Raw genomic sequence first — 115,343 nt, forward strand, 5'->3', positions numbered from 1 at the left:
CGAGCAACCGTCGTTTTCCCTGTCCCTGGATTGCCTTTAAAAATCATGTGGAGTACTTGCTTTGTTGCTTTAAGCCCGCGTTCTTTGCGGCGTTCATTCACATAAATCCATGCGTAGAGCTCTTGGATTAACGCTTTAATTTCATCCAAGCCGATATAAGCTGACAGCTTCTGTTCAAACTTAGTCAGTACTTCATGCTTTTCTTTTTCTTCTGGAGAGACAAACCAGTCTGTGCTCGCTCGTTTTACAGGAACTTTATTTAATACGACATTGATTCTAGCGCTATTTTTCGTTTCAAGCGGATTGCTCACCGCATCTTCCCCCCTTCAGCAGCCTGCCTCAGGCGGCTCTTGCTTTGTTGCTACTATACGCAAAAAGGATTAAAAACGTGACAAATGCCCATCCGCTGGAAAGACGTTTCCCTTTTACTATATGGAGCAATGGTTCGGGCAAGTACTTCGCTTTGTAAAGCAAATGACTTATTATCTGTTCGTGACGGAGCTGAAGGGATTTGGTATAATTTTCTTGAAAGGGGTGCTTTGGATGGATGGGATTCAATGGGTAGAGCGCTTTACATGCGCTCTAGCTGACAAAGGGCGGCGGCCGTCGACCGTTAGGCGCTACCGCTATGATTTGCTTGACTTTTTCAAGTGGCTCGACAATAAAGATTTCCGCTCTATGGAGCAAACGGATGCAGAACGTTACTTTTATGAATTGGTTGAAAACCGCTCCTACCAAACACGGACAATCCGCCGCGTCGCTTCCGTGCTCCGGCAATTCACCGCCTTTTTAATTGCGGAAAAACAGTTGGCGAGTCATCCACTCCTAACCTATGACCCGCCCCCTTTAGAAGCTGAACCGCTTCAACCTCACGAATGGGTCAATACGAAGGAAATAGCTGCGATCTTGCGTTCAAGCCAAACAGAAGAAGGGTTGACGGACAATCAGCTGCTTGCAAGGCCACAACTGACAAAACGAAATTTTGCGTTGTTTTTGCTTCTTGCCCACTATGGCCTCACATTGCAAGAACTTTGCGATTTGCAGATGAATGATGTCAATTTTGTAAAAGGAACGTTGCTCATTCGAAGAGACAGTGGCCACGACCGTCAACTTGCACTTTGCCCAAAAAACGCCAAGCAGTTGCATGCTTATTGGACACTTATCCCTGAACCGGTACGGCCTCGTTTACATACGGACGATCCGTTGTTTGTCGCTTTTGATTTTACAAGACGCACTTACCATTGGTCCTATGAAAACGACGCGCCCAAAGCATTGACGGAAATTGCCCTGCAAAAAATGATCCGCACAGAAGTGGCGCGTGCTGGCTTGCGCAAAGGCATTTCCGCCCAGCATTTTCGTCATTCATTTCTGCTCAAGTTAATGCTTGCAGGGGAACAGTGGACAACGATTCAGCAAAAAGCAGGGCTAAAAAGCATGCTTTCCTTGCGGCGCTATGCCCTAACCGTCGAAAAAATGAACGTTGCTAGAAGGCAAGAACTTCTACCTACAGCTGTGGAAGCTGGGGCAGACTCCCGTCTAAGCAGCTCATAGCAAGCTGGCTTCATTGAGGCACACAGGCAATAGTTTTTTAAACAAATAAAAAACGGGATGAAAATGGATTGTTTTCATCCCGTCCTTGGAAAGAACCGTTTTCCCTCGTTGCTATACAAAAAAGCAGTTATACTTCCGCTTCATTTTTCAATTGAACATTTTTTTGCGGGGCAAATGTGGAAATGGCGTGCTTGTAAACAAGCTGTTGGCGGCCTTCTGTTTCTACAATAACGGTAAAGTTATCAAATCCCTTTACTTGCCCACGCAATTGAAATCCATTTAATAAAAAAACCGTTACCGGGATGGATTCTTTGCGCAATTGGTTTAAAAACTGATCTTGGATATTTATTGTTGCTTTCATGTTGGCTGACTCCTCTCTCTACATCGTTCCTTTACTCATTCGCCTTAAGCAAACCCTTTTCCTGCTAAAAAAGCGTGGACATAATCAAAAATTTTTGCTTTGGCCTCTGGCTCCTCCAGATTAAACCAGACAGCATCGCTCCGGTTTTTAAACCAAGTCAGTTGCCTTTTAGCATAACGGCGCGTATTGGTTTTCAGAGCTTCAATGGCTTCGTCATAGGTGCATTTTCCATCAAAGTAAGCATATAGTTCCTTGTAGCCAATCGCCTGAATAGCTTGGCCCTGGATTCCCCGTTGATAAAGCCCATGAACTTCTTCCAACAATCCTGCCTCCATCATGGCATCAACGCGGCGGTTGATCCGCTCATATAACGCCTGTCTTTCCATTTCTAAGCCAATTAGCGCATTGTCAAAACGAGGCCGCGCGAGGCCGTTCTCTTGTTCGGAAAATGGTTTTCCTGTAAGATGGATCACCTCTAAAGCACGGATAATACGGCGAACATTATTGGCGTGGATGGCTTCCGCTGCTTTCGGATCTGCTTTTGCTAGCTTCTCGTGGAGTGCTGCGTTGCCGAAACGATTGGCACACAATTCCATTTCTTCCCGGAATGAGGGGTCCGATGGCGCCTCGGCAAAAGACAATTCATGGGTAAGTGCTTGGACGTAAAGGCCCGTGCCGCCGACTAATAAGGGCCATTTGCCACGGCTACGAATGGAAGCAATCGCCAAAAGCGCTTTCTCTTGAAACATGGAAACCGTCCATGTGTCGCCTGGCTCAAGAATGTCAATTAAATGGTGGGGAATGCCAGCCATTTCTTCCACCGTTGCTTTTGCCGTGCCAATATCCATTGTCCGGTACACTTGCATCGAATCCCCGCTAATAATTTCAGCGCCAAACGTTTTCGCAAGTTCAATGCCAAGGGCTGTTTTTCCTACGGCCGTCGGGCCGACAATTGCGATGAGCGGGTCTCGCGTCATAGGCATCCTCCTTTCCATCCTAATCCATGCTAGAGTTCCATTACGCCGTATTGGAAAGTAGCGTGTTGCCTTCTGTTGACGGTAAAGCCAAAGCGGGCAAATTGCTCGCTTTGCCAGTGGCCCTTTAACACGACAGCACGCCTTGCCACCCGTTTAGCTTCATCAAGAACGGATTTTGTCAACGTCTCTGAGCAGGCAAAATGGCGCAGCCCTTCAAGTCCAGGCGAAGCAATTTTCGTCTCAAACATCGGGTCAAAATAAACAACATCAACGGATTCGTCTTTCATATGTTGAAAATAGGCCGCACTGCTCGTGTTCACAACGTTCACTTGCCGTAACGCCTGCAAGAACGCTTCGTCTCCTTCCTGCCACTCTTTTAAGCCTGTTGCCACAATATGAGCAATTGACTGACTCACTTCCAGCCCAGTTACTGTTCCTGTTCTGCCGACAGCAAGAGCAGCCATTACTGCATCCGCGCCCATGCCAAGTGTGGCATCGAGGACTTTCTCGCCCTTGCTCAAGCCGGCAGCGTCGATGAAAGGATCCGTTCCTGTTTTCTTCCACTGTTTATAGCGGATAAACGACGCATTTGGGTGGTAATAAAACGGGACTGCCTCATTATATTTGTAAAGGGTTAGCCGTTCTTTTCCGACGATGCACACATCTTGACCGTAAGCGGCAAAAAGCGCGTCAAGAGAACGGTCTTGACGCTCAACAAAACGAGCACCAAGTTTAGCAGCACATAAAGCTGCTTTTTCTTTTAAGGCATGGGCCTGTTTTCTTGCCGTCGTAACGATCACGTTTTGTCTCTCCTCTACATGACACGCTTAAACATTTTTTCAAGTTCGTACGTTGAAAAGTGGATCACAACCGGGCGGCCATGAGGACATGTATACGGTTCTTCACAACGGCGCAGCGTTTCCAGAAGTTGAAACATTTCATCCGTGCGCAAATGGCGATTGGCTTTAATCGCCGCTTTGCAACTCATCATAATCGCTGCTTCCTCACGCAATTGGCCAATGCTAATCCGTTTATTGTCCAAAAGTTGCTCAACCATTTCTCGTATCGTCGATTCTTCGTCGCCTTGAGGAAACCAAGTCGGATGGGAACGGACGACAAATGTATTTTTCCCAAATTCTTCTAAAAATACGCCAACGGCTTCAAGTTTTTCTTTCGATTCAGTCACAACAAGCGTTTCCCTTGTTGTCAGCTCAAGTGTAATCGGCACTAGCAAGTCTTGTGTTTGTCCTAATGGTTCAGCTAATTTTTGATGGAAATGCTCATATTTAATCCGTTCTTGTGCCGCATGTTGGTCAATTAAGTACATCCCTTGTTCGTTTTGGGCAACAATGTATGTTCCATGCATCTGGCCGACTGGATACAAAGGCGGCATCCCCCCTTTGGCCTCTACGTCATTGCCTTCAGGCGGTTCTGGCTCGATAACAGTTGTGTCCTCTTCCGTTGGAAGGGACTCGTCTACTGTTATTTCCGCCTGCTCATATGCATCCTCTGTGTTGGTTTCTACACGTTCATTTCGAGCAGGCACACTGGCATGGCCGCTTCTTACTTGTTCGATTTCCTGCTCTTGTGGCCGTGATGGCGACCAACTGTTGCCCATGCTTGTGCTTTCCTCTTGGCGATCAACTTGATTGTCGGCAGCAAGCTGGCGCGGCTGCTGCATCGTTTCGCGCACATGCTCTTTTTCTGGCTGTAACTCGTACGCTAAGGAGAAGGACAGCTGTTCGCTTTTTGTTTGAGCTGCGTTTTCTTTTTTCGGCTCAGGTATAAGCGTTTCTTCACTTAACGCCTTTTTAATGCTATCGACAATCATTTCACTAAGCGCTTCTTCCTTGCTCAAGCGCACTTCCAGCTTAGCCGGATGGACATTGACATCGATTAACGTCGGGTCCATTTCCAACTTTAGAACGGCAATCGGAAAGCGGCCAATTGGCAGCTTTGTGTGAAAGCCTTGTTGAATCGCTTTAGCCAACTTAAAGTTGCGGATGTAGCGCCCATTTATGAAAATCGACATATACTGCCTGTTCGCTCGTGTCAATTCAGGCTTAGCGATATAGCCACTTAGCTCGTAATCCAACGATGAACCCGTCATATGGACCATTTGTTCTGCTGTTTTGCGGCCATAGACTTGGGCAATGACTTGGCGTAAGTCACCGTTTCCTGCTGTTTTCAGCACGGTTTTGCCATCGCTGACATAGTGAAACCGAATGTGCGGGTACGCCAAAGCCATGCGGTTCATTACTTCGCTCACATGCCCCGCCTCTGTTAAAACCGTTTTTAAATATTTTAGGCGTGCAGGCGTATTGTAAAACAAGTCAGTGACGACAATGGTGGTGCCTTTGCGCGCTTCAGAAGGCTGCTTGTGGACGATCTCTCCCCCCTCAAGCTCGATTTGCATCCCTGCACTTCCTGTGCTCGTCTGCATATTTACACGGGAGACAGAGGCGATGCTTGGCAGCGCTTCGCCGCGAAAACCGAGTGTGCGAATCGTAAACAAATCGCGGTCCGTTTTGATTTTTGAGGTCGCGTGACGAGAGAAAGCCAATTCTAGTTCATTCGGCTCAATGCCTGTCCCATTATCAACAATGCGAATGGAAGAAAGGCCGCCTTCTTCAATTTCAACTAGAATTTGGCTGCTGTTTGCATCAATCGCATTTTCGACAAGCTCTTTGACGATAGAAGCAGGACGTTCAACGACTTCGCCAGCTGCAATTTTATTAGAAAGCGCATCGTCAAGCTGTTGAATAGCGGTCATCGTCTCCACCCCTTTTTACTTTATTACTTGTTTAGCTGCTTTTGCCACTCATTGATTTTTTCAAGCGCTTGTAGCGGTGTTAAGTGCAACACATCGACTTCAGCTATTTTCGCTAGTACCGAACGTTCTTTTTTTGTTGGCTGCTTTGGCTTTGTTTCATCATCAGCTGGAAATAGCGAGAGCTGCTGCGGTTCTTCGATGGTTGCTGCAGTTTCCGTTTTAGCGCTATCGATTGGTTGTTCTACCGAAGCACTTGTTGGTTTCCGTGGAATATGCTCCAACTCAGTCAAAAGCGCCTCTGCCCTCGTTGTTACCTGCTTTGGCAAACCGGCCAGTTCTGCGACATAAACGCCGTAGCTGCGGTCTGCAGCGCCTTCAATCACTTGATGGAGAAACACGACTGTCCCATTTTCCTCTACAGCCGAAACATGGACATTGCGTAACGTATGAAGACAATCAGCCAACCCTGTCAATTCGTGGTAATGGGTCGAAAAAAGGGTTTTAGCGCCAATGGTTTCATAAATGTATTCAATGATCGCCTGTGCGAGCGCCATCCCGTCATACGTCGAAGTACCACGGCCAATCTCATCAAGCAAAATGAGGCTGTGGGGTGTTGCTTTCACAAGCGCGTCTTTTGTCTCCAGCATTTCTACCATAAATGTGCTCTGTCCGCTTGCAAGGTCGTCAGCGGCACCAATGCGGGTAAAAATTTGGTCAAACAAAGGCAGCGTTGCTTCCGCGGCAGGCACATAGCTGCCAATCTGCGCCATGACGACAGTTAAAGCAAGCTGGCGCATATAGGTGCTTTTCCCGCCCATATTCGGCCCCGTAATTAACAGCATATCCCTGTCGCCCGTTAAATCAATGTCATTTTCTACATAACTGCCTCGTTTAATGACCGTTTCTACGACAGGATGGCGCCCGCCTTTGATGGCGACATCGCGACTTTCAGTGATGGTTGGCTTCGTGTAGCCGTTTTGTTCAGCAACAGAGGCAAAACCAGCGAGCACATCCATTTCGCTAATATCGGCGGCAAGCTTTTGCAAACTAGCAACATAGGCTTCCACTTGTTTACGGATATCAGCAAATAAACGGTATTCAAGATCGGCGAGCTTTTCATCGGCTTCCAATATGAGCGCTTCTTTTTCCTTTAGTTCTGGCGTTATGTAACGTTCAGCATTGGTGAGCGTCTGTTTGCGTTCGTAGCGGCCATCTGGCAGCATATGGGCATTGGCCCTTGTTACCTCAATGTAGTAACCAAATACACGGTTGTAGCCTACTTTTAATGAGCGTATGCCTGTTGCCTCCCGTTCCGACTGCTCGAGTTCTGCAATCCACTGTTTGCCGTTACGGCTTGCATCCCGGTAAGCATCCAGTTCTTCGTTATAACCGTCTACAATAAGGCCACCGTCCGTTAACGAGAGCGGTGGATCATCGACAAGGCTTTGATCCATTAAGGCCACCAAGTCAGCAAACTGCTCAGACTGCTTTAGCCAACGTCCGCCAAGGCCGGCTTGTTCCAGCGTTGCCTCGATCTCCGGAATGTTTTGCAGCGAGCGCTTTAATTGCACAAGCTCCCGTGCATTGACGCTGCCGTAAGCAATACGGGCTGCTAACCGCTCAATATCGTAAACGTGGCGAAGACAATCGCGCAATTGCTCCCGTTCAAAAAAATGTTCCAGAAACGCTTCTACCACTGCCTGTCTGCCTGCAATTGCTTGCTTGTCCACTAATGGCCGTTCAATCCATTGGCGTAAAAGCCTCCCACCCATTGCTGTTACTGTTTGGTCAATCACAGCAAGGAGGGAGCCACTTTTCTTTTTATCGCGCAATGTTTGGACTAATTCCAAATTCCGTTTTGCATGGACATCCATTTTTAAATAAGAATCGGCCGGATGGAAGACGACTTGTTGCAAATGGCGCAAGCTTTGCTTCTGGGTCGCTAGTAAATAATGGAGCATGCGCCCGTAAGCTCGTTTTAGCAATGGCTGTTGAATATGGTTAATAAGCCGCTCATATTCTTTAGGCACGCTCTCTTGTTCCTCATAGGAAACAACAAAACCTTGCTGTCCGGCAAGCTTCGCTTTCAGTTCTTCTTCGAGCCCAGCCGGCGCAATTGCTTCTTTAACGCCACTGGCTGCAATTTCTTGAAGAAGCTCTGCGCTCCCTCCTCTAAGCAATGTTACATCGCTTTCGCCTGTAGAAAGGTCGCAACGGGCGATGCCCCACGCGTCATCCCCTTCGTTGGCAAAGGCGAGCAAATAGTTGTTTTCTTTTTCCGCTAACAACTTGCTATTCATCAGCGTACCTGGTGTCAATACTTTTGTTACTTCACGCTTCACAACGCCTTTTGCTGTTTTTGGGTCTTCCACTTGCTCACAAATGGCAATTTTATACCCTTTATCAATTAGGCGGGCTATATATGAATCAGCCGAATGGTACGGAACACCGCACATTGGAATTCGGTCATCGCCTTGGCCACGGCCCGTTAATGTAATTTCTAATTCTTGGGCAGCTTTAATGGCATCATCATTGAACATTTCGTAAAAGTCGCCTAACCGGAAAAATAAAAAGGCGTCCTGGTACTTTGCTTTTATTTGCAAGTACTGTTTCATCATGGGGGTGTGCATTTGTGCCATAAATTGCCTCCGATATGTTGAAAATCTAATCGCTATTATACCATAGGAAGACAGTCGATTTCCTTGATTTTAACGGAAAAAAACCGGCTCTCCAAAAAGTGAGCCGGCTTTTTCTATCGGTCGATTTCTTCTTGTAAAAAGTTTGGATCGATTTGTTCAAATTCTTCGTCGCGAATTTCGCCAGTAAGTGAGTCAATCGGATATTCTTCAATCAGCCCTTGTGGATTGACCGCTACTGCCACTTTCGTTTCGCCAATGCATTCAACAATAAATTCCCGTTCGACTTGGACATCGACACTGCGGCCGTCCTCAGAAATGACTGCTTCAAGTGTATTCGGCTGCTGCACAGACTTCGCGTAAACTTCCAATTCTTCGGAAATCACATTGTCATCTTTCATTGTTAAAGGCACGAGATCGGTATAAGAAACCGTTTGAGTTGCAACGTCCGTTTTCGTGTTATTGGTATACGAAAACCATACATTAATGTCATAGCTGCCATTGACTTCGACTGTATCCCCACGCTTTTTTGCACTGTACGTGTGATTAATAATCCAGCAGCCGAGTATGCTTGACGGTGGCTCTGATGGACGGATATGATGTGTCGCTTCTGAAAATTTGCGCCCTTTGCCGCAGACAGCTTTCGTAATAATCTCGCGATAACTCGTTTCATTTTTTGAGTCAGCCATCGTGTACCTCCCATTTTTCATTTTGCCTATTGCAATAGACATTCGCCTTGTTTTTTACATTGCGCACATCCGCTGATCATGTTGTGCAACGCCCCTACGCCTAGACGTTTCTATACCAAGCTATGAATCACTGACCCTGTTTAGACCTATAAAACAAAAACACGGCATTCCTGCCGTGTTCAGACTGTAGACAAACGCTCGCATACGGGTCGTTTGCCTCACTTATATGCTTTAAAACTGTCGTTTGACATGCAAGAAAATGTTGCTCATAAACCCCCGTTCTATCCGCATCCTTCCCTCGCCTGCACTCATCGTCTGACAAGTGTGTTCGATCAGTCTGAGTGCAAAACAAAAAGCGTGTTAACATTGATGAAAGGGGCTTTTCGTCGTCGTTCCCCGCATGACATCGCCATCCATGGAACGAATTATTTCATCCGTAACCGTTTTAGACACCGTGTTCGTGATTAATTGCAGCAATTCATTTACTTCGACTTGACTCCGTTTAAATTCCTGAACGAGAGGGATCTCATCAATTTGATCATGCAATTCATCAATTTTCGCTTCCACTTCTTTTAACGCTTCCGTCTTTCCGTAATGCTTCAAATTAACGGCTTCTTTTTGGTAGCGTTTAATATCGCCAATCATTTCCTGGACGCGAAGATGTTCGTTGATTTTCTTTTCTGCGCGCTTGAAAAAGTCAACTTCCTCTGTCCGGGCGAGCATATTTGCCAGTTCCTTTGCTTTGTCCTTGATTTCCTGTCTTGTATACAACTTTGTCATTGTGCTTTCACCTCTGGCGCCGAAACGATTTCTCCATCTAATGACCATGTTTTCGCTTCTGTTATTTTTACATAGACAATTTCGCCAATTGCTGATTTCGGTCCGACAAAATTAACAAGCCGGTTTGTCCGAGTGCGCCCAGCAAGAACATCTGCATTTTTCTTGCTTTCCCCTTCTACGAGCACTTCAACAATTTTGTCCTGATAATCCAAGTTGCGCTTGTTGGAAATATCGTTGACAAGGGCATTTAAGCGGGCCAACCGCTCTTTTTTCACAGCGATTGGGACGTTGTCTTCCATTCGAGCTGCCGGTGTGCCTTCACGAGGCGAATAAATATAGGTATACGCCGCATCAAATTGAATTTCTTCCACGAGAGAAAGCATGTCCTGAAATTGTTCTTCGGTTTCATTCGGGAAGCCAACAATTAAATCGGTTGTAAAGGAAGCATTCGGAATCGCTTGTTTAATCTTATTCGCCAGCGTAATGTATTGCTCCCGCGTATATTTGCGGCCCATCAGTTTAAGAATATCAGAGTTTCCATGCTGAACCGGCAAATGGATATGCTCAACAAGGTTTCCACCTTGGGCAAGCACTTCAATTAAATGGTCGTCAAAATCACGAGGGTGGCTTGTCGTAAACCGGACGCGCGGAATATCAATTTTATGAATTTCGTTCATCAGGTCGCCAAGCCGATAAGAGCCAGGCAAATCTTTGCCATAGGCGTTCACATTTTGGCCGAGCAGCGTTATTTCCTTGTACCCTTGGCGCGCCAAATCACGCACTTCGGCTATAATGTCTTCAGGCAAGCGACTACGCTCTTTGCCTCGCGTATATGGGACGATGCAGTATGTGCAAAACTTATCACAGCCATACATAATGTTTACCCATGCTTGTGTTTTGTTTTTGCGAGAGCGCGGCATGTTTTCAACGATATCGCCTTCTTTGGACCACACTTCAATGACCATTTCTTTTCCGAAAATCGCATCCCGTAATAAATGGGGCAAACGATGAATGTTGTGTGTCCCGAAGATCAAATCAATGTGCTGGTGCTTTTCCATAATTTTGCCGACTACTGATTCTTCTTGTGACATACAACCACATACGCCAATAATCAGTTCAGGCTTTTCCAACTTAAGCGGCTTTAAGTTGCCGATTTCGCCAAACACTTTGTTTTCCGCGTTTTCACGGATAGCGCATGTGTTTAATAGAATGACATCAGCCTCTTCTGTTTCGTTTGTTTCTTCAAAGCCCATTCCGAGCAAAAGACCTGACATGTTTTCAGAATCATGGACATTCATTTGGCAGCCGTAAGTCCGAATTAAAAATTTCTTCCCTGCGCCAAGGTTGGCAACATCTTCGGGGATCAAATTTTCGGGACGAAGCACTTGCACGTCTTCACGCTTTCTCTTTCGCCCTGCTCGATAATTCGGCTGATCGTATATGGTAATTTCCCGGCCTTTTATTTTAATAATTTTTTTCTCGTCGTCTTCAGAAACAACGCGCGCATCGCTAAAATCGAAGTACTTGCTGTAATCTTTCGTCTTGTTTTGATCACTCATTGTAAAATCCCCTTCCATGCAAACAAAACGTTCCTCCCATATTATACGTGTCTCATCCTTAGAAAACAATGGAACAGAGCCGATTCGCGGCAATCTTCATTGAAAACAACGCTAGCGTTATCTCTAGCTATAAAAATGAGGGCTGTAAGGCCCTTTTGACGCATAGGTTTTAATAATCGTATAAAGGGAGCTGGTCCAATGATTGAAATTGCAGGAAAGCCGTTGCACACCATACCGAGCCACGGTTTATCTCAAGCGGAACGCGCCATTCTAACAAGTTTGCTTGAAAGCGAGGCTACTTACCGCTACCAATCCGTTGATGAACTCAGCTTTGAGGTTGCTTTGCGCTTACATACGGTCGAAGCGTCAATCGCCATGTTTCATAGTGGTGCCTCATTCGAGTCCTTTCAACAGTCCTTTTGCAATCCCCGCTTTTGGCAGCGGATGCCTAATGGCGCCTTCCAGTTAAAACCTTCCATTAGGCCGTCTGATGCCATCAACGATATCTTTTTAAATGGTAGAGCCTACGGATTTGAATGCGCCACTGCGATTATCATTCTCTTTTATAAGGCGGTGCTAGACTCGATTGACCGTCCTTCGTTTGACCGGTTGTTCCAAGGGCTTTATTTGTATTCATGGGAACATGACGAAGACTTGCAGCTAGTGACGAGAAAAGGGACCGATTATTGTATTGGCGACTGCGTTTACTTTGACAATCCCGATTTTGCCCCGTACAATTCCGTCTGGCGCGGCGAAAACGCGATTAAGCTTGATCGTGACTTGTACTTTGGCCATGGGATTGGGATTCAAACGAGCGCAGAAATCATCCGCCTTCTAAACGAGCAACGCATCCCAGGCTCGCAAACGTCCGCTTACTTGCTCGACCAAGTAACACGCCTTAACTTTAAATTGGTACGTACTTTTTCCGATACTGGCTACACGCCACGTACAGGGCTTTTGGATGCGATCGTCGTGGAAATGGGTGATCGTATCCACTTTTACTAAAAGCAAAACAGGCTGCTGCACGTGTTATTCATGCAGCAGCCTGTTTTAGCTACGAGGTTCTATAATCAGCTTAATGGCCGTTCGCTCTTCTCCGTCAATATGGATGTCTGTAAACGCGGGAATGCAGACCAAGTCGATTCCACTGGGAGCAACGAAACCTCTGGCAATCGCAATCGCTTTGATGGACTGGTTTAACGCTCCTGCGCCAATCGCCTGTATTTCTGCGGCTCCTCGTTCCCGGATGACACCGGCGAGCGCGCCTGCAACAGAATTTGGTGTAGATTTTGCTGAAACCTTTAAGACTTCCATTTCTACCCCTCCTCAAATAAAATAAAGCGGGCTGGTTCGATCGTTGTCTCCTCAAGCTGTCAATTAACAGGCCAACGCCTTATCACATGTCTATTGAAGAAATAGGAGGGATATGCCTCGTGAACACAAAATTGTCTACATTTCCATAAACGGGCGCTCATCGGAAAAGGAAAGGCGCTCAATTTTCGCTGCTTTTCCGGTACGGTCATCGATATCAATCACAACACCGTTTAATTGTTTGCGACCTTCAGCCACTTCAAAACGCGCAGGCAAATTCGTCAGAAACCGGTACAGCACCGCTTCTTTTTCCATGCCAAGAATGCCGTCTAAAGGGCCAGTCATGCCAACATCAGACAAATAGGCGGTCCCTTTTGGCAAAATCCGCTCATCTGCTGTTTGCACATGTGTGTGTGTGCCGATCACTGCACTGACGCGCCCATCTAAATGCCAGCCCATCGCTTGCTTTTCGCTCGTCGTTTCTGCGTGAAAATCGACAAATATGCAATCAGCTTCGGCGCCAATTTCCTCTAAAATCCCATCGACTGTACGGAAAGGGCAATCAGCTGGATTCATGAACGTCCGTCCTAGCAAATTGATGACGGCCACATTTAATTGGTTGACTTTCATCACCCGGAAGCCGACCCCAGGCGTGTTCGGAGGCAAGTTGGCTGGCCGTACAAGCCATTTCGCGTCTTCAATGAAATCAAAAATTTCCCGTTTATCCCAAGCATGGTTTCCGAGTGTCACCATTTGCGCACCTAAATCAAGAAAACCTTTATATATTTTTTCTGTAATCCCTTTACCGTGTGCCGCATTTTCGCCATTTATGACCGTGACGGTCGGCTTGTAATGCTGTTTCAAGCGTTTCAAATGCGTTTCTACCATGTCGCGGCCAGGAGAGCCGACAACGTCACCAATAAATAAAATCCTCAAGGGGATCCCTCTTTTCCAAACAAATTTCAAAAAAATAAAGTGGCTTTCGCCACTTTATTTTGCGTATTCCACAGCACGTGTTTCGCGAATGACAGTCACTCGAATATGACCTGGGTAATCAAGCTCTTGCTCAATTTTTTTCGTTATGTCACGCGCTAGTTTATGGGCCAATGCATCGTCGACGACATCTGGCCGAACCATGATCCGCACTTCACGCCCAGCTTGAATGGCAAACGTTTTTTCAACGCCATCAAACGACTCAGAAATCTCCTCGAGCTTTTCAAGGCGGCGTATATACGTTTCAAGTGTTTCCCGTCTTGCGCCGGGACGAGCAGCAGACAATGCATCAGCGGCAGCAACAAGCGTCGAAATAATCGACGTGGACTCGGTGTCGCCATGATGCGAAGCAATTGCATTAATGACAACAGGATGCTCCTTATATTTTGTCGCAAGCTCGACGCCAATTTCAACGTGGCTGCCTTCAACTTCATGGTCAATCGCCTTGCCGATATCATGCAAAAGGCCTGCACGTTTTGCTAGCTTCACATCTTCACCAAGCTCTGCCGCCATAATCCCTGCTAGATGGGCTACTTCCATCGAATGCTTTAAGACATTCTGGCCATAGCTTGTACGGAAGCGCAGCCTGCCCAAAATTTTGATCAGATCAGGGTGGAGGCCGTGTACGCCAACTTCAAATGTCGTCTGCTCGCCGTACTCGCGAATCGTTTCGTCGACCTCACGCCGCGATTTATCCACCATTTCTTCAATCCGGGCAGGATGAATCCGTCCGTCTTGGACAAGTTTCTCCAGAGCTGAACGGGCAATTTCGCGACGAATTGGATCAAATCCTGATAAAATGACCGCTTCCGGCGTATCGTCAATAATTAAATCGATCCCCGTCAACGTTTCTAACGCGCGAATATTCCGCCCTTCACGGCCGATAATGCGCCCTTTCATTTCATCATTAGGCAAATTGACAACAGAGACCGTCGTCTCGGCCACGTGGTCAGCTGAGCAACGCTGAATGGCAAGAGACAAAATTTCTTTCGAGCGTTTATCTGCCGTTTCCTTTGCCTCGGCTGTTTTTTCTTTAATCAAAAGAGCCGTTTCATGGGCAATTTCTTGTTCAACCTCTTGTCGGATGATCATTCGGGCTTCTTCCCGTGACAATCCGGATACTCGTTCCAGTTCCTGTTTTTGTTCAACAAGCAACTGGCTCATTTTACTTTCCATCTCTTCAACTTGTCGTTGTTTTTTGGCGAGAGATTCCTCCCGTTTTTCTAACGATTCTTCTTTTTTATCGAGAGTTTCGCTTTTGCGGTCGAGAATCTCTTCTTTTTGGACCAAACGATGCTCTTGTTTCTGAATCTCATTTCTTCGCTCACGAACCTCACGCTCGGCGTCACTACGAAGCTTATGGACTTCGTCTTTCACTTCCAAAATCGCTTCTTTTTTATTCGTTTCTGCTTCGCGCTTGGCGTCATCAATCATTTGCTTTGCTGCGTGTTCCGCACTTGATATTTTCGCTTCAGCGACTGATTTTCGAACAAGATATCCAACAACTGCAAAAACTACAGAGAAAGCAAGTACAATGAGGCAGAGAACCAAGAGACTCAACGTATAACTTGGCATCGTTTCACCTCCCTTGCTATCCAATTGTTGGTTTTAACGGTGCATTCACGTTTGCTAAATTACAGGTCAAACTTACATAAAATACAGCCTTTTTTACACACTGTATCATTTCTTATTCTACGCTCAGTCGCAGGCGATGTCAAGGTTTGGAAATCTCTTCTATTTGGCTAAGTCCATCGCGAATGGACACTGAAAAGGCTTTGTCGCCTGATTCGGCTAAGTGATGGTTATGGGTAATCATTATGATTTGCCTGCCAAACATCGTTGCTAGCGATTTTAAAAATTCGTATAAGTAATGGGTATACTCCCCTGACACATGCTTGCCTGGCTCATCAAGCAACAGCGGCCCAGCCTGGCGCGGCTGTGTCGTTTCCATCAAGGCAACGCGAAGCGCCAATGTCACAATATCCACGACACCGCCGCCTCTGGCGTCCTGGGGCTTCGTCTTCACACGAATGCCTTCATAATCAGAAATGACGTACATGTCCGCAACTGCACGGTTGCCGTGCTCTTCTAATTCGATTTCAAATGAGACAAGCGGTCCAAATACGTACTGGAGCGCATTTGTCACCAACGTCTCCATTTGCTGTTTGGCTTGCTCCCTGGCATATTCCGCTGATTGTTGCAAAAGAACACGCGCCTTTTCGTACGTATCGATCGTGTCTTCCATATGAACAAGTTCCGCTTCAGCCGCTTCAAGTCGTTCTTGCAACATCCGCTTCTTTTCATCAAGGCGCATCCATTGGTCTCTCGCTTGCTGGAGGGCGTTTTCTAACTGCTCCAGCTCCCGTTCACTGCTCACGGCTAACAAGCTCCTTTGGAATAAGGGACCATGCTTCATCCATTGAACGTGTGATGCTGTCTTCTAAACGTTGAATCTCTTGTTCAAGCTCCTCTGGCTTCACGCCAAGTTCCTCTAATTCACCTAACAGCCGTTGCTTTTGATTCTCTAACTCTTCAAGCTTTGCTTCAGCCCGGTAGCGGACGTCTTTTGCCTTTTCAATAGCTTGTTTCATTTTTTCCAAATCTTGTTCGACACTGTTCATCCGTGATGCTCCCCTCCATGATTAATCGCTTGCCCACAAGTCGGGCAAATACCGAGCGCTTTTAGTGTTTTCGTATAACGATCATTCAACTGCTTTTCCTCAGCCAGCTTTTCTTTCACAAACGCTTGTCCGTCAGCAGCACGTTTTGTCACTTCTGCCAACTGCCTTTTATAATCCTTTAACTTCATTAAAAGCTTCGTCGTTTCAGTCGCCTCGTTTAACTGTTGGGCTGCTTGCTCTGTCCCTTTCAATTCTGCACTGGTGGCCTTCACTGATGTATATTCGTGCTTCGTTTGCTGCCACTGGCGTGCAAGTTTTTCGAGCCGTTCTTTTTTGGCTTGCTCCTCTTCCATTCGTACAAGCTGCTTCCTGTCTAAACTTTGCACAAAAGCTGTTTGCGCCATTGCCTTCGTCAATGTTTGCTCATTGTCCTTTATTGCCTGGCATTGTTGCTCAAGATTTGTCAGACGCACATAACGAGCCGCCTCGTTTCGTATGGCCTGGTGAAGGCTATAAGCGCTGTCTACTTGGGCTGTTTTTGAAAGCCATAAGGAGCAAGTACTACTGTCTTTTTCGAGCCGTGTCCATTGTTCAGCCAACTGACTAAGGCGCTTGCTTTTAACGGCCAGGGCACGCAACTGTTCATAACGAATTTCCCAATCAGCAAGCTGGGCTACACTTGCTTTTTGTTTATTGGCCTCTGCTTTGGCTCTTGTCAGCTCTATGTAACGGGCATGCCATTGCTTCAGCTTCGCCAACCTCTCCTGGGCAGCTTTGGCTAGCCGCAATTTTTCAAAGCCTTTGTCCAGTTTCGCTTTCGCCTTCTCAAGCCCATCAAATGGTGCGAGCGCCGTTTTGGCTTCCTCTACTTCTGCTTGTTTCTGTTTGATTCGTTGGCTAAGTCCGTACACATCTTTAGAGGTATCGCGGATCGCCATATCTAAATAGTGGGCACCGCTCATGCGGCCAATTGTCTTGGCGCGCAGCGATCCTGGCGCTTCCAACAAAAAGGGCCCATCTAACTGCTGGGCAATTTGCAAATGCCACTCATTATCGCCATCGATTCGGAACGGCCTCATGCCATGGGCTTGGATCACTTCTTCAGGCACTTGGCTGCCAAACCCTTCAAGCACCAAGTCTTGCCCTCCTGGCTCTTTTAAGATATAGCGATTTTTTGAGCTTGTCCGCTCGCGGATGATGAGACGTCCTGAGTCCATTGTGATCGTCACACGGACAAAATCCGCACCGACACGGATGAAATCTGTTCCCCTCGGCTGGTTAAACAATGCCCAGCGAACTGCCCGCAAGACGGCAGTCTTGCCGCTGTCAGATTGGCCAACAATGACATTTAGACCTTTGTCAAATTGCAGCGTGCTATCTAAATGGGATTGGAAATTTTCAAGCCTGACGCTTACAATATTATTCAGTTTCATCACGCTCCCAGCGCTCTTCCACGACTGTCATCCGCCTTAGCGCTTCCTGTTTTACTTTGTCTTCCACACCTTGCAAAGAGGCAAGCTCGCGAATGATTTCACCCATTTGCAGCGTTTGGAAATCGGCCTGCTCTCTCACTTGCTGGACAAAGGCGTGAAGTTTTTCTTCCTGGTGGCTTGCTTTTTCGACGTAAGCCCTGTCCAACACGTCACTGCCTTTTTGAGCGACAGTCAGCGTCTCTTCCCGTAGCGTTATGCCTTCTTTTGTCACGGTACCAATAATGACTTTAGGCAGCCGTTCTACTTCTGTCCAATGGTTGTTAATCCTCGCTATCGCACCTGGATTGCAGATAAATTTGCCGTTTTGCTCTTTAATGCCGAAGCCTGTATGGTAATGCCCTGTCAAAATAACATCGGCGCTCGTTCCCCAAATGTGGTCAATCAGCGTATGAGGAATGCCATCAGGCAGTGCTTTTTCGACGAGCATGCTATGGACAAGGTGGATCATCGCATCTGCTTCTGTTTCATTGATCGGGTAATAGTCTAGCTTAGGGTCACGCTGGTCGAGCTCGTAATGGTATGGCTGGCCAGACACTTGCACACGGACGCCAGCTTTTTCGATCAAAATCGGCTTGCCAGGATGGACGAGCTTCATAATGCCAAACGCATCAAGGAGACCAAGCATCGTCCGTGACACCGTCTCTGGGTTATGACCAAATGTATCATGGTTCCCGGAAATTGTGTATATGGGCGCTGGCGCTTCCCGGAAAATTTGTGCGAATTGGCCAACTGTGCTTGGCGATAAGTCAGGCCTGTCAAAAACATCACCGCCGTGAAGAAGCACATCCACTTGTTCACGGTCGGCAATTGCCATTATTTCTGTAAGCTTTTGTTTCATTGTTTCTGGAAACGCATCTAAACGGTTTTTAGGCGCTGTCCCCCGAATATGGGTATCGGTAAAATATAAAAACGTGACCATTTTATCCCGTCGGCTCCTTTTGCAAGTGAAACTGCTTCTTAATCCTTATAAAAAAAGCCCCCTCAACGGTTGCAGCCACTGAAATCCCGTTTTTTTCAAATACAGAGGAAAGAACATGGCGTAGGCCAGATCTTTCCTCCTCTTGTATGGGCGTCTATCAGCGGACTCTGTTCGGGAGCCTCGTAAATGTTGTTCGCTTTATTTTAAATCTAAAGGCACATCTTCAAAAGCTTGTTCTTCAGCTGCCTCTTCCAGCTTCGCTTCCCCGTCGAGCCCGTGGTGGTCACGAATCAAACGCTCAATTTCAGCGGTAATTTCCGGGTTTTCTTTCAAGAATTGTTTTGAATTTTCGCGGCCTTGCCCGAGGCGGTCGCCTTTGTAAGAATACCAAGCACCGCTTTTTTCGACAATATCGAGTTCCGACGCAATGTCAAGCATCGAACCTTCCCTGGAAATGCCTTCTCCGTACATAATGTCGACTTCCGCTAAACGGAAAGGCGGAGCTACTTTATTTTTGACGACTTTGATTTTGGTGCGGTTGCCGACAATCTCATTCCCTTGCTTCAACGCCTCGGCACGGCGCACTTCCAAGCGGACGGACGAGTAAAATTTAAGGGCGCGCCCCCCTGGCGTTGTTTCTGGATTGCCGAACATAACACCGACTTTTTCACGGATTTGGTTGATGAAAATCGCAATCGTTTTCGACTTATTGATCGCTCCTGATAATTTCCGAAGCGCTTGTGACATTAAGCGTGCTTGCAAGCCAACATGCGAGTCGCCCATTTCCCCTTCAATTTCCGCTTTTGGCACGAGCGCAGCTACACTATCAATGACAATAATATCAAGAGCACCACTGCGGACGAGCGCTTCAGCAATTTCAAGTGCCTGTTCGCCTGTATCAGGTTGGGACAGCAGGAGCTCATCGATATTAACGCCTAGTTTGCTCGCATAGACAGGATCAAGGGCATGCTCAGCATCTATAAAAGCTGCTTGGCCACCATTGCGCTGCACTTCAGCAATTGCATGGAGGGCAACGGTCGTTTTACCGGAAGATTCCGGGCCATATACTTCAATGACTCTTCCTTTTGGATAGCCGCCTACACCAAGGGCAATATCAAGGGCAAGGGCGCCGCTCGAGACCGTCGATACGCGCTGTTCAGCCTGTTCACCTAGCTTCATGACAGAGCCTTTGCCAAATTGTTTTTCAATATGGCGTAAAGCCATGTCAAGCGCTTGTTTTCTATCACTCATGTTCATCTCTCCTTGTCAATTCGCTCATTTCTATCGTTATCCATGTAAGGGACAATGTTGTAAGTCTTCGCATGAGTCTATCATAACGCGTTTTGCTTCGTTTGCCAATAGTTTTTGCGAACATTTATTCGTCTTTTTTTACGACAAATAGGAAAGACCGGGCGGAACCCGGCCTTTCCGACTGTAAATACTACGTGTTGTGGCCAAAGCAACCCAGCAAGCTTTGGTCAAGGAGTCTATGAACGGCGTGAGCCTGCTGGCGTGCGCCGCTCCCGTTTCGGGCGAGGCTTAGCAGGTTCAAGATTGACGCGCGCTCCATTAATACGGGAATAGCGCAAGCCTTCATACACAAATGGCGCAGCCTCTTCTGGTACATCGACAAAGGAAAAGTTTTCAAAGATGTCGATGCGGCCAATCGATTTGACAGGAATGCCGACAAGGCGACCGATCTCTTCGCCAAGAATTTTCGGCGTCAAATTGACGTTTCGCCCAACATTGATGAAGAAGCGGACCATTCCTTTGGCACCGCCTGTGTCACCAAAGCTGTAGCCAGCATCTTCGGTTGCCGTCTCTGTCGAAAACTTTAATTTCAATAGCGCCGCAACCACTTGTTTAGGGTCTTGCTCAGCAAGAATTTCATCTACAAGGGGCAAGAACAACTCCATTTCTTTGCCACCTTGCTCAATTGTATCCTCGATTAAGTTTTTCCAAGAGCTTTGCTGTTTTTCAACAACTTCTTCAATCGTCGGCACGCTCGCTGACGGAATGTGCATCTTGATTTCTTTTTCAATAGAACGGAGATGCTTCATCTCCCGTGGTGTCACCAACGTAATCGCTGCGCCTGTCCGGCCCGCTCGCCCTGTACGCCCAATCCGGTGCACATAGCTTTCAGGATCTTGTGGAATATCGTAGTTGATTACATGGCTGACATTTTCCACGTCGATGCCCCTGGCAGCTACGTCTGTAGCAATGAGGAACTCGATCGATGAGTCGCGGAATTTTTTCATGACCACATCACGCTGAGATTGTGTCAAGTCGCCATGGAGACCATCAACAAGATAGCCCCTTGCTTGGAGCGCTTCTGTCAATTCAGCGACGCCTTTTTTCGTGCGGCAAAACAAAATGCCGAGCTCCACATCATCGCTATCAATGATGCGGCAAAGGGAGTCAATTTTATTCCGCTCCAATACTTTATAATAAACTTGGTTGATCGAAGGCGCTGTCACCTCGCCCTTATTAATCGTCACTGTTTTCGGATCGTTCATGTATTTTCGTGACAGCTTGCGGATCGCAGGCGGCATCGTGGCAGAAAACAACAACGTTTGTCGAACTTGATTGACTTCCTTTAGAATCGCTTCGATGTCATCGACAAAGCCCATATCGAGCATTTCATCGGCTTCGTCAAGGACAACGGTATGGACCGAATTAAGCTTGAGCGTTCCACGCCGCAAATGGTCAAGCATCCGCCCTGGGGTACCAATCACTACTTGCACTCCTTGGCGCAACGCTTTGATTTGGTGGCCGATTGATTGCCCGCCGTAAATCGGCAACGTCCGAATCCGTTTATGAGCCGATAGCTTTTGCAGTTCTCCGGAAACTTGAATGGCCAATTCCCTTGTTGGCGTCAAAATTAACGCTTGAATGTAACGCTCTTCGGTCACTTTATCGACAACTGGTATCCCAAAAGCAGCTGTTTTTCCAGTACCTGTTTGCGCCTGGCCAATTACATCGCCACCTGTCAAAATAGCAGGAATCGCTTTTTCTTGGATAGGGGATGGTTCTTCAAACCCCATATCTTGGATTGCTTGTTTCACTTGGTCCGAAATATCAAAGTCTGTAAAATAGGTCATTTACTACCATTGCTCCTTTTCAATTCTTCCAGTAAATAAAAATAGCCAAATTTCACCGCCCGCATTCGTACGGCATTGCGTCCTCCGGATAAAGACAGCGTGTATACGCGCTCTTTCCCTCCTGGCAAAAGAAGCGCCAGAAAAACGGTGCCCGCTTCGTGGCCCTCTTGCCCCCCAGGGCCAGCCACTCCTGTAAAAGAGATGGCAATATCAGAACCGCAACGTGTTTTGACGCCACGTGCCATTTCCAACGCACATGCTTCGCTGATGGCGCCGTCGCTAGCAAGGGTGGCGCTTGAAACATGAAGCAATTGCTGCTTCAGTTCATTGGAGTAAGCAGTCACGCTCCCTTTTAGCACGTCCGATGCGCCAGCGAACGCAGCCAATTCGCTTGAGAAAAGCCCGGCAGTCACGCTTTCGGCACTGGCAATTGTCAAGCCGCTCGCCTGCAAACGCAAAAACGTTTCCTTGACCAGCGTCGTTTCGTTGTAGCCGTACAAATATGAACCGACCCGTTTCCGAATCAATGCTTCCGTTTCATCAAGCAAACGGGCAGCTTCATTTTTATCTGCATGCTTTACAGTCAAGCGCAGTTTCACTTCCCCATCACCAGCCAGTGGAGCGATTGTTGGGTTCGTTTGCGTCGCAATCAAGTCCAAAAGGTCTGTTTCTAATTGTGATTCCCCAATTCCAAAAAAATGAAGCACACGGGAAGTGATTTCTGTATGTTCAGTTGCACCTAACAGTTTAGGCAAAAGCTCGTTGACGAACATCGGCTTCATTTCGCTCGGTGGCCCAGGCAAAAGCGCCAATTTTTTCCCGTCTTCAAGCTGGCATAGCATTCCCGGAGCCATGCCATGACGGTTTGCAAGGACGGTGCAGCCTTCAATCACATAGGCTTGCTTTTTGTTGTTAGGCGTCATGACACGGTTGTGGCGCTTAAAATAATGTTCAATTTCATGAAGAGCGGCTTCATCGTATACAAGCCTTTTCCCACAAAACGCCGCGACCGTTTCTTTCGTCAAATCATCCTTTGTCGGGCCAAGCCCGCCCGTTAAGATGACGAGATCGGCACGCTCGTGCGCTTCTTGAAGTGCCTTTTTTAGCCTGTCCGCGTTATCTCCCACAACTGTGTGCCGGTACACGTCGACACCAATGCTTGCTAGCTGTTTAGAAATAAACTGGCCATTTGTATTGGCGATCTGGCCAAGAAGCAGCTCTGAGCCAACGGCAATTATTTCTGCATTCAATCCATCCTCTCCCTTACATCGATTTTAGAATGACGTGTTTGTTTTTCACAAAATATTCGATTCCAGACCAGATCGTTAACAGAGCCGCGATCCACAGCATTATGGAAGCAAATGGAAATGAAAGAGCTGAAAAAGGGATATTATGTAAAAGACTAGCAATAATAGCGATAATCTGGGTGAGCGTTTTCCATTTGCCCAGTTTGCTCGCCGCTATAACATCGCCTTCTGCTGCAGCAACTAAGCGAATGCCCGTTACCGCAAACTCACGACTAATAATGATAATGGCAATCCAAGCTGGCACGAGCTGCGCTTCCACTAACCCAATTAGGGCAGCGGTCACAAGGAGCTTGTCGGCCAAAGGATCGAGAAATTTGCCGAAGCTAGTGACAAGGTCAAGCTTCCGTGCATAGTAGCCGTCTAGCCAATCCGTGGCAGAGGCAACGATAAAAATCGCTGTGGCCACAAGCATGCTGTATGTAATAGGCTGTTGAAACCACTCCGTTTCACCGAGTGGCCAATCGACAAGCAAAAACAGCATAAATGCCGGAATTAAACAAATCCGCGCTACGGTGATTTTATTTGCTAAATTCAAAAGCTTCCCGTCCCTTCCTTTTTGCCAGTTTGCATGAAACCAGTCTGGACTCACTTTTTTATTGTACCATAGTTGGCACCGTACTGAAAAAAACAGCGCTTAATCAAAGACAACAACAACGAAAAAGTCCCCGGAACTAAGCCGGGAACGATTGGTTATTCTTGTTCTTCAACGGTAATGGTCACATATTGGTGATCCGTTTCCAAGAGTTCGACTTCAATGCCGTTCACTTCCACCCTTTCAACTCCATAACCGTTGCCGATATTAAGCTCAAGGGCGTCAAGACCGCTCACGTCTGGCTCAAAGTCATCTTTGTAGTCTCCGCCGTTTTCTTCAATTGCCTGCCCATCGCGGTCACGGACTTGCACATAGGAGCCTTCTCCCATTTCCATTTTGAGCGTTTCAATTGCCTCCACGTTTGAAAGGATATAAGTGGAGACGTTGCCAGATGTCTCTTCTAATGAAAGTTCAGGCTCTGCATCTGTTTGCTCTTCTTCCGTTCCGCTTTCCTCGTCAGCTGCTTCGTCTTCGCCAGCTTCGTCTTTGTCAGCTGCTCCTTCGCCTTCCTCTTCATCGCCAGCATTCTCAGGCGGATCATACGTATCTGTTTGCCCGGCTTCTTGCTCATTCTGAACTTCGCCTCCGCTGTCACGGCCGCTCACGTTCCAAATAAGAACGACGACGAGCACGACAGCAGCAATGAGTAGAATCGGCACTAAAATGGAAGCCAGCGATTTCCCACGGCCTTTTCCTGGCCTTGAAGGCGTTGTACGTGCGCTTGTTTTTACCCGTTCAGAGCGTGAAGGCAAATCAACTGCTTCCGTTTGCGGATTGGGCAGTTCGTTTTTATACGTTTCCAGCACTTCATCGGCATCAAGGCCAATCGCTTCTGCATACGTCTTGACAAATGCCCGCGCATAAAAAATGCCCGGGAGCGTATCAAAATTGCCCTCTTCAATCGCTGCCAAATAACGTTTTTGAATTTTGGTCGTACGCTGCAGATCATCAAGCGTGATCTGTTTTTCCTCACGCGTCTCTTTTAAGTAATTCCCTAATTCTGACATGGTCACACCTACCTACAAACTTTAGCTTATGTCAAATGAAGAAAAGCCTGGCTCGACGACGTCATACGTAATTTGCTCACTATCGTCATTGCGCAATTCAATAATGCAGTCAAAGTCTTCAAGCTCGTACTCCGACTCACGGATAAAAATGTCAGGGTGTTCAACCACTTTTACCGCAGGAAGCCGCATGATGTCGTCAACAAGCATACGGTGCTTTTCAGTGGCCCTCATCGTTGACACAATGCCGTCAATAATAAAAATGTTGTCCCCATCCATTTCATCTTCAGCCAACTGGCTCCGCACAGTCTGCCTAAGAAGCGTCGAAGAAATAAAGCTCCAGCGCTTGTTCGCACAGACGCTTGCTGCTACTACCGATTCGGTTTTGCCGACTCTCGGCATGCCGCGAATGCCGATTAAATAATGGCCTTCTTTTTTCATTAATTCAGCCATAAAATCAACTAATAGCCCTAGCTCTCTGCGAATAAACTTAAATGTTTTTTTCTCCGTGGCATTTCGCTCGATATAGCGACCATGACGAATCGCCAATCGGTCTCTAACTCGGGGCTCGCGGAACTTTGTAACTGTTACGTTGCCAATTGTATGTAAGATGGCTTTAAACCTTTTTACGCTGTCATCGTCAGAAGTGCGCAAAAGCATGCCTCTTCTCGTGTCGTCAATGCCGTTAATTGTGACAATATTAATGGACAGCATGCCAAGAAGAGAAGAAATATCCCCGAGAATCCCCGGGCGGTTTTCGTGGAGCTGGTACTCAAAATACCATTCTTTCACCGCGGCACTTCCTTTCTTAAGTGTGAAAAATGGACCAAATCAGCTATTCTTCTTGGGTCTATGATATAGGATACACTACTAAAAGGAAAGTATTTTCCTATGTAAAATTGCAAATTTCCGCAAATCGCCAAACAAACCGCCGTTTTTTGTAAAAAAACTGCCTGTTCACATATCGCGAACAGGCAGGGGCGCCTTACTGTTGTTCTACCAATTTTACCATCATATTAGCGATAGCATGCTGTTCTTTCTCATCAGCGACTTTCCAAAGGTCGGCAAGAACACGCTCTTGTTCGTTTTTCGGCTCAACTTGCCCAGCCAAATATTCGCCAACTTGGTAAGCAAGGTCACTTACGACATGTTCATTCATGCCCTCTTTTTTTGCTTGGTCAAGACGCCCTCCTAAAAAATCTTTCCATTGTTCCCAGTTGTCAAGTACTGACATGTGAATCCCTCCTTTAGAATTTAAAAAGATTCACACTTAGTATGCCGGATTCACTTGCCTTTATGCGCTGACTTAACAGTACCAGCCGCCATTGACAGAAAGAATTTGCCCATGTATGTAAGACGCTTTATCGCTAGCCAAAAAGGCAATCGCCTCTGCGACTTCCTCAGCTGTCCCAAGCCTACCGTACGGAATGTCTTCAGCAAGCAGACGAAGATCAGCCTCGCTGTAGCCTCTAAGCATGTTTGTATCGATCGCTCCAGGAGCAACCGCATTAATGCGTATGCCGCTCATGGCCGTTTCTTTTGCCATGCTTTTAACAAACCCATTTAAACCGCTTTTTGCTGCAGCATAGATGCTTTCCATGCTTGCTCCTGTGAGCCCCCAAATGGATGATGTGAGCACGATCACGCCATCGCGTTTTCTAAGCATTTCCGGCAAAAAGGACCGTACTAGTTTGATCGGGCTAAGCAAATGCACATGCATTTGTGCCTCAAGCATATCGTCGCCAACGTCTTGCAAGAGCGCAGGTGCAGCGGTGCCAGCACAATCGACAAACACATCAGGCACGGCAGGTAGTTGCTTTGCAAGTGCGGCAGCACCGTCCGCTCTAGACAAATCGGCTTTGATGGCAACGCAAGGACAAGGAACGGCTGCCGCTAAGGCGTTGGCTGCCTCGATGTTTTCCGAGTAGTGGATATAAAGCTCAGACGCCTCTTGTGCAAAGACCGCTGCCGTTGCTTGCCCGATTCCTCCAGTTGCCCCTGTTATTAAAATGCGCTTCATGACATGTCTTCGTCTTTGACTGTCGCCACCGTCCGGTACTCGCTCTTAAAATGGTGATGGAGCACTGTTTCCAAATCAGATGCTTCTAACGATTCAAGCATCGGCACGACATCAAATAAATTCATGCCATTAAACGCATAGCGTGTAAATTCATTGGCAATATTTTCAGGCGAGTTCAAGGAACGAAGAAAAGCGCCAATTTTTTTCTTAATGGCCCGATCCGCTTCGTCTTTCGCTAGTGGACGCTGCTTGAATGCCGCAATGGTCTCGATTATTTTTTCTTTTAGCTCCTCTGGCTTTGTACTGTCTCCGCCGATAATCGAAAAACCGAACCCATATTCTGCAGTATAGTCAAACGCAAACGTCTCATTGATGATCCCTGCCTCATACATGGCCTCGTATGCCTCGGAACTTGGGCCGAACATAAGATCGAGCAAAACATTTAACGACAGTTCGTATTTTAGCAGTTCTTCCCCTTGGCGCGTTGGGTTTGACTCTTTAAAACCAACAAATACCTTTGGTGTATGGACAGGCATAGCGACAACATGTTCAGCTCTGTCGACTGGCGTTCCTTCAGGCTTCACGTGACGCTCAATCGGTTTTGGTTCGGCAAATTCCTTTTTGCTTTGGTTCGCCCGGACGAGTTTCATCATTTCATTTACGTCCACCGAACCGACAATAAACAGCAACATGTTGCTAGGGTGGTAGAACGTCTCATAGCATGTGTACAAGTCCTCTTTCGTAATTTTGCTAATTGACGGGATCGTCCCAGCAATGTCAATTTTGACAGGGTGGGATGAATACATGTTTTCAATCGTCCCAAAGTATGCGCGCCAATCAGGATCATCATCATACATCGTAATTTCTTGGCCAATAATGCCTTTTTCTTTTTCCACTGTTTCATCAGTAAAGTAAGGGTGCTGAACAAAATCAAGCAAAGTTTCAACATTTTGATTGACGTTGGATGTGCTAGAAAATAAATAAGCTGTGCGAGTAAAGCTTGTAAATGCGTTCGCTTGTGCCCCTTGTTTGCCAAATGTATGGAAAACATCGCCTTCTTCGCTTTCAAACATTTTATGCTCTAGAAAGTGGGCAATGCCGTCTGGGACTTTGACTGGCTCTGTTTGTCCAAGAGGGACAAAATGATTATCAATCGAACCGTATTTGGTTGTAAAAGTGGCAAACGTTTTGTGGAATCCTGGTTTTGGAAGAATGTAAACATCAAGCCCGTTATCAAGTTGCTCATAATAAAGCGTCTCTTCTAGCTGTTTAAATTCAAGCGGCTTCATTACTCACTCTCCCCTTTCAAAAAGTAAATCGTGTCCAATTCCCATTTGTTGGCTGCATTGACAATGTCTGTTTTGCTGACTTTCTTTAACGCTTCAATCCGTTCGCCAATTGGATAAGTTGTTCCTGCAACCATTTCATGGTAAGACAGTTCGACAAATCCTCTTGGTGTATCAATCGCTTCAAGCATTTGGTTGATGAGCATCGCTTTTGTCTGTTCAATCGTTTCCTCGTCAAACTCCCCTGTTTTCATGGCCTCTGCCTGTTCCTTAATAATGGCAACCGCACGTTCGAATTTATTAAATTCAATCCCAGCCATTACCATTAGCACGCCTTTATGACTTTCCAGGCGAGATGCGGCATAATAGGCAAGACTTTCTTTTTCGCGGACATTTCGAAACAACTTTGACGACGGGAATCCGCCAAAAATGCCATTGGCGACTTGCATCGCCTCGTAATCTTCATCGCCAAACGTTGTATGTGTACGAAAGCCAATATGCAATTTGCCTTGTTTGACTTTTTGTTTTTCAGTCACGAGTTTTTCGGTTATGTGAACCGGGCTCTTGGCTGCTGCTTGCACTTCCGCTTTTGGATGGCGTTTTTGTGTGAATAGCTCTTCGATGTAGTTAGTCAACTCTTTTTCGTCGTAGGTACCAATGATATAAAGGTCGAAACGGTCTTCGGCGACCATGCGTTCGTACGCTTGATAAATCGCCTGCTCATCGAGTGTATCAAGGTCGCTAATGCGTCCATAAGCTGGAAGGGCGAACGCTTCATCTTTGAACATTTCCTCTGTGATCCGAACGTTGGCATAACGCATTTTATCATCATAAATCGTAGCAATCCGCTGGGACAAGGCGCGTTTTTCTTGCTCAACAATCGCTTTAGTGAAAGACCCATCTTCCAGCCTTGGTTCAAAGACAACTTCTTTAAAAAGGGAGAGCGCTTCTTTCAACAATGGCTGTTGACCTGTTAAAAACCGTTCACTGGCTATTTCCATGCGAAAGCTTAGTACGTGCTGCTCGCCTTTTTTTTGAACGTCGCCCGTTAAAATCGCTCCATACATATCATCAAGTTTTCGCCTAAGCTGTTTGCGATTGCTATAGTTTTTTGTGCCACTTTGCAAAATAGAAGGTATAAGTGCTCTTGCTGTTAGTGTACGTTCATTCAATGGCGCTTTCGCCATTAATAAAAATGTAACAGTTTTAAATTTGTCCGTTTTCCAATAATGGATATTCATTCCTGCCCGCTGCGACGAGCTCACTTGTAAATCAACCATTTGCCCACTTCCTTTACAAACTAAAATTTGTCGTTCACATCCTTCTCGCATGCTGCAATGAGCTCATCGCCTTTGCGCGAAGTAAGGAGGACGATGCAACAGCGGCCTTCTTAGTGTGCCAACAAAGGCGGCAAATCATCCGCAACGGCTAAAAACCGCCGGTGGTGGCGGTTTTTAACTTATTTGCTTTTTCTTACAACATTAAACTTAAATTTGTCAGAACGAAAATAATTGACAGAGTGGAGCACCGCTTGATCATGGTGATCATAATGGGTTTGTCTTAAAAGAAGAAGCGCCGTTTCCGGAGTGCACTCCAGCACTTCCGTTACATGCTCATGGTAGCCGATCGGCTCAATCGAGGCAAGCGCATACGCAATTGGTCGGCCTGCCTCTTCTAAAAAATGAAAGATCGACTTCATTTCATGAATAGAGCGGTTGCCGACTAAATCTGCCGGAAGCTGGTCAAGACAATAAACGACAGGCATGCCGTCTGCTGTCCGTACACGCTCAAGTTGCAGCAGTTCAAACGATTCCGGTCGATTAAAACGCGCTCTGTCTTCCTCTGCCGAGACTTCGATCGTTGACGACAAATAAATCGTGCCTGGCGTCATATTTGCTGACGCAATCATGTTGGTTACACTTTGCAGCTCTTCGATTCCCGCTGAAAACAGCGGCTTTGAAGGCACAAATGTGCCTACGCCGTAGCGCCTTACGACAAGTCCATCTTCTTCTAGCAGGCGCAGCGCTTCCCGCAATGTCTCTTTGCTCACACCTAGCTGCTTGGCAAGCTCATATTCAGATGGGAGCTTACTCCCCTCACTATAGTGGCTGATTTCTTCCTTTAACTGATCGATCACTTGTATATAAAGCGGCCGATGATCCGCCTTCATCACCGATTCCATCCTCTCTATCGCAACCCTTTCTTTCTAGTTTATGAAGTTGCCTCTTCATCATTACGGCTGATCAGTACTTCCCTAGGCTTACTGCCTTCATATGGGCCGACAACGCCTCTTGCTTCCATTTCATCAATAATGCGCGCTGCCCGTGTATAGCCGACGCGAAAGCGGCGCTGGATCATCGACACGGATGCAGTACCAACTTCCACGACTAAGTCAACAGCGTCGTTGTATAATTCATCTTCAGGCGCGCTGTTCGTTGCCTGATCAACCGAAGGCGTCATTTCTTCTACATATTGGGCTTTTTGCTGAGAAATGACATATTCAACAACTCTTTCAACTTCCTGATCCGATAAAAATGCCCCTTGTATACGCGTCGGCTTGGTTGCGCCCATTGGCAAATAGAGCATATCCCCGCGGCCTAGTAGCTTTTCGGCCCCGCCAGAGTCCAAAATTGTCCGCGAATCGGTTTGCGACGAAACGCCGAAAGCAATCCGCGATGGGATGTTTGCCTTAATGACGCCAGTAATCACGTCTACTGACGGCCGCTGCGTAGCAATAATCATATGAATGCCCGCTGCTCGTGCCATTTGCGCAAGGCGAGCGATTGAATCTTCGACATCGCCAGACGCCACCATCATTAAGTCGGCGAGCTCGTCCACAATGACGACAATATAGGGCAACAATGGCTGCTTGCCTTCTTCCGTTTCATTGTGGCGGCGAATATAGTCATTATAGCCTTCGATATTGCGTGTGCCAGTATGAGAAAATAAGTCATAGCGTCGTTCCATTTCAGCGACAACTTTTTTTAGTGCTTGAGACGCTTTTTTCGGTTCTGTGACAACGGGTGTCAACAAATGGGGAATGCCGTTGTACACGTTTAACTCGACCATTTTTGGATCAATCATCATCAGCTTCACTTCATGGGGTTTTGCTTTCATTAAAATACTTGTAATGATGCCGTTAATGCAGACACTTTTGCCACTGCCTGTTGCCCCTGCGACAAGCAAATGGGGCATTTTATTTAGCGGCGCCAGCACAGGTTCCCCTGAAATGTCGCGGCCAAGTCCAACGGAAAGTACTTCATGTTGTCGTGAAGAAGCCCCTTCAAGCACTTCCTTTAAAGAAACAATGGCAATTTCCTGATTGGGAACTTCAATGCCGACAGCTGATTTCCCCGGGATTGGTGCTTCAATGCGAATGTCTTTTGCAGCAAGTGCCAAAGCAAGGTCATCTGCCAAGTTGACAATTTTGCTTACTTTTACGCCAATGCTCGGATTGACTTCATACTTTGTGACGGCTGGACCTAAATGAACTTTGGACACTCGCACGTTCACGCCGAAGCTGGCGAGTGTTTTTTCCAATTTGCGTGCATTCGAGGTCAACTGTTGCTTTTCCTGCTTTTGTTCTGGCTTATCAGGCGTCAGCAACAAATCGAGACTTGGCAATGTATAGGATTCATTCGCTTGTTCCATCTGCACCAAGCCAGCCGACATCAGGGCTCCATCCCCATCTGTGTCGCCAGCCTCGACCACTTCGCTAGCGTCTTCTTTTTTTCCTTGCTTAACAGGGTGGACCGTTTGTTCTTCAGGCTTAGCTTGTGCATTTTGCGTAAAATCGACGATTTCTGGCTCGGTCTGTTTATCCCATGGTTCGAGCTCCTGTTCTTCTACTTCCTCGTTTACTTGCTGTTTTTTCTTCTGGCGCACTTTCTTTTGTTGGCGTTCCTCATTCATTTTCACTTTTGCCTGTTTCCGCCAAGAAGCAAAGTCTTGCCATGCTGCTTTCACAAAATCAGTCACAAACAAATACGTGCGCCGGTACGCTTTTCCGACCATTTCTCCAAAGGAGCGACCGGAAATTAAAATAGCGCCAATCATAATGAGGATAAAGCAGAACAAATATGTACCCGCGTTGGCAAACAAAAAGTGGCTTACTGCATAGCCAACTGCCCCAACCATACCGCCGCCGAGATCGACTGACTGGCCAGACGTCATTTCCTCCCAATAAAGGTTCCACGTGCCCCGCAAAACCGATTCATCGTTAACGTTGCCAGTTAGCTGAAGTTCACGGAATAAGCTGATATGCGCCAAAATCGCCATCGAAATCACGATTGTGTACAATCCAGCTAAACGCCTTCCCCACAAGGCTGGTTTTTTCCGTTTAATCATGATGTACAATGCGCTTACAAAAAAACCAAGCGCCAAAACGACAAACCATTCTCCTAAGAAGAAACGAAATAAACGGACAAATGCTTCCCCTACGCTCCCTAATCGGGCCAGCGTTACAAGAGCCACTACGAGTAGGCCTAATCCTACAAGTTCAAAAGTCAGCTGGGACTTCCACTGGTTTTTTTTGCGTTTCTTGCGTTTTGCCATGGAGTCACCCTCTAGAAAATCATACTCGAACAAGCAGCCTAAACGCGAGGCTGCTTAAAATCGACTGTTGTTATTATATCATACCATGTTTCAGGCGCCCACCACTACAGCGATTCCGTTTTTTAACGGTTTTTTATGGAATCCATCTTGCTGAAAGCAATGAGCCCGGAGCGTATTCAGGTTTTAAAAAGGCATTTGGATCACTCGAAAGGAGGCGGATGACTCGAAAGCTGCCATCGTCAATCCGTTCAACGACAAGCTGACCAGCATCACAGTCAATCAGTTGTTGACTTTGGTAAACTGTATCTTCTTCTGGAAAAAGAAGTTCATAAGGAGTCGTCGTGTACAAAATCATTGGATAACCTCCCCGTCTGCCTTCTGTTCCTCAATCATTTCATTCAGCTTTCTAATCGCTTGGCCAATGCCGCCCACTTCATTGATAAGCCCATATTCGACCGCATCTGTGCCAATCACATTCGTGCCAATATCCCGGGTGAGATTGCCCTTTGAAAACATTAATTCTTTAAACTTTTCTTCCGATATTTGCGAATGGGACGTGACAAATCGAATGACGCGGTCTTGCATTTTATCTAAATACTCAAATGTTTGCGGTACGCCAATGACGAGGCCAGTCAGGCGTACAGGATGGATCGTCATCGTCGCTGTTTCAGCAATAAACGAATAGCTTGCCGCTGTAGCAATCGGCACGCCGATGGAATGCCCACCGCCAAGCACAAGTGTAACGGTTGGTTTTGAAATCGAAGCGATCATTTCCGAAAGGGCCAACCCCGCTTCAACATCGCCGCCTACTGTGTTTAAAATAATTAACAACCCTTCAATTTTCGGATTCTGTTCGACGGCCACTAACTGTGGAATCATATGCTCATATTTTGTCGTTTTGTTTTGCGGGGGCAGTTGCATATGTCCTTCAATTTGACCAACGACCGTCATACAATGGATGTTGGAAGCGCCCATATCCGGTACATTCGATTGCCCGAGCTGCTGGATTTTTTCGACAAGCGTGCTTTTCTCTTCTTGTTTCTCTTTCGGCTCTTCTGGAGCAGGTTGCTCTTCATTTTCCATCTTGTCCACACCCCTTCTCTTTACATAAAAGTAGTATGGGGCGAAGCATTCATTATTATGTGTTGCCGCTCTAAGAAAGCCTGAGCCCCATTCAAGGAGGGGCTCAGGCTTTTAGCATATTCATCCATATAAACGCTTTTTTCAACAAACTTACGGCTACACTTCCATAATGATCGGCAAGATCATTGGCCGCCTTTTTGTTTTTTCAAACAAGTAGCGGCTTAAGCCTTCACGAATGTTGCTTTTTAAGCTTGACCATTCATTGACATTTTCTGTCACGCATTTTTGCAAAATGGAGGTCACAAGCTCATTTGATTTTTCGAGAAGCTCTTCTGATTCTCGCACATAGACGAATCCCCGAGAAATAATATTCGGTCCAGATACAATCGTGTTTGTCTTTTTGTTCAATGTGACAACCACGACTAAAATGCCATCTTTAGAAAGCAAGCGGCGATCGCGCAAGACAATGTTGCCGACATCGCCGACACCAAGTCCGTCAATTAGCACATGGCCCGATGGCACTTTTGGCCCGCGCCGTGCTTGTTGTTTTGTGAATTCAATGACTTCCCCTTTTTCGACTATATAAATCCGTTCTTTTTTCATGCCGACTTGCAAAGCCAATTGCCGGTGAGCATGCTGCATGCGGATTTCTCCGTGTATCGGCAAGAAAAACTTTGGTCGCATCAAATTCAGCATCAACTTTAGTTCTTCTTGTGAACCATGACCAGAGGCATGGACAGCTTGGTTGCCATAAATCACCTCAGCGCCGATCCGGTAAAGCTGGTCGATCACGGCGGATACGCTTGTCTCATTTCCAGGAATCGCTGTAGCAGCAATAATCACTGTGTCATTTGGCGTAATCGTAATATGGCGGTGCGCTCCTTTTGCCATCCGCGTTAGCGCTGACATCGGCTCCCCTTGGCTCCCTGTTGTCAAAATCGCCACTTTTTCTGGTTTATGCTTGTTCACTTCATCCATATCAATTAATAAATCTTTCGGTATTTTCAAGTAGCCAAGCTTTCCAGCGATGGAAATAACGCGCACCATGCTTTTGCCCACAACCGCAAGCTTTCGATTGGTAGCGGAAGCCGCTTGAATCACTTGCTGGATTCGATGGACATTTGAAGCAAACGAGGTGACAATAAGGCGCCCTTTTGTACGAGCGAACACGTCTTTTATGCCTTTGCCGGCCTCAGCTTCCGATTTTGTTGTCCCTGGCCGCTCTGCATTCGTGGAATCAGACATGAGGCAGAGCACACCTTTTTGGCCAATTGCTGCCATTTTTCCGATATCAGCATGCTTTCCATCGACTGGTGTTTGGTCAAACTTAAAATCACCTGTATGGACAATAGCGCCTTGGGCCGTTTCCACGCAGACACCAACGCAATCTGGAATGCTATGGCTGACACGAAAGAAAGATACTGGTGTATTTCCTAACTTAATGCGCGAGTTGGAATCGATTAAGCGCAGTTCTGCGTGCCTATGAATGCCTGCCTCTTTCAATTTCTCCTCAACGAGCCCTAACGTTAACTTTGTGGCATACACAGGTACGTTGATTTTCTTCAGCACATACGACAACCCGCCTATATGGTCTTCGTGTCCATGTGTCAAAATAATTCCCCGTACCCGTTCTTCGTTTTCCACTAAATAAGACACATCTGGAATAACGATGTCGACTCCAAGCATATCGTCATCAGGGAACATTAAACCCGCGTCAATGACAATGATATCCTCATCTACTTCAATGCCGTACATATTTTTGCCGATTTCGCCGACTCCGCCGAGGGCAAACACACGCACTTTTTCTGTTTCTTGCTTAGACAATGATTTTCCTCCTAGTTACAACGCTAGTCATACTTAACTGGTTGTTCTTGTAATCGTTTCAAATTCCGTTTAGTGCGTACTTCAGGCTTCATGGACGCCAATCTCGCACGACAAACAACACGCGGCTTCAAACATTCAACCATTCCCTGTTTAAAGCGACCGTGGCGCTTCTTGGAAACACACATTAACTGATTGAACATTTAGAGAACCGAGCTATCATTTTCCGATTTCGTTCCGTTCCAATGCCGATTTTTCTTTTTTAACAATGGCGGCTTCCATGACCACCTTTACCCGAACGCATCACTTGGAACTTAGTATACCTTAATTTTCAAGATAAAAACAAGGGGGATTTCATTGCCCACGTTCGCACACAGCTAAAAGCCCCTATTGCAGCCAGCTGCAACAGGGGCTTTAGACGATAGACAAACGCTCGCTTTCTTTATTGCTCACCTCATATGCTTAGAAACAGTTGTTCTAGTTGCATCTCACTCGGTTTCCCATCTCGGTATCAAGCGTTAGTAGCATTCAAATGAGGTTTATGGCGATTTGATTTTCGCCAGCGCCTGGTCAACCACCGCTTTTTCCTGATCGTTTACAGGTGCAAGAGGGGGTTTCACTTCGCCAACATCAATGCCGCTTTTGTTAAGTGCATATTTGACACACGCTGGATTTGGAGCTAGGAAAAGAGCTTGCATGACAGGCAGCAGCTTACGGTGCATCGTTGCCGCTTTTCCATTTTCCCCTGCCTGAAACGCGCCAATCATCGCTTGCATTTCCTTACCGATCAGATGGGAGGCAACAGAAACGATCCCATCGCCGCCAAGCGCTAAAATCGGTAGTGTCATGCTGTCGTCACCGCTATAAACAGCAAATGAGGCTGGCGTGTGCTCAATGATGGCAGCAATTTGTTCCAAATTGCCACTTGCTTCTTTAATCGCCACGATATTTTTGACATTCGCAAGGGCAATCGTTGTTTCCGCCTCGAGGTTGACTCCCGTCCTACCTGGAACGTTGTACAGCATAACTGGCAAGTTTGTCTCGTTGGCAATTTCCTTGAAATGGGAAAAAAGCCCTTGTTGCGACGGTTTATTGTAATACGGAGTGACAAGCATAACCCCATCGACACCTGTCTTTTCCGCCGCCTTTGTTAGCTCAACCGAAGCATGTGTATCATTGGAGCCTGTGCCAGCTACGACGGCCGCACGCCCATTGGCCTGTTTGACACAAAAAGCGAACAGCTCTAGTTTTTCTTCTTTGGACAGCAGCGGTGATTCTCCGGTTGTCCCGGCTACAATGAGGACGTCGGTTCCGTTTTCAATCAAATGCTCGATGAGCTGCTCTGTCTGCTTATAATCGATTGCGCCCGTTGATTGAAACGGCGTTACCATAGCTGTCCACACTGGGCCGTATTTTCCTGTTGGTTTCACATGCGCCCCCTCCGTTTATGGGAAATTACACAGTTGTCGCTTCACTGAGCTGAAACATTTTGTGCAGAGCATTCACTGCCTTTTTCATATCTTCATTTTTGACCAACACCCAAATCGTTGTATGGGAATCTGCCGATTGCAAAATTTGTACATTCTCGCCACTTAAGGCGCTGACAATTTTCGCAGCAACGCCAGGTACACCGCTCATTCCTGCTCCCACAGCGGACACTTTCGCGCACCCGCGTCGAAGCTCGGGCGTGTATCCAAGACGCTCAAGCACTTGTTTTGCTTTGTCTGCCGCCTCATCACTGACAGTATAGGTCACCCCACTCGGGCTAATGTTAATAAAGTCTACGCTAATCTTAGCTTGGGCCATAGACTTAAACACATTTTCCTGTAAGTCAAGCTGGCCTTCTTTTGCAGCAACTTTGATTTGCGTCACATTCGCCACATGGGCAATTCCTGTGATCATCCGTTCGTTTACATCCATTGAATGGGAAGCGCCAAGGGCAGTGACGAGCGTCCCCTCGTTGTCTGAGTATGTGGAGCGGATGCGGATCGGAATTTTCGCTTGCATGGCAATTTCCACCGCACGAGGGTGGATGACTTTTGCGCCTTGGTACGCCATGTTGCATATTTCATTGTAAGACATGGCTTCCAATGCTCTCGCGTCGCTAACAATCCGGGGATCAGCGGTCATAACTCCTTCTACATCGGTAAAAATGTCAACCCACTCCGCGTGAAGTGCTGCCCCTAGAGCCGTTGCCGATGTATCGCTGGCACCACGCCCGAGCGTCGTTACGTCGCCACTTTTCGACTGTCCTTGAAAACCGGCAACGACGACGACATCTTCTGTCTCTAGCTTTTTAAGCAAATACTCGCATTTCATTTCTTTAATTTTCGCATTGCCGAACTCCTCGTTTGTACGGAATCCTGCTTTCGCCCCGTTCATGGCCGTCGCTTGGACACCGTGTGCATTGAGGAGATCTGAGAACACAACCGCCGAAATCGTTTCTCCGCAAGAAACGAGCAAGTCTTGTTCCCGCTTCGTAATGCGGGATTTGCTAACGAGGCTAAGGAGCGTATCTGTTGCATAAGGATCGCCTTTTCTGCCCATCGCTGAGACAACAACGACAACTTTGTAGCCGTCATTAACTGCTTTTTGAACATGGCGCACCGCTTGCAGCCTCGATTCGTCCGTTTTTACAGATGTACCGCCAAATTTCTGGATAATGATTTTCATGTTTGATTCACTCACTTGTTCAATAGGTTCAGCTTGATGAGGCTTTCTGCGATTTGCACGGAATTCCAAGCTGCCCCTTTTAAAAGATTGTCAGACACAACCCAAGCATGGTAGCCATTGTCACGATCTAAGTCACGGCGCACTCTACCAACAAATACGTCGTTTTTGCCAACCGCATTCGTGACGAGGGGATAAAGCTGTTCTGCTGGGTTATCTTGGAGTGTGATACCTGGCGCTTCGCTTAGCAAAGCTTGGATTTCTTTTACGCTTGCTCCAGACTGCTCCGTTTCGAAGTAGACAGATTCTGAGTGGCCCGTTTCAATTGGCACTCGCACGCATGTAGCAGCCACTTCAAGTTCAGGCATATGCATGATCTTCTTCGTTTCATTGATCATTTTCATTTCTTCGAACGTATAGCCATTGTCTTGAAACACATCAATTTGCGGAATTGCGTTAAAAGCAATTTGGTAATGGTGTTTCTCTTTCGCGACCGGCAGCACTTCTGCTGTTGCTTCTTTCCCGTCCAAAATGGCCCGTGTTTGCTTTTCCATTTCCTCGACTGCTTCAAGCCCTGCACCTGAAACGGCTTGGTAGGTGGACACGATCACTTTCTTTAGTCCAAGCTTTTTGCGGATCGGCTCTAACGCGACTACCATTTGGATCGTGGAACAATTTGGATTGGCGATCACACCTTGGTGATTGTGCAAATCGCTTTCATTGACTTCAGGCACGACAAGGGGCACGTCAGCGTCCATGCGAAATGCACTCGTGTTGTCGACGCAAACAGCTCCGCGCTTAATCGCTTCAGGAACAAGCGCTTTTGACACTGATCCGCCTGCCGAGAAAAGGGCTAATTGTACACCTTGAAACGACTCAGGCGTCGCCTCTTCGACTGTATAAGATTGGCCTTTAAACGTTATTTGTTTTCCAGCCGAACGTTTCGATGAAAGGAGCTTTAGGCTCTTAATTGGAAAATCACGTTGTTCTAATGTTTTCAGTATTTGCTGGCCCACTGCGCCGGTTGCCCCGACGACAGCGACGTCAAAGTGTTGTTGTTCGTTCATGGTTTCGTATCCTCCCTCAAAGTTCAGCTATCTATCTCTTATCCTCTACTAAACTTTACGGGATTTCCCGACGATACGCAACTGTCCAAAGCCTATTTTTGTACAAGAACAGGCTGAAGTTGGTTGCCAAGCATGGCTGCTTCTGCTGCTGGAATTAGTTGATCCATATGGGCGACAAGGGAATTCGGCTTTTTTACATGGTCATCTTGGCCAAATGGAATAAAGTAAATATTTTTTGTCGCCATTAAGCGCATGATGTTGACGCCGTTCAATCCAAGGCCATCGTTTGTAGAAATTCCAAGCAAGACAGGCTTGCCGTTGCGCAATGTCGCTTTAGCCCCCATGAGTACTGGGCTGTCTGTCATCGCATTCGCAAATTTGGAAATCGAATTTCCTGTCATCGGGGCAATAATCATTAAATCGAGAGGGGTTTTCGGCCCAAAGGGCTCTGCTTTGACCATCGAATTGACAAATGGCTCAGAAGTTATCGTTTGCAGCCGTTTCATCCAATCCCCACTGTCGCCGAACTTGGTGTCTGTCGTCTCTACTGTATAGGTTAAAAAAGGGGTTACTTTCGCGCCGAGCTCAACCAAATTCTCAATTTGCGGATAAACAGCGTCAAATGTGCAATGTGAGCCAGTCAGGCCAAACCCTATATGTTTGCCTTTAAGCATCGCGCACGCTCCTTCATTATGATTGTGTTTGTTCATGAAGCAAATCACTTAAAACATTTGCTAAAATTTTGCCTGCTGTTTTCGGGGCGACCATGCCTGGAAGACCAGGAACAAGCATGGCTTTCAAGCCTCTTTTTTTGGCGTACGCAAAATCGACGCCACCAGGTTTTGACGCTAAGTCAAGGACAAAAGCATGTTGTGGTAATTCGGCGAGGACGTCAGACGTGACAATTCTGGCTGGAATGGTATTGATGACGAGATCGATGTTTTTTAACGTTTCTTTTAGTGCGGTAAGGGGAAAAGGCTCGACGCCAAGTTCGAAGGCACGGGCGAGCAATGCGGTATCCTTTGCACCGACAAAAACACTCGCACCAAGGGCATGGAATGTACGGGCAATGGTCATACCGATCCGGCCAAGGCCGAGCACCGCCACTTTCGCATGGTGGATCGTATGGTCTGTATGCTGGATCGCCAGCATGACTGCGCCTTCAGCCGTTGGAATCGAGTTGTAAATCGCCACATCATCGCGGTCCATTAATAAGACAATTTTGCACTTCGCTTTTGCTGCCAATTTTTCTAATCGGTCTGTAGAAATGCCCGTATAAATCGTACAATGGTCGGGCGTTTCATTTAAGTAAGCTGCTTTCAACTTTAATTGCTGGTTTGAGAAAACGCTGGCAATGAGGCCATCATTGGACATGCCGCCCACCGGCAACAAAATCGCATCCACTGTCGACCACTCGATATCAGGCAACTCTTGCTTGCTTGTGCCAATGAAGCCATCGTTTAACTGTTCAAAACCGACAAGGGAAACTTTTGCATCTAGTGCCGATAATTTGCGAATGATCTCAAGCTGGCGTGCGTCGCCGCCAATCATGACCACATGGGTTCCAGTGAGCATGCTGATCCTCCTTTTATGCGTTGCTTCTTTTAAAGCATATGACTAAGTGAACCAATCGGTGCAGGCACAAAAAAAAGCTTGCAAATGCAAGCTTTCAGACTGTAGGCAAACGACGACGTATGGAAGTGTTTTCTATCAGCCTCATTGAGGTGGTCGACTTTGGCGACCACCATTCTTAGGTTTCAATAATAATCATGTCTTGGCCGATTTTTTTGATTTGCTGCCAATAAACCGTCACTTCTTTGTCTTTGCGGTTAAATTGGTACCAGCGGCTCGTCGGCACAACAAAGGCGTGAATTTCCCCTGTGTGCTCATCAAACAGCACATCTGTCTGTCCTAAAACACCAAGACGTTCGCCTTTCTCAAAATCAATGATTTCTTTGTTAGCAATTTCACTTAGCCGCAAGCCCATCACCTCTTATTCCAATGTATGTACGTCGGAAAGAAAGTAGACTAGTTGCTGAAAATCGTTGGCGGCATTGTTTCGCTTGAAGAGACAAGCGAAACGGCCGGCGTCTCCCCAAGGAGCTGGCAAGCTAGATCATTGACCATCTCTAGACTGACAGCATTAATATCCGCGATCAACTCGTCTAATGTTTTATGTTCTTGCAAGAGCAATTCATTTTTGCCATTACGTGTCATGCGGCTGCTTGTGCTTTCAAGCCCAAGCATAATGCTGCCTTTGAGCTGCTCTTTGCCATTTTCCAACTCTTTTTTGCTAAGGCCTTCTGCACGCACCGCTTTCGTTACTTCAGCAAGAGCTTCCGTTAACTTTGGCAACTGTGCCATTTGCGTACCTGCATAAATCGTAAGCGTACCAATCTGTTCATACGAAGAATGATAAGAGAAAACAGAATAGCATAAGCCTTGTTCTTCGCGAATCGTTTGGAATAAACGGCTGGACATGCTGCCACCAAGGGCGTTGTTAAGCAAAATCAGCCCGAATGAACGGTTTGAACCAATTTCCAGGCCAGGGTAGGCTAAACATAGATGGGCTTGCTCGGAATCTTTCTGGCGATATTTCACCGTTGGTGAGAAAGTCGCTTTTGGCACAGCAAACGGTTCCGGTGCTCGTTTCACGCGGGAAAAGGTTTGTCTGATTTGCTCAAGCAGCGCATCGTCAAAATGGCCGCAAACCGACACGACTACCCGTTCCCCTGCGTAGAAACGTTTCATGTAAGCACTGATTTGCTGACGGCTAAATGTTTGGAGCGTGTCTTCTGTGCCAAGAATTGGGTTCGCCAGCGTGGAACGGCCAAATACAGCTTGGCTAAGCAAATCGTGGACAAGATCGTCTGGCGTGTCCTCCACCATTTTAATTTCTTCGAGCACCACTTTTTTCTCGCGCTCAATTTCTGTTTCATCCAATATAGAGTTAAAAAACATATCTTGTAGTACATCAAGGGCAAGTGTAGCATGCTCATCTAGGACTTTAGCGTAGTAGCATGTGTATTCTTTTGCCGTAAACGCATTGACCTGTCCGCCAATGCGGTCAAACGCTTCTGCAATTTGTTTGGCTGAACGCGTTTTTGTTCCTTTAAACAACATATGTTCAATAAAATGGGAAATGCCATTTTCCTCATTTGTTTCATTGCGGGAGCCTGTTTTTACCCAGATGCCAATGGCAACAGACCGAATGGTCTCGTTGGCCTCCGCAATAATCCGCACGCCGTTATCCAGCGTCTCTTTTTTAATCACGTTTTGTACCCCCATTGCTCTCAGCTGCCATTTTTGCGGCAATTCTTGTTTCATCCATTAAATCGCTAACAGTCCCGATCTGCAACTGTTTTTCTTGCATCCCTTGTATAATCGCTTCAAGCCCTTTTGACGACGATTCCGTAGGATGCATCAACAACATCGAGCCTGCCTGCATTTGATTGACAACCCGTTCAACCATAACAGATGGTTCAGGCTTTTTCCAGTCAATTGTATCAACTGTCCATAAAATGGTACGCATATCGTATGCAGCAGCTCGTTCAACCACCAATTGATTAAATTCACCGCTTGGGGGAGCGAACCATTTTGGTGTGACATCCAATGTTGCTTCAATCACTTCCGTCGTTTTTGTCAACTCTTCGTCAATTTCCGCCTCAGAGAGGGCATTCATGTGGGGGTGCGAGTAAGCATGGCTGCCAATCTCATGGCCTTCTTCTTTAATCATGACAGCAAGTTGTGGATTTTTTTTCACCCATGATCCATCTAGAAAAAACGTCGCTTTGACATCGTACTGCTGCATCACTTTTAACATATCAGGCAAATAATCATTGCCCCAGGCGACATTGATTAAAAAGCTAACCATCGGCTTTTCCTCATGACCTTTATACGTAGGAGCTGGTGGCAGATCCTCAAGATGGACACTCGGTTTTGTTTCTTTAAAGACGAGTTTCGACTGGTTGAAACTTCCAGACTCTTTCATTTTATTATAAGATTGTTCAATGTCGACCTCAAGCCCATTGTAACCTGGCAACGCTTTCCAGACTTTATCAATACGTGCGTTTGTTGCTGGAATCGCCACTTTTTCCGCATGCTCTTCAATTTGTTTTAACAGCTCATTCTCTTCCGTATCTACATCCTCCGTTGCGTTTGTTTTCAAGGTATCGATATACTGAAGCGAAAATGGATTTTGAATCGCCCCTATTGCCAGCACAACCATGACACCACACAAACAGAAGTGAAGCCATTTTTGTTTCATTGTGTCCCCTCCTGCTAGATACTTACTAGCATGTCTATGAGCAAAGGAAGAGGACTAGACGTTTGCCTATAAAAAAAGACTAGGAATTTTCCCCAGTCTTTGTTTCTTATTCGTTGGCTGTATCTTTTGCTTCTTTTTCCTGCTTTTCCCGTTGTTCTTTTAACAGGACTTTGCGAGACAAATTGACTCGTCCTTGATTGTCAATTTCAGTGACGCGTACGTCTACTTCATCACCAAGCTTGAAGACGTCTTCGACTTTGTTGATCCGTTCTTCAGCAATTTGTGAGATATGGAGCAAGCCATCTTTGCCTTTAAACAGTTCCACAAAGGCACCAAACTTTTCAATTCGTTTGACTTTCCCGTGGTACGTTTCACCGACTTGCACTTCTCGAACAAGATCTTCAATGATTTGTTTCGCTTTTTGGTTCATGGCGGTATCTAGGGAAGAAATGTAGACAGTGCCGTCTTGCTCAATGTCTATTTTCACGCCTGTTTCCTCAATGATTTTATTGATGACTTTGCCGCTTGGACCAATGACATCGCGAATTTTGTCAGGATTGATCGTTAGCGTCAGGATTTTTGGCGCGTACTCTGACAACTCGGTACGAGGTTTGTCAATGGCCTCCATCATGTTGCTTAAAATTTTCAGTCGTCCTTGTTTTGCTTGTTCAAGGGCTTGTTCGAGCACTTCGCGGTTAATGCCGGAAATTTTTATATCCATTTGCAGAGCTGTAACGCCATTCGCTGTACCAGCGACTTTAAAATCCATATCGCCAAGAGCGTCTTCCATGCCTTGGATATCAGTGAGCACCGTCATGTGCTCCCCTTGTTTGACAAGTCCCATCGCAATGCCGGCCACTGGCGCTTTAATTGGCACACCTGCGTCCATCATGGCTAACGTGCTTGCACAAATGCTCGCTTGTGAAGTTGATCCATTTGATTCCAACACTTCCGATACGAGCCGGATCGTATAAGGAAACTCTTGCTCACTTGGAATGACTTGCTCAAGCGCACGTTCACCAAGGGCTCCATGACCGATTTCCCGACGTCCAGGTGCGCGGATCGGACCGGTTTCCCCGACGCTAAACTGCGGGAAATTGTAGTGGTGCATAAACCGCTTCGTCTCTTCTATGCCCAAGCCATCTAGCACTTGCACATCACCAAGGGCACCAAGCGTACAGACACTAAGTGCTTGTGTTTGTCCTCTTGTAAATAGACCAGAGCCATGTGTACGCGGCAGCAGCTTGATTTGTGACGATAACGGGCGAATTTCATCAACGCCTCGCCCATCAGGACGGATTTTTTCAACTGTAATTAAGCGACGGACTTCTTCCTTCACGAACATTTGCAAAATCTCTTTTACTTCATCAACATCGACGCTGTCATCGTCTGAATATTGTTCCACTTGTTCAGCAATAATCTCATCGATGGCATCTTGACGTGCGTGTTTTTCCGCAATCCGAACCGCTTCTTTAATGCTAGCTTCGGCGCTTTCGCGCAAGCGCGCTTCCAATTCAGCGTCAAATGTTTTCAGCTGCACTTCACGTTTTTCTTTGCCGCAAACTTCAACGACTTTTTCTTGGAAAGCAATCATTTTTTTAATGTTCTCATGCCCGGCTAAAATCGCTTCTAACATCACGTCTTCTGGGACTTCTTTTGCACCAGCTTCCACCATATTGATTGCTTCTTTTGTTCCAGCAACAGTTAGGTCAATATCGCTCTCTGCAAGTTGAGCTGGTGTTGGGTTCATAATGAATTCGCCGTCAATTCTTCCAACAGTCACACCAGCAATCGGGCCCTCAAACGGAATGTCAGAAACACAAAGAGCCAGTGATGAACCGATCATTGCTGCCATTTCAGGAGATGCGTCTTGGTCAGAGCTCATCACAATGCTGATCACTTGGACATCGTTACGGAAACCCTCTGGAAATAGCGGTCGAATTGGACGGTCAATCAAACGGCTTGTTAAAATCGCCCTTTCGCTTGGACGCCCTTCCCGTTTAATAAACCCACCTGGAATTTTTCCCGCTGCATATAAACGTTCTTCATAATTGACCGTTAACGGAAAGAAAGGAAGGTCTTTCGGTTCTTTTGAAGCAGTAGCCGTTGATAGAACAGCTGTTTCGCCATAACGGACGAGAACCGCTCCGTTGGCTTGTTTGGCTAATTGACCGACTTCGACGCTTAATGTCCGTCCAGCCCAGTCAATTGAAAACTCATGACGTTCTTGATCCATGAATGTGTACTCCTCTCGTACAACTAAAATTCTTCTTTCTTATTATGACCGAATCAGAACAAGTTTAAAAGAGTGAAATTAGGGTTGTCTACATTTTTCTAAGCTTGTCTTCTGCTAATGGAAGGCATGAAGAAAAAAGCGGGAGATCATCCCCCGCTTTTTTGCAAAACTATCGACGCAAGCCAAGCTTGTCAACAAGGTTACGGTAACGCGTTACGTCTTTATTACGTAAATAAGTTAGCAAGTTGCGACGTTGACCGACCATTTTCAAAAGGCCACGACGAGAGTGGTGATCTTTTTTATGCGTGCGCAAGTGATCGTTCAAAGTGTTAATTTGCTCCGTAAGAATAGCGACTTGGACTTCTGGAGAACCAGTGTCTGTCTCATGCGTTTTAAATTCTGCAATCAATTCGTTTTTACGCTCTTGTGTCAATGCCATCAGAGCCACCTCCTTTTCCCTAAAACCCCAATTTCTGAGCAAACGGTGGTGAGTCGTTTTGCCAAGAAACGGGTGTCGTGTCCGCATGGGGATGCAGACACTTTCTATGATAGCTTGATTGATCTGGAAATGCAAGCGTTCATTTTAGCTTCTTTGCCTATAACCATGTTGCTTGAAAAACTGCACCGCCGTTGCGCGGTCACGGCCAAGCTGTGCTTTGATTTCGTCAATGCCGCTAAATTTTTGTTCCGAACGAATCCGTTCGTAAAACGCGACTTCTACCGTCTCCCCGTATATCTCCTTATTGAAGTCGAAAATGTTCACTTCCACGATTGGCTTTGCTAAATCATCGACAAATGTTGGTTTATAGCCAATGTTCGCCATTCCTTGGTATGTGTTGCCCCCATGTGTCAATGTGACAACATAGACACCTGTTTTCGGCACAATAAACCGCTCTTTTGCAACGATGTTTGCAGTCGGATAGCCAATTAGCCGTCCTCGTGCGTCCCCATGGACAACTGTTCCAGAGAAAACATACGGGTAGCCGAGGAGCCTGGCCGCTTCGCTGACATTTCCTTCCAACAGCTGTTTGCGAATACGCGTTGACGAAATCTTTTCTTGCTCATCGCTCACTTGTTCGACCGTTGTATGCGTAAAGCGTCCATTAGCATAACGGTCAATATCGTCCATCTTGCCTTCCCCTTTAACGCCGTATGTAAAGTCAAAGCCTGCCACCACATGCTTGACGTTTAAACCAATCACGAACCGCTCGATAAACGCTTGCGGCGTCAGTTTCGAAAACGCCTTAGTAAAATTGACAACGTAGACAACGTCGACCCCTAACGCCTTTAAGCGCGCCACTTTTGCTTGCAAAGGCGTCAAATAATCAATTGGCTGATCCGGTTTCCCAAGCACTTCTTTCGGATGGGGGTAAAACGTCATCACCGCAGACTGAATGCCCCGTTTTGCCGCTTCCGCTTTAGCGGTTTCGATGACCGCCTTGTGCCCTTTATGAACGCCGTCAAAATAGCCAAGAGCCATAGCTGTTGGCGCTGGGGCCTCTATGTGGCTAATCGAATCTAGATCTAGCTCCACTACCACCACTTTTCCCCCTTTACCGTTAAACATGACAAAATAACGTCTCTGGTTTAATAAGCCCAGCCTTTGTTGGATGTGCTTGATACAATGCCAAGCAATCTCCTTGTTCATTATAAAACAAAAAACGCCTGTCTCCAAAAGAAGCGCTTTTCTTCAGGACAGCCCCATTGCGTATTCGCTTTTCCAGCTCCTTATCGGCAATGACCCGTGGAAAATGTTGGAGAGCCGTATCAAGGGGGCGCAACTTATTCAGGCGCTCATCGAAATGCATTTCCGCAAATGCGGATAAAGGAATGGCATCTGCTTGTGTAAACGGGCCAGATGCTGTCCGTGTCAGCTTTGACATATGGGCAGGGTAGCCTGCTTTTTTGCCTATATCGACGGCAAGCGTACGGATGTAAGTACCTTTTGTACACGTGACAGAAAAGGCAAACGAAAAACAACCTGGCTTCGCAGTTGTTATTTCCGTCAATGTCAACGCTTTTATTTCCACTGTGCGCGTTGGCCGCTCGACTTCGAGGCCAGCTCTGGCGTATTCATACAAGCGTTTGCCGTTTACTTTTACAGCTGAATAATAAGGGGGTGTCTGCTCGATTTTGCCGATAAAGGCTTGCAGCAACGCCTCTATTTCCGTTCTCGTAAACGGTTTATCGACGCGTTTCTCTTCTATCACTTCACCATGTGCGTCTTCCGTAGTCGTCGCCACGCCGAATGTGACTTCCCCTATATACGTTTTATCGTAATCGGACATGTATTTAACCACTTTTGTCGCTTTGCCGATGCAGATCGGCAAAACGCCATCCACTTCGGGATCGAGCGTCCCTGTATGGCCGACTTTCCGTGTTTGAAACCATTTCCGCATTTGGTGGACACAATCGTGGGATGTCCATCCTTTCGGTTTGTCTAGCACCACAATCCCTGTTGGCTCCATCAACATCACTCCCTGTCGTACGAAAAAAAGAAAGGATAGCGTCAGTGCGCTACCCTCAGGACAGCGTCGTCTGCGCGCTCTCCTTTTGCAACTACTTGTTCGTATCGTTTTTGTTCAAATCGCGCAATAAGCTTTCAATTCGGTTGCCGTATTGGATCGATTCATCGAACGAAAAACTGAGCTCCGGTGTTTTCCGAAGGCGAATGCGCTTGCCCAATTCCGTTCGGATAAACCCCTTTGCCTTTTCAAGGCCAGCAAGGGTCGCTTTGCGTTCTTCATCATCACCGAGCACCGTAATAAAAGCCGTTGCTTGTTGTAAATCCCCTGTGACATCTACCCCGGTCACCGTGACAAAACGGACACGGGGGTCTTTAATGTCGCGAATAAGGATGTCACTCAATTCTTTTTTCATTTGTTCGCCGACGCGAACAGCACGGTTATTCGCCACAATCGATCACCTCTACTAATGGGAATCACGCCCACTCCCAGTTGGTCAATGTGCGCTCAGCCGCTTCTGCCTGATCAATTATCGCCAATGCGCGTAATAGTTCAGCTTCAGCGCTTTTTTTACTAGCAGCAATCGCGCAAAGCGACAGCTCTGCGCGTTGCCAAGTTTGTTGGAAATCTGTTTCTGCTGCTGAAACATTGCAACGTTGCCTCACTTTGCGAAGCACGCTTTGCAAGACGGATCGTTTATCCTTTAGTGACTGTGCCTCATAGATGAACAGCTCGCAGCGGACACAGGCCATCATTAGGCGCGTTTCACTTCTTCCATGACATACGCTTCAATCATGTCGCCTTCTTTAATGTCATTGAATTTATCAAGCGTAATCCCGCATTCATAGCCAGCTTGCACTTCTTTGGCATCGTCTTTGTAGCGTTTAAGAGCGTTCAGTTCGCCTTCATAAATGACAATGCCGTCGCGGATCAAGCGGACAGAAGAATTGCGGGTGATTTTTCCTTCTGTTACATAAGAACCGGCGATCGTGCCGACTTTCGAAACTTTAAATGTCGTCCGTACTTCCACTTGCCCGATGACTTTTTCTTCAAACTCAGGATCAAGGGCACCTTTCATTGCCTGTTCGATTTCGTCAATCGCATTGTAAATGACGCGGTGGAGACGAATATCGACGTTTTCCGCTTCAGCCACACGTTTGGCGTTCACATCAGGGCGAACGTTGAACCCGATGACAATCGCGTTGGAAGCAGACGCCAAAATAATGTCTGATTCTGTGATCGCGCCAGCGCCAGTGTGGATGATATTGACTTTTACGCCTGCCACATCAATTTTTTCCAACGACCCTTTCATCGCTTCAACTGATCCTTGGACGTCGGCTTTGATGATGACATTAATGTCTTTGACATCCCCTTGCTGAATTTGGTTAAACAAGTCATCCAAGCTTACTTTTGACGATGCCGTTAAGTTTTGCTCCCGATAACGGGCCATTAGCCCTTCGCCTAATTGGCGTGCTTTTTTCTCGTCTTCAAATGCTTGGAAACGGTCCCCCGCTTGTGGCACTTCGTTTAAGCCTGTAATTTCCACTGGGGCAGACGGTCCTGCCGTTTTGACGCGGCGGCCTACATCATTAACAAGCGCCCGCACGCGGCCATAGGTGCTGCCGACAACGACTGCGTCCCCAACATGCAACGTCCCGCTTTGGACAAGAAGCGTGGCAACTGGGCCGCGCCCTTTATCAAGTTGTGCTTCTACAACGGTGCCTGTCGCAAGTTTGTCTGGGTTGGCTTTAAATTCTTCAACTTCGGCAACGAGTAAAATCATTTCAATTAACTCATCAATGCCTTCACCCGTCAGCGCTGACACATTGACAAAAATCGTGTCGCCTCCCCAAGCTTCTGGGACAAGCTCAAACTCTGTTAACTCTTGCATCACTCGATCTGGACTTGCTGTTTCTTTGTCAATTTTGTTGACAGCAACAATAATCGGCACTTCAGCCGCTTTCGCGTGGCTGATTGCTTCTTTCGTTTGCGGCATGACGCCATCGTCAGCGGCCACAACAAGAATCGTAATGTCCGTCACTTGCGCCCCACGGGCCCGCATTGTTGTAAAGGCTGCGTGTCCTGGTGTATCTAAAAAGGTAATTTTTTTACCTGAGTGTTCAATTTGGTAAGCGCCGATATGCTGAGTAATGCCCCCTGCTTCCCCCGCAGTCACTTTCGTGTTACGGATTGAATCAAGCAGCGTTGTTTTTCCGTGGTCGACATGGCCCATAATTGTCACAACTGGCGGGCGCTCTTTTAATTCTTCCTCTTTATCTTCACGATCATACAACTCAATATCGAGCTCATCCACAATCACTTCTTCTTCGACTTCCACACCATAATCAGCTGCCAACAATTCAATGGTATCTTTGTCGAGCTCCTGGTTAATGGTAGCCATGACACCAAGACCGATTAATTTCTTAATCAATTCAGAGGCTTCACGATGGAGCTTAGCAGCGAGTTCACTGACCGTAAGCGAACCTGAAATTGTAATTTTTTCAGGCAGCGGCATTTGCTGATGATTGACTTTTGACTGCGGACGACGCTTGCCGCCACGGTTGCCATGGTTCCGGCGATTTTGATTATTGCCTGGACGGCGGTTGCTGCCGCCTGGACGCCCTTGGCCACCTGGACGGTTGCCGCCGCGGTTTTGGTTTGGTTTCCCAGCTTGCGATTTTGCAGCGCCACTTTGGTTGTTGCTGCCTTGGCTTGGGCGTTTCGTTTGCCCTTGAGCTTGATTTTGCTGATTGTTTTGCGGGCGTTGCTTTTGCCCTTGGTTTTGCTGGTTGTTTTGTGGGCGTTGCTTTTGCCCTTGGTTGTTTTGCTTTTGGTTGCCAGTAGCCTGCCCTTTTGTAGCGGCGGGTTTTCCAGCTTGCTTCGCTTTGTTTAATGTTTCTTCATCAATTGCTGACATATGATTTGACACTTCCACACCCATTGATTTTAAACTTTCGATAAGTTGCTTGCTTTGAACATTATTTGCCTTCGCGTATTCATAGATTCGCACTTTTGACATATACGTACCTCCATTATTGGCTCAGTAATGCGGCGATTTTTTTCGCAAACCCTTCACTCCTTATGCCTATTGCAACGCGCGTTTCTTTACCGATCGCTTGCCCAAGCGCAAAACGGTCGCTCGTTTGATAGACTGGGATTTTATAATAGCCGCATTTGTCCTTGATTTTCTTTTCGGTATTGCTGCTAGCATCGCCAGCAAGGATTACCATTGACAGCTCCTGTTTGCGAATCGCGGCAAGAACCAATTCTTCCCCTGTAACAAGCTGTCCGGCACGTTGACATAAGCCAAGGAGCGAGAGCAGCTTTTTGTCGTTGCTCACCGCTTTTTCACCTTCACCCGCTCCGCAATCAAGCGGTCATAGTCGTCTGCGGTCACTTGCACTTGCAAATGGCGCGTTAGACTATCGCGCTTTTTAGCCGTGTTAAACACATCTTCACTGTTCGTCAAATAAGCACCGCGGCCATTCCTTTTGCCAGTGGGATCTAATTCGACTGTGCCTTCAGGTGTGCGTACGATCCGCACAAGTTCTTGCTTTGGTTTCATTTCATTGGTCACAATGCATTTTCTCAGCGGTACTTTCCGTTGTTTCATGCGATTTTCCGCCTCCTGCTCTTAACGTTCATTTTCCTCATTTGTGAATTCTTCTAACTCATCATTTTCATTTTCCTCATCAAGAAGGCCCAGCTCACGGGCTTCCGATTCGCTTTTGATATCAATTTTCCAGCCTGTCAGCTTAGCGGCAAGTCGTGCATTTTGGCCTCGTTTGCCAATTGCTAAAGACAGCTGGTAGTCAGGGACGATGACTTGTGTCATTTTTTCCCCTTCAAGCACATTGACTTTCATTACTTTGGCCGGGCTAAGGGCATTAGCCACATAGACAACTGGGTCTTCTGACCACTCAACAATGTCAATTTTTTCGCCTTTGAGTTCGTCGACAATTGTCTGTACCCGCTGGCCCCGTTGGCCTACACAGGCTCCAACTGAATCCACTTCTGGGTTGTCGGAGTGAACGGCAATTTTCGAGCGGTCCCCCGCTTCGCGAGAAACCGATTTAATTTCCACTGTGCCGTCGTAAATTTCCGGCACTTCTAATTCAAACAAACGCTTTAAGAGCCCAGGATGCGTGCGGGAGATTAAAATTTGCGGACCTTTTGTCGTTTTTTCGACTTTCGTAATATATGCTTTGATGCGGTCATTATGTTTGTACGTTTCATTCGGCATTTGTTCAGACAGCGGCAACAGCGCCTCGACTTTCCCTAAATCAACATAAATAAAACGATGGTCTTGACGTTGGACAATGCCGTTCATAATATCTTCTTCACGGTCAATAAAATCAGAATAAATGATACCCCGCTCAGCTTCACGAACACGTTGCGTGACCACTTGCTTCGCCGTTTGTGCAGCAATTCGGCCAAAATCTTTTGGCGTGACTTCAATTTCGACAATATCGTCGACTTCATAATGTGGATTAATCCGCTGCGCTTCCGCCTCTGAAATTTCTAAGCGTTTATCAAATACTTCTTCCACGACTACTTTGCGGGCAAACACGCGGATGCTGCCATTGTCCCGATTCACATCAACGCGCACGTTTTGCGCTTGGCCGAAGTTGCGCTTATAGCCAGAAATAAGCGCAGCTTCGATTGCTTCAATAATGACTTCTTTTTTGATGCCTTTGTCTGCTTCAAGTGTTGACAAAGCTTCCATAAATTCGCTGTTCATGGAAAGGAACCTCCCTTATTTCGCTTGCAACTAGAGCAGGATCGACAGCCGCGCATTTGCCACTTTCGCGTATGGCACGGTGTAGGTCACTGTTCTTGTTTTGTTTTTTCCTTCAATAACAAGCGTGGCGTCTTCAAATGAAACAAGGACGCCTTCAAACGCTTTTTGGCCGTCGATTGGTTCATACGTTGTCACGTACACGCCTTTGCCGACTGCTTTTTTTACATCCGCTTCTTTTTTTAGCGGCCGCTCTGCCCCAGGGGATGACACTTCTAAAAAATACGCTTCTTTAATAGGGTCCACATCATCCAGGACTTCGCTCAGCTTTTCACTCACAGCTTCGCAATCATCCAAGTTGACCCCTTTGTCTGCGTCAATAAACACACGCAAATACCAATTAGGCCCTTCTTTTTTATATTCTACTTCCACGAGTTCCAAATGAAGTTCGCGGACAATCGGCTCTGCGAGTTGTTCTACGATACGAGAAACATTTTTACTCAATCGCCAATTCCTCCTTTACATCATTAAAAACGTATCCGCTTCTAGAACAGGCATACACAACGGGAGAGCGCTTTTAACGCCGAACCCGCAATGCGAACAAAAAGAGTGGGGGCCCCCACTCTTTTCTCCATCATCGTATGCTAACTATTACCATAAACGATTGTACCACATAAGCACTATGCTTGCAAGGCGGGCTCGTCTTTAAAACAACGATAGCTGGTTAGACTCTGGCAAGCCCTCTAGACAGCCGTGTTCAGACAAGTTCTCGACAACCGTTTTTGTCAGTTTTGCCCGCTGCTGCAAGTCTTCCTTTGACAAAAAGTGACCATTTTCCCGGGCCTTGACGATGTTGAGCGCCGCATTAGTGCCGACGCCATTTAGCGCGTTAAAAGGCGGCAACAGCTTATCGCCATCGACAATGAACTCCGTTGCCGATGATTTATATAAATCAACTTTATGAAAGCCGAAGCCACGCTCGCACATTTCAAGTGAGAGCTCTAACACCGTTAAAACAGCTTTCTCTTTTGGAGAAGCGTCAAGGCCTTTCGCATTGATTTCTTCCATTTTGGCACGAATCGAACTTGCCCCTTTGATCATAATGTCCAGTTCAAAGTCATCGGCACGAACAGTAAAATAGGTTGCATAATACAAAATCGGATGATGCACTTTAAAATAAGCAATCCGCACAGCCATCAACACATAGGCGGCAGCATGTGCTTTCGGGAACATGTATTTGATTTTCGTGCATGAATCGATGTACCAATCAGGCACATCATGCTTTTTCATTTCTTCGACCCATTCAGGCTGCAAGCCTTTGCCTTTACGGACAAACTCCATAATTTTAAAAGCGAGTGATGATTCGAGCCCTTTGTAAATTAAGTACACCATAATGTCATCACGGCAGCCAATGACATCTTTCAATTCGCAAGTGCCATTGTAAATGAGCTCATTGGCATTGCCAAGCCAAACGTCAGTCCCATGGGAAAGCCCGGAAATTTGCAACAGCTCAGAAAAGGTGCTCGGTTTCGTTTCCTCAAGCATTTGCCTAACAAAGCGGGTGCCAAACTCAGGAATGCCAAGCGTGCCAGTTTTGCACAGTATTTGTTCTTCCGTCACACCGAGTACATCTGGTGAAGCAAATATTTTCATCACGTCTGGGTCATCGGTCGGGATCGTTTTTGGATCGATTCCGCTTAAATCTTGAAGCATGCGAATCGCCGTCGGATCATCGTGTCCTAGAATGTCAAGCTTAAGTAAATTATCATGAATTGAATGGAAGTCAAAATGCGTCGTTTTCCACTCTGCATTTTTGTCATCCGCCGGGTATTGGATCGGCGAAAAATCATGAATATCCATATAGTCGGGAACAACGATGATCCCTCCTGGGTGCTGACCCGTTGTCCGTTTAACGCCTGTACAGCCGGCGACAAGACGGTCGATTTCTGCCCCACGCATGAGCAAGTCATGGTCGCTTTGGTAGCCTTTCACATAGCCGTATGCTGTTTTATCCGCTACCGTGCCAATTGTCCCGGCACGGTACACATAGTCTTCGCCAAACAATTCCTTTGTATAGGCGTGGGCACGAGGCTGGTATTCACCTGAAAAGTTCAAGTCGATATCAGGCACTTTGTCGCCTTTAAACCCGAGAAACGTTTCAAACGGGATATCCTGTCCATCTTTAATATACATACTGCCGCATTTTGGGCATTCAGCATCAGGCAAGTCATAGCCAGACGCAACAGAGCCATCATCGAAGAAATGGGAATGCTTGCATGACGGGCATACATAATGAGGCGGCAGCGGGTTCACTTCGGTAATTTCCGTCATCGTTGCTACAAACGAAGAGCCGACGGACCCCCGTGAACCAACGAGGTAGCCATCATCAAGTGATTTTTTAACTAATTTATGAGAAATTAAATAAATAACAGCAAAACCATGGCCAATAATGCTTTTTAGCTCTTTTTGCAAACGGGCTTCTACAAGTTCCGGCAACGGATCGCCGTAAATCATCTTGGCCCGTTCATAGCTCATATTCCGGATTTCGTCGTCAGCGCCCTCAATTTTAGGGGCATATAAGTCATCTGGAATCGGGCGGACATCACCAACTTGTGCAGCAATGTCATTAGAAGCAGTGACAACCACTTTCTCTGCCTGTTCTGTCCCGAGAAAGGAAAACTCTTCAAGCATTTCCGTGGTCGTCCGGAAATGGACGTCTGGCAACTTCTGCTTATTAAGGGGATTCGCTCCCCCTTGGGAAGCAATTAAAATTTTACGGTAAATCGCATCTTCCTCGTTTAAATAATGAACATTTCCTGTGGCCACAACCGGCAGCCCTAGCCGCTCGCCAAGAGCAACAATATTGGCGACAATTTCTTGCAATGCCGTTTCATCTTTTACAAGTTCCCGTTCAATCAAGTGTCCATAATTGCTGAGCGGTTGGATTTCTAAAAAGTCGTAGAAACCGGCGATTTTTTCCACCTCGTCAGCTGATTTTTGCATCATGCCTTCAAAGACTTCACCTTTGTCACAAGCAGAACCGATTAGCAACCCTTCGCGATGTTTATTTAACTGGGAACGAGGAATCCGCGGCGTCCGGAAATAGTAATCAACATGGGCCATGGACACGAGCTGGTATAAATTTTTCAAGCCTGTTTGCGATGTAACAAGCAAGGTGCAGTGGAACGGCCGTTGACGGTGAAAATTCCCTTGCCCCATATGGTTATTTAATTCATCATGGTAAACAATTTCTTTCTCCGCTGCGTCTTTGACCATTTTCCAAAGCAAATACGCCGTTGCCTGTGTATCATAAATCGCGCGGTGATGGCTGACGAGCTCAATGTCAAATTTCTTACATAACGTATTAAGGCGGTGGTTTTTTAATTCTGGGTACAGAAAACGGCCAAGCTCCAACGTGTCTATGACTGGGTTTGTGACTTCCGAAAAGCCCAGTTTTTTATAACCGACATTCAAAAAGCCAATATCAAAGCTCGCATTATGGGCAACCAACGTGGCATTGCCGGCAAATTCACGAAACTGCTTTAGCACTTCAGCAGGTTCAGGAGCGCCTTGGACCATGTCATCGGTAATCCCCGTCAATTCGATGATCGTTGCTGACAGAGGCTCTTTTGGGTCTGCAAACGATTCATATGTATCGATGATTTCACCGTTTTTGATTTTGACGGCAGCAAGCTCAATGATCGTATTGTAGACAGCCGACAGACCCGTCGTTTCCACGTCAAAGACGACATACTCTTCTTCGAGCAAGTGACGGTGGTCAGAGTTGTAAGCAATTGGTACGCCGTCATCAACGACGTTTGCCTCCATGCCATAAATCACTTTAATGTCATGCTTTTTGGCAGCGCCATATGCTTCTGGAAACGCTTGGACAACGCCGTGATCCGTAATGGCAATCGCTGGATGGCCCCATTTTGCAGCCTGCTCGACATACCTGCCAACAGAAACGACGCCATCCATTTGGCTCATTGTCGAATGGGTATGAAGTTCGACTCGTTTTTGTTCAGCGGTATCTTCGCGGACATTTGGCGTTACTTGGTTAAAATCATTGGCGATCATAACGAGGTCGCGGACAAATGTATCGTTTTGGATGCCGCCTCGCACTTTTAACCACATGCCTTTTTTGACCGCTTGCATAACGGGCACATCTTCTTTATCCCGGGAAAACATTTTCACTAAAATCGAATCGGTGTAATCTGTCATTTTAAAGGTTAGCAATGTGCGCCCACTGCGGAGCTCCCGAATATCTGTTGCGAACACATAGCCTTGAATGGTAATGCGCCGTTCTTCATCGACAATCGCTTCGAGCGGCGTCGGCTCATCTTTAATGGGATAACCCATAGACAAGTTGGCTTGTTTTACTTGCTTCGCCATTTCCTCTTCAACCCGTTGTTTTTCCAACATCGCTTCGACCACTTTCGACCGGTCTTCTTCAGCACGTTTGCGGACAAACTCATCATAGGCTTCCTGTGATTGTTGTACGGCGACTGCAAGGGGCAACACAGGCAAGCCAAACTGGCCGCATATGTCTTTAAACGGATCGGCAAGCTTTCGCTTTATCGCTTCTGCTTCCGCTTCGTTTTGCGCTACTAAAGACAGCTTATTGTCATTGACTGTCGGGGCTTGCTTTTGCAGCGTAGCAGCAAGAGGTGGAGAGACACGCGCCAATTCGTTGGCGATAAGAGGCCAATAGCTGCGCCATACTGATTCATCCGTCTCAATATTGGCATATGCAAATGAGCAACGTGCATTGGCGATTTCTCGAAACGTCTGGGCGAGACGCCCTCTAAACAGTTCGCACCATTCGGCTGGCAGCAACCGTTCTAATCGAATGAAAAAATGCCAGACTTTCTGTTCTTTTGAGATTGCTAGTTTTTCAATGTAGCCGTCTTGAAAATGGGGGCGGCCGTCATCTGGAATTTGCAGCTGGTCAAGCAATAGTTGAAGGCGCTCTTTTCTCGTCTCTTTCGCTTGGCTCATTTGTTTCACTCCTTGCTAAAGCGTAAACAGGCTGACGACTAGCCAGCCTGCATTCCGCATTATTCACATAAAAAATCGTTAAGCCAACGAACTAGCTCACTAGCTGTCAACTCTAGCTGTTCGCCCGTTTTGCGGACTTTCACTTCGACGATGCCTTCTCCGGCCCGTTTGCCAACGGCTACCCGTACTGGCAAGCCAATTAAGTCAGCGTCTTTAAATTTAACGCCTGCCCGTTCTGGCCGATCATCATACAATACGTCGATTCCAGCTTGGCGAATGTCGCTGTATAGCTGTTCAGCAAGTGTTTTCTGGTCTTCATTTTTCACATTTAACGCTAATAAGTGGACGTCGAAAGGCGCCACTGCCTTCGGCCAAACAATGCCCGCCTCGTCATGATGCTGTTCAATCACAGCGGCAAGCGTCCGCGATACGCCGATACCATAACAGCCCATTAGAAAAGGCTGTGCTTTTCCTTGGCCATCTAAATATTTCGCATCGAGAGATTCAGAGTAACGGGTACCCAGCTTAAAGATTTGCCCAATTTCAATTCCTTCAGCAAAGCGCAACGTCCCTTTGCCGTCTGGAGACGGATCGCCTTCGCGCACAGTGCGCAAATCTTTATAGGCGGTCACTTCATAATCGCGGCCTGGGCCGACATTTACATAATGGTAGCCTGTTTCATTGGCGCCGCAAGCAATGCGCTCCATGCTGCGAATCCGGTAGTCGGCATAAATCGGCACATCCTTTACGCCTACAGGGCCAATCGATCCAGGAGTCGCACCGAAAGCGGCAACGACTTCTTCTTCACTCGCCATGCGCAGCGTTTTTGCGCCAAGTTCATGCAATGCTTTGACTTCATTAAGCTCATCGTTGCCACGCAAGATAAAAAGGGATAGCACATCATCGACGACAACAACAAGGGCTTTAAAAATGTCATCGGCATCAAAACCTAGTGCTTCAGCGGCTTCGTCGACCGTTTTTGCTTCCGGCGTTGCTCTCTTTTCAAGCAAGCCATGTGCTTGTACACTTGGCACCTCTGGCAGCGCAGCTTTTGCCATTTCCAAGTTCGCCGCGTAATCAGATCCATCGGAATAGACGACAGTATCTTCCCCTACGCTTGCAAGCGCCATAAATTCGTGCGTATCTTTGCCACCCATCGTCCCAGAATCGGCAATCACGGGCCGAAATTCGAGGCCAACTCGCGTGAAAATGCGGCTATAGGCGCCATGCATTTGCCAGTATGCTTCATCAAGGCTTTCCGGCGAGTCATGGAACGAATAGGCATCTTTCATGATAAACTCACGCCCACGGAGCAAACCGAAACGAGGCCGGCGCTCATCGCGAAACTTTGTCTGAACTTGGTAGACGCAAAGAGGCAGTTTTTTATAGGAAGCAATTCCATCTTTAATTAAAGAGGTGATGACCTCCTCATGTGTCGGGCCGAGGGCAAAATCGCGGTTATGGCGATCCTTTAAGCGCACTAACTCATCTCCCATTGCCTCCCAACGGCCGGAAGCTTGCCAAAGTTCAGCTGGATGCAAACTCGGCAACGTCAATTCTTGGGCGCCAATGGCATCTAATTCTTCGCGGATGATCGCTTCAATTTTCGCGATTGTCCGCTTTGCTAGCGGCAAGTACGCATAAACACCTGCGGCAATTTGCCGCATCATTCCTGCGCGCAGCATGAGCTGGTGGCTAATCGCCTCTGCGTCTGCAGGCACATCCCGCATTGTCGGGGCTAAGTAAGTAGATTGTCTCAAGTGACACACTTCCCTTTCTTATGCAATTGTCTCATTATGAAAACAGCTTACTTATATCGTTCCATGTCACTACAATCATCAACAACATCACAAGGGCGAAGCCGATAAACTGAATCGCGCCTTCTTTTTCTGGCGAAACAGGCTTGCCACGGATCCCCTCATAGGCTAAAAACATGAGGCGCCCGCCGTCAAGGGCAGGAATCGGCATTAAGTTGATGACGCCTAGGTTGATGCTTAACAATGCAGCAAAGTTAATAACGGTCAACATGCCAAGAGAAACGGCTTGGTCTGTAATATCGTAAATGCCGACAGGCCCTGAAATATAATCAAGGGAAAACTGGCCGGTAAAAATTAAACCAAGCGTATCAAAAATAGATGTTGCCATCGTAATAAATTGGTTTCCAGCTTGTTGAAAGGAACCAAGAAGCGAGAATTCAGTTACACCGCCAACGCCTAAAAAGCCTTCGTACTCATCAGGCATGACTTCGACTTGACTAAGAGTGGCATTTGTCTGCAGCGCTTCTCCATTGCGCTCATAATCAATGCTCACTTCTTCACCAGGATATTTTTTGACTTCTGTTGTCATTTCTTTCCAAGAATCGACTTCTACACCGTTGACCGCTGTAATAACGTCGCCGTCTCGAAGTCCAGCTGCTTCAGCAGGAGAGTCCTCCACACTTATAACAATTTCTGAGCTAAGAGGCACGCCTTGGTACAAACTTAAGCCGAGTAAAATCACAAAACCAAGTATAAAATTCATCAACGGTCCAGCAAAGATCGCCATCGCCCTTTTTGGCAGTGGTTTTGAGCCAAATTGGCGGTTCCATGGGGCGATGATTTGCGCCACTTCATCTTGGACGATGAACGATTTTTCATCAATTTGGTAACGGACAAGTTCGCCAGTGTCTTCGTCGATCGTTTCCACAAACAAGTCATGGACCAAATCAATCCGTTCCACTTGCACGACTTGTGCTTCTGGGTGTTTTGACTTGTTGTTAACGATAATTTCCTTTACAGTTTCTTTCTCGTCAAGCACCAGTCCAATTTCATAGCCTGGCCGGATCGTTGGCTGCTCAGGCTCTTCGCCTGCCATGCGAACATAACCGCCAATTGGCAATAAACGAATGGTGTAAATCGTGTCATTTCGCTCAAAGGCAAATAGTTTCGGCCCCATGCCAATCGCAAATTCATAGCAGAGAATCCCTGCTTTTTTGGCAAAGTAGAGATGGCCCCATTCGTGGACAAAGACAAGCACACTAAATATCGCAATAAAAGCAAGTAATGTATTCAAAAACGATACCGCCTCTCGGGTTTGTTATGCTTGGAGCTGTTTGCGGATTGAAGCATCGACAGCTTGGATCTCTTCGAGCGATGGATCCGCGATCGGCGAGTGGGCGCTTAATGCTTCTTCAATGATGCGCTCAATTTCCAAGAAAGTGATCTCGCCTTGCAAAAAGCGGAATACAGCTACTTCATTGGCTGCGTTAAGCACGGTCGTCATTGTTCCACCAGCGCGCCCTGCTTCGTAGGCGAGTTTCATGCACCGGAAACGCTCCATATCCATTTTTTCGAAGTGGAGTTTGCCAAGCTCCGCTAAGTCTAAACGGTCATGTTTCGGGCGGGCAAAACGCTCTGGATACGTTAAGGCATACTGGATGGGGACGCGCATGTCGGGAGTGCCTAGCTGGGCAATGACGCTGCGGTCTACATATTCAACCATGGAGTGGATGATGCTCTCTTTGTGGATTAACACATCGATTTGATCATAATCCAAACCAAACAACCATTTCGCCTCAATCACTTCCAAGCCTTTATTCATCATTGTAGCAGAATCGATCGTCACTTTCGCCCCCATGGACCAATTCGGGTGCGCCAATGCTTGTTCGACTGTCACGCCATCAAGCTCCGCCCGGCTCTTGTCGCGAAAACTGCCGCCAGAAGCAGTCAAAATCAAACGGTCGACCGCTTTCTTTGGTTCGCCATTCAGCGCTTGGAAAATTGCGGAATGCTCGCTGTCCACAGGAATGAGCGGCACATTGTTTTCCTTTGCCGCACTGACAACAAGATGGCCCGCGCTGACAAGTGTTTCTTTATTGGCAATGGCAACAGCTTTTTTCGCCTTGATGGCACTGAGCGTCGGCAAAAGCCCGATCGAGCCAGTAATGGCTGTAACGACGATGTCAGTTTCGCTATAACGCGCCACCTCTTTTAAGCCTTCTTCTCCATATAAGAATTCAATAGATTCACCGAATTCCCCTGCTAATGTTTGTGCGTCTTCCGGGCGTTGTACTGAGACGAGCTTTGGTTGAAATTCCTTTATTTGGTTGCGGCATAACTCTAAACTTGTCCCGCACGCGAGCGCCGAAAGCGTAAATTCGTCTGGATAATCACGGATCACATCCAGTGTCTGTGTGCCGATCGAACCTGTCGATCCAAGCAAACTGATTTGTTTCACTATACTCGCCTCCCTTATGAAAGATTCATGTTTGCTAAACAGTTTGTTCTATAGCTAGCTTTTCGGATTACAAAAGCTGTAGCAAATGGAGAATCGGCATAACATAAATCAAGCTGTCGAACCGATCGAGGATGCCGCCATGTCCTGGCAGAACATTGCCTGAATCTTTTACAGCATAATGCCGTTTTAAGGCTGACTCAACAAGATCGCCCAATTGACCAAACACGGCCGTAACAAGCATGATGCAAAGCGCAATTATGTATGAGTTGAAAAATGGATGGATCATATAAAAAATCGTACCGACGACAACAGCAAGGACAATCCCGCCGATCGAACCTTCAATCGTTTTATTTGGGCTAATATCTGGCCACAATTTGTTCTTGCCGATTGCTTTTCCGACAAAGTAGGCCCCTGAATCGGTTGTCCAAATTAATACAATCACAAATAAGACAAGCCATACGCCTACGTCTGGAATCGCTCTCGTCAAAATTAAGTAATGGAAGCCAAAGCCAATATAGACGCTTGATACGATCACGAAACCAACTTCATCAAATGTAAATTTGTTTTTCGTCAATACTGTCAGCAATAATAAACCTAAGATTAAAAATAGGAACAGCTCTACTTTTGTCACATTTAGGGGAATGACGCTATGAAAAAGCGTGTCAGGAATGAGCAACAACCACATTGAAACGAGGCCGACGATGCCACGCAAAGAAAGAGCGCTAATTTTTTTCATTCTTAATAGCTCGGCCATAGCGATGGTGGCCATCAAGCTAACAAAAGTCGTAAACCACCAGCCGCCAAGTGCGATCATAGCCAAGATGACGGCACCAATAAATAAGCCTGTAACTACTCGTGTCTTCACTTACACATCTCCTTCCTACACGCCGCCATAGCGCCGCCCCCTATTCTGATACGTTAAGACCGCTTTATAGAAGTGGTGCTCAGTAAAGTTTGGCCAATACACATCCATAAACAAAAATTCACTATATGCGAGCTGCCACAACATAAAGTTGCTTAAACGCAACTCTCCGCTCGTACGAATAAGCAAGTCTGGATCACGTAAATGGTTGCTCATTAAGTGGGCGCTAATCGTTTCTTCTGAAATGTGCTCTGGCATCAACTCGCCTTGCTGTACCTTTTTGGCAATTTGTTGCATGGCACTCGTAAGTTCGAACCTGCTTCCATAGTTTAAAGCAAAATTTAAAATCAGTCCCGTATTATGCTTTGTCTTTTCAATTGCTTCATCCACTGCATGGAGTGTATACGAAGGCAAACCGTCCTTTGAACCCATTAAACGCACTTGCACATTTTCCTCTATTAGCGTCGGCAATTCGCTTTTCAAATAGCGTTCTGGCAATTTTAGCAGAAATTCGACCTCCGCTTTCGGGCGTTTCCAGTTTTCTGTTGAAAAAGCATAAAGCGTCAATATTTCAATATTGAGGGTATTGGCAGCACGAACAATCTTATTAACCGTCTTCATGCCTTCCCTATGCCCAGCAATACGCGGTAGCCCTTTCTCTTTGGCCCAACGGCCATTTCCATCCATAATAATGGCGACATGCCTCGGTATATTCTGAGGGTCTATTGATGTAGGCTCCTCATCTTCTGTATCCGTAAAGGCTTGCCTCCATTTTGAAAATCTCTCAAGCATTTTACGCCCTCCATCTCGCTGGCGCTCTAGGCCAGCCTGCATCCAGCTGGAAAAGTGTAAAAAACCCCCTTGCTTAAGAGGGTCTCCTACTACTCTTCATCATACACATAAACGTGTTACACTTCCATGATTTCTTGTTCTTTCTGTTTTGCTTTTTCGTCGATTTTTGCAACGTACGTGTCAGTCAGTTTTTGGATATCGTCAGTGGCGCTGCGAAGTTCATCCTCCGTCATTTCCCCGTCTTTTTGCTGCTTTTTCAATTCATCATTGGCATCACGGCGAATGTTGCGGACGGCCACTTTTGATTCTTCAGCGGTTTTGCTAACCAATCGCACAAGCTCTTTCCGGCGTTCTTCCGTAAGAGGCGGAATCGCAATGCGAATGACTTGACCATCGTTTGATGGCGTAAGGCCTAAATCGGATTTTAAAATCGCCTTCTCAATTGAAGCAACAGCCGTCTTGTCATACGGTGTAATAAGCAATAGGCGCGCTTCTGGCACCGTGACTGAAGCAAGCTGGTTGAGCGGCGTTTGCGCTCCATAATATTCTACCGTTACGCGGTCGAGCAAAGCTGGGTTGGCACGGCCTGCACGCAATTTCGCTAATTCACGTGACAGCACGTCAATGGCTTTGTCCATCCGTGTTTTTGCATCTGCCTTGATTTCCTTTGTCATTGGTTATTTCCCCCTTACAGTTGTTCCGATTTTTTCGCCTAACACGGCGCGTTTTATGTTTCCTTCTTCCATAATTGAGAATACGATAAGCGGAATGTCGTTGTCCATACATAAAGACGACGCCGTCGAATCCATGACTTGCAAACCGTCTTTGAGGACATCCATGTACGTAATCGTGTCAAATTTCTGCGCCTTGTCGTCCACGCGCGGATCTGCGTTGTAGACGCCATCGACGTTGTTTTTCGCCATTAAAATCACTTCTGCCTCAATTTCAGCTGCCCGTAGAGCAGCGGTAGTGTCTGTTGAGAAATACGGGTTGCCTGTTCCTGCTGCGAAAATTACAACACGTTTTTTTTGTAGATGGCGAATCGCTTTGCGACGTATGTATGGTTCTGCTACTTGCCGCATTTCAATCGACGTTTGCACACGGGACTCGACGCCAATTGCTTCGAGGCTGTCTTGTAAGGCAAGGGAATTCATAACTGTAGCAAGCATTCCCATATAGTCTGCTGTTGCCCGATCCATGCCTTGAGCGCTTCCAGCCATGCCCCGCCAAATGTTGCCGGCGCCAACGACGACTGCCACTTCAATGTTCAGTTCGGTAATCTCTTTAATTTGCCTAGCAATCGATTGGATGACAGTTGGATCAATGCCATAGCCTTGCTCTCCTGCTAATGCTTCTCCGCTTAATTTTAAAACGACACGATTATACACGCTTATCTTAACCTCCATTATCCGTGACTTTCAAAAAACAGTCTTTGAAAAAAGGGACACAACTTCTCGCAGTGTCCCCTTCCCACGTTCTCTATCGATTTACTTTTTCACTTGCGACATAACTTCTTCCGCAAAGTTGTCTTCGCGTTTTTCGATGCCTTCGCCAACTTCATAGCGGACAAACGATTTAACAGAAGCTTGTTTGCTCTTCACATATTTACCGACTTTTTGGTCGCCATCTTTAACAAACGGCTGGTCTAGCAAGCAGACTTGTTCAAAGAACTTGCTTAGGCGGCCTTCGACCATTTTTTCAACAATGTTTTCAGGCTTGCCTTCGTTAAGGGCTTGTTGCTTCAGCACTTCCCGCTCACGGTCAACAACGTCTTTTGTCACTTCATCGCGTGAAATGTAAGTCGGGTTGATCGCTGCCACGTGCATAGCAATGTCTTTCGCCAACTCTTGGTCGGAAGAGTCGCCAATAACCGTTAGAACGCCAATGCGGCCACCCATGTGAAGGTAAGAACCAAACACGTCAGCGTCTTCTTTTTCCACCACTGTAAAGCGGCGCAATGAAATCTTTTCGCCGATTTTAGCAATTGCTGTATTAATGTGATCTTGCACGGTTTCGCTCCCACCGTTGAATGGTTGCGCAAGAGCCGCCTCTACGTCAGCAGGCTCCTCAGCCAAAATATGTCCAGCTAATTCTTTTACAAGCGCTTGGAAATTCTCGTTTTTGGCAACGAAATCCGTTTCAGAGTTTACTTCAAGAATAACGGCTTTGTTTCCTTCTGTCACAACAGAAGCAAGGCCTTCCGCGGCAACGCGGTCTGCTTTTTTCTCTGCTTTTGCAATGCCTTTTTCACGAAGATAATCAATTGCTTTTTCCATGTCTCCGTCTACTTCGACAAGCGCTTTTTTACAATCCATCATGCCTGCGCCTGTTTTTTCGCGCAGTTCTTTTACCATACTAGCTGTTACTGCCATTAAGTATTGCCTCCTTCAGTACGTGTTTTCCCTTTTTCCACAAAAAAAGGGAAGTAAAGGGTTCATCTCCCTTTACCACCCTTTTTGGAGTCCGTCATTTACGCTGTTGTTGTTTCTTCTTCAACGTCGACTTCTTCTTCTGATTCACCAGCTGTCGCTTCAATCACAGCGTCAGCCATTTTGCCAGTTAATAGTTTTACAGCGCGGATGGCATCATCGTTACCAGGGATGACGTAATCGATTTCGTCAGGATCACAGTTTGTATCGACAATCGCCACGATTGGAATGTTTAATTTATGCGCTTCGGCAATTGCAATCCGCTCTTTACGAGGGTCGATAACAAACAGCGCATCCGGCACGCCGTTCATGTCTTTAATTCCGCCTAGGAATTTTTCTAGACGGTCCATTTCTTTTTTCAGCAAGATGACTTCTTTCTTTGGAAGCACATCAAAAGTGCCGTCTTCTTGCATTTTTTCAAGGTTTTTCAAGCGCGTAATCCGCTTTTGAATCGTCTCAAAGTTTGTAAGCGTTCCGCCAAGCCAGCGTTGGTTAATGTAGAACATGCCGCAGCGGATTGCTTCGTCGCGAACAGAATCTTGCGCTTGTTTTTTCGTGCCGACGAAAAGGATTTTCCCTCCATCAGCCGCAAGATCGCGAACAAAGTTGTACGCTGTTTCGACTTTTTTGACCGTTTTTTGCAAGTCAATAATGTAAATTCCGTTTCTTTCTGTGAAGATGTAGCGATCCATTTTAGGGTTCCAGCGGCGCGTTTGATGGCCAAAGTGGACACCCGCTTCAAGCAATTGCTTCATGGAGATTACTGCCACATCGAACACCTCCTTAGGTTGGTTTTAGTTTCCTCCGCACTCTTCATTTTTTGACGACACTCAGCGCAATTGCCTAAGCACCTTCGCCAAAATCCAAGGCGTGTGTATTTAACACCGTCAATTACTATACCATATTGTCCGATTCCCTGCAACTGGATACATGCGGATTTTCATCATTTTTTTCATGGAAGCGAAGCAGCAAGCTCACTTCCGTTACGCCGATTCCCAAGTCACGGGCAATTTCTTCCACAGTCAGCCCTTGCTTCCTTAGCGAAAATACTTGGCTGTACGTAGTCGAGTGGGCAAATTCCTCTTTCTCTTCAACAGACTCCAGCCTGCTGTCTTGCCCGTTGCCGTCTTTATTTTCGTTATGGTGGTTATGCTCGTTGTGCTTGTCGCTTCTTTCCTCATCACCATTTGTTTTGTATTTGCTGCGGTTGTCAACGATACTACGATCAACGGGTTTGTCATAGCTCTGGTCTTTCTCACGTTGATTGCCATTGACTTGATTAACGAGATTCCCGTCTTTATTCTGATTAGCGGACTTATCCCACTGACCACCTTCCACTTGATTGACAAGTTTCGCGTGTTTATCACTTTTGCCTTGATTAACGAGGTTCATACGTTTATCGGCCTTAGCCTGATCAGCAAACTTAACATCTGGATCACGTTTGGCTTGACTGGCCAGTTCCCCATATGTAACGCCTTTAGCTTTATTGACAAGCTTAACACCCGAATCGTCTTTGACTTGACTGGCCAGTTTTGGCTGTTCCCCTTCTTTCGCTTGATCGGCGTCAACATCTTGTTCACAACTGTCGCTTAACACCGTAAGCAGCTGGTCGTTGCTTTCTTTTACTTCAGCTAAAAATTGCTCAAGCGCTTCTTCTAGTTCGCCTTTATCTACATGCCCCTCTTTAAGCGCTTTTACTTTGCTTTCAAGGGCAACCTGTTTCATGAACAAATAGCCGCACAGTAGCAAAAGGGCAAATACTAAGATTTCCGTCAACTTGCTCTCCCCCTTAACGGACAAACTCTTTCTTTTGCAAACCTTTCCGTAGTTTAGCAATTGCCCGGGCATGGATTTGTGAGATCCGTGAAGTCGACAAATTTAAAATGCGCCCGATTTCCGTCAATGACAATTCTTCGTAATAACTAAGTTGGATGACAAGCTGTTCATTGCGTCCTAGCTCTTTAATCATTTCTGCTAATTCTTTACGTGTATCTTCTTCGACTAATTTATCATCAGGCATAATCGCTTGTTCATCTTCAAATTGGTAAGCAACAGCGCTAGGGTCCAAGTGGTCGTTCATATGCATAACGTCGTCCAAGGAAAGCGTATGGCTGGCAAATTGTTCCCGTTTTAACGCTTCAATCTCTTTTTCTGGCAAACCCATTGCTGCTGCCACTTCGCCAGGAAGAACAGACCGCCCTTTCTCCTGTTCTAGTTGTTCTGTTATTTGTTCCAATTTTTTCACTTTATCACGGATTGTCCGTGGCAGGCGGTCTTCTTTGCGGAGCCCATCGATAATCGCTCCCCGGATTCGAAACGATGCATATGTATCAAATTTTAGCGCTCGCTTGGAATCAAATTTGGCAATTGCATCTAGCAGGCCGCTTAACGCGTGGCTTTTCAGTTCATCCTTTGAAATCGATGACGGCAAGCCATTCGAAATTCGTTGCACATGGTAAGCAACTAGCGGCATATAGTGTTCGATCAACGCTTCAGCAGCTACTTCTGAATGTTCGTCATCCCATTGTTTCCATAACTCTGCAGCATTTGCCATAAAGCCGCACTCCCCTTTCAAAGTATCATTTGCCCGTGATGGACCGTACGGACGGCCAATTCGCCTGTTTTGACGTCATATTGGATCGTCCGTCCCTTCGTTCCACCTGTATCTTCTGCAACAAGTGTGATGCCTAGGCGAGCGAATGTCTCTCTGGCAGCCGCCGCGTTGCGCTCGCCGATTTGCATGAATTCACGTTTCACTGCGTGCTTAAACATTTGTGCACCTCCCGCCATCTTTGCGCAAAGGTTCCTAGCGCCCTGCTTTTTCAACTCTGCTTGCAAGGAGGCGATGGCAGTGTCCGCATAGCGCCATGGATTCGCCCCTTTTCGCGCCTTCGTCGAATCGGGAAGCATCACATGAACCATGCCGGCGATGAATCGTTCCTGATCATACAAGACAATGCCAATACAAGAGCCTAGGCCGCACGTCCGTAGGACACCTTCGCCTTTGACAATTTTCCACTCTCCGATTGAGATGGTTTCGCCCTTAGTCATGGCAACTAGCCTCCAACACCTGCGTTAAGGTAACACTCGCATTTTTATCGGGTATGAACAGCAATAAGCCATCAAGGGGCTGCGTCGATTGCGGAAGGCAAATGTCCGTTTCCATCACAATGCATTCTTCGTCATCGATTAAATGTAGCGCCCCTTCTGCGAGAACAGCGCTTGCTAAATCAATGGAAAGCTCAGTCACAAGCGGGTAGCATTTTAAGTCTGTCAGTTTTGATAAAGCAGTCAAATAAGCACCGATCAACAGATTTCCTACTTCTTGGAAGGCTGACTGGGCCAGCTCACTTGCGGCAAATACATGTGGCTTTAGCTTGAGCTTTTCTTCGAGCAAATAAGCGGAGAAAGCAGCAGCTGCTTTTGTGGTCGCCAAAAAGAACATTCCGCCGCCAAGCTCACCGCCTAGGGGGGCATAGACAGCAGCAATTTCTTCATCCTCCGCAAAACGGAAGCGGGGCAGTTCAGCCATGCATAAGTAGCGGGCCGCTGGAACGTCCATGACAACATTGGCGCCAAGTAGGCTGGACAGAGCTGTCGCCGCGTAGCCTGTGCCAATATTGGCCATTTCCTTCATTCCGTCTAATCGATTACGCATAAAATCCCCCTTCCCGTTTATCTTTTTTAGCTAGGTAGCGCCCGATCTCATCCTTGTCCATGATAGCGTCGACTTGATTGCTCGCAATCGCAGCCTTAGGCATTCCAAAAATCGCCGCCGATTTTTCCGACTCTGCTAAGATTTCACAACCGCCGCTCTGCTTGACCATTTCCAATACTTTTGAACCATCATTCCCCATGCCCGTTAACACAATAAGCGTTTTCGTCGCACACGCAATTGTAGACTGAAAAAGCAGGGACACACTAGGATGGTACAAATCAGTTTTGCCAGCAGGTGAAATGTGTGCGTACAAGCGAGCGCCACGTTTATTTAGTTCCAACTGCGCGCCGCCTGGGGCAATATAAGCAGTACCCGCAAGTAGCGCTTCCCCATGCGATGCTTCTTTGACGCGAATCCGACATAAGCGGTCAAGCCGAGCGGCCAGCGATTTTGTAAAACCTGCTGGCATATGCTGGGCAATGACGATTGGAGCTGAAAAGTCAGGGGCTAGCTTTGTCAGCACATGTGTGAGAGCAAGAGGGCCGCCTGATGATGCACCAATGGCAACCACTTCCCCTAATGGCTGTAAGGTCGCTTCCTCTCGTTTGGCACATGGCAACAGTTTGGCGGCAAGGGCTTTGGTTAGCGCTTTGGCATTTGCCGTTTGCCAGAAGACTGTTCGGTCGCTGTCAACCACTCGCTGCTGCGGTTCCAAGACAAACACTGTATGGCGAGGCAACCCCATCACGTCGATTTGCCCCCATTCGTCACAAGGCGCATATAAGAATGCATCAACAGTTACAATCGCCTCTTCCCAGTTTGAAAAAGCAGCATTTGCCTCGAGTCCCTCTACTTGACGTAGCGCCGTTTGTAGAAATTGCTGCTTAAACAAAGAAGGGCTCACAACAGCCACGGTCACCATTCCAACAAAAATTCCTTTACGAGCACGCTGACACTTTCGTAAATGCTGTCAACGTACGCTTCTCGAGGCTCGTTTTCAATGACACCAAGGATGGTTGTCCGCTTTTCTAAAAATGTCGTAATCGTATCCGCCATATTGTAAGCAGCGCGCTTCGCTTTGTCTGAATCGCCTTGTGACAAGCCAAGGAGCAAAACAGAATGAGGCCTTTCTTGTTTCACAAACTGATAGTTGGCAAGAAGCGCCTCTTTATCTGGCACTGTAAACAACAACAAAGGAACGTCTTGGCGCAATTGTTTTTTCTCCCCCGCTGTACGGATGTAAAACAGCACTTGAACATTGGCAGCGGACAGCGTTTTACTCGTTTCCCGAGTAAATAGATGGTCTTGTTTCTGTGCTGAAAAAAGTTGTTTTGCGGCGTCGGTTGCGATAATAACCGCTTGGAACCCATAGCGATCGAGCGCTTGACAAATTTCTTCTATCATCATTGTTTCGTGCGCGTTTGAAAGGTGGATTTCAAATGCTTTCGTTTTCCTGCTTGCAAGCATACGCAAGCCTTCTGCTTGATCCATTAGACACCCCCGGTAAGCCACTTCAGCAATTGTTCTTTATCAGGCCAGCAAATGTCTTCTGGCACATTTTGCCCGGTCGTCACACAAGCAACCGGAACCGAATCGCTGTACAAAAGCTCACAAAGTGTTCCAAGTGAAGCCGTTTCATCCAACTTCGTTAAGATCAGGCCATTGACAAGCTCTTTTGGAAAACGGCTAAGCATATGCCGGGCATCTTCTGCTTTGGCAGCCAAACTAAGGGCAACCAACAAGTGACATGACGCGCTCTGCCGTATATAATCAACGAGCTCAACAGGCATTTGCTCCTGCAAATAATTGCGCCCAGCTGTGTCAACTAAGACAAGATCAGCCGTTTGACGGCTGCACAAATCAATTAATTCTGATTCATTGTATGCTGTATAAATAGGGCAATCGAGAATATGAGCATATGTTTTTAACTGTTCGACTGCGGCAATCCGATACGTATCAAACGTGATGAAAGAAACCGTTTTGTTTTCCTCAAACATGGCTTTTGCAGCAAGCTTGGCGATTGTCGTTGTTTTCCCTACTCCAGTTGGCCCAGCGACAATGAGTGTTTGTTGCCGTTTTTGCTCGAATGGTTGCAGCTGCAAACTGGCTCGAAATGTTTGCATAAGCAACTCTTCTTTCGTGCGGGCGTTGCCTTGCTTCTCTGCCATTTGCGCTGTCAACTGCAAATTTTTAAGAACACGGTTCGATACGCCCAGCTGTTGCAAATGACGGTTTGCTTCTTTTAAAAGCGGTGATTGCTTATCTTCACCATCGCGGCCAACGCTGCTGTTACGGTGATTCGGCCCGTCAATGCCAGCAGTCACTTGGACTTGCTTTTTGCCAAAAAAACCAAATAGCCCTCCTGTCACCACTTCTTTGACGTGCAATATGACAGCATCCTTGCCCAACTGCTTGCGGATGTCTTTTGCCGCTTCCTCTAGCGTCGGGGCTACAAATCGTTTTACGTTCATTCGGCATTTACCACTCCTACGCTTTGGACTTCCACATCCGGTTCCAGTTCGTTATAAGACACGACGGGGACATGGGGCAAATGGCGCTCAATTAATTGGCGCATGTGCATTCGTACGGCCGGCGAACATAAAATCACGGCCTGCCTGCCAAGTTCAGCCACTTTTTGTACTTCATTGGCCGTGTTTTGTAAAATCGCATGTGAATCAACAGGCGCGAGCGCCAAAAAGCTGCCATTCTCATTCTGGCCAATGGCATCGGCGATTTTCTTTTCAACAGCAGCGGCCAACGTGATGACGAATAATTCGTTCCCGCCGTTTGTCAATTGTGTTGTAATTTGCCGTGATAAAGCTTGGCGCACATACTCCGTGACGACATTCATGTCTTTTGTAAGCGGGCCGTAATCAGCGAGCGCTTCAAAAATAACAGGCAAATTCCGGATCGATAATTGTTCACGCAACAAATTGCGGAGCACTTTTTGAATATCGCCCGTTGTGAGCGGGTTCGGCGTTACTTCTTCGACAAGCGTCGGATACGATTCTTTCAGATGGTCGATAAGCTGCTTCGTTTCTTCGCGCCCAAGCAGCTCATGGGCATGTGCTTTTAACACTTCCGTTAAATGTGTTGAAATCACTGTCGGCGGGTCGACGACTGTATAACCGGCCATTTCAGCGCGGTCGCGCATGTCTTCGTCTACCCATAAAGCAGGGAGCCCAAATGCAGGTTCAATCGTTTCAATGCCGACAATCGAGTCATCTTGTTCCCCTGTGCTCATGGCCATGTAATGGTCGAGCAGCACTTCCCCTTTTGCAACAACAGTGCCTTTAATTTTGATCATATAACTGTTTGGCTCAAGAGAAATGTTATCGCGGATCCGAATAACAGGGATGACAGAGCCAAGTTCAAGAGCCATTTGCTTGCGGATCATCACGACGCGGTCGAGCAAATCTCCCCCCTGATTGGCATCTGCTAACGGAATCAAACCGTAGCCAAACTCAAATTCAATCGGGTCCATTTGCAGAAGTTGGACGACACTTTCAGGGCCAGACGGCTCTTCAGGTGGTGCTTCTTCTAAAAGGGCTTCTTCTAAATTCGCTTTTGCCAAGCTTGCTTTTGACAGGCGGTAGCCTGCAAACACGAGTAACCCTGCGATCGAAAACGTGACAACTTTCGTAATCGGTGTTGCTAAACCAAGCAGAAAAATAGTCGCCGCTGTGACATAAAGAAGCTTTGGGTAAGCGAGGATTTGCCTCGACAAATCGGTGCTTAAGTTTCCTTCTGAAGCGGCCTTTGTAACAATGACGCCTGTAGCTGTAGAAATAAGCAATGCCGGTATTTGCGTGACCAAGCCGTCCCCGACTGTTAGAAGCGTGTATGTATTGGCCGCCGTGTTCATGTCCATGCCCATTTGCATCATGCCAATCAAGAGGCCGCCGAGCATATTAATGATGACAATAATGATGCTAGCAATGGCATCACCTTTTACAAACTTGCTGGCACCGTCCATCGAACCATAAAAGTCAGCCTCGCGCTCAATTTTTTCCCGGCGCTGTTTCGCCTCACGGTCAGAAATGAGCCCAGCATTCAAATCCGCATCAATGCTCATTTGTTTTCCTGGCATGGCGTCAAGCGTAAAGCGGGCACCGACTTCCGACACACGCTCGGCCCCTTTTGTAATGACAATAAACTGGATAACGATGAGGATTAAAAAGACGATAAACCCAACTACAGCATTGCCGCCAATGACAAAACTCCCGAACGTATCAATCACATTCCCTGCTTCCGCATTGCCGAGAATCGACCGTGTCGTCGACACGCTTAATCCTAAGCGAAACAGCGTGACGAGCAACAGCATCGTTGGAAAAATTGAAAAGTCAAGGGCATCTTTTGTGCTGATGGCTACTAGCAAAATGAGCAATGACAGTGAAATATTAAATATAATTAAGACATCGAGCAAAAAAGGCGGAAGCGGGATAATCAGCATGACAATGATTAAAATCACGCCTGCTAAAACCGTTAAATCCCTCGCTTTCATCGCATCTCCCTCCTTTTCATGTTTAATGTTTGTTTTTCTTTAACCGGTACACGTAAGCAAGCACTTCGGCGACAGCTTGGAACATGTCTTCATGGATTGGCTGCATCAGTTCAACAGACGCATACATCGCCCTTGCTAACGCAACGTTTTCAACAAGTGGAACATCGTGGTTTTTAGCGACCGTTTTAATCCGTTCAGCCATATAATCAACGCCTTTGGCGACAACGATTGGCGCATCGGCTTGTTCTTGGTCGTAGCGAAGCGCTACCGCGTAATGGGTCGGGTTCGTAATGACCACATCCGCCTTTGGCACTTCTTGCATAATCCTGTTCATCGACATTTCCAATTGCCGTTGTTTCCGGCGCGCCCTAATTTTCGGGTCGCCTTCCATCGTTTTATGTTCATCACGAATATCTTTTTTTGACATGCGGATTTGCTTTTCATGGTCATAGCGCTGGTAAAGGTAATCTGGAATAGCGAGGACCATTAACAATACCGCCGCAAACAGTCCCATTGTCACTGTTAAATGGCCAATCGAAGCAGCGCCGACCTCCACACTTTTTTGTGATAAAAGCAACACATCGCCTATATTCGCATAAATCACAAAGGCCACGGCTGCGCCAATAAAGACAATCTTTAACATCGATTTGCCAAGTTCGACGAGTGCCCTCGTCGAAAATATCCGCTTCGCCCCTTTAATCGGATCTAATTTTTCCAGCTTCAGTTTCATTGGCTCGGCAGTGAATAAAGAACCGACTTGCACGAAGCTGGCAAATGCGCCGGCAAGAACAGTTAGCGCCATAATCGGCAAAGCAGCCATTCCCATCTCCCATGTCAATTCGTTGAACAATGCCGCAATATTCTCAGCTGTCAGCGGCAATGATAGAAAGCGCTGAAACACATCAGCCATCATTTCCTTTAAAGCAGCAAACAGCATTGGCCCAGCAAAGAGGGAAAGAAGCAAAAATGCGGCAAATAGCATAAAAGCGGTATTGACGTCCTGGCTCTTTGGCACTTGCCCTTTTTTACGGGTATCCTGCCTTTTTTTGGGCGTTGCTTTTTCTGTTTTCTCCTCTGCAAACCATTGCAGATCCATAGGTAGCCTTGTCATTGCGGACCACCACCCAGCCCTTCTAGCAGACGCCTCATCGCAAGCAATAATTCTTCAAATAAAACGTTCACGCTCATAAAAAAGACGCCGATATAGATAGCAAATACGATAAAACCTGCCAACATTTTAATCGGAATCCCGACGACAAACACATTCATTTGCGGAACGGTTCTTGAGATAATGCCTAAGGCCACATCGACTAAAAAGAGCGCACCGACTACAGGCATAGCCATCGACACCGCCATCGCAAACAGCATCACCATCACTTGCGTCACATGCTCGATTACATGTCCGCTGCCAAACGGAAGCGCAAGTTGGTCAAGAGGGACAAACTGATAACTGTAGATCACGCCATCAAGAAGCAAATGGTGTCCGTCTATAATTAGCAAATACAACATCGCGAATAGATATAAATAACTTCCTGTCAACGGGCTTTGCGCCCCGGTTTGCGGGTCAACGACATTGGCAAGCATAAACCCTAAATGAAAATCAATGACACCGCCCGCTACTTGCACAGCATAGAGAATCATCGAAGCGATCAGTCCAGCAGAAATGCCAATCGCAAATTCCTTTAAGGCAAGAAGCAAAAATGGCAAATCTAGCGCTAACTCAGGCACGTCGAGAGACACCGCAAGAATAGCGGCCAAAAACGCTGATAGTCCGAGCTTGAGCGGGGCAGGCACCGTTCGGTGGTTGAAAAGCGGCAGCACGACGAAAAAAGAGCTGACGCGAATAAATATGAGTAAAAAAGCCGGATAAAGCGTTAGCCATTCATCCATCAGCCAATAAACCTATACAAATTGTTGTAAATGCTGTACGCCATCTCAGTCAGTTGCGACAACATCCATGGGCCAAAGAAAACGAGCGCAAGCAGCACGCCAGCAATTTTAGGGATAAATGCTAGTGTTTGCTCTTGGATTTGCGTCGTCGCTTGGAATATACTTACAATCAGACCGAGCGCCAACGCTACAACCAAAAGCGGACCAGCAACGATCAGTACGGTCCATACACCGCTTTGGGCTAAGTGTGTAACCATTTCTAAACTCATAGCGGCTCACTCCTATTAAATCGGTAATCTCATTGGTTCATTCCTGCAACTGCCAGCCCCACTAGAATACGAGAGCCCATTACGATTGTTCCCATCGCTATTGATAGCTGATCAGCAAGCTTTGAACGACTAAATACCAGCCATCTACTAACACGAACAAGAGCACTTTAAACGGCAGAGCGATCATGACAGGAGGCAGCATCATCATCCCCATCGACATCAATACACTAGCAACAATCATATCGATCACAAGAAAAGGGATAAAAATCAAAAAGCCGATTTGAAAGGCTGTTTTTAACTCACTAATTGCAAAAGCAGGCACAAGCGCCGTCAACGGCACGTCATCTATTGAAGCAGGCCTGTCATATCCGCCGTACCCCATAAACAACGCCAAATCCTTTTCCCTTGTATGGGCGCTCATAAATTCTTTAATTGGTACAACGGCTGCCTCAAATGCTTCCTCGCTGGAATACTCCCCTTCCGCTAAAGGTACGTATGCGGTCTCATACACTTCCTGAATGACAGGGGCCATAATAAAGGCGGTCATAAACAACGCAAGCCCAATTAACACTTGGTTTGGTGGCGTCGATTGAGTTGCGAGCCCTTGTCGTACAAAGGCTAGCACAATGATGATGCGGGTAAAGCATGTCATCATAATCAAAATTCCTGGCGCAATCGTCAGCACCGTTAGCAATAAGGCAATTTGGACCGTTGTTGCCATTGTCTCGCCATTCGCAAAATCAAACGAGGCAAAAGCAGCTACTGCATGTTGTAAAATCATCGGTCCTTCCTCTTTTCTATAAATGCCTGGCGTGTATCTTGCAGCTCTTGCTTAGAAGCCGCAAGCTTGTCCTTTAAAATGTGTTGGAACGTCGGTGGCGCAGTGCCTGTTTTTTTCGAGAACGCCGCTTTCATGCTTCCGAAAGCATGACCGAGAAATGGCTCCTCATCCCCAGCTTGCTGTTTGGCGAGAATCGCCGTTATTTCGTCTGGATCGGCGATTTCTTTTAGCAATTGCACTTGATCACCGACGCCCACAACCAATAATGTTTCCCCGACTTTAACCAACTGAACGGATTTGTTTTGGCCGAGAGAAACACCAGAGACGAGATGAAGCGCCTTTGTTTCTTGAAATGTTTTCGCCCGTTTGTTCACAAAGCGCAACAGCCCATATAACAAAGCAATGACAACAACAAGTGCCACGATCATCTTGACAAAGCTGAGCCAAGGCGGCTCCATAAGCGCTTCTGCCTCAGCTTCAGCTTCTTCAACTTCTTCCTGGGCCAGTTCCTCATCGCATTCGCCATTCTCGAGCACGTCATTGACGCTACAGTCTTTTGCTTCAGCAGGGCTGAACCCTGCTAAACCAACGAGTAGCAGGGCCAGCGCGATGATAGACGAAACGTTAACTAAGTGCTTTAGAAATCGCATCGATCACTCGATCCGCCTGAAATGGTTTTACGATAAAGTCTTTTGCGCCTTCTTGGATCGCGTCAATGACCATCGCTTGTTGACCCATCGCTGAGCACATAATCACCTTGGCGCTCGGATCATACTGTTTAATCTCTTTCAATGCCGAAATTCCGTCTTTTTCCGGCATCGTAATATCCATCGTCACTAAGTCAGGGGAAAGTTCCTTATATTTTTCAACTGCTTGGTTGCCATCATTGGCTTCTCCAACTACGTTATAGCCGTTCTTCGTTAAAATGTCTTTAAGCATCATGCGCATAAATGCCGCATCATCAACAACCAATACTTTTTTTGACATGAAAAGCCCTCTTTCTATATGTTGATTTCTTAAGATAGATAAACGTTAACGCAAGTGGGTAAGACGGTCTTTTTTGCTAACAATGTCTGTAATCCGTACGCCAAAGTTTTCGTCAATCACGACCACTTCGCCTTTAGCAATCAGCTTGTCATTGATAAGTACGTCGACCGGCTCACCTGCCAACTTGTCAAGTTCAATAATCGATCCTTGCGCAATCGACAAAATTTCACGGATCGTTTTTTTCGTGCGTCCCAATTCCACTTTAACTTCCAGCGGTATGTCTAAGAGCATGTCTAAGTTTTGCATTTCTGCTTCGTCTGGCTTTGTTGTCTCAAAATTAGAGAATACCGCTTTTTCCACGACTTGTTCAGCGTCTTTTACCCTTTGGCCAATATGCTGGTTCACTCGCCCAGCACTTGTACCATCCCCGTGCCCGCCAATGGCCGGAGCAGGTTCAGGCAACGGTTCTGCCTCTTGCACTGCCGGTTCTGCTGTGGTGCCACCGCCAAGCAAAGCGTTTGCGTAATCTCTGCTGAAAGGAACGCTAATAAGTTGCATTAATTTTGAATCAATCAGATCGCCGACGCGAAGAGAAAACGAAATCGCAATCAATTCTTCTCCATCGGGAACATACTCTGTCCGCGACTGTGCATCAAATTCAATGACTTCCACTTTTGGCGGCGAAATGTCGACACGGCGATTGAATAACGTCGACATCGACGTTGAGGCAGAACCCATCATTTGGTTCATCGCTTCTTGGACTGCACTTAAATGCATCTCCGACAATTCTGGATCAGGGTTTTCCCCATTTCCTCCAAGCATGAGATCTGCAATGATCGCTGCGTCATCAGTCGTAATCACAAATAAGTTAGAGCCTTCAAATCCCTCTGTGTATTTGACATGGACAATGACGTTCGGCCGTGGAAAAAGCTGACGCAGCATGTCTGAGCTAACTGCCGATACAACCGGTGTCGTAATTTCGACTTTTTGATTCAACAGTGCTGATAACGCAGTCGCCGAACTACCAAAGGAAATATTGCCGATTTCGCCGATCGTATCTTGCTCCATATGAGTTAAAAACTCGTTAATATCCGGGGGCTCCGTTTGTGTTTCTTCTGGCTGGGATTCGCCTTCACGGACTTCCTGTTGTCCAGCCTCATCGGAAGCTTCGCCGTCCTGGAGCCCCTTTAACAATTCGTTTATTTCTTCCTGGGAAAGCGGCTTGTCATTCATCATCCGTTCCTCCTAATACGTCAGTCACTTGCAAAGCCATCCGGTCTCGCTTTACTCCTGGCTGGCCGCTAAATTTCTTTTCACCGCCTACGAGCACATCAAGTGGTTCATCAATTAGCTGGTTTAAGGCAACGACATCTCCTTTAGCAAGGCGAAGAAATTCTTCAATCGTAATCGTTGAGCGCCCAAGTTCGACGGCAACTTCAAGTGTCGTTTGCCGGACTTGTTTGTTTAACAGTGCCTTATCTTCTGTTGAGAGGGCACCGCGCTGTTCTTGAAACCAATGGTGGCTCGTTAATTTCGGCAATATTTCTTCTAATACGACATGAGGCAAACAGATCGTCATGAGCCCTGTCGTATTGGCAATGCTTGTTGACAGCGAAATGACAACAACCGTTTCGTTCGGTGACACGAGCTGCAAAAAATGGGGATTCACTTCAATGTTTTCGGTGATCGGCTCCATTTCAATTACAGTCGTCCAAGCTTCAGCGAAACTTGCCAGCATCGATTCAAATAGCCCTGATAAAATTTTTGTTTCAATTTCTGTCAAATTATCAATTTTATTAAAGCTCATCCCATGTCCGCCAAGTACACGGTCAAACATGGCGTAGGCGATATTAGGATTAATTTCAATTAATACCCGTCCATTTAATGGTAGAGGCTCGATCACGTTCAAAAACGTCATCGTCGGTATGCTGCGGACATACTCTTCGTATGGAACCTGTTCGACAGAGGCTACTTGGATTTGCACAAGCGAACGGAGCTTGGCCGATAAATTGGTTGTCAACAACCGCGCGTAATTTTCATGGATGCGGGATAAGTTCCGAATTTGGTCTTTTGAAAAGCGTAGCGCTCGTTTAAAATCATAAACCCGAACTTTCTTCTCTGACTCTAGCTTTAATAACTCTTCGGCATCCATTTCTCCAGTCGTCAAAGCAGAAAGGAGCGCATCAATCTCACCTTGAGACAGCACATCAGCCATTAGAGCACCTCATTTTTGTTATTGGACCACTTTCACTGTCGTATAAACAGCTTTGACAGTGCCTTGTTCTAAATGGTCGTTTAATTTTGTCTGGATCGTTTCCTGCAGCTCGGCTAGACCTTCTTCACCGACGAGGTCCTCTGCAGACATTTCTGCAAGTGTCAGCAAAATGACATTATTCACTTGGAACCCTCTTTTATCGATGTCCGCAAGCGTGTCTTTGTGATCGAGTTCGATCCGAAATTGAGCGCGGATGAATTCCCCTGACTTTAAATTGGTCGTAATTTCTTCTGTATCAAATGAGCGCTCATTAATGTCCTCTATCGTTGGCGCACCGCTCGCCTTGTTTTGGGCAAATGGGCCAATGCCAAGCATATAGAGCCCTGCAACTATGACGACTCCGGTGAGCAAGAGGCTGAACGCTACGCCAATTACACGGTTTTTTTTCAACCTGATAAATCCTCCCTTTTGTAGCTTCCAACAAGGCCGATCTCGGCCATACGGTTGTTGATCGCTTGGCCGACTTGTTCCATGTCATCGGCAACGACGAGCTTTTTTCCATTTACAAGCGTGATCGTTGTATCAGGCAACGCTTCTACTTTTTCGATCAACAACAAATTTAACAACAGCCGTTGCCCGTTTAAGCGCGTTAATGGAATCATGCCAGTCACCTATCGTTTTAAGTTTACAAGCTCTTGTAAAATTTCATCTGAAGTCGTAATGATCCGGGAATTAGCTTGAAAACCACGCTGTGCGACGATCATTTCCGAAAATTCATCAGCGAGATCCACATTCGACATTTCTAAATAGCCAGACTGAATGTCACCAGTGCCTTGTGTTCCTGGAATGACTAGATTGGCAGGGCCAGAAGCAGGAGTTGCTGTGAATAGGGATCCGCCAGCGCTATTAAGGCCTTCAGGATTAGCAAAATTAGCGACGCCAATTTGCAAGGTTAAAGGGTTTTCTTGCCCCTGAATAGTAACGATGATTTCGCCTTGCTTGTTAACGGAAATGCTTTGCATGTCATCAAGAAGATCTGGATCGATTTGCAACCTGTTGCCGTCTGCCCCTAACAAATAGGCGCCTGAGCTGTTGACAACATTGCCGTCGTGGTCGACATAAATATTTCCAGCCCGCGTGTAAAACGTATCGGCTCCGACTTGAACGGCAAAGTAGCCATCGCCATTTATCGCCAAGTCCAATTCACGCCCCGTATATTGGTTGCCTCCTCCGGTATGAACCGTGTCAATTGCGCCAACCATTGAACCAGAACCAATTTGCTTGCTATTGACGCCACCACGGTCAGGAGTGGCGGCCATTGGCCCTTGTACTTGCTGGCTAACCATATCTTGAAACATGACGCGCCCTTTTTTGAACCCATGAGTATTGACGTTAGCAATGTTATTGCCGACAACGTCTAGCTTTGTTTGGAAACCTTTCATACCTGAGATGCCTGAATACATGGAACGAATCATAACGGATCGTCTCCTTTACTCGTTTGATGTTGGTTTAATAATTGAAATTAAATTGCTTGCCTCAATCCACTTGTCATCATCGATTTGCACGAGCAAGTCGCCAGACTCGCTGTATTTAACTCCAGTCACTGTTGCTTGCTCGACTTTGTCTTTTTCGTTAAGCCATTCAACCGATTTGCCGATTAACTCGCTTAGCGCCATCAATTGCTGGCTTTTTTGCTCATAGTACATATATTCCATCGTGCTATTCAGTTTCGTAAGCTGCTCCAACTGGGAAAAAGTCGCTAATTGGGCAATGAACTCCCGATCTTCTATCGGGTTGCTCGGGTCTTGGTTTTGCAGTTGCGTAATCAAAAGCTTCAAAAACGCGTCTTGGCCAAGTGAATTGTTTGGTTGCCGCTGCTGGTTCTGTACCGAGGAAAGCAACAACGATGGGTCAACTTGCGTCATCCGCTTCCTCTCCTTCTCCTTGTTTTTGACTCATCCAATCTGAAAATGAATGCTGCTTCCGTTGTTCGCCAACCTCGTCTTCCGGTGGTTTTCGCCCGCCTTCCTGTCCACTTTCACCATTGCTTTGCTCGTCTCCCTCTTCATCAATTGGCCCGATTTCAAACGTGGCGTCTTGGTTAACCATTTGCCTTAATCCAGGGAGAGCGCGCTCTAGCGTTTCTGCGGTTGCTTTTTTATCGGCAAGCAGTTTGACGACTAGCCCTTGGCTAGAATGGAAAAGTTGCACATGCAAACGCCCAAGCGTTTCTGGATGAAGCTTCACCGTCAATTGCAGCGCCCCATCTCCATGTTGCTTGAACGCAGCCGCTCTTAGCACTCGTTCAAGCTGCTTAGCCAGCATAGGGGGCAGCGCACTTTTCCCACTTGGCTGTTTCGTGGCTTCCACAGCAGCGCTTCCTTCGATTCCAGCTTGACCGCTAGCCATTCCTGTGCCGTTATGCGTTTGTTTGCTAGGTCCCTCTATGATGCGCGGCGCAGTGCTTGGCTCTTTCTCATGCACGATTCGCTTTTTAGGGTCTATTTGTTCTAATTTCCCTTCTGCTAAAGAAACGGATACCTTAGTCGGCTCATTTCGCTCAGTATGTAACTCGTTTTCTTCATGAGTCTTTCCATTAGTAAACTTGTTTTGTTCATTTTTAAAAACTTGGGCCTGCTCTGCTTCTGTCCTAACAGGTGACTCGTCTTCCACGCCTGAATTTGAATCCACTTGCCACGCATCGTTCGCGCTGGCTTTCATCGCGTCACTTGGCTGCGAGCTTACTTTCGTTAAAAGTGCAACTTCTTGTTCCCGCTTCAGCGACTCAGCCCTATTTTCAGGCTCGGTTTTGTCGTCGCCTTGAGGCAAAGGCGCCGGACGGTCAGAAGACATTTGTTGATTTTTGTCTCTAAATGTTCGGTTGTTTTCCTCAGGAGGCTCTGATCCCATGTCTTGAAAAGGAGTAGGAGCCACTTGCCGGAGTGACGGTTCCTTTTCGCCTGTTTTGCTATTACGAACGGCTATGTCTTTAAGCTCATCTTGGCTTAAAGCAGGTTTAGCGCTAGCACTGTCGTTTTCTTTCGGTTCCTTCGCTAGGTTTTCTAACAACTCACCTGCTTCTGCTCTCGATGTTGCCCCTGCCAAGGTTGTAGGGGAAGCACCCGTCGTGGTTTGGCTTAAATCCCAACCCGTTGAGTCCACTGGTTGGTTCATTAAAGGACCGGGCTTGCTACCACCTTCTTCATTCACAACACTAGGCTGGCCAAAGTCCACAGCGCCTACTGGGATTTGATTTTGATTCGCCTGATTTTCAGCGGCGATCCGACTTAAAACAGGATCATCTGCTTGTTCATCGTTTGGCGCTGACGTTCCAGCGTCGTTGTCTAACTCCTCTGTATTGGTAAGAGGAAGAAACATGGTGTTTAGCCCTTCAGTAGATGACGAAGCCTTATTTAATAGAAGATCGGAAAACGATTGGCTTCGTCCTTTCACCTGGCCTAAAGGTCGTGATGTCGCGATTTCATTCACCATTTGTGTAATGTGCACGTTGCCCCTACCCCCCTTCTTGCGCAAGCCTTTCTAAAAACCGGGCCGCCTTTTCTTCAGGCATTTTCGCGAGAATCGAGCCGCGTAGTTGGTCTTTCATAGCAGCCACATGGCGATAAGCTTCTTCTTCATTCATTTCATCGAGTAATGCAGCTGCACGCTTTGGCGTCATTTGTTCATATGTCTTTAATACAGCTGGCAAGTTGCCTTCTTCAAGTATGGTTTCGTTTTCCACATTAGCGATTGCCTCGTCCTCGTTTGCCTCGATGTCATCAAGCTGTCCTTGCGCTTCTGCTAGTTCAGCATTTTTTACTTCAAGCTCATTGGAGAGCTCCTGCAACTCCGTTTGCAGATCAAGCAGTTCGCCTTCCAACTGCTCATACTTTTTTTGCCACTCATTCTCTGCCTGGTTATTCGGCTTAAACCCGAATGCATTTTTAATGCTGTCCATTGGCGAAAATCCTAGCAAAGGGCCGATTAAAAACACGGCAGCAAGGACGATGACAAAAAACGGAACGGCAAAAGCAAAAATCACAGTCCAGCGTTTTTTTGTCGGTTTCTCGTTCATTTAGGCAAATTTCCTTTTGAACCGGGTAACGCACAACTCATCCATCCGTTGTTGCTCCCGGCGGTTTTCTGCTTGTTTTTGTTCAAGGCGTTTCTTTTCTTTTAACCGTTCATATTGTTTATACGAAACGGCATGTTGCTGGAACGTCGCTTTCTTTTGAAGCATATCAGCCCTAGCCTGGTCGGTTCGCAGCTGTTGTTTTCCAATTTGCTGCTGCAGTCCATCCAAGCACGCCTGGCTGATAAGCAAATCGGAAATTGATGCTTTTTCAACCAGCATCTTCTCGGTCGCTGCTTGCACATCTTCTTTTTGCTTTAGCAAACGGAACAGCGCCATTGCCTCACATTCAAATGCGTCAACAGCCACTTCGTATTGCTTATGAGCGGCCTCTTTTTCCTGCTTGCATACATCCATCGCTGTCTGTAACGTAAATTGAAATGCCATTGCAAGCGTCACTCCCGTTTAAAAAGTTGTATAAGCTTCGCTTTCGTTTCTGCAAACGAATCGCTTTCTTCGACTTCTTGTCTAAGAAAGTCAAGCATCGCTGGATGGTCGTGAATAGCAGCGTCAATGTCTTTGGAACTGCCCTGTTTATAAGCCCCTAGTGAAATTAAGTCTTCTGACTGCTCGTAATCGGCTAAACGCTGCCTAAAAAGCTTTGCTGCATGGAGATGCTCGCTTTCCACCAACTCTTTCATCAGCCTACTAACGCTTTTTAACACATTGACGGCTGGATACTGTCCACGATTGGCGAGTTGCCTGTCCAATACAAAGTGTCCGTCAAGAATCCCGCGCACGGCATCTGCAATAGGCTCATTCATGTCGTCTCCGTCTACAAGAACGGTGTACAAACCGGTGATCGAGCCTGACTGGTTCGTGCCTGACCGTTCTAGCAACTTCGGCATCATCGCAAAAACAGAAGGGGGATAGCCTTTTGTCGTCGGTGGTTCGCCAATGGCCAAGCCAATTTCGCGCTGTGCCATCGCAAACCGTGTGACCGAATCCATCATTAAATTGACATTCTTGCCCTTGTCGCGGAAATATTCAGCAATGGCAGTAGCCGTTTGCGCTCCTTTCACTCGTAACAGCGCTGGCTGGTCTGATGTCGCGACGACAACGACCGACTTTTTAAGTCCTTCCTCTCCTAAGTCGCGCTCAACAAATTCTTTTACCTCTCGGCCGCGTTCGCCAATTAAAGCGATCACATTCACATCTGCATCCGATTGTTTGGCAATCATCGACATGAGTGTGCTCTTCCCTACGCCGCTGCCAGCAAAAATGCCAACTCTTTGCCCTTTTCCCATCGTCAACAGCCCGTCGATTGCGCGGACACCAACGCTCATAATTTCGGAAATGCGCGGTCTTTCTAGCGGGTTTGGAGGTGAATTGTCGGTTGAATAGTTGGCGTCTGTCTCACCTAGTGCTGTGCTTTGCAAAAACGGTTCACCGACGCCATTGACAATTTGGCCAATCAAACTTGGTCCACACGCTACATTTAACGGCTTTCCCGTTCCTTCCACATAGCTCCCAGGCGCTATTCGCCGGGTATCGTCTAGTGGCATGAGCAAAATGCGGTCGTCCTTAAAACCAACGACTTCAGCCCGTACTTTAGTCCCCTTTTGGTCTGCGCTAGCCCAGATATAGCACAGCTCACCGATAAATGCTCTTGGCCCAGCTGATTCAATCGTCAACCCCGCGGCATGTCGAACTTGCCCATACCACTTATACGGGGAAAGTGTGTGAACATGATCAATGAGCTTTTGCAAATGAACCACACCTCGCAGCCTCATGAAGCTGCTTTTTCAACTGCTCGATCTGAGTCGGAAGAGAAGCATCCATTCTTCCAGCATTGGTGACGATAAAACAGTGGTCGTCTTGTAGTTGCCCGTCTGGTATAAGCTGAAAATCTTCGCAGGCAGGTATGGCCCCTTGCAACTCGTCCACGCAAGCGGCGAGCCTTTTGTACCAATGGGGCGGCACATACAATTTGACAAATGCATGGTCGCGCACTTCAGCAAGGGCGGCTTGCACCATATTCTGTAAGTAGGAGTCTTCTGCGATAGAAACGCCAATCACCTTTTCAGCAATGGCACAAGCAAGCTCAATCAAAAGCGGTTGTTCATTGTCTACTTTTAATGCAGCCACTGCCTGTGCCTCTTCTAGCAGTTGCTTCGCTTCCGCTATCGTTGACTCGTAAATGGCTTTTGCTTGGCTTTCACCCGCTGTAAAGCCAGCATCATAACCTTCTTGTTCTGCTTTCAAGCGCGCTTTTTCCCATTGTTGCTCTAGCTCCGCTTGTTTGCTTTCCATCTTTTTTTCAATTGCCCTCGCTTCTGCTTGTGCTTCCTCGATCAATTGGGCTGCCTTCGCTTCTGCTTTTTCTTGCATTTGTTCTAGCTGGGCTTCTTCTTTGGCCAGTTCTTGTCTTGCTTCCCGTTCTCTTGTCCGTTGAGACAAAGGTTTGATGCCAATTTCCCGTGCAATGCTCACATTCTTAGTAGAACGGATCACGTTAGACAAGGACGTCATCTCCATTCGTGCGGGCTATCACAATTTCGCCCATTTCTTCAAGCTGCCTGATGGTCGCGACAATCCGCGATTGTGCTTCTTCTACATCACGCAAGCGGACAGGCCCCATGTAATCCATTTCGTCTTTAAACGCTTCAGCCATCCGTTGAGACATATTGTCAAACACCATTTCTTTCACATCATCGCTTGCTACTTTCAAGGCAAGCTTCAAGTCATCGTTGTCTACATCGCGGATCACTCTTTGGATCGCCCGTTTTTCAAGGGTGACAATATCTTCAAACACAAACATCCGTTTTTTGATTTCTTCCGCCAACTCAGGATCTTGGATATAGAGCCCATCAAGAATCGTCCGTTCCGTTGAACGGTCAACCCCATTCAACACTTCTACGACCGCTTCGATTCCGCCAGTTTCCGTAAAGTCTTGTGACAATGTTTGCGACAACTTCTCTTCCAACACCGCTTCCACTTGAGCGATCACTTCTGGAGAGGAGCTGTCCATTAGCGCCATTCGCCTTGCGACATCGGTCTGGATCGTTTCCGGCAAAGCAGAAATGATTTGACCTGCCTGCTTGGCCGACAAGTACGATAGAATCACGGCAATGGTTTGCGGATGCTCATGCTGGATAAAATTTAATATTTGGCTTGCATCCGTTTTGCGGGCAAAATCAAATGGCCTTACTTGGATCGTTGACGTCAGCCGTTGGATCATCGAGGCGGCCGCTTCTTCTCCTAATGCTTTTTCCAAAATCGTCTTCGCAAAACCTATGCCGCCTTGGGCAATGTACTCCTGTGCTTTTGCCATCGAATGAAATTCGCCCATAACATTGTTTTGAACATCTTTATCGACTTTTCGCATCGCGGATATTTCAAGTGACAGCAATTCAATTTCATCCTCAGTTAAGTGTTTATACACTTCCGCTGCCGTATCAGGCCCGAGTGAAATTAGCAATATCGCTGCTTTTTGACGTCCCGTCAGCTTTACTTTCGGCATTTCGTCCAATCTCCTTTCTGCTATTCATCTGAAAGCCACGTCCGCAAAAGCTTTGAAAAGTCTTCTGGCTGTTCTTTTGCTAGTCGGTTTAATTGCCGCACTTGCTTGCTCTCTTCTGTTTCTTCCGTTTCCATAAGTGGCTCATCCTCTTGCTCTGGCTCTGGTTCTGCCGCCTCGTCTTGCTCTTCCGCTAAGTCAGCTGGTTCTCTTTTCCGGTATAGCAGGACAGCTAGTATGATAATCAGCAAGACAAGTCCAGCAGCTACTGCGTAAATCCAGACCGGTATCGTTGCTGCCGGCTGTTCCGCCTCTCCTGTTTCCGTTTGTGCGAATGGCATTGATGTCACCATTACACGGTCACCAACATCCTGTTCTCCTTCCTCCTCGCCACCATCTGGCAATGTCGTACGGATAATCGTCTCTAGCATGGCTGTGATATCAGCCGTTTGCTGAGGCGGCAATGCTTGCATCCCTTCCGGCGGGTTGACCATTACTTGAATTCCTAAATCGCGAATTTCATAAGGGCTTTCGATGATTTCCCGGTGGATCCGATTAACTTCATAATTAATCCGCTCTTCAGTCCGCTCCGATTCAGAATCGCCTCCGCCTGCTGCGCCGGTATAATTGGGAATCTCATCGCCTACGCCAGCGACACCTTCCTCATTGCCTGTTGTTCCTTCATACATTTCATTAATTCGTTCAACACTGATTGCCAGCCCAGAAACCTCTTCTTCATCAACCGGCTCAACCAAATCCTCGGTCCGCTGTTCTTGGGTAAAATCGATATCTGCCGTAACAGATACGATTGCATTTTCAGGCCCAACAACCGCGCTTAGAAGTTGATTGATCGTTTGTTTCAAGTCCGACTCAATTTCTTGTTTAATTTCACGCTGTGATTGGAACGAGGCAGCAGGACTTGTTTCCTCTTCCTGGTATGTATAGTTGTTGAACTGCGAATCGGATAATACAATATTTTCAATCGGCAAATTAGGTACACTTTTTGATATTAAATGATATAAAGCTTTCACTTGCGAAGAATCGAGCGTATACCCCGGCTCTAACTGCAACACAACAGCTGCAGTCGAACTTTCTTGGCCTGAATCCAGCCAAACGCTTTCTTCAGGGAGCGTGATGATGACATTTGCTTGCTCGACTCCTTGGACGCCCCTTATCAATTCGGCAAGCTCCGTTTGCATAAGGGACCGTTCGATAACGGTAAACTCATTATCAGTCATCCCAAAACCCATTTGGTTTTGAAAAAACGCATAATCGATGCTGCCGCTTTTAGGCAGCCCTTCAGCGGCGAGTTCAACTTTCAACCGATCTACATCCGCCTCAGGCACATGAATGGTGGTGCCATCATTTGAAACACGGGCGGCCACCCCTCGTTGCTCGAGCGCTTCTTGTATTTGGCCAGCTTCGGCCAATGTCAATTGGCTATATAAAGGCGCATAGTTCGTTCGGAATAGAAGGGCCGCTGCCAGTGCAATCGCTAATAAAAGTAGTAAAACAACGGAAATGACTGCACTTTTTCGCAGCGTGCTGCTCTCTGTCCAAAACGTTTGCACCTGGTTCTTGAATTGCTTCGCTTTCTCCTTCATGGCGCCTCCGCTTGCATCTCGCCTTTCAGGCGGCTTAAATTTGCATTCTCATCATTTCCTGATACGCTTCTACTGCTTTATTTCGTACTTCTAGCGCGGCTTGCATCGAAACCGATGCCTTGTTCGCCGCAATCATGACGTCATGAACATCAATGGGTTCTTGTTTGACAAGTGCTTGTGTTGCTTCGCTTGAAGCAAGCTGGTCTTGATTGACTGAATGGAGAGCATTCATTAAAGCCGACTTAAAATCGGCGCCTTTGCTGTTTGCCTCCGTTTTGCCAGCTGGTGTAGCGAGCGATTGGAAAAGTGGCTGCATCGCTTCAATTGTCATCTTTCCTCATCCTCCTTTAACGACCTATTTCCAGTGCTTTCATAACCATCCCTTTGCTAGCTTGAAGCGCTGTTACGTTTGCTTCATAGGACCTCGTGGCACTTGTAATGTCCACCATTTCTCTTGCGATCTCGACGTTTGGTTTTGCGACATACCCGTCTTCATTTGCATCAGGATGGGTAGGGTCATAAACAAGTGTGGCTGGTGTGGGATCACGGACAATTTGTTTTGCTACAACTCCCTGATCTAGCTCGGCCGTTGCTTTTTGCAGCTCTGTCGAAAAGCGCCCCATCGACGTAGGCCCTTGGACAACCATTCGCCGCTGGTAAGGCTGCCATTCGCCATTTACAAGTTCTGCCCTTGTTGTATCAGCATTGGCAATGTTGCTTGCTGCTAAGTCCATTCGCAATCGCTGTAGTGTAAGTCCTGAACCAGATACGTTCATGCTTGAAAACATCGTCATACGCCTTTCCTCCTATTTGCCGCCTTTTATTGCTGTTTCAAGTGATTGGAAGCTTCCGCTGATTCGGTCAACGAGCGCATTGTAATAAAGTTGATTTTTCGCCATTTCGGTCATTTGCTTATCTACGTCGACACTGTTCCCATTGTGGTTGTATAGCTCTCCCTTTTCCCGTAATGAAACACCGCCATTTCCAGGAAGCGGAAAAGTCAAATGGCGCTCGTCTGTCCGTTTCGCTTTCAATTGTCCCGTTTTTTCTCCAACAGCCTGTAAAACTTGGTCAAAAGACACGGTTTTCTCTTTAAAATTAGGTGTATCGACATTTGCTAGATTTGTTGAGATGGCTTTTTGTTTCGTAGCCGAGTAGCGTATGCCTTCTTCAAGCGCTGCAATTGTACTAGTAACGAACAACCGTCTCCCTCCTTTTACTCATGTCTTTTCTCATAAAAACAGGAAAGATTAAGCACTATTTCCCATGTTTAGCCCTGATAAAATTTTACTAGTTTTTGAGATGTTTGTCTAAGCTCAATTGAGATTTATGTATAATTAAGTCTAATGTACCATTATTATAAGTGATTTTAGTCCTAAATAATGATGTAACGTTACGTTTTTCGGGACTTTAGACTCTTGGTACGATTGTCATTTTTACTAGTTTATTGGAAAGAAAGTTTTTAGCTGGAACTGGGCATTAATGCCCGTTTCGAATATCCCTTCTCTCCTGTATACCTAACTTTGTTACTATTTAGGCATTTGGTCCCTTTAGTAACGCTACATATCGACTAAACACTTGAAACACCGCCCTACTCTGGGTCCTTTTAGCTAGTTGAAAAAGCGCAGATCAACACAGCAAAAAACCACCTATCCTCAATTGGACAGGTGGCTTTTTGCTGTAGTTCAGTCTGATTGATTTTATAATTGGGCTTAGTCTTCTTTCATACGCTCTAGTTCCAATAGAAACTTGTCATTAAGCACTTTAATGTATGTGCCTTTCATTCCTAAAGAACGAGACTCGATGACGCCTGCACTTTCAAGTTTACGCAATGCATTAACGATAACAGAACGGGTAATGCCAACACGGTCAGCGATTTTGCTTGCTACTAGCAATCCTTCTCTGCCGTCAAGTTCCTCGAAAATATGTTCAACCGCTTCTAGCTCACTGTAAGAAAGCGAACTGATCGCCATTTGTACAACAGCTTTGCTGCGTGCTTCTTCTTCAATTTCTTGTGTCTTCTCATGGAGGATTTCCATGCCGACAACCGTTGCTCCGTATTCAGCCAAGATTAAATCATCGTCGCTAAAAGAGCGGTTTAAACGGGATAGGATCAACGTACCAAGACGTTGACCGCCACCTTTAATTGGCACAATGGTCGTTAAGCCGTTTTTAAAGATGTCACGGTTTTCAACAGGAAACGCAGTATACTCGCTGTGTACATCGATATTGGCAGAAGTGTCCTCAATTTTAAATAGGCCATCTGTATACTCTTCTGGAAACTGGCGCTCATCGAGCATTTTTTTCATGCGATCATTCTCGATCTCTTCTTCAATAGAGAAGCCAAGCAATTTACCACGGCGGCTAACGACAAAGACGTTAGAGCCGATCGCTTCACGCAACGTCATCGCCATTTCTCGGAAATTGACGTGTTGTCCACTTGTTTTTTGCAGCATTTCATTAATCTTTCTTGTTCTTGTAAGTAAATCCATTCCTACATCTCTCCTTTGTTTGCTATTACAATATAAATTGGCTTAAATCGCGGTTTTTTGCAATGGAACCTAGTTTTTCTTCGACATACTGTTCGGTGATTTCAAGTGTCTCCAAGTGAATATCGGCTGCTTCAAAGGACAAATCTTCAAGCAATTTTTCTAGCAACGTATGCAAACGGCGCGCTCCGATGTTTTCTGTTTCTTGGTTCACTTCGCTCGCAATCGTCGCAATCTTACGAACAGCTTCGTCTGAAAACTTCATTTCTATACCTTCGGTCTGCAAAAGTGCTTCATATTGCTTTGTCAATGCGTTGTCCGGTTCTACTAAAATGCGGACAAAATCATCGACAGAAAGGCTTTGCAGTTCAACCCTAATCGGAAAGCGCCCTTGCAATTCCGGAATTAGATCTGCTGGTTTGGCCATATGAAAAGCGCCTGCTGCAATAAAAAGGATATGGTCCGTTTTAACGGCACCGTATTTCGTCACGACAGTCGAACCTTCTACAATCGGCAAAATGTCGCGTTGGACACCTTCTCGAGAAACATTGGCCCCTTGATCGTTTTTTCCAGCCACTTTATCAATTTCATCGATAAAGATGATCCCGAGCTGTTCAGCCCGTGTAATCGCTTCCTGTGTGACATCATCCATATCGATCAGTTTCTGCGCTTCTTCTTCAGCGAGTACACCACGGGCTTCGGCCACTGTCATGCGGCGTTTTTTCTTCTTCTTCGGCATCATGCTTGATAGCATCTCTTGCATATTCATGCCCATTTGTTCCATACCCGCCCCGCCTTGAAACAAATCCATAAAACCATGATTTTGTTCCGTCACTTCAACAGTGACGATGCGCTCTTCCAGCTCACCTTGCTTAAGCTTTTCCGCCATTTTTTTCTTTAAATTGGCACGGGTCAGTTCCTCTTCTCCGTCTTCCTCCTCCTCTTTATCCGGCTGGCTAAAGAGCATTTCAAACGGATTTTTATAATTGGTTTCCTTTTTCATGGAAGGGACAAGAAGTTCGATAAGCCGTTTGTCAGCCAGCTCTTTCGCTTCGTCTTTCACGAGTGCGACTCGCTCTTCTTTCACAAGACGGACACTTGACTCAACCAAATCGCGCACCATGGACTCTACGTCGCGGCCGACATAGCCGACTTCCGTAAACTTTGTGGCCTCCACCTTAATAAACGGTGCGCCTACAAGTTTTGCAAGCCTTCTGGCAATTTCTGTTTTACCGACGCCAGTAGGGCCAATCATTAAAATGTTTTTCGGCGTAATTTCCTCCCTCATGGAAGGATCGAGCTTTGTACGGCGATAGCGATTGCGCAGTGCAACAGCAACAGACCGTTTGGCCCCGTCTTGCCCGACAATATATTGGTTCAACCGCTCCACAATTTCCCGAGGCGTCAATGTGCTTGTCATTGCTTTACCCTCCAATCGTTCATCATCACTCTGTCAGTTCCTCTACGACAATTTGGTCATTTGTATACACACAGATTTCGCCTGCCGTTTCAAGGGCAGCAACGGCAATTTCACGTGCGCTCAACCCAGGGGCATGGCGCTTTAGCGCACGTCCGGCACTCAGTGCGTAATTTCCTCCAGAGCCAATAGCGAGAATCCCGTCGTCAGGCTGGATCACTTCTCCTGTTCCTGAGATAAGAAGCAAAGCTTGTTTATCCATCACAATCAGCATCGCCTCAAGTTTTCGTAACACCCGGTCGCTGCGCCACTCCTTCGCTAGCTCGACAGAGGCGCGCTGCAAATTGCCATTGTATTCTTCCAGTTTTGCTTCAAACTTTTCGAACAATGTAAAAGCATCAGCAACTGAACCTGCAAAGCCAGCGAGAACGTTATTATGGTATAGCTTGCGGACTTTGCGTGCGGTATGTTTCATCACCACAGCATTGCCGAACGTAACTTGACCGTCGCCAGCCATAGCAAACCCGCCATTATGGGCAATCGCAAAAATCGTTGTTGCGTGGAAACCCTCCATTGTCAAACGCTCCTTTTTATAGACTTAGGCTCGCGGATGGGCGCCTTTATAAACGGCATAGAGCCGCTCCTTGCTTACATGTGTATAAACTTGTGTCGTCTTAAGCGATTGGTGGCCTAGCAACTCTTGGACAGCGCGCAAGTCAGCGCCGGCATTAAGCAAATGGGTCGCAAAAGAATGGCGAATGGCATGTGGGCTTATTTTTTTCTGCATAGCCGCTTCGTCCAGTCTTTTTTCCACAATCTTCCGAATGCTCCGATCGCTTAACGCTCCTCCACGATAGTTCAAAAACAAATGGGAAGTCGGATCGTTTGCACGCAAAAGCTTGGGGCGCGCCTCGTTTATGTACGATTCAACAGCGCTAACAGCCATTTTCCCTACTGGAACATACCGCTCTTTGCGGCCTTTTCCGAAAACACGTACCGTCTCGCTCACTCGATCCCATTGGTCCAGTGCCAGCATGCTGCATTCCGAAACACGCATTCCCGTTGCATACAGCAACTCAATGATCGCCTTATCACGCTTTTCGAGAGGCTTATTCGCAGGAAGCGCTAAAAGCCAGTGCTCCATTTCTTCTTCATAGAGAAAAGTAGGCAAACGCGTTGTTTGTTTAGGCAAATGCGTGTGCAAGAAAGGGTTTTCGCTAATATGCCCCTCTTCCATCAAGAATTTTCCAAAGGTTCTAAGCGCCGACAATTTTCTTGCGATCGATTTTCTCGCGTACTTCTTATCGACAAGCTCGCTTATAAAAAGGCGGACATCTTGGTGCTTTACGTCTTTTATCTCGGCAATGCCCGCTGCCGACATAAATGCGGCGAATTGCTGTACGTCTTTTCGATAGTGGTCGATTGTCCATTTTGAACCGTTCTTTTCGACTTGGACATAGCGGACAAATTGGTCAATCAAAAGCCGTTCAGATAATTCCACATTCATGCCTCCCTCTTAGAACTAATAAATTTTACCATAGTTCAAGAGGGAGAAGCAACTGATGTCACACTTCTTTCATAAAATTCTGAATCGACTCCAACGCACGCTTAGCTAGCGCCTCATAGCGTTCTTTTTTCGCTTTTATACGAACGTCAAGCGGCGGAACAAGACCAAAGTTCGCATTCATAGGCTGGAACGTTTTCGCATTCGCATTTGTAATGTAGGCAGCCATACTACCGATCATCGTTTCTTCAGGAAAAACAGCAAGCGGTTGGCTTTGTGTCCATTTAAAGGCGTTAATCCCTGCAACCAATCCTGCTGCCGCTGACTCCACGTAGCCTTCGACACCTGTCATCTGCCCTGCAAAGAACAAATCACTGCGTTTTTTCGATTGGTATGTCGGCTTTAACAAGTTAGGAGAATTTAAAAACGTATTTCTGTGCATAACCCCATAACGGACAATATCAGCGTTTTCCAAGCCTGGAATCATGCGAATCACTTCTTTTTGCGGACCCCATTTTAAATGCGTTTGGAAACCAACCATATTGTACAATGTTCCGGAAGAATTGTCTTGCCGTAACTGCACGACAGCAAAAGGGCGCTTCCCTGTTTTCGGATCTTCTAGTCCAACTGGCTTTAATGGTCCAAACAGCATCGTTTTCTTGCCGCGGGAAGCCATCACTTCAATTGGCATGCAGCCTTCGAAAAAAATGTCTTTCTCAAATTCCCGCAGCGGGACGGTTTCCGCTTCAATCAATGCTTGGTAGAAACGGTCAAATTCCTCTTCTGTCATCGGACAGTTGAGATAGGCAGCCTCCCCTTTATCATAACGACTCTTCAAGTAGACTTTGTCACGGTCTATCGTTTCGGCGTCAATGATAGGAGCGGCGGCGTCATAGAAATATAAATATTCTTCGCCGCTAAATGCTTTTAATTGTTCCGCCAATGCTTCAGAAGTGAGTGGACCTGTAGCAATAATCGTCGGGCCTTCAGGTATTTCAGTCATTTCCTCATGGACGACCGTTACGTTCGGATGGCCTTTTACATATTCGGTCACTTTGCCAGCAAAATCATGGCGATCTACAGCAAGAGCGCCGCCAGCAGGAACGGCTGCTTCATCAGCTGCTTTGATAATGACCGAATCAAGATGGCGCATTTCCTCTTTCAGCACGCCGACAGCATTGGCAAGTGAGTTGCCCCTTAACGAATTGCTGCATACAAGTTCGGCAAACTTGTCCGTATGATGAGCAGGCGTCTGTTTCACCGGTCTCATTTCATAGAGCCGAACATGGCCTCCTCGTTTTGCTATTTGCCAAGCCGCTTCGCTACCAGCGAGACCAGCCCCTATTACATTTATCGACTGTTTGTGCGTCATTTAAACAAATGCTCCTTTTTCCCGACAATCATTTCACACAAATGCCTCCACTCCTTAGCAGAGTGAAGGCTTTTATCATCAAGTACCCTTATCATAGTATCTTTCTAGCTTGATTTCAACTAATAGCATTCGCTAAAGCCTTTTTTCGACAAATTATTGTTTTTCTTCCTCATAATCACATGAAGTACAAGCGACAAACACACCTTTTTTCGATTTCTTCTCCACTAACAACCCTTGACATTTTGGGCATGGACGGGAAATCGGTTTATCCCAAGATACAAATTCACAGTCTGGGTACCGGTCACATCCGTAGAAAATCCGCCGCTTCTTGCTTTTACGTTCAACAATGTTTCCTTGTTTACACGTAGGGCAAGTGACGCCGATTTCTTTGACAATCGCTTTTGTATTTCGGCAATCAGGAAAGTTGGAGCAGGCCATAAATTTTCCATAGCGCCCCATTTTATAGACCATCTCATGGCCGCATTTTTCACAGTCTTCTCCAGCCGGTTCGTCTTTAATCTCGACTTCTTCCATTTCTTCTTCAGCCACTTTTAAGCGTTTCTCAAAACTTTGGTAAAACTGGTCGATAATGCTAATCCAGTTGTCGCGTCCATCTTCAATGCTATCAAGGTCTTCTTCCATTTTCGCCGTAAATTCCACATCGAGGATTTCAGGGAAAAATTCAACTATCAAATCCAACACGATTTCACCAAGCTCTGTCGGGACAAATCGCTTTTCATCTAAGGCTACGTATCCACGTCGCTGAATGGTATCAAGCGTTGGCGCATACGTAGATGGCCGTCCGATCCCAAGTTCTTCAAGTGTTTTTACAAGCCTTGCTTCCGTGTAGCGTGGAGGCGGCTGTGTAAAATGCTGATTTGGCGTCACTTCTGTTTTTTCAACTTGTTGCCCTTTTGCCAGTGCAGGCAACAACCGATCTTCCTCTTTTTTATTGTCGTCATTTCCTTCAATGTACACTTTCATGAAGCCAGGAAATTTGACTTTTGAGCCGGTGGCGCGAAATCCGACACCATTATTATCCAAATCAACCGTCATCGTATCCATAATCGCAGGGGCCATTTCACTTGCGACAAGGCGCTCCCAAATGAGGCGGTACAAGCGGAGTTGGTCCCGTGACAAATATTCTTTTAGTTGTTTCGGCTCATATTTGACCGAAGTTGGCCGAATCGCTTCATGGGCATCTTGGGCATTTTTGTCCTGCTTTTGTTTTCGTTCGCCTTTACGGGCGTACTCTTCGCCGTATGTGGAGCGAATGTACTCGTATGTTTCTTGTTTGGCTGTATCAGAAATTCGGGTCGAGTCGGTACGCATGTACGTAATTAGACCGACTGTCCCTTCTTTCCCTAAATCGATCCCTTCATACAATTGTTGGGCAATGAGCATCGTTTTCTTAGCCCGGAAATTTAACTTCCTTGCGGCTTCTTGCTGCAGGGACGACGTCGTAAAAGGCGAGACAGGGTTACGGCGCCGTTCTTTTTTGACAACATCAGCAACAGTAAACTGTTTTCCTTTTATTTGCTTTAGCACTTCATTGACGTTTTCTTCACTCGTTAAGCTTTCTTTTTTGCCATTTCGCCCATAAAACTTTGCTTCAAACGGCTCATCGCCAAGCAAAAACGTCCCTGTTATGCTCCAGTATTCCTCAGGCACAAATTGCTGAATTTCTTTTTCCCTATCTGTAATCAGTTTGACTGCGACTGACTGGACGCGCCCGGCACTCAAGCCTTTTTTCACTTTTTTCCACAAAAGCGGCGAGATATTATAACCAACTAGGCGATCCAAAATCCGCCTCGCCTGTTGGGCATCGACCAAGTCCATATTGATGGGACGTGGATGTTTAAAAGCATCTTTAATCGCTGTTTTTGTTATTTCATTAAAAACAACACGGCAGTCGGAGTTTTCGTCAATATTCAAGCTGTGTGCCAAATGCCAAGCAATCGCTTCTCCTTCGCGATCAGGGTCAGCGGCTAGATAAACGCGTTTTGCTTTTTTGGCAGCTGTTTTTAACTCTTTTAACACGGGGCCTTTCCCGCGGATTGTAATATACCTTGGCTCATAATTGTCTTCAACACTAACGCCCATTTGGCTTTTAGGCAAATCACGCACATGGCCCATCGACGCTTTGACCACGTATTTTTTACCTAAATATTTGCCAATGGTTTTGGCTTTAGCGGGAGATTCCACGATTACTAAATAATCGGACATGTAAAGCAGCTCCCTCTCAACTTATTCATAATGTAAATCTTCCTCATTATTAAACAGACATTCCCCATTTGTCAAACGGTAGAAAGCAGCCTGTTTAAAAAGACGGCGATTCGTCTGTTTTTGACAAAAGTTGCGGCATTGCTTCGAATAACGATTCGCTCGCGTATAGGCAGCCGGCGCCTTGGCTAATGAGCCAATTGGTGCCTTCCGACTGTGTTGAAGTGACTGGTCCTGGCACAGCAAAGACATCACGCCCTTGCTCTAACGCTAAGTCGGCCGTAATAAGCGATCCGCTTTTCCGCTTTGCTTCTATTATGATAACGGCTTGTGACAAGCCGCTAATAATACGATTTCGGACGGGAAAGTGCCAGCGCTGCGGTTTCACAAACGGCGGATACTCGCTTAACAGCAACTGGCGTTCTGCCAATGTATGGAAAAGAGTTGCATGTTCAGGAGGGTAAATGCTGTCAAAACCGGAGCCAAGAACGGCAATAGTTGCCCCACCTGCTCGAATCGCTTGCTCGTGTGCCAACCCATCAATGCCGCGAGCCATTCCGCTGACAATTGTCAAAGAATGTTCGGAAATTGGTGTCGCAATCGTCGCAAGCGCTGCCCGGCCGTAAGCAGTCGGCGTGCGCGTGCCGCAAATGGCAATTTTTTTCGTTTGTAATAGTTTGATGTTTCCTTTTGCGTATAACAAATAAGGCGGATCGTAAATCGTTTTTAATAGAGGCGGGTAGAGAGGATGAAAAAGCGGAAGTACATGAATGCCTGTCTCAATAAGGTTGGCGTACATGTTTTCAGGGGTCGTCTTATGGAGATGGCGCAAAAAAGCAATGGCGCTTTTTTCATTTATGCCGAGCTTAGCGGCAATTTCCAACGGACTAGCACGATAAGGCGCCTTTAGTGACGGGTCCCAGCAGAGCAATTTCGAAAACGCGCGATAATGGCCGTACAGCCACGTATGCATGTGTACATAGCGTCGTACAAAAGAAATAAGGGACAACTCCTTTCCGTATTTAAATCGCACCAACTAACGTTTATTTAAGGTTCAGGCAGAGCAAAATCTGCCACACTTTGAAAAGCCCCTTACAACGAGGCAAGGGGCTAAAAGCCATTACATTATTTTGCGGTTTCGTGGGTGAGGCTTTTTTCATACAAGCCGTTCGCCTTTAACGCTTCAATAAGTGTTTCTCCCATATCAGAAGGAGTAGCAGCTACGCGAATGCCACACGCTTCCATCGTTTTGATTTTCTCTGCTGCCGTCCCTTTGCCGCCTGAGATGATCGCGCCTGCATGGCCCATCCGCTTTCCTGGAGGGGCTGTTTGTCCGCCGATAAAGCCAACGACTGGTTTTGTCATGTTTGCTTTGACCCATTCGGCCGCTTCTTCTTCAGCAGTGCCGCCAATTTCACCAATCATAATTACAGCATACGTGTCTGGGTCTTCATTAAACAAAGATAGAACATCAATAAAATCTGTGCCATTTACAGGGTCGCCACCAATGCCGACGGCTGTTGACTGCCCAATGCCAGCTGTTGATAGTTGGTGAACAGCCTCGTAGGTCAATGTCCCTGAACGGGAAACAACGCCAATATGGCCTTTTTTATGAATATAGCCAGGCATGATGCCAATTTTGCATTCTTCTGGTGTAATAACGCCTGGACAGTTTGGCCCGACGAGACGCGTTTGTTTGCCTGCCATATAACGCTTCACTTTGACCATATCTAGAACAGGAATGCCTTCAGTTATGCAAATGACAAGCTCAAGTTCTGCATCGGTTGCTTCCATTATCGCATCAGCGGCAAAGGCTGGCGGTACATAAATGACGCTCGCATTGGCACCCGTTGCCTCTACAGCTTCTTGAACTGTGTTAAATACAGGTACGCCTTCAATGTCTGTTCCGCCTTTTCCAGGCGTTACGCCACCAACAATGTTTGTCCCATATTCAAGCGCTTGCTTTGTATGGAACAGCCCGGTAGCGCCTGTAATCCCTTGAACAATCACTTTTGTATCTTTATTGATTAAGATGCTCATTTGCTTAGCTCCACCCTTCTAGTTCACTAATGAAACGATTTTTTGTGCGCCATCGGCCATTGAATCGGCTGCGGTAATGTTTAAGCCTGATTCTTTTAGCATTTTTTTGCCAAGTTCCACGTTGGTGCCTTCCAAGCGGACAACAAGCGGAATTTCTAGGCCAACTTCTTTCGTTGCCGCAATGACACCGTCCGCGATGATGTCACATTTCATAATGCCGCCAAAGATGTTGACAAAAATGCCTTTTACGTTTTCGTCTGACAAAATCAGCTTAAACGCTTCCGTTACTTTTTCTGCCGTTGCGCCGCCCCCAACATCAAGGAAGTTAGCCGGATCGCCGTTATAGTGTTTGATAATGTCCATTGTTGCCATAGCAAGGCCAGCTCCATTAACCATGCAGCCGATGTTTCCATCTAAGGCAATGTAGTTCAAGTCATGTTTAGATGCTTCGATTTCTTTTACATCTTCCTCTTCTAAATCGCGCAATTCCAAAATGTCCTTATGGCGATAAAGCGCATTTGAATCAAAGTTAAACTTGGCATCCAATGCCATGACTTTGCCGTCGCCAGTTGTTACAAGTGGGTTGATTTCAGCAATCGATGCATCTTTTTCCACAAACACTTGGTACAAGCCCATCATAAATTTGACGGCTTGACCGACAAGTTCTTTTGGAATATTTATGTTAAAAGCAATACGTCTCGCTTGGAACCCTTGCAAGCCTACGGCAGGGTCAATCACTTCTTTAAAAATCTTTTCTGGTGTTTTTTCGGCCACTTCTTCGATTTCAGTGCCACCTTCTTCAGAAGCCATCAAGACAACGCTTGAAGTCGCACGGTCGACAACAAGGCCTATATAGTATTCGCTTTTAATGTCACAGCCTTCTTCAATGAGTAAGCGCTTTACTTCTTTCCCTGCCGGTCCAGTTTGATGCGTGACAAGCGTTTTTCCAAGAATTTCTTCCGCATATGTACGAACTTCATCGAGGTTCTTTGCAACTTTTACGCCGCCAGCTTTTCCCCGCCCCCCTGCGTGAATCTGTGCTTTGACAACAGATACAGATGAGCCAAGCTCTTTTGCCGCTTCTACTGCTTCATCAACAGAAAATGCTACTTTTCCGTTTGGAACGGCTACGCCGTACGAACGAAGAATTTCTTTACCCTGGTACTCGTGGATATTCATTCTCTCTCCAGCCTCCTGTAATCACGTGCTTCGCTTTGCACGAGAATTTTCGTGTTAATACGAAATTCTTTTCCATTTTAGCACTTTTTTCGCCGCTTGGGGAGGGGTAACCGTTATCATTCCGACAATTTGTTTCATTTTTTATCTTTCTGTTTTTCCTCTTGGGGCTCAGCGCTTTTTTGGTGCTGTTTGTTTTTTTTCGAAAACAGTGCTTTCAGCCCCTTTGCGATCACGTCCTTTTCAAGCGCGGGCCGATTTTGGCCAAATTCATCGGAAAATTCCTCTTCGCCGATTTTGCGTTTTTCATCCATCTCTTTTCCCCCTTTCTCTGTTTTAGTATGGGCTGATCCAGAAAAATCATGAACAGAATCGAGGGAATGGAGAAAAACAAATAATTCGGCGGCTACTTCATAGAGGGACTCGGGGATGAATTGCATTTCACGAAGATGAGCGAGCTCTTCTGAAAGTTGCTGGTGTTTTATTACGGGGATGCCCTGTTTTTTTGCTTCAGCGACCATGGCCTCCGCTTGTTTCCGCGCTCCTTTGGCGACAAGGCGCGGCGCCTCGTCTCCGTCTTTGTAGGAAAGAGCGTAGGCGCGCTTCATACGTTTTTGCTTCATAGGCGAATATCAACTCCTTTAGCAGGCAAACGGGGCATTGTCTTGTTTGTATGGGATTCGCTTTTCAGCCAACGGCATGTTTCAAGTGTATAACCAGCCGCTGCTAATCGATCACGGAGTTGTTCCACTAACGAAACAAAAGCAGGCGGTGCTGGTTGCCCGCTGTAAATCGTCGCGAATAGCCGCTGTTCGTGCTGGCGTCCATCTACTAATACATAACCAAGCTGTTCAAGCTCAGCGCTAATATAAAAACGCAGCGGCTTGTTCTCCTCGCTGTTCTCGGCGCTTTCCCATTGCAACAACCAATCATGGCCAAACAACGGAATAAACTGTTGTTTGATCGTAGGGATAAGTGTACCTTCTTGGTAAAGAGAAAAGCGCAAAGCCAGCTCTTCAGCTGCTTTTTTTGCTTTTCTGTCTCCTGCTCCATTCTGAATAGGCTCAAGTAGCTCCGTCAGACGTCCTAGCGTACTCATATACGCTTTTAACAGCTCACCTCGGCGAAATTCGCCTGCTTCCAGCTGGCGCCCAAGCTCCTCCAATTGTAAAAAGAGTTGGGCAGGCACTGTATGTTTCCAAGCTGCGGCAAACTGCCGTAGCGCGACACTTAGCGATTCCGATGCGTTTACTTCCAGATGAGCGCCTTGGAGCGTGGCGGCTGTCACGTTTACGTTCTGCTGCTTTATGTAAAGCAATGCTTTTTTTGTCTGTTGTTCAGACAGTTTCAATGAGGCATAGGCGTGGGCCACCCCTGCAAATCCCTTTTTTGTCAAAGGCAATCCAGTTGAATCCAACAGGGCGAGCACACGGACATTGCGGTGTGAAGGTGTTCGATTCCACGACAGGAGAAGCTGTTCATATGAATGGCCTTCTGCCGCTTTTTGCAAGATTGGCAAAGGTTGTCCCTTTTGCACGGTAAACCAATAGGTCTTGCCAACCGTCAAATCGGCTTTTAGCTCGGCAACGACACGTGTATCCTTCAATTGAATTTGCACAAGCCCAGAATCGGCAAAACGGTTCAGCACAACGCCACGTAAGACTTGCCCTTCATGAAAGGCCAATGTTTGGCCTGATCCATTTACACGATCAACGAACAAACCTCCAATTTCCATTGGTTTCTCCTCTTTTTTTATGTACCGTAAATCAAGCCTTGGCTTTCTTCCAGCACCGGCCGGAAGGACTTACGGTGTTCAGGTGTCATTCCGTAAGTCCGCAAAGCTTGTAAGTGTGCCGTTGTGCCATAGCCAGCATGTGTTTCAAAACCGTAACCAGGGTATGTCTGTGCCAATTCCTCCATATATCGGTCACGCCATACTTTGGCGAGCACTGAACTAGCGGCGATCGATAAACTTTTGGCATCTCCCTTTATAAGCGATGTTTGAGCGATCGGCACATCAAGGCGAACGGCATCGAGCAGCAAGTGGTCAGCCTTCTGGCTGAGGCCGTTGATTGCTTTCGTCATCGCCTTTTTCGTCGCTTGTAAAATGTTCATTTCATCAATTTCAGCTGCGCTCACGCTAGCAATCGAATAGGCGACTGCTTGTTCGGTGATCATTGCGGCATATTCTTCCCGTTTGGCTTTTGACAATTTTTTCGAATCCGTCAGCCCCAATAATTGAAAGCCATCTGGCAATATACAAGCGCACGCTGTTACAGGGCCAGCAAGGGGGCCTCTCCCCACTTCGTCAACGCCGCAAACAGCTACATAACCACGCTGTTTTAGTTCCTGTTCATAACGCCACATTTGCTTATGCATTTGTATAAGCGTTTGCTGCTTTTCCTGCTGCGCTTGATAACGTTTAAGCAGGTCTTGCACGCCTTTGCGCTGATCTTTTTTTAACTCATCTAACTCATTGTGGCTAATGGATCCGTCCATTAGCTTTCTACGGATTGCCGCGATTGGCACCAATGCTTTTCCTCCTTGTCTATGAAACTGGCAATAGGATAAGTATGTATAACTCCAAGGAACTGGAGAGGCTTGTGATAATTGCACTCTAGGAATTGGTGCTTTTGCTTTTTATCGGCTTCTTTGCCAGTGTGATCCATACATACGGTTTTATTTTCCCAAGGCGAAGTCAACAGGCGTCGTCGTTTGCAGCAGACTATGCTTTCGTTCCATGCGCAAAAAAACTCTGCCCATAAAATACGTCTCTTTGCATCGTCTCTCGCCTGCACTCCTCCTCTATTAGTCTGAGTGAAGTTGCCTGTAACCACTAAATCGCCTACAGCGCTTCGTGTTCCGCCTTTTCCAGCGTCACTTTTCCAATTGTACCGCTACGCAGCTCGCGCAAGATCAATTCAGCCGTTTTATCATAATCGACAAGGCCTCCACGAACGATGCAACCCCGTTTTTTTCCGATCGCTTCAAACAAAGGAACGATGTCGTCCTCTTCGCTGCTTCGTTCGATGCCATAGCGTGCTTGGAGCAAATCTGGATACTCAGCTGCTAAGTAGCGAAGCGCATAGGCAGCCACGTCGCCGTAGTCTAGCAATTCATCTTTAATTGCGCCTGTTGCAGCAAGGCGTAATCCGACTTCTTGGTCATCAAATTTAGGCCATAAAATCCCCGGTGTGTCAAGAAGTTCAAGTTCCTGCTTGACTTTGATCCATTGCTGTTGTTTGGTCACTCCAGGGCGATCGCCGACTTTCGCCTGCCGTTTATTAACAAGGCGGTTAATGAGTGTCGATTTGCCGACATTGGGGATACCAAGAATGATCGCTCGCAACGGGCGCGGTTTCATCCCTTTTTGTTCCCATTTTTGATAGAGGGCGCTTGCTAGCATTTTGCAGGCAGGAGCAATGTTTTTAACGCCTGCTCCTGTTTGCGCATTGATTGCCAAGACTTCAGCTCCAGTCCGTTTAAAAAAAGCGCGCCACCGTTCCGTTTCTGCTGGGTCAGCTAAATCCGCCTTATTTAACAGCATCAGCCTCGGCTTTTGTTGCGCCAATTCATCAATGAGTGGATTGCGGGAAGACTGGGGAATGCGAGCATCGACAAGTTCAATTACAACATCGATCAGTTTTAATTTTTCTTTTATTTCTCGGCGTGCCTTGGCCATATGACCAGGGTACCATTGAATCGTTTTCAACCATTTCACCTGCTTTGTGGGCAAAAGAAGCCCATTAATCATTGATAATGTTTATATGTTCAAACGGATAAAAAATGATGTTCGCTTTGCCGATAATTTCTGATTTCGGAATAAGACCAATATCACGGCTATCTTTACTTAAACGGCGGTTATCGCCCATCATAAAATAATGGTCATCAGGGATTACCTCTTCGCCGATCAACTCTTCCAGTGTAAAATCGCCAGTAAGCAATTGGTCGCCGTAAAGCGTCTGTTTCAGCGAGTTTAAATAAGGTTCCGCTGTTTCTTCCCCGTTAATATAAAGTGTATCGTTTTCATATTTCAAATGGTCGCCAGGGAGGCCAATGATCCGTTTGATATAATCTTTCCCACCAGGTGCGTGAAAAACAACAATATCAAAACGTTTCGGCTCAATAAAAACATACCCAATTTGGTTGACGATCATTTTGTCCCCAGAGTCGAGCGTCGGCTGCATCGAATGGCCGTCTACAACAATGGGCGCGTACAAAAAAATGCGTACGAGCATTGTGGCGCATAACGCGATGCAAATAGCTTTGGCCCACTCAATTGGAAATCCGCGAAATGGCACCTGGATGCCTCCTCTTTTTCTCTCTAGTTTACCATAAAAAGAAGCACGTAGTCACTTTGCGGTTCAGCCAAATTCTGCGCAGCATACACGAGCACTAAATGCTTTTGTCGATGATTTTTCCGGCGGTTGCTAGTTGATACTTCATTTTTTGAAATAGCAAAATGACAACCCAATTAATCCCAAATGTGATAGGATGAGAGCAACAATAAAAAAGAGGTGGTCAGTATGAACCCAACATGGGCATTGTTTCTTATTTTTGTGTTTGTCGTTGGCGATTTCTTGTGGCTTGACCAAGACAATAAAAGATGGGGTTGGCGTGAACTACCCACCACTTATCACCCTTGCAGGTCGCTTGAAGTGGGGGCTTCTTGGGTAATCGCCCCTTTTGGTAGCTGGCGAAATGGACCAAGCGAACCCTCTTGTTCCAAGAGTTATCTTTCATTAGGCAGCGGCTAATAAGCGAATACCTTCTTTTTTGATATTGATTGCTGAATTGTAATCTCGATCAAGGTTTACTCCACAAACACATTGATACGTTCGTTCGGATAATGGCATTTCTTTTATGGAACCACAGTGCGAACAAGTTTTTGTGGATGGAAACCATTTATCGATTTTGATCAGTTGTTTCCCTTGCTCGTTTAGTTTGTACTGTAAGAAAGAAGTGAACATTCCCCACCCATTATCAGCGACACTTTTGCCAAACTTCAGTGCTTGTGCCATTCCTTTCATATCCAAATCTTCAATGATAACGGCATCATAATTCATCGCCAATTCCTTTGATTGATGGTGAAGAAAGTTCTTCCGTTGATTGGCGACTTTTTCATGAATGTTGGCTACTCGAATCCGTTGTTTGTGCCAATTCGAAGAGCCTTTCTTTTTACGAGCAAGTTTACGTTGTTCAATGGCTAATTTATCAAGCATTTGTCGATAAAACTTAGGGTAATTGGCTTTCTTCCCTTCGCTATCGACAAATAACCCGTTCATCGCAAAATCTAATCCAACCACTTTTTTCATTTCCTTACTTTCAATCTCCTTCTCATACTCTGTAAGAATGGAAATATAATATTTTCCGGATGAAGTTATCGAAATCGTGCACGATTTGAGTTTGTGTTCTGAAGGAATTTCTCGATGTTGTCGGATTTTGACCATTTTAAGTTTAGGTAATTTGATATGACGACCCAACAATTGAATATTCCCATTGACGACATTCGTCGTGTAGCTTTGTTTATGATGTTTCCTTTTGAATGTTGGGAACTTGGCCATCCCTTTGAAGAAGGCTTTGTAAGCTTTATCTAAATTTAGTTGTGCGTTCGCTAACGCTAATGAGTCTACTTCTTTCAACCACTCATACTCTTTTTTGTACTTGGCAGGAGTAGGGGGCTTCACCTTTCTTAAGGCATCTTTATCCTCTTTCAGTAACGCATACGTCTCTTTTCGTTCCGTTAGCATCTTGTTATAGACGAAACGAACACATCCGAAGGTTTTACGTATAAGCAAAGCCTGTTCATCTGTTGGATACAATCGAAACTTATATGCTTTATTTCGTTTGGCCATATCAAATCACCTCACTTCATCGAATGTATGTTCTCACCATACCATAGGAAAAGCTTTTCGGCTATTGCCAAACCGATATTCATCTCCCCTTACCGTTGGGCTACGCCCTTCATATGCTTGAAGAGGGGGCTTCTTTCGGAAATACGTTAAAATTGGCCTAAACCTGCCAAGATTGTGTTCTTTTCCGGTTTTAGTGTCATCCTGGTTGCTTTCTATGTTGTCGTGAGCTTTCCTCTGACTAGTTGACCATCCAGTCTCGCTCGTTGGCTACTCTTTTAACTGTAGAGCCTGCTATTGTCTTGATAACGCCTGGACAATTGGCGTAGTCGAGCTTTTCTAGAGGTCACTTTTCTTGTGACCCTATTTTGTTTCCAATTAAAGAGGCCGGGACAAGACCAGCCAAGAAATTAAATGAAAGCCAGCGTACCCGGCAACGACCGTTACACGCTGGCTTTCAATTTTTTCATACTTAAGATAAGCGGATAAATTTAATAATCTCATCATGAAACATCTCAGCGATATAGATATCGCCATTTTCGTCAACAGTCACGCCATGGTCGATCGTTCCTAAAGTAAGGAACCGTCCTAGTGTGCTAAACTGTTTTTTTGTTACCACGCTTTAAGCTTTCTGGAACCCCCGGCATAGCCAGGGGTTTTCTAAACCATTAAAAAAAGAACGTTCCTCCGTACGAGGAACGTTCCTTCTCTTTTCGTCAAATGCCGCATGTTTAACGACGAATTTCTTTAATACGTGCTTTTTTGCCACGGAGGCTGCGCAAGTAGTAAAGTTTCGCGCGGCGTACTTTACCGTAACGTTTCACTTCGATCTTGTCGATCTTTGGTGAATGTAATGGGAATGTACGTTCAACACCTACACCGTATGAGATTTTACGCGCAGTAAACGTTTCGCTAATCCCTGAGCCGCGGCGTTTAATAACGACGCCTTCGAATACTTGAATCCGCTCGCGAGTACCCTCGACAACTTTTACGTGGATCGCTAGCGTATCGCCAGGACGGAAATCAGGATGGTCTGTGCGCAATTGCTCACTTGTGATTTCTGTAATGAGGTTGCTCATCGTATCGTTCCCTCCTTCCCTACAGACATTCATGCCAACACTGCAGCAGCGGAATATCGTAATCTTGCTAACCGTCCGTCTAAGAACGTTCAATCAGCCACAACCACTATCATAGCATAGAAAACAAGCTTGCACAATAAAGATTAAATCTTTTTCAAGCTCGGCAAGCCGAGTATCGTGAAAACGCGCTCCAGCTGCTGGCTAACACGCTCTGTAATCGCTAAACGCTTCGCTTGTTCCAAAGGTTCAGCTTTTAAAACAGGACATTGTGAATAAAAACGGTTATAGAGGCTTGCCAGCTCAAAAGCAAAGGTGCAAATTAAATTTGGTTCAAACGATGCGGCTGCTTTGCGCTTGACTGTACTCCAGCCTGCCAAGTGCTTGAGCAGCGCCCGTTCCGCATCTTCAGCGCCTTTAAAAGTTGCCCCCTCTGTGGACAGGCCTGCCTGTTCGGCTTTGGTAATAATGCTGTTTGCCCGGGCATACGTGTAAATCAAATAGATGCCTGTATTGCCTGTTACTTGCGTTGCCTCTGTTAAATCGAACACAATGTCAGACGTCGTGTTATAACGGAGCATATTGTAACGGATCGCCACAAAAGCGAGCGCTTCAACGGTCGCTTCGCTCGCATCCATGCTTTGGGCGCGGACAGCTTCCTTCATATGTTGAATCAGCTCGCTAATCTTGATGCCGATGCCTTTACGCCCAGACATCGCATAAACCGATTTCCCCTCTTCCGTTTCAAGACCAAGCTGGCTAGCCGTTTGTTTGCTCAGTGAAACGACACCATAGGACACGTGGAAAAGCCGCTCTGCCTCCTTTTCATAGCCGACCGCAGCAAGCGCCTGCTTGACAACTTTTTGTGGGTATTCTTGGCGGTAGTCAATCACATTAATGACTGCATCGCCTCGTCCAAAAGTTGCTTGTACACCTGAGCTAGCGGTTGTCCACAGACCAGGCCATTTTTCTTTATAGGCAAAATCATCGTCAAGAAGGCCAAACTTCCACATATGGTAAGCAATGTCTTTTGCTGTGTACGTTAACACGCCATTCGAGCGGACAAGAACTTTATCACTTTGATGCTCGCTGCCTTCTTCACCTTCGTAGTCTGACATCCGAAGCACCCAACAGCCTGCTTGTGGACCGCTGTCCTGTTTGACAAACACATCACTTTGCTTTAGCTTCTGAAAGGCAGTATGCCAGAAGCCTTTTTGTACGATGTCCCTTTCCCATACAAGCAAATCATAGTCAATCCCAAATTGGCCCATTTCCTCAATATGTTCTGAAGTAATCTTATCGGCGACCACATAGCCAAGCCATGCCGTGCTGTTATTGCCTTCTTCTAATTTATGTAGCACTTCGTCGCGGATATTCGTCGAAATGGTCCCTTTGTCGTATGCCTCGTTTAAGCGTGAATAAACATTCCAGCAATAATCGCCAAAGCGTGTCGCTGCGCTGTCTGAGTCCGTATGAAGCAACGCAGTCAGCGTATCGGCAAGCTGGTTCCCTAAATCATCAACATAGTTATGTACTTCTACATTTTCGCCACATGCTTTCAGGAGCCGCGCCAATGTGTCGCCTATGCAAGCGTTGCGTAAATGGCCAATATGAGCCGACTTATTCGGATTAATGGACGTATGCTCGATCACGGTCTTGCCGCTGCTAGAAAGAGCCTGTGGCTCATCGCCGTCAGCCAACGCGTCATCCCATTCAATAAAAAAGTTAATAAAACCTGGTTTTACTACCTCTATTCCTGTGACTGGCAAACGCTGACGCTCTAGCTTTTCTTTTATTGTTTCCGCAATGGTTAGCGGGTTTTTTCTCGCTACTCGTGCAAGCTTCATCGCCACGTTTGTCGAATAGTCGCCATGGATCAGTTGAGCCGGCTGCTCGAGTTGGACTTCGATGTCATTTTGGAACTCACTGGCCGCTGCTGCAATCGCTTCAATCAGCGTTTGTTCTACATGCATTGTATGAAACCACCTTTTGCTATAATGCTATTTAGTATACATGATCCTTCAGTAAAGGAACATCGCTTTTTTTGAAAACTTGAATATGTTAAAAGGAAGCGATTTCGATCCGTACGGCAAGTTTTTTTGACGACAACCTCACCGGGCGACATCTCCCGGAGTAGTTGCCTTTATTCTTGCTTGTCCGTTAGCCGCTTAAGAATGTCTGCTTCTTTGGCAGTAAGTTCATACCCTTTTAGTAAGTCTGGGCGCCGCTCTAACGTCCGCCGCAGCGATTGTTCCATCCGCCACTCTTCAATTTTCGCATGATGGCCAGAAAGGAGCACATCGGGCACTTTCATGCCGCGAAAATCGGCAGGCCGTGTATAATGGGGATGTTCCAACAAGCCAGTTGAATAGGAGTCTGTAACTGCTGATTCGTCATTTCCGAGCACGCCTGGCAAAAGCCGAACAACGCTGTCGGCAATGACCATTGCCGCGAGTTCCCCGCCTGTAAGCACATAATCGCCAATCGACAGTTCATCGGTCACAAGATGACGGACACGCTCGTCAAAGCCTTCATAATGGCCGCATAGGAAGATCAAATGCTCTTCTTCCGCTAGTTCTGCCGCCTTCTGTTGGCTATGCTGCTCGCCTTGCGGGCAAAGCATGATAATCCGTGGCTTCTTTTTCTCGTTTTCCGTTAACGCAGCCACGGCGTCAAAAATTGGCTGTGGGCTCAATACCATCCCTGCCCCTCCACCATAAGGGTAATCATCGACTTTGCGGTGTTTGTTCGCTGCATATTCCCGAAAATCAATCGTCTGGAAGGAGACGATCCCCTTGTCGCTTGCTTGCTTCAACATCGATGAGCCAAAAACACCCGTAAACATGTCCGGAAATAACGTTAATACATCTATTTTCATTCGTCATCTAAGCCTTCCATGACGTGGACACGGATGCGTTTGTTTTCCACATCCACTTCTTTGACAACTTCTTCAATATACGGCAATAGCAAATCTTTCCGCTGCTTTCGGTCGACCACCCAGACGTCGTTTGCTCCCGTTTCAATAATGTCTTTAATTTTGCCTAGCATGGCGCCTTCTTTATCAACGACTGTACAGCCAATAATCTCATGGTAGTAATATTCATGCTCGTCCAATTCGCTAAGCTGATCTTCTGACACATATAAATAGCTTCCCTTAAAACATTCGACTTCATTGATGGAGTCATAGCCTTCAAATGTAAGCAAGTCGAAATTTTTGTGCGTTCGATGGCTACGAACAGTTACAAGTGTCCCTTCAGCTTGAGGAGATTTCGCCACCTTCAGAACCGAACCGTTCGCATAGCGTTCCTCTGGGAAATCAGTGTTTGAGAGGACGCGTACCTCTCCGCGCACTCCGTGTGTGTTCACTAGCCTGCCAACATTATACCAGTTCGTCATTACTTGCCCCGCCTTCTCTAATTTCAGCAATATACCCATCATTGACGACAATTGTCAACTCCGTTTCTTCGTCAATCCACTTGTCGCCTTCCTTAACATCGACAATGACTTCTGTTGTGCCCATCGCCAGTTCAGTCCCAATTGGCAAATTCATTAACTGCTCAATCCGAAACGTCAGAGAAGCCATCCGTTCTTCTCTCCGCTTTATTTCTTTCCGGTATTTTTGTTGGAGTTCGCCATGGGCGGTCGTATGTTTCATCGGCTTTAGCGCCCGCTGAAGCTGGAATTCCATTTGGCTTAGCTCTGTTTCGATTTGTGTTAAATCACGTTCGAATGATTTCTTCAAGTCTGCTTTTTTCGACTCCGTTAACACATGCTTTACGGTGGCCGTGCGGATGCATTTCACGTAAAGCCCTCCATTCTTTGTTTCATACAAAAAAAGGGTGAGGTTCCCCCCGCCCTTTTAGTCGACAATATCGAGCCGCACCCGCCCGTTTTGCTTGCCGCAAGCAGCATACACTACCGAGCGGATCGCTTTTGCCGTTCTTCCTTGTTTGCCAATCACTTTCCCAATATCGTCAGGATGCACCGAAAGGCGCAACACATGTGCCTTTTCTTCATGAACTTCTTCAACTTGAACTGCCTCTGGATGATCGACAAGCGATCGGGCAATATGTTCAACTAAAGCTTTCATGCTAGCCCATCCTCCTTAAGGGGTGATTACTTACCGTTTTTTTCGTTGTGTAGCTTTTCCATTAGGCCAGCGTTTGAAAACAAGCTGCGCACAGTGTCAGAAGGTTTCGCGCCTTTTTTCATCCATTCTAGCGCTTTGTCTTCTTTAATGTTTACTTGAGCAGGTTGCGCGATTGGATTGTACGTACCAATCTCTTCAATAAAGCGGCCATCACGCGGAGAGCGAGAATCGGCAACTACTACACGGTAAAATGGGGCTTTCTTTGAACCCATACGTTTTAAACGAATTTTAACAGCCATTTGCTGTACACCTCCAAAAATAATTGCACACAATTTTTTATCATATCATCAATTCTAACAATCTGCAAGACAAACTGTTAAAACGGATTCCTTAATCAAAACGGGAGCTTAAGCCCGCCAAGGCCTTTGCCTCGTTTTTTCCCTTTGCCGCCTTGCATAGCGGTCATTTGTTTCATCATTTTTTTCATGTCTTCAAACTGCTTCAACAAGCGGTTGACATCTTGGATTGTCGTGCCGCTTCCCTTTGCAATACGTTTGCGGCGGCTGCCATTTATGACGCTTGGATCTCGTTTTTCAAGAGGCGTCATTGACTTTACAATCGCTTCAACTCGAGTCAATTGCTTTTCATCGACCTTTAGGTTTTTCATGCCTTTTGCCTTATTCATCCCCGGCATCATCCCTAGCAAATCTTCAAGAGGCCCCATGCTTTTGACTTGGTCGAGCTGCTCTAGAAAATCATCGAACGTAAAGTCCATTTTGCGAAGTTTTTTCTCAAGCTCTTTTGCTTTTTCTTCATCGACATTCGCTTGCGCTTTTTCGATTAACGACAGAACATCGCCCATGCCGAGAATTCTAGAAGCCATCCTGTCTGGATGGAACGGTTCTAGCTGGTCAATTTTTTCGCCCATGCCGGCAAATTTAATCGGCGTATTTGTTACTGCCTTAATGGAAATCGCAGCCCCACCGCGCGTATCGCCATCTAGTTTCGTCAACACAGCACCTGTGACATCAAGCTGGTTGTTAAAGCTCTCTGCCACATTGACAGCATCTTGACCTGTCATCGAATCGACGACTAGCAAAATTTCATCAGGTGTGACAGCTGCTTTCATATCTTGCAGTTCCGCCATTAACGTTTCATCTACATGGAGACGGCCAGCCGTATCAATCAACACATAATCATGATGTTCTGCTTTGGCAGTCGCAACTGCCTCTTTAGCTATATCAACTGGATTGGCGTCCGTCCCTTTGGAAAAGACAGGCATGTTCAGTTGTTTGCCAAGCGTCTCCAGCTGTTGGATAGCCGCTGGCCGGTAAACGTCACAGGCAACGAGCAGTGGTTTGCGGTTATGCTTCTTGCGCAAATGATTGGCGAGCTTTGCCGTTGTCGTCGTTTTCCCAGCGCCTTGCAAGCCGACCATCATCACCACAGTTGGCGGTTTTTGAGCAACAGCAATTTTGCTTTGCTCCGCTCCCATCAAAGCGGTCAACTCTTCGTTTACGACTTTGATTACTTGCTGGCCAGGCGTTAGGCTTTTCATAACTTCTTGGCCAAGCGCCTTTTCTTTCACATTCGCGATGAATTGCTTTACGACTTTAAAGTTAACGTCCGCTTCAAGCAATGCCAACCGGACTTCTCGCATCATTTCTTTGATGTCTTGTTCGCTGACTTTGCCTTTGCCGCGAATTTTTGTCAACGTATCTTGCAGGCGCGCGGCAAGTCCTTCAAATGCCATCCAATCGCCTCCTTGAAAGGAATGCTAATCAAGTTTCTCTATACGGTCAATAAGGGAGTTGCACGCCTCGACAGCTTGATCGGAAGCAACCGCTTTGCGCAGCTCTGCTAGCAAGCTACGGCGCGTTTCAAACTTCTCAAGCAACCTCAGCTTTTGTTCGTATTCTTCAAGCATGGCTTCTGTCCGGCGAATATTGTCATAGACCGCTTGGCGGCTGACGTCATATTCGTCTGCAATCTCTCCAAGCGATAAATCATCAAGATAATAATAGGACATGTAGTTGCGCTGCTTTTCGGTTAACAAGGAATGATAAAAATCAAACAAGTAGTTCATGCGTAGCGTCTTATCAAGCATGCAAACCGCTCCTTGTTAAGTCTTTTCCCTTTACAATTACCGATACTACCGCAACTCATTGCTCCTGTCAAGTTTTTATCTTAACATCGAAACAGGCACTGGTCATTCCTTTTCTGCCTCGATCGCATCTTGAAACAACCCGTACACAAATTGCTCGGCGTCAAATGGCTGTAAATCGTCTTTTTGTTCACCTAGCCCGATAAATTTAACTGGCAAATCAAGCTCTTGGCGAATGGCAATGACAATCCCTCCTTTAGCCGTGCCATCAAGTTTCGTTAGAACAAGACCGCTCACGTCGGTTGACGCTGCAAATGCTTTCGCTTGCGA

At 46.5% G+C, this 115,343-nt stretch carries 119 protein-coding genes (2 of these 119 cut by a window edge); 3 read left to right on the forward strand and 116 right to left on the reverse strand.

Going from position 1 to position 115,343, the window contains the following annotated elements; genetic code table 11:
• Window positions 1-311 carry the beginning of a stage V sporulation protein K gene (gene spoVK / locus N6H06_RS14725; protein WP_094427690.1) on the reverse strand. Its footprint begins 631 nt before the window's first position, so only the first 311 of its 942 coding nucleotides appear in the window; the start codon lies at window positions 309-311; the stop codon falls past the left edge of the window.
• Between the two features lie 232 nt (window positions 312-543).
• Between spoVK and N6H06_RS14730 the strand changes: the two genes are divergently transcribed.
• On the forward strand, window positions 544-1,551 hold the full coding sequence (locus tag N6H06_RS14730; protein ID WP_263707422.1) for a tyrosine-type recombinase/integrase: 1,008 nt from the start codon (window positions 544-546) through the stop codon (window positions 1,549-1,551).
• 127 nt (window positions 1,552-1,678) lie between these two features.
• Here the strand turns inward: N6H06_RS14730 and hfq are convergent, their stop codons facing one another.
• The 8 genes from hfq to miaB form a co-directional block, all read right to left on the reverse strand.
• Window positions 1,679-1,912 carry an RNA chaperone Hfq gene (gene hfq, locus N6H06_RS14735; RefSeq protein WP_062750598.1) on the reverse strand — a complete coding sequence of 78 codons (234 nt, stop codon included), beginning with the start codon at window positions 1,910-1,912 and terminating at the stop codon, window positions 1,679-1,681.
• A 44-nt stretch (window positions 1,913-1,956) separates the two neighbouring features.
• Complete coding sequence (miaA, locus tag N6H06_RS14740) at window positions 1,957-2,889, reverse strand: tRNA (adenosine(37)-N6)-dimethylallyltransferase MiaA (protein ID WP_212953769.1); 933 nt, start codon at window positions 2,887-2,889, stop codon at window positions 1,957-1,959.
• Between the two features lie 29 nt (window positions 2,890-2,918).
• Window positions 2,919-3,689 carry a class I SAM-dependent methyltransferase gene (locus tag N6H06_RS14745; RefSeq protein WP_263707423.1) on the reverse strand — a complete coding sequence of 257 codons (771 nt, stop codon included), beginning with the start codon at window positions 3,687-3,689 and terminating at the stop codon, window positions 2,919-2,921.
• Between the two features lie 14 nt (window positions 3,690-3,703).
• Complete coding sequence (gene mutL, locus N6H06_RS14750; protein WP_263707424.1) at window positions 3,704-5,662, reverse strand: DNA mismatch repair endonuclease MutL; 1,959 nt, start codon at window positions 5,660-5,662, stop codon at window positions 3,704-3,706.
• Window positions 5,663-5,685: 23 nt separating this feature from the next.
• Entirely contained in the window at window positions 5,686-8,301 is a 2,616-nt protein-coding gene (gene mutS, locus N6H06_RS14755; protein WP_263707425.1) for a DNA mismatch repair protein MutS, read from the reverse strand.
• 113 nt (window positions 8,302-8,414) lie between these two features.
• Entirely contained in the window at window positions 8,415-8,987 is a 573-nt protein-coding gene (locus N6H06_RS14760) for an outer spore coat protein CotE (protein WP_062750606.1), read from the reverse strand.
• 360 nt (window positions 8,988-9,347) lie between these two features.
• Complete coding sequence (locus tag N6H06_RS14765) at window positions 9,348-9,767, reverse strand: RicAFT regulatory complex protein RicA family protein (protein ID WP_263707426.1); 420 nt, start codon at window positions 9,765-9,767, stop codon at window positions 9,348-9,350.
• The gene (gene miaB / locus N6H06_RS14770) at window positions 9,764-11,326 is read right to left on the reverse strand and encodes a tRNA (N6-isopentenyl adenosine(37)-C2)-methylthiotransferase MiaB (protein WP_263707427.1); all 1,563 of its coding nucleotides are present in this window, start codon (window positions 11,324-11,326) and stop codon (window positions 9,764-9,766) included. The genes N6H06_RS14765 and miaB overlap by 4 nt, the downstream gene beginning before the upstream one ends.
• Window positions 11,327-11,524: 198 nt before the next feature.
• On the opposite strand from miaB, the gene N6H06_RS14775 reads away from it, so the two are divergent.
• Window positions 11,525-12,331, forward strand: coding sequence for a protein-glutamine gamma-glutamyltransferase (locus N6H06_RS14775; protein ID WP_062750610.1), 807 nt, complete (start codon window positions 11,525-11,527; stop codon window positions 12,329-12,331).
• Between the two features lie 45 nt (window positions 12,332-12,376).
• On the opposite strand, the gene N6H06_RS14780 is transcribed toward N6H06_RS14775, so the two are convergent.
• The 95 genes from N6H06_RS14780 to lepB all read right to left on the reverse strand — a co-directional run bounded on the left by N6H06_RS14780 (window position 12,377) and on the right by lepB (window position 106,192).
• Window positions 12,377-12,640 carry a stage V sporulation protein S gene (locus tag N6H06_RS14780; protein WP_011247035.1) on the reverse strand — a complete coding sequence of 88 codons (264 nt, stop codon included), beginning with the start codon at window positions 12,638-12,640 and terminating at the stop codon, window positions 12,377-12,379.
• 135 nt (window positions 12,641-12,775) lie between these two features.
• Window positions 12,776-13,573: a TIGR00282 family metallophosphoesterase gene (locus N6H06_RS14785; protein WP_062750612.1), complete on the reverse strand. Its 798-nt coding sequence runs from the start codon at window positions 13,571-13,573 to the stop codon at window positions 12,776-12,778.
• A gap of 54 nt (window positions 13,574-13,627) precedes the next feature.
• Window positions 13,628-15,205 (reverse strand): ribonuclease Y, encoded by a 1,578-nt coding sequence (gene rny / locus N6H06_RS14790; protein WP_011247037.1) that lies wholly within the window; start codon window positions 15,203-15,205, stop codon window positions 13,628-13,630.
• Window positions 15,206-15,344: 139 nt separating this feature from the next.
• Window positions 15,345-16,007 (reverse strand): AAA family ATPase, encoded by a 663-nt coding sequence (locus tag N6H06_RS14795; protein ID WP_263707429.1) that lies wholly within the window; start codon window positions 16,005-16,007, stop codon window positions 15,345-15,347.
• The gene (locus tag N6H06_RS14800) at window positions 15,997-16,251 is read right to left on the reverse strand and encodes a hypothetical protein (RefSeq protein ID WP_062750616.1); all 255 of its coding nucleotides are present in this window, start codon (window positions 16,249-16,251) and stop codon (window positions 15,997-15,999) included. Before N6H06_RS14800 ends, N6H06_RS14795 begins: the two co-directional genes overlap by 11 nt.
• Window positions 16,248-17,684, reverse strand: coding sequence for an AAA family ATPase (locus tag N6H06_RS14805; protein ID WP_263707519.1), 1,437 nt, complete (start codon window positions 17,682-17,684; stop codon window positions 16,248-16,250). Before N6H06_RS14805 ends, N6H06_RS14800 begins: the two co-directional genes overlap by 4 nt.
• Complete coding sequence (locus N6H06_RS14810) at window positions 17,671-18,663, reverse strand: metallophosphoesterase family protein (protein ID WP_062750620.1); 993 nt, start codon at window positions 18,661-18,663, stop codon at window positions 17,671-17,673. Before N6H06_RS14810 ends, N6H06_RS14805 begins: the two co-directional genes overlap by 14 nt.
• A gap of 198 nt (window positions 18,664-18,861) precedes the next feature.
• Window positions 18,862-19,914 (reverse strand): recombinase RecA, encoded by a 1,053-nt coding sequence (gene recA / locus N6H06_RS14815; RefSeq protein ID WP_062750622.1) that lies wholly within the window; start codon window positions 19,912-19,914, stop codon window positions 18,862-18,864.
• A gap of 236 nt (window positions 19,915-20,150) precedes the next feature.
• Complete coding sequence (locus N6H06_RS14820; protein ID WP_062750624.1) at window positions 20,151-21,764, reverse strand: DEAD/DEAH box helicase; 1,614 nt, start codon at window positions 21,762-21,764, stop codon at window positions 20,151-20,153.
• Window positions 21,761-23,014 (reverse strand): competence/damage-inducible protein A, encoded by a 1,254-nt coding sequence (locus tag N6H06_RS14825; RefSeq protein ID WP_263707430.1) that lies wholly within the window; start codon window positions 23,012-23,014, stop codon window positions 21,761-21,763. The genes N6H06_RS14820 and N6H06_RS14825 overlap by 4 nt, the downstream gene beginning before the upstream one ends.
• Before the next feature lie 13 nt (window positions 23,015-23,027).
• Window positions 23,028-23,606 carry a CDP-diacylglycerol--glycerol-3-phosphate 3-phosphatidyltransferase gene (pgsA, locus tag N6H06_RS14830; RefSeq protein ID WP_062750628.1) on the reverse strand — a complete coding sequence of 193 codons (579 nt, stop codon included), beginning with the start codon at window positions 23,604-23,606 and terminating at the stop codon, window positions 23,028-23,030.
• A gap of 155 nt (window positions 23,607-23,761) precedes the next feature.
• Window positions 23,762-24,670, reverse strand: coding sequence for a helix-turn-helix domain-containing protein (locus N6H06_RS14835; RefSeq protein WP_212953788.1), 909 nt, complete (start codon window positions 24,668-24,670; stop codon window positions 23,762-23,764).
• A gap of 21 nt (window positions 24,671-24,691) precedes the next feature.
• Window positions 24,692-25,459, reverse strand: a complete 768-nt coding sequence (locus tag N6H06_RS14840; protein ID WP_011247047.1) for a DUF3388 domain-containing protein — start codon at window positions 25,457-25,459, stop codon at window positions 24,692-24,694.
• A gap of 193 nt (window positions 25,460-25,652) precedes the next feature.
• On the reverse strand, window positions 25,653-25,901 hold the full coding sequence (locus N6H06_RS14845; RefSeq protein WP_062750631.1) for a DUF3243 domain-containing protein: 249 nt from the start codon (window positions 25,899-25,901) through the stop codon (window positions 25,653-25,655).
• 72 nt (window positions 25,902-25,973) lie between these two features.
• The gene (ymfI, locus tag N6H06_RS14850; RefSeq protein WP_062750633.1) at window positions 25,974-26,687 is read right to left on the reverse strand and encodes an elongation factor P 5-aminopentanone reductase; all 714 of its coding nucleotides are present in this window, start codon (window positions 26,685-26,687) and stop codon (window positions 25,974-25,976) included.
• Entirely contained in the window at window positions 26,684-27,976 is a 1,293-nt protein-coding gene (yfmH, locus tag N6H06_RS14855) for an EF-P 5-aminopentanol modification-associated protein YfmH (protein ID WP_212953790.1), read from the reverse strand. Before yfmH ends, ymfI begins: the two co-directional genes overlap by 4 nt.
• Entirely contained in the window at window positions 27,976-29,253 is a 1,278-nt protein-coding gene (gene yfmF, locus N6H06_RS14860) for an EF-P 5-aminopentanol modification-associated protein YfmF (protein ID WP_263707431.1), read from the reverse strand. The genes yfmH and yfmF overlap by 1 nt, the downstream gene beginning before the upstream one ends.
• A gap of 179 nt (window positions 29,254-29,432) precedes the next feature.
• Complete coding sequence (locus N6H06_RS14865) at window positions 29,433-30,143, reverse strand: GntR family transcriptional regulator (protein ID WP_062750638.1); 711 nt, start codon at window positions 30,141-30,143, stop codon at window positions 29,433-29,435.
• A 41-nt stretch (window positions 30,144-30,184) separates the two neighbouring features.
• Window positions 30,185-32,527 carry an FtsK/SpoIIIE family DNA translocase gene (locus tag N6H06_RS14870; RefSeq protein WP_062750639.1) on the reverse strand — a complete coding sequence of 781 codons (2,343 nt, stop codon included), beginning with the start codon at window positions 32,525-32,527 and terminating at the stop codon, window positions 30,185-30,187.
• 133 nt (window positions 32,528-32,660) lie between these two features.
• Window positions 32,661-32,882 (reverse strand): YlzJ-like family protein, encoded by a 222-nt coding sequence (locus N6H06_RS14875; protein ID WP_062750640.1) that lies wholly within the window; start codon window positions 32,880-32,882, stop codon window positions 32,661-32,663.
• On the reverse strand, window positions 32,879-33,610 hold the full coding sequence (locus N6H06_RS14880) for a ClpP family protease (RefSeq protein WP_011247055.1): 732 nt from the start codon (window positions 33,608-33,610) through the stop codon (window positions 32,879-32,881). Before N6H06_RS14880 ends, N6H06_RS14875 begins: the two co-directional genes overlap by 4 nt.
• 156 nt (window positions 33,611-33,766) lie before the next feature.
• Window positions 33,767-35,434 (reverse strand): ribonuclease J, encoded by a 1,668-nt coding sequence (locus N6H06_RS14885; protein ID WP_062750641.1) that lies wholly within the window; start codon window positions 35,432-35,434, stop codon window positions 33,767-33,769.
• Window positions 35,435-35,970: 536 nt separating this feature from the next.
• A complete protein-coding gene (dapA, locus tag N6H06_RS14890) occupies window positions 35,971-36,822 on the reverse strand; it encodes a 4-hydroxy-tetrahydrodipicolinate synthase (RefSeq protein WP_450103994.1) in 852 nt (283 codons plus the stop codon).
• 64 nt (window positions 36,823-36,886) lie between these two features.
• Window positions 36,887-38,104, reverse strand: a complete 1,218-nt coding sequence (gene dapG / locus N6H06_RS14895) for an aspartate kinase (RefSeq protein WP_062750820.1) — start codon at window positions 38,102-38,104, stop codon at window positions 36,887-36,889.
• A gap of 11 nt (window positions 38,105-38,115) precedes the next feature.
• Window positions 38,116-39,168, reverse strand: a complete 1,053-nt coding sequence (gene asd, locus N6H06_RS14900; RefSeq protein WP_263707433.1) for an aspartate-semialdehyde dehydrogenase — start codon at window positions 39,166-39,168, stop codon at window positions 38,116-38,118.
• A 92-nt stretch (window positions 39,169-39,260) separates the two neighbouring features.
• Window positions 39,261-39,842: a dipicolinate synthase subunit B gene (gene dpaB, locus N6H06_RS14905; RefSeq protein ID WP_062750643.1), complete on the reverse strand. Its 582-nt coding sequence runs from the start codon at window positions 39,840-39,842 to the stop codon at window positions 39,261-39,263.
• Window positions 39,843-39,858: 16 nt separating this feature from the next.
• Window positions 39,859-40,743: a dipicolinic acid synthetase subunit A gene (dpaA, locus tag N6H06_RS14910; RefSeq protein ID WP_062750644.1), complete on the reverse strand. Its 885-nt coding sequence runs from the start codon at window positions 40,741-40,743 to the stop codon at window positions 39,859-39,861.
• A gap of 175 nt (window positions 40,744-40,918) precedes the next feature.
• The gene (locus N6H06_RS14915) at window positions 40,919-41,149 is read right to left on the reverse strand and encodes a YlmC/YmxH family sporulation protein (RefSeq protein WP_062750821.1); all 231 of its coding nucleotides are present in this window, start codon (window positions 41,147-41,149) and stop codon (window positions 40,919-40,921) included.
• Between the two features lie 47 nt (window positions 41,150-41,196).
• Window positions 41,197-42,441, reverse strand: coding sequence for a M16 family metallopeptidase (locus N6H06_RS14920; RefSeq protein WP_062750645.1), 1,245 nt, complete (start codon window positions 42,439-42,441; stop codon window positions 41,197-41,199).
• A complete protein-coding gene (locus tag N6H06_RS14925; RefSeq protein ID WP_062750646.1) occupies window positions 42,434-43,435 on the reverse strand; it encodes a polysaccharide deacetylase family protein in 1,002 nt (333 codons plus the stop codon). The genes N6H06_RS14920 and N6H06_RS14925 overlap by 8 nt, the downstream gene beginning before the upstream one ends.
• A 106-nt stretch (window positions 43,436-43,541) precedes the next feature.
• Window positions 43,542-45,671: a polyribonucleotide nucleotidyltransferase gene (locus N6H06_RS14930; protein WP_062750647.1), complete on the reverse strand. Its 2,130-nt coding sequence runs from the start codon at window positions 45,669-45,671 to the stop codon at window positions 43,542-43,544.
• A 169-nt stretch (window positions 45,672-45,840) separates the two neighbouring features.
• Window positions 45,841-46,110, reverse strand: coding sequence for a 30S ribosomal protein S15 (rpsO, locus tag N6H06_RS14935; RefSeq protein ID WP_011247066.1), 270 nt, complete (start codon window positions 46,108-46,110; stop codon window positions 45,841-45,843).
• Window positions 46,111-46,254: 144 nt separating this feature from the next.
• Complete coding sequence (ribF, locus tag N6H06_RS14940) at window positions 46,255-47,214, reverse strand: riboflavin biosynthesis protein RibF (RefSeq protein ID WP_062750648.1); 960 nt, start codon at window positions 47,212-47,214, stop codon at window positions 46,255-46,257.
• 16 nt (window positions 47,215-47,230) lie between these two features.
• A complete protein-coding gene (gene truB / locus N6H06_RS14945) occupies window positions 47,231-48,139 on the reverse strand; it encodes a tRNA pseudouridine(55) synthase TruB (RefSeq protein ID WP_062750649.1) in 909 nt (302 codons plus the stop codon).
• A 91-nt stretch (window positions 48,140-48,230) separates the two neighbouring features.
• Entirely contained in the window at window positions 48,231-48,587 is a 357-nt protein-coding gene (rbfA, locus tag N6H06_RS14950; RefSeq protein ID WP_062750650.1) for a 30S ribosome-binding factor RbfA, read from the reverse strand.
• 25 nt (window positions 48,588-48,612) lie between these two features.
• On the reverse strand, window positions 48,613-48,891 hold the full coding sequence (locus tag N6H06_RS14955) for a DUF503 domain-containing protein (RefSeq protein WP_263707434.1): 279 nt from the start codon (window positions 48,889-48,891) through the stop codon (window positions 48,613-48,615).
• Window positions 48,891-51,155: a translation initiation factor IF-2 gene (gene infB / locus N6H06_RS14960; RefSeq protein ID WP_212953793.1), complete on the reverse strand. Its 2,265-nt coding sequence runs from the start codon at window positions 51,153-51,155 to the stop codon at window positions 48,891-48,893. The genes N6H06_RS14955 and infB overlap by 1 nt, the downstream gene beginning before the upstream one ends.
• Window positions 51,156-51,168: 13 nt before the next feature.
• On the reverse strand, window positions 51,169-51,477 hold the full coding sequence (locus tag N6H06_RS14965) for a L7Ae/L30e/S12e/Gadd45 family ribosomal protein (protein ID WP_011247072.1): 309 nt from the start codon (window positions 51,475-51,477) through the stop codon (window positions 51,169-51,171).
• Window positions 51,474-51,749, reverse strand: a complete 276-nt coding sequence (gene rnpM / locus N6H06_RS14970) for an RNase P modulator RnpM (protein WP_011247073.1) — start codon at window positions 51,747-51,749, stop codon at window positions 51,474-51,476. The genes N6H06_RS14965 and rnpM overlap by 4 nt, the downstream gene beginning before the upstream one ends.
• Before the next feature lie 21 nt (window positions 51,750-51,770).
• On the reverse strand, window positions 51,771-52,877 hold the full coding sequence (nusA, locus tag N6H06_RS14975; RefSeq protein WP_011247074.1) for a transcription termination factor NusA: 1,107 nt from the start codon (window positions 52,875-52,877) through the stop codon (window positions 51,771-51,773).
• A 30-nt stretch (window positions 52,878-52,907) separates the two neighbouring features.
• Window positions 52,908-53,378, reverse strand: a complete 471-nt coding sequence (gene rimP, locus N6H06_RS14980; RefSeq protein WP_062750653.1) for a ribosome maturation factor RimP — start codon at window positions 53,376-53,378, stop codon at window positions 52,908-52,910.
• Window positions 53,379-53,579: 201 nt separating this feature from the next.
• Window positions 53,580-57,872 (reverse strand): PolC-type DNA polymerase III, encoded by a 4,293-nt coding sequence (locus tag N6H06_RS14985; protein ID WP_263707435.1) that lies wholly within the window; start codon window positions 57,870-57,872, stop codon window positions 53,580-53,582.
• A gap of 59 nt (window positions 57,873-57,931) precedes the next feature.
• The gene (locus tag N6H06_RS14990; protein WP_263707436.1) at window positions 57,932-59,632 is read right to left on the reverse strand and encodes a proline--tRNA ligase; all 1,701 of its coding nucleotides are present in this window, start codon (window positions 59,630-59,632) and stop codon (window positions 57,932-57,934) included.
• 34 nt (window positions 59,633-59,666) lie between these two features.
• Window positions 59,667-60,923, reverse strand: a complete 1,257-nt coding sequence (rseP, locus tag N6H06_RS14995; RefSeq protein WP_263707437.1) for an RIP metalloprotease RseP — start codon at window positions 60,921-60,923, stop codon at window positions 59,667-59,669.
• Window positions 60,924-60,947: 24 nt separating this feature from the next.
• Window positions 60,948-62,087, reverse strand: a complete 1,140-nt coding sequence (locus N6H06_RS15000; RefSeq protein WP_263707438.1) for a 1-deoxy-D-xylulose-5-phosphate reductoisomerase — start codon at window positions 62,085-62,087, stop codon at window positions 60,948-60,950.
• 67 nt (window positions 62,088-62,154) lie between these two features.
• A complete protein-coding gene (locus N6H06_RS15005) occupies window positions 62,155-62,952 on the reverse strand; it encodes a phosphatidate cytidylyltransferase (protein WP_263707439.1) in 798 nt (265 codons plus the stop codon).
• Window positions 62,953-62,967: 15 nt separating this feature from the next.
• A complete protein-coding gene (locus tag N6H06_RS15010) occupies window positions 62,968-63,741 on the reverse strand; it encodes an isoprenyl transferase (protein WP_062750822.1) in 774 nt (257 codons plus the stop codon).
• Window positions 63,742-63,857: 116 nt separating this feature from the next.
• Window positions 63,858-64,415, reverse strand: coding sequence for a ribosome recycling factor (gene frr / locus N6H06_RS15015; RefSeq protein WP_062750659.1), 558 nt, complete (start codon window positions 64,413-64,415; stop codon window positions 63,858-63,860).
• A gap of 3 nt (window positions 64,416-64,418) precedes the next feature.
• Complete coding sequence (gene pyrH / locus N6H06_RS15020) at window positions 64,419-65,147, reverse strand: UMP kinase (protein ID WP_062750660.1); 729 nt, start codon at window positions 65,145-65,147, stop codon at window positions 64,419-64,421.
• An 81-nt stretch (window positions 65,148-65,228) separates the two neighbouring features.
• Entirely contained in the window at window positions 65,229-66,113 is an 885-nt protein-coding gene (gene tsf / locus N6H06_RS15025; RefSeq protein WP_062750661.1) for a translation elongation factor Ts, read from the reverse strand.
• Window positions 66,114-66,211: 98 nt separating this feature from the next.
• Complete coding sequence (gene rpsB / locus N6H06_RS15030; RefSeq protein WP_062750662.1) at window positions 66,212-66,940, reverse strand: 30S ribosomal protein S2; 729 nt, start codon at window positions 66,938-66,940, stop codon at window positions 66,212-66,214.
• A gap of 124 nt (window positions 66,941-67,064) precedes the next feature.
• Entirely contained in the window at window positions 67,065-67,946 is an 882-nt protein-coding gene (locus tag N6H06_RS15035) for a DUF2802 domain-containing protein (protein WP_263707440.1), read from the reverse strand.
• Window positions 67,947-67,959: 13 nt separating this feature from the next.
• Window positions 67,960-68,724, reverse strand: a complete 765-nt coding sequence (locus tag N6H06_RS15040) for a FliA/WhiG family RNA polymerase sigma factor (RefSeq protein WP_011247087.1) — start codon at window positions 68,722-68,724, stop codon at window positions 67,960-67,962.
• Between the two features lie 17 nt (window positions 68,725-68,741).
• A complete protein-coding gene (locus N6H06_RS15045) occupies window positions 68,742-69,221 on the reverse strand; it encodes a chemotaxis protein CheD (protein ID WP_212953806.1) in 480 nt (159 codons plus the stop codon).
• Complete coding sequence (locus N6H06_RS15050) at window positions 69,214-69,828, reverse strand: chemotaxis protein CheC (RefSeq protein WP_263707441.1); 615 nt, start codon at window positions 69,826-69,828, stop codon at window positions 69,214-69,216. The genes N6H06_RS15045 and N6H06_RS15050 overlap by 8 nt, the downstream gene beginning before the upstream one ends.
• Window positions 69,821-70,750: a CheB methylesterase domain-containing protein gene (locus N6H06_RS15055; RefSeq protein ID WP_263707443.1), complete on the reverse strand. Its 930-nt coding sequence runs from the start codon at window positions 70,748-70,750 to the stop codon at window positions 69,821-69,823. The genes N6H06_RS15050 and N6H06_RS15055 overlap by 8 nt, the downstream gene beginning before the upstream one ends.
• Window positions 70,744-71,319 (reverse strand): hypothetical protein, encoded by a 576-nt coding sequence (locus N6H06_RS15060; protein ID WP_263707445.1) that lies wholly within the window; start codon window positions 71,317-71,319, stop codon window positions 70,744-70,746. Before N6H06_RS15060 ends, N6H06_RS15055 begins: the two co-directional genes overlap by 7 nt.
• Window positions 71,319-72,299: a flagellar biosynthesis protein FlhF gene (locus N6H06_RS15065; RefSeq protein ID WP_263707446.1), complete on the reverse strand. Its 981-nt coding sequence runs from the start codon at window positions 72,297-72,299 to the stop codon at window positions 71,319-71,321. The genes N6H06_RS15060 and N6H06_RS15065 overlap by 1 nt, the downstream gene beginning before the upstream one ends.
• Window positions 72,296-74,332: a flagellar biosynthesis protein FlhA gene (gene flhA / locus N6H06_RS15070; RefSeq protein ID WP_263707447.1), complete on the reverse strand. Its 2,037-nt coding sequence runs from the start codon at window positions 74,330-74,332 to the stop codon at window positions 72,296-72,298. Before flhA ends, N6H06_RS15065 begins: the two co-directional genes overlap by 4 nt.
• Window positions 74,333-74,354: 22 nt before the next feature.
• A complete protein-coding gene (flhB, locus tag N6H06_RS15075; RefSeq protein WP_263707448.1) occupies window positions 74,355-75,443 on the reverse strand; it encodes a flagellar biosynthesis protein FlhB in 1,089 nt (362 codons plus the stop codon).
• Window positions 75,440-76,222, reverse strand: a complete 783-nt coding sequence (fliR, locus tag N6H06_RS15080; protein ID WP_263707449.1) for a flagellar biosynthetic protein FliR — start codon at window positions 76,220-76,222, stop codon at window positions 75,440-75,442. Before fliR ends, flhB begins: the two co-directional genes overlap by 4 nt.
• Window positions 76,222-76,491: a flagellar biosynthesis protein FliQ gene (gene fliQ / locus N6H06_RS15085; RefSeq protein ID WP_011247096.1), complete on the reverse strand. Its 270-nt coding sequence runs from the start codon at window positions 76,489-76,491 to the stop codon at window positions 76,222-76,224. The genes fliR and fliQ overlap by 1 nt, the downstream gene beginning before the upstream one ends.
• 97 nt (window positions 76,492-76,588) lie before the next feature.
• Entirely contained in the window at window positions 76,589-77,272 is a 684-nt protein-coding gene (gene fliP / locus N6H06_RS15090) for a flagellar type III secretion system pore protein FliP (protein WP_263707451.1), read from the reverse strand.
• Window positions 77,269-77,922, reverse strand: coding sequence for a flagellar biosynthetic protein FliO (locus N6H06_RS15095; RefSeq protein WP_263707452.1), 654 nt, complete (start codon window positions 77,920-77,922; stop codon window positions 77,269-77,271). Before N6H06_RS15095 ends, fliP begins: the two co-directional genes overlap by 4 nt.
• The gene (locus N6H06_RS15100) at window positions 77,897-78,259 is read right to left on the reverse strand and encodes a response regulator (RefSeq protein WP_011247099.1); all 363 of its coding nucleotides are present in this window, start codon (window positions 78,257-78,259) and stop codon (window positions 77,897-77,899) included. The genes N6H06_RS15095 and N6H06_RS15100 overlap by 26 nt, the downstream gene beginning before the upstream one ends.
• Before the next feature lie 45 nt (window positions 78,260-78,304).
• Window positions 78,305-79,492: a flagellar motor switch phosphatase FliY gene (gene fliY, locus N6H06_RS15105; RefSeq protein WP_263707453.1), complete on the reverse strand. Its 1,188-nt coding sequence runs from the start codon at window positions 79,490-79,492 to the stop codon at window positions 78,305-78,307.
• Window positions 79,485-80,474 (reverse strand): flagellar motor switch protein FliM, encoded by a 990-nt coding sequence (gene fliM / locus N6H06_RS15110; RefSeq protein ID WP_062750676.1) that lies wholly within the window; start codon window positions 80,472-80,474, stop codon window positions 79,485-79,487. Before fliM ends, fliY begins: the two co-directional genes overlap by 8 nt.
• 18 nt (window positions 80,475-80,492) lie before the next feature.
• Window positions 80,493-80,924, reverse strand: a complete 432-nt coding sequence (gene fliL / locus N6H06_RS15115) for a flagellar basal body-associated protein FliL (protein WP_263707454.1) — start codon at window positions 80,922-80,924, stop codon at window positions 80,493-80,495.
• A complete protein-coding gene (locus N6H06_RS15120; protein ID WP_062750678.1) occupies window positions 80,921-81,136 on the reverse strand; it encodes a flagellar FlbD family protein in 216 nt (71 codons plus the stop codon). Before N6H06_RS15120 ends, fliL begins: the two co-directional genes overlap by 4 nt.
• Window positions 81,137-81,145: 9 nt before the next feature.
• Window positions 81,146-81,949 carry a flagellar basal body rod protein FlgG gene (flgG, locus tag N6H06_RS15125; RefSeq protein WP_263707455.1) on the reverse strand — a complete coding sequence of 268 codons (804 nt, stop codon included), beginning with the start codon at window positions 81,947-81,949 and terminating at the stop codon, window positions 81,146-81,148.
• 15 nt (window positions 81,950-81,964) lie between these two features.
• Window positions 81,965-82,399, reverse strand: coding sequence for a flagellar hook assembly protein FlgD (flgD, locus tag N6H06_RS15130; RefSeq protein ID WP_263707456.1), 435 nt, complete (start codon window positions 82,397-82,399; stop codon window positions 81,965-81,967).
• The gene (locus tag N6H06_RS15135) at window positions 82,386-83,981 is read right to left on the reverse strand and encodes a flagellar hook-length control protein FliK (RefSeq protein ID WP_263707457.1); all 1,596 of its coding nucleotides are present in this window, start codon (window positions 83,979-83,981) and stop codon (window positions 82,386-82,388) included. Before N6H06_RS15135 ends, flgD begins: the two co-directional genes overlap by 14 nt.
• 7 nt (window positions 83,982-83,988) lie before the next feature.
• Window positions 83,989-84,549 carry a MotE family protein gene (locus tag N6H06_RS15140; protein WP_212953823.1) on the reverse strand — a complete coding sequence of 187 codons (561 nt, stop codon included), beginning with the start codon at window positions 84,547-84,549 and terminating at the stop codon, window positions 83,989-83,991.
• Window positions 84,550-84,993 carry a flagellar export protein FliJ gene (gene fliJ, locus N6H06_RS15145; RefSeq protein ID WP_062750683.1) on the reverse strand — a complete coding sequence of 148 codons (444 nt, stop codon included), beginning with the start codon at window positions 84,991-84,993 and terminating at the stop codon, window positions 84,550-84,552.
• Between the two features lie 8 nt (window positions 84,994-85,001).
• A complete protein-coding gene (gene fliI, locus N6H06_RS15150) occupies window positions 85,002-86,339 on the reverse strand; it encodes a flagellar protein export ATPase FliI (protein WP_263707460.1) in 1,338 nt (445 codons plus the stop codon).
• Window positions 86,299-87,060 carry a flagellar assembly protein FliH gene (gene fliH / locus N6H06_RS15155; protein ID WP_263707520.1) on the reverse strand — a complete coding sequence of 254 codons (762 nt, stop codon included), beginning with the start codon at window positions 87,058-87,060 and terminating at the stop codon, window positions 86,299-86,301. The genes fliI and fliH overlap by 41 nt, the downstream gene beginning before the upstream one ends.
• 1 nt (window position 87,061) lies before the next feature.
• Window positions 87,062-88,069 (reverse strand): flagellar motor switch protein FliG, encoded by a 1,008-nt coding sequence (gene fliG, locus N6H06_RS15160; protein WP_263707461.1) that lies wholly within the window; start codon window positions 88,067-88,069, stop codon window positions 87,062-87,064.
• Window positions 88,070-88,089: 20 nt separating this feature from the next.
• Window positions 88,090-89,670, reverse strand: coding sequence for a flagellar basal-body MS-ring/collar protein FliF (gene fliF / locus N6H06_RS15165; RefSeq protein ID WP_062750687.1), 1,581 nt, complete (start codon window positions 89,668-89,670; stop codon window positions 88,090-88,092).
• 34 nt (window positions 89,671-89,704) lie between these two features.
• Window positions 89,705-90,001 (reverse strand): flagellar hook-basal body complex protein FliE, encoded by a 297-nt coding sequence (gene fliE, locus N6H06_RS15170; protein WP_062750688.1) that lies wholly within the window; start codon window positions 89,999-90,001, stop codon window positions 89,705-89,707.
• A gap of 16 nt (window positions 90,002-90,017) precedes the next feature.
• Window positions 90,018-90,464: a flagellar basal body rod protein FlgC gene (gene flgC / locus N6H06_RS15175; RefSeq protein WP_263707463.1), complete on the reverse strand. Its 447-nt coding sequence runs from the start codon at window positions 90,462-90,464 to the stop codon at window positions 90,018-90,020.
• Window positions 90,465-90,476: 12 nt separating this feature from the next.
• Window positions 90,477-90,872 carry a flagellar basal body rod protein FlgB gene (gene flgB / locus N6H06_RS15180; protein WP_263707464.1) on the reverse strand — a complete coding sequence of 132 codons (396 nt, stop codon included), beginning with the start codon at window positions 90,870-90,872 and terminating at the stop codon, window positions 90,477-90,479.
• 510 nt (window positions 90,873-91,382) lie between these two features.
• Complete coding sequence (gene codY, locus N6H06_RS15185) at window positions 91,383-92,162, reverse strand: GTP-sensing pleiotropic transcriptional regulator CodY (RefSeq protein WP_062750691.1); 780 nt, start codon at window positions 92,160-92,162, stop codon at window positions 91,383-91,385.
• A 25-nt stretch (window positions 92,163-92,187) separates the two neighbouring features.
• Window positions 92,188-93,579 (reverse strand): ATP-dependent protease ATPase subunit HslU, encoded by a 1,392-nt coding sequence (gene hslU / locus N6H06_RS15190; RefSeq protein ID WP_062750692.1) that lies wholly within the window; start codon window positions 93,577-93,579, stop codon window positions 92,188-92,190.
• Between the two features lie 25 nt (window positions 93,580-93,604).
• Window positions 93,605-94,150 (reverse strand): ATP-dependent protease subunit HslV, encoded by a 546-nt coding sequence (gene hslV / locus N6H06_RS15195; protein ID WP_062750693.1) that lies wholly within the window; start codon window positions 94,148-94,150, stop codon window positions 93,605-93,607.
• Window positions 94,151-94,174: 24 nt separating this feature from the next.
• Window positions 94,175-95,083 carry a tyrosine recombinase XerC gene (gene xerC, locus N6H06_RS15200; RefSeq protein ID WP_318527570.1) on the reverse strand — a complete coding sequence of 303 codons (909 nt, stop codon included), beginning with the start codon at window positions 95,081-95,083 and terminating at the stop codon, window positions 94,175-94,177.
• A 58-nt stretch (window positions 95,084-95,141) separates the two neighbouring features.
• Window positions 95,142-96,452: an FADH(2)-oxidizing methylenetetrahydrofolate--tRNA-(uracil(54)-C(5))-methyltransferase TrmFO gene (trmFO, locus tag N6H06_RS15205; protein ID WP_062750695.1), complete on the reverse strand. Its 1,311-nt coding sequence runs from the start codon at window positions 96,450-96,452 to the stop codon at window positions 95,142-95,144.
• 153 nt (window positions 96,453-96,605) lie between these two features.
• Complete coding sequence (topA, locus tag N6H06_RS15210) at window positions 96,606-98,678, reverse strand: type I DNA topoisomerase (protein WP_062750696.1); 2,073 nt, start codon at window positions 98,676-98,678, stop codon at window positions 96,606-96,608.
• Between the two features lie 94 nt (window positions 98,679-98,772).
• Window positions 98,773-99,648, reverse strand: coding sequence for a DNA-processing protein DprA (dprA, locus tag N6H06_RS15215; protein ID WP_062750697.1), 876 nt, complete (start codon window positions 99,646-99,648; stop codon window positions 98,773-98,775).
• 152 nt (window positions 99,649-99,800) lie between these two features.
• Complete coding sequence (gene sucD / locus N6H06_RS15220; protein WP_011247123.1) at window positions 99,801-100,715, reverse strand: succinate--CoA ligase subunit alpha; 915 nt, start codon at window positions 100,713-100,715, stop codon at window positions 99,801-99,803.
• An 18-nt stretch (window positions 100,716-100,733) separates the two neighbouring features.
• Window positions 100,734-101,894, reverse strand: coding sequence for an ADP-forming succinate--CoA ligase subunit beta (gene sucC, locus N6H06_RS15225; RefSeq protein ID WP_062750698.1), 1,161 nt, complete (start codon window positions 101,892-101,894; stop codon window positions 100,734-100,736).
• Between the two features lie 134 nt (window positions 101,895-102,028).
• Complete coding sequence (locus N6H06_RS15230) at window positions 102,029-102,514, reverse strand: EscU/YscU/HrcU family type III secretion system export apparatus switch protein (protein ID WP_062750699.1); 486 nt, start codon at window positions 102,512-102,514, stop codon at window positions 102,029-102,031.
• A complete protein-coding gene (locus N6H06_RS15235) occupies window positions 102,511-103,626 on the reverse strand; it encodes a hypothetical protein (protein ID WP_062750700.1) in 1,116 nt (371 codons plus the stop codon). Before N6H06_RS15235 ends, N6H06_RS15230 begins: the two co-directional genes overlap by 4 nt.
• A 17-nt stretch (window positions 103,627-103,643) precedes the next feature.
• Window positions 103,644-104,423 carry a ribonuclease HII gene (locus N6H06_RS15240; protein ID WP_062750701.1) on the reverse strand — a complete coding sequence of 260 codons (780 nt, stop codon included), beginning with the start codon at window positions 104,421-104,423 and terminating at the stop codon, window positions 103,644-103,646.
• A gap of 313 nt (window positions 104,424-104,736) precedes the next feature.
• On the reverse strand, window positions 104,737-105,603 hold the full coding sequence (gene ylqF / locus N6H06_RS15245; RefSeq protein ID WP_263707467.1) for a ribosome biogenesis GTPase YlqF: 867 nt from the start codon (window positions 105,601-105,603) through the stop codon (window positions 104,737-104,739).
• Window positions 105,604-105,637: 34 nt separating this feature from the next.
• Complete coding sequence (gene lepB / locus N6H06_RS15250) at window positions 105,638-106,192, reverse strand: signal peptidase I (protein WP_062750703.1); 555 nt, start codon at window positions 106,190-106,192, stop codon at window positions 105,638-105,640.
• Between the two features lie 225 nt (window positions 106,193-106,417).
• Between lepB and N6H06_RS15255 the strand changes: the two genes are divergently transcribed.
• Complete coding sequence (locus N6H06_RS15255) at window positions 106,418-106,648, forward strand: hypothetical protein (protein WP_263707468.1); 231 nt, start codon at window positions 106,418-106,420, stop codon at window positions 106,646-106,648.
• Here N6H06_RS15255 and N6H06_RS15260 read toward each other — a convergent pair.
• The 12 genes from N6H06_RS15260 to ftsY form a co-directional block, all read right to left on the reverse strand.
• A complete protein-coding gene (locus tag N6H06_RS15260) occupies window positions 106,634-107,746 on the reverse strand; it encodes a transposase (protein WP_263707469.1) in 1,113 nt (370 codons plus the stop codon). The two genes, N6H06_RS15255 and N6H06_RS15260, sit on opposite strands and share 15 nt — an antisense overlap.
• Window positions 107,747-108,215: 469 nt before the next feature.
• Entirely contained in the window at window positions 108,216-108,362 is a 147-nt protein-coding gene (locus tag N6H06_RS15265; protein ID WP_263707470.1) for a hypothetical protein, read from the reverse strand.
• Between the two features lie 112 nt (window positions 108,363-108,474).
• A complete protein-coding gene (rplS, locus tag N6H06_RS15270) occupies window positions 108,475-108,822 on the reverse strand; it encodes a 50S ribosomal protein L19 (RefSeq protein ID WP_062750705.1) in 348 nt (115 codons plus the stop codon).
• Between the two features lie 143 nt (window positions 108,823-108,965).
• Window positions 108,966-110,792, reverse strand: a complete 1,827-nt coding sequence (locus N6H06_RS15275; protein ID WP_263707471.1) for an arginine--tRNA ligase — start codon at window positions 110,790-110,792, stop codon at window positions 108,966-108,968.
• 170 nt (window positions 110,793-110,962) lie between these two features.
• On the reverse strand, window positions 110,963-111,697 hold the full coding sequence (trmD, locus tag N6H06_RS15280; RefSeq protein ID WP_062750707.1) for a tRNA (guanosine(37)-N1)-methyltransferase TrmD: 735 nt from the start codon (window positions 111,695-111,697) through the stop codon (window positions 110,963-110,965).
• On the reverse strand, window positions 111,694-112,215 hold the full coding sequence (gene rimM / locus N6H06_RS15285; protein ID WP_263707472.1) for a ribosome maturation factor RimM: 522 nt from the start codon (window positions 112,213-112,215) through the stop codon (window positions 111,694-111,696). The genes trmD and rimM overlap by 4 nt, the downstream gene beginning before the upstream one ends.
• Window positions 112,199-112,621 carry a YlqD family protein gene (locus tag N6H06_RS15290; protein ID WP_062750709.1) on the reverse strand — a complete coding sequence of 141 codons (423 nt, stop codon included), beginning with the start codon at window positions 112,619-112,621 and terminating at the stop codon, window positions 112,199-112,201. The genes rimM and N6H06_RS15290 overlap by 17 nt, the downstream gene beginning before the upstream one ends.
• A gap of 57 nt (window positions 112,622-112,678) precedes the next feature.
• Window positions 112,679-112,909, reverse strand: coding sequence for a KH domain-containing protein (locus N6H06_RS15295; protein ID WP_212953834.1), 231 nt, complete (start codon window positions 112,907-112,909; stop codon window positions 112,679-112,681).
• Between the two features lie 26 nt (window positions 112,910-112,935).
• On the reverse strand, window positions 112,936-113,208 hold the full coding sequence (gene rpsP, locus N6H06_RS15300; RefSeq protein WP_062750711.1) for a 30S ribosomal protein S16: 273 nt from the start codon (window positions 113,206-113,208) through the stop codon (window positions 112,936-112,938).
• 95 nt (window positions 113,209-113,303) lie between these two features.
• Complete coding sequence (gene ffh, locus N6H06_RS15305) at window positions 113,304-114,662, reverse strand: signal recognition particle protein (RefSeq protein ID WP_062750712.1); 1,359 nt, start codon at window positions 114,660-114,662, stop codon at window positions 113,304-113,306.
• A 24-nt stretch (window positions 114,663-114,686) separates the two neighbouring features.
• The gene (locus N6H06_RS15310; protein ID WP_094427469.1) at window positions 114,687-115,016 is read right to left on the reverse strand and encodes a putative DNA-binding protein; all 330 of its coding nucleotides are present in this window, start codon (window positions 115,014-115,016) and stop codon (window positions 114,687-114,689) included.
• A gap of 102 nt (window positions 115,017-115,118) precedes the next feature.
• On the reverse strand, window positions 115,119-115,343 hold the final stretch of the coding sequence (ftsY, locus tag N6H06_RS15315) for a signal recognition particle-docking protein FtsY (protein ID WP_062750714.1). It continues 759 nt past the right edge of the window; only the last 225 of its 984 coding nucleotides appear in the window; its start codon lies beyond the right edge, outside the window — the gene reads right to left on this strand; it ends in the stop codon at window positions 115,119-115,121.

It is taken from the genome of Shouchella tritolerans, assembly GCF_025770735.1.
GTDB lineage: Bacteria > Bacillota > Bacilli > Bacillales > Bacillaceae_D > Shouchella > Shouchella tritolerans.

Bases quoted from the DNA above. Each gene is read 5' to 3' on its own strand.
- N6H06_RS14730 (WP_263707422.1), top strand. From the start codon at position 544: ATGGATGGGATTCAATGGGTAGAGCGCTTTACATGCGCTCTAGCTGAC.
- hfq (WP_062750598.1), bottom strand. From the start codon at position 1,912: ATGAAAGCAACAATAAATATCCAAGATCAGTTTTTAAACCAATTGCGC.
- miaA (WP_212953769.1), bottom strand. From the start codon at position 2,889: ATGACGCGAGACCCGCTCATCGCAATTGTCGGCCCGACGGCCGTAGGA.
- mutL (WP_263707424.1), bottom strand. From the start codon at position 5,662: ATGACCGCTATTCAACAGCTTGACGATGCGCTTTCTAATAAAATTGCA.
- mutS (WP_263707425.1), bottom strand. From the start codon at position 8,301: ATGGCACAAATGCACACCCCCATGATGAAACAGTACTTGCAAATAAAA.
- N6H06_RS14760 (WP_062750606.1), bottom strand. From the start codon at position 8,987: ATGGCTGACTCAAAAAATGAAACGAGTTATCGCGAGATTATTACGAAA.
- N6H06_RS14765 (WP_263707426.1), bottom strand. From the start codon at position 9,767: ATGACAAAGTTGTATACAAGACAGGAAATCAAGGACAAAGCAAAGGAA.
- miaB (WP_263707427.1), bottom strand. From the start codon at position 11,326: ATGAGTGATCAAAACAAGACGAAAGATTACAGCAAGTACTTCGATTTT.
- N6H06_RS14775 (WP_062750610.1), top strand. From the start codon at position 11,525: ATGATTGAAATTGCAGGAAAGCCGTTGCACACCATACCGAGCCACGGT.
- N6H06_RS14780 (WP_011247035.1), bottom strand. From the start codon at position 12,640: ATGGAAGTCTTAAAGGTTTCAGCAAAATCTACACCAAATTCTGTTGCA.
- rny (WP_011247037.1), bottom strand. From the start codon at position 15,205: ATGCCAAGTTATACGTTGAGTCTCTTGGTTCTCTGCCTCATTGTACTT.
- N6H06_RS14800 (WP_062750616.1), bottom strand. From the start codon at position 16,251: ATGAACAGTGTCGAACAAGATTTGGAAAAAATGAAACAAGCTATTGAA.
- N6H06_RS14805 (WP_263707519.1), bottom strand. From the start codon at position 17,684: ATGAAACTGAATAATATTGTAAGCGTCAGGCTTGAAAATTTCCAATCC.
- N6H06_RS14810 (WP_062750620.1), bottom strand. From the start codon at position 18,663: ATGGTCACGTTTTTATATTTTACCGATACCCATATTCGGGGGACAGCG.
- recA (WP_062750622.1), bottom strand. From the start codon at position 19,914: ATGAGTGATAGAAAACAAGCGCTTGACATGGCTTTACGCCATATTGAA.
- N6H06_RS14820 (WP_062750624.1), bottom strand. From the start codon at position 21,764: ATGACCTATTTTACAGACTTTGATATTTCGGACCAAGTGAAACAAGCA.
- N6H06_RS14835 (WP_212953788.1), bottom strand. From the start codon at position 24,670: ATGTCAGAATTAGGGAATTACTTAAAAGAGACGCGTGAGGAAAAACAG.
- N6H06_RS14845 (WP_062750631.1), bottom strand. From the start codon at position 25,901: ATGTCAGTACTTGACAACTGGGAACAATGGAAAGATTTTTTAGGAGGG.
- ymfI (WP_062750633.1), bottom strand. From the start codon at position 26,687: ATGAAGCGCATTTTAATAACAGGGGCAACTGGAGGAATCGGGCAAGCA.
- yfmH (WP_212953790.1), bottom strand. From the start codon at position 27,976: ATGAAGCCGCTTGAATTTAAACAGCTAGAAGAGACGCTTTATTATGAG.
- yfmF (WP_263707431.1), bottom strand. From the start codon at position 29,253: ATGGTTGATTTACAAGTGAGCTCGTCGCAGCGGGCAGGAATGAATATC.
- N6H06_RS14865 (WP_062750638.1), bottom strand. From the start codon at position 30,143: ATGAAGGCGGATCATCGGCCGCTTTATATACAAGTGATCGATCAGTTA.
- N6H06_RS14870 (WP_062750639.1), bottom strand. From the start codon at position 32,527: ATGGCAAAACGCAAGAAACGCAAAAAAAACCAGTGGAAGTCCCAGCTG.
- N6H06_RS14875 (WP_062750640.1), bottom strand. From the start codon at position 32,882: ATGATTTTGTACACGACGACTCCTTATGAACTTCTTTTTCCAGAAGAA.
- N6H06_RS14880 (WP_011247055.1), bottom strand. From the start codon at position 33,610: ATGGAAAATGAAGAGCAACCTGCTCCAGAAGAGCCGAAAGAGAAACAA.
- dapA (WP_450103994.1), bottom strand. From the start codon at position 36,822: ATGGTAACGCCGTTTCAATCAACGGGCGCAATCGATTATAAGCAGACA.
- dapG (WP_062750820.1), bottom strand. From the start codon at position 38,104: ATGAAAATCATTATCCAGAAATTTGGCGGTACATCTGTAAAAACGGAC.
- asd (WP_263707433.1), bottom strand. From the start codon at position 39,168: ATGAACGAACAACAACACTTTGACGTCGCTGTCGTCGGGGCAACCGGC.
- dpaB (WP_062750643.1), bottom strand. From the start codon at position 39,842: ATGCTTAAAGGCAAACATATAGGGTTTGGCCTGACTGGCTCACATTGC.
- dpaA (WP_062750644.1), bottom strand. From the start codon at position 40,743: ATGCTCACTGGAACCCATGTGGTCATGATTGGCGGCGACGCACGCCAG.
- N6H06_RS14925 (WP_062750646.1), bottom strand. From the start codon at position 43,435: ATGAAACAAAAATGGCTTCACTTCTGTTTGTGTGGTGTCATGGTTGTG.
- N6H06_RS14930 (WP_062750647.1), bottom strand. From the start codon at position 45,671: ATGGATCAAGAACGTCATGAGTTTTCAATTGACTGGGCTGGACGGACA.
- rpsO (WP_011247066.1), bottom strand. From the start codon at position 46,110: ATGGCATTGACACAAGAGCGTAAAAACGAATTGATTGCAGAATTTAAA.
- truB (WP_062750649.1), bottom strand. From the start codon at position 48,139: ATGGAGCCAACAGGGATTGTGGTGCTAGACAAACCGAAAGGATGGACA.
- N6H06_RS14955 (WP_263707434.1), bottom strand. From the start codon at position 48,891: ATGATGGCCTGTGTCCGCTGCGAGCTGTTCATCTATGAGGCACAGTCA.
- infB (WP_212953793.1), bottom strand. From the start codon at position 51,155: ATGTCAAAAGTGCGAATCTATGAATACGCGAAGGCAAATAATGTTCAA.
- rnpM (WP_011247073.1), bottom strand. From the start codon at position 51,749: ATGAAACAACGGAAAGTACCGCTGAGAAAATGCATTGTGACCAATGAA.
- nusA (WP_011247074.1), bottom strand. From the start codon at position 52,877: ATGAACAGCGAATTTATGGAAGCTTTGTCAACACTTGAAGCAGACAAA.
- N6H06_RS14985 (WP_263707435.1), bottom strand. From the start codon at position 57,872: ATGAGCCAAGCGAAAGAGACGAGAAAAGAGCGCCTTCAACTATTGCTT.
- N6H06_RS15010 (WP_062750822.1), bottom strand. From the start codon at position 63,741: ATGCTTGAGAGATTTTCAAAATGGAGGCAAGCCTTTACGGATACAGAA.
- frr (WP_062750659.1), bottom strand. From the start codon at position 64,415: ATGACAAAGGAAATCAAGGCAGATGCAAAAACACGGATGGACAAAGCC.
- pyrH (WP_062750660.1), bottom strand. From the start codon at position 65,147: ATGGAGGTTAAGATAAGCGTGTATAATCGTGTCGTTTTAAAATTAAGC.
- tsf (WP_062750661.1), bottom strand. From the start codon at position 66,113: ATGGCAGTAACAGCTAGTATGGTAAAAGAACTGCGCGAAAAAACAGGC.
- N6H06_RS15040 (WP_011247087.1), bottom strand. From the start codon at position 68,724: ATGGCAAATGCTGCAGAGTTATGGAAACAATGGGATGACGAACATTCA.
- N6H06_RS15045 (WP_212953806.1), bottom strand. From the start codon at position 69,221: ATGACTAAGGGCGAAACCATCTCAATCGGAGAGTGGAAAATTGTCAAA.
- N6H06_RS15050 (WP_263707441.1), bottom strand. From the start codon at position 69,828: ATGCGTAATCGATTAGACGGAATGAAGGAAATGGCCAATATTGGCACA.
- N6H06_RS15055 (WP_263707443.1), bottom strand. From the start codon at position 70,750: ATGGTGACCGTGGCTGTTGTGAGCCCTTCTTTGTTTAAGCAGCAATTT.
- N6H06_RS15060 (WP_263707445.1), bottom strand. From the start codon at position 71,319: ATGGATCAAGCAGAAGGCTTGCGTATGCTTGCAAGCAGGAAAACGAAA.
- N6H06_RS15065 (WP_263707446.1), bottom strand. From the start codon at position 72,299: ATGAACGTAAAACGATTTGTAGCCCCGACGCTAGAGGAAGCGGCAAAA.
- flhA (WP_263707447.1), bottom strand. From the start codon at position 74,332: ATGAAAGCGAGGGATTTAACGGTTTTAGCAGGCGTGATTTTAATCATT.
- flhB (WP_263707448.1), bottom strand. From the start codon at position 75,443: ATGACAAGGCTACCTATGGATCTGCAATGGTTTGCAGAGGAGAAAACA.
- fliR (WP_263707449.1), bottom strand. From the start codon at position 76,222: ATGGATGAATGGCTAACGCTTTATCCGGCTTTTTTACTCATATTTATT.
- fliQ (WP_011247096.1), bottom strand. From the start codon at position 76,491: ATGAGTTTAGAAATGGTTACACACTTAGCCCAAAGCGGTGTATGGACC.
- fliP (WP_263707451.1), bottom strand. From the start codon at position 77,272: ATGATTTTACAACATGCAGTAGCTGCTTTTGCCTCGTTTGATTTTGCG.
- N6H06_RS15095 (WP_263707452.1), bottom strand. From the start codon at position 77,922: ATGCGATTTCTAAAGCACTTAGTTAACGTTTCGTCTATCATCGCGCTG.
- N6H06_RS15100 (WP_011247099.1), bottom strand. From the start codon at position 78,259: ATGTCAAAAAAAGTATTGGTTGTTGATGATGCGGCATTTATGCGCATG.
- fliY (WP_263707453.1), bottom strand. From the start codon at position 79,492: ATGAATGACAAGCCGCTTTCCCAGGAAGAAATAAACGAATTGTTAAAG.
- fliM (WP_062750676.1), bottom strand. From the start codon at position 80,474: ATGGCTGATGTGCTGTCTCAAGGTGAGATTGATGCGCTCCTTTCTGCT.
- N6H06_RS15120 (WP_062750678.1), bottom strand. From the start codon at position 81,136: ATGATTCCATTAACGCGCTTAAACGGGCAACGGCTGTTGTTAAATTTG.
- flgG (WP_263707455.1), bottom strand. From the start codon at position 81,949: ATGATTCGTTCCATGTATTCAGGCATCTCAGGTATGAAAGGTTTCCAA.
- flgD (WP_263707456.1), bottom strand. From the start codon at position 82,399: ATGACGCAAGTTGACCCATCGTTGTTGCTTTCCTCGGTACAGAACCAG.
- N6H06_RS15140 (WP_212953823.1), bottom strand. From the start codon at position 84,549: ATGAACGAGAAACCGACAAAAAAACGCTGGACTGTGATTTTTGCTTTT.
- fliJ (WP_062750683.1), bottom strand. From the start codon at position 84,993: ATGGCATTTCAATTTACGTTACAGACAGCGATGGATGTATGCAAGCAG.
- fliI (WP_263707460.1), bottom strand. From the start codon at position 86,339: ATGAGGCTGCGAGGTGTGGTTCATTTGCAAAAGCTCATTGATCATGTT.
- fliG (WP_263707461.1), bottom strand. From the start codon at position 88,069: ATGCCGAAAGTAAAGCTGACGGGACGTCAAAAAGCAGCGATATTGCTA.
- fliF (WP_062750687.1), bottom strand. From the start codon at position 89,670: ATGAAGGAGAAAGCGAAGCAATTCAAGAACCAGGTGCAAACGTTTTGG.
- fliE (WP_062750688.1), bottom strand. From the start codon at position 90,001: ATGACAATTGAAGCGATGCAGCCACTTTTCCAATCGCTCGCTACACCA.
- flgC (WP_263707463.1), bottom strand. From the start codon at position 90,464: ATGACGATGTTTTCAAGCATGAACGTATCTGGTTCAGGACTTACACTA.
- codY (WP_062750691.1), bottom strand. From the start codon at position 92,162: ATGGATTTACTTACAAGAACAAGAAAGATTAATGAAATGCTGCAAAAA.
- hslU (WP_062750692.1), bottom strand. From the start codon at position 93,579: ATGACAAGCACATTGACGCCTCGGGAAATTGTGGAGCGGTTGAACCAA.
- hslV (WP_062750693.1), bottom strand. From the start codon at position 94,150: ATGGAGGGTTTCCACGCAACAACGATTTTTGCGATTGCCCATAATGGC.
- xerC (WP_318527570.1), bottom strand. From the start codon at position 95,083: ATGAATGTGGAATTATCTGAACGGCTTTTGATTGACCAATTTGTCCGC.
- trmFO (WP_062750695.1), bottom strand. From the start codon at position 96,452: ATGACGCACAAACAGTCGATAAATGTAATAGGGGCTGGTCTCGCTGGT.
- topA (WP_062750696.1), bottom strand. From the start codon at position 98,678: ATGTCCGATTATTTAGTAATCGTGGAATCTCCCGCTAAAGCCAAAACC.
- dprA (WP_062750697.1), bottom strand. From the start codon at position 99,648: ATGCATACGTGGCTGTACGGCCATTATCGCGCGTTTTCGAAATTGCTC.
- sucD (WP_011247123.1), bottom strand. From the start codon at position 100,715: ATGAGCATCTTAATCAATAAAGATACAAAAGTGATTGTTCAAGGGATT.
- sucC (WP_062750698.1), bottom strand. From the start codon at position 101,894: ATGAATATCCACGAGTACCAGGGTAAAGAAATTCTTCGTTCGTACGGC.
- N6H06_RS15230 (WP_062750699.1), bottom strand. From the start codon at position 102,514: ATGAAGCAAAAACGTATGAAGCGCGCCTACGCTCTTTCCTACAAAGAC.
- N6H06_RS15235 (WP_062750700.1), bottom strand. From the start codon at position 103,626: ATGGAAATTGGAGGTTTGTTCGTTGATCGTGTAAATGGATCAGGCCAA.
- N6H06_RS15255 (WP_263707468.1), top strand. From the start codon at position 106,418: ATGAACCCAACATGGGCATTGTTTCTTATTTTTGTGTTTGTCGTTGGC.
- N6H06_RS15260 (WP_263707469.1), bottom strand. From the start codon at position 107,746: ATGGCCAAACGAAATAAAGCATATAAGTTTCGATTGTATCCAACAGAT.
- rplS (WP_062750705.1), bottom strand. From the start codon at position 108,822: ATGAGCAACCTCATTACAGAAATCACAAGTGAGCAATTGCGCACAGAC.
- N6H06_RS15275 (WP_263707471.1), bottom strand. From the start codon at position 110,792: ATGCATGTAGAACAAACGCTGATTGAAGCGATTGCAGCAGCGGCCAGT.
- trmD (WP_062750707.1), bottom strand. From the start codon at position 111,697: ATGAAAATAGATGTATTAACGTTATTTCCGGACATGTTTACGGGTGTT.
- rimM (WP_263707472.1), bottom strand. From the start codon at position 112,215: ATGACGAACTGGTATAATGTTGGCAGGCTAGTGAACACACACGGAGTG.
- N6H06_RS15295 (WP_212953834.1), bottom strand. From the start codon at position 112,909: ATGAAAGCTTTAGTTGAACATATTGCCCGATCGCTTGTCGATCATCCA.
- rpsP (WP_062750711.1), bottom strand. From the start codon at position 113,208: ATGGCTGTTAAAATTCGTTTAAAACGTATGGGTTCAAAGAAAGCCCCA.
- ffh (WP_062750712.1), bottom strand. From the start codon at position 114,662: ATGGCATTTGAAGGACTTGCCGCGCGCCTGCAAGATACGTTGACAAAA.
- N6H06_RS15310 (WP_094427469.1), bottom strand. From the start codon at position 115,016: ATGCTTGATAAGACGCTACGCATGAACTACTTGTTTGATTTTTATCAT.